A 115,343-nucleotide genomic window follows, 5' to 3' on the forward strand; every position below is an offset into this window, starting at 1 on the left:
ACCGGTATTGCCATCATGCAGCAAGGCAGCTTCGTATCTTCACCAGGAAGGTTAATGGCTTTAACCTCGATTGCAACAATTCCGGCCGTTCTCTTGTTTATCATGGGCCAGCGCTCGTTCATTAAAGGAGTAAATCAAACCGGGATAAAATAATTTAGACAGGCGATAAAACCGTTTCGGAAGGGATGAGAACAAATCATGTCAGTACCTCGTAATGAATATCCAAGACCGCAGCTGGTCAGGAAAGATTGGATGAATTTAAATGGCGAATGGGATTTTGCATTTGATGATGAAAATATAGGTGTAAAGGATAAATGGTTTCAAAAAGAAAATGTGTTTGATCGGAAGATTACGGTACCGTTTGCTTACCAAACCAAGTTAAGCGGAATCCAGGATCCGACTTTTCATGATTATGTATGGTACCGACGGGAATTTATGGTCCCAAGAAGTTGGAACAGTGAGAGAATCATGTTACATTTTGGAGCGGTAGACTATCGGGCGTGGATTTATATAAATGGCCAGTATGCTGGTTTTCATGAAGGAGGGAATACTTCTTTCACCCTTGATATTACCGATTATTTAACCTGGGGTAATGAGACTGTGGTTGTAAAAGTCGAAGATCCATCTACCGATGAAACCATCCCTAGAGGAAAGCAATTCTGGATGGAAAAATCGGATTCCATTTGGTATACCCGAACAACTGGCATTTGGCAAACCGTTTGGTTGGAGCCGGTAAGCCCAACAAGGATTGCGAAACTTAGATTAACTCCGGATATTGACCGCGGAGATGTGATCGTTGAGTTTGAGGTTTCAGGTGATATTACTGGTAAGAAGGCAGAAATCGAAGTCAGTTTCCAGGGTGAACGGGTTGCGCGAGATACCATCGAAATTTTCGAAACGTTTCATAAACGTGCGATCAATCTGTATAATCGTAAGATTTTCAGAACAGCTTTCCATCATGACGGCTGGAACTGGACACCTGAAAATCCAAACTTGTTCGATATCAAGCTGACTCTAACAGATGTAGATGATCAATTTAACTATGATGAGATTGACTCTTATTTCGGCATGAGAAAGGTTCATATTGAAAATGGAATGGTTTATTTAAATAACAAGCCATACTATCAAAAATTAGTCCTCGACCAAGGGTATTGGCCAGAGGGATTATTAACCGCTCCAACGGATGAGGATCTAAAAAAAGATATTGAACTAGCCTTGGAAATGGGCTTTAATGGATGTAGAAAGCATCAAAAAGTAGAGGATCCGCGCTTCCTTTATTGGGCAGACCAATTAGGGTTCCTTGTTTGGGGAGAATGTGCTGCATCTCCATCCTATAGTGAGGATGCTGCTGCCAGGTTGACGAAAGAATGGATTGAAATCATTGAAAGAGATTATAATCATCCGTCCATCGTGGCTTGGGTTCCAGTTAATGAAAGCTGGGGAGTTCCATTTATTAAGGCGAATAAGCAGCAGCAACACCATTCTTTAGCCATGTACCATCTGATTCATTCTCTTGATCCAACTCGTTTGGTAATCTCCAATGATGGTTGGGAGCTGACAGAAACGGATATTTGTGCAATTCATAACTATAATCATGGTTCAGCAGATGAAACGGCCAAATACGAAGCATTTAAGGAATCGCTATCCACGAAGGAAAGTCTCCTTGAATCCAAACCGGCCAATCGCGGAATCTATGCTGATGGATTTGAGCATAAAGGCGAACCAATCTTGCTGACTGAATTTGGAGGCATTGGCTTCAAAGTCGGAGAAGATAATGGCTGGGGCTATACATCCGTTAAAGATGAGCAGGAGTTTATTTCCGATTATCTTAGGGTGATGGAAGCGGTTTATGCATCTAAGGCGTTGCACGGTTACTGCTATACTCAGTTAACCGATGTTGAACAAGAGATTAATGGACTATTATCTTATAACCGTGGACCAAAATGTGAACTATCAAAAATTAGAGAAATCAACAATATGTGGCACTCCAATATTGTAAAATTATAATATAGCATTTGTAATTAATAGAATCCTTTCAAAAAAGGCGTTCAAAAACTACTTGCTAATTTAGTGAATGAACGCTCTTTTAAGAGAGGTTTTTGTATTATAGCTGGAAAAGGGGTGAAGTTCGTTGAGTCACGATACCAAAACCGGTAGTTTCGAAAGAATGAAGCAGTTTAACCAATCAAGGGTTTTAAATATGATTCGGTTAAAAGAACCAATTTCGAGAGCTGATATTGCCAAATTAACAAAGCTAACGAAACCAACTGTCAGTTCCATGGTCAGTGAATTGATGGAAAAAAACCTGATTACAGAGGAAGAGGCGGCTAACTCGACGGTGGCGGGTGGCAGAAAGCCGTTTTTGCTCCGTATTAACTATTCAGCTTATTACATCATCGGAGTCTATGCTGCCGCGGAGGTAGTGCGGGTTATTTTGAGTACAATGGATGGGAAAATCGTTTCCGACTACAGCAAGGAAATGGTTGAACTTCCTGGAAAAGATGAATTTATGGACATAATTATTGAAAATATCCACCATGTACTCAATCATTCACAGATAGAAAGAGAGTTAATTCTCGGAATCGGGTTTGCCATGCATGGATTAGTTGACCCGGATCAAGGGGTGGCTATCTTTTCTCCGCATTTACATCTTGAGGATATCCGAATAAAAGAAACCTTGGAACGGGAATTCCTACTTCCTGTCATGGTTGAAAATGACGTTCGGGCGTTGGCCATTGCTGAAAGTTGGTTTGGACAAGGCCAAGGTATCTCTGATTTTGTTGTTCTTAGTGTAGGGCTTGGTATTGGTTCCGGAATCTTTATTAAAGATGAAATCTATAAAAGTCCCTTTAACACTGCAGGGGAGATTGGACATACCATCCTCGAAGTGAATGGACCAAAATGCCAGTGCGGGAATAATGGCTGCCTGGAAGCCTATGCATCTGAAGTAGCTATATTTGAAAAGGTAAAAAGGGAATTAGAACATCATCAGGAGAGCATCATTCACGAATGGATAAAGGTTGGCAAAACAAATCTCACATTAGATATGGTATTTAAAGCTGCCAAGGAAGGCGACCCGTTTGTTATATCGATTTTAGAAGAAACCGGACGCTCTCTCGGATTAGCAGCAGCAAATATGATTAATATTCTTAAGCCTTCCAAACTAATTTTAGAAGGTTATATATTTGAACAAGGGGATTTTATAGTATCACCACTCAAAGAAATGATTGAGAAGTATACCTTTAAAAGTCCCCATGAACAAATTTCCGTCGTTTGTTCCACATTGGGAAAGACAGGCATGGTCTTGGGGGCCGTGACATTGGTATTGCACAAACTGTTTAAAACAGATAATTGAAAATAATAGGCAGTACCACATTCTAAAAAACAAAAATCAATCGATGCGAAAAAAGGACTAGACCAACTGGAGGGCACTAAAAAAGTCCCTTATATCGGTGCCTGTCACTCCCTGAATAATCTTGTTTCATAGAATTGTTCCACATGTGATGATAATAATAAGAAACAATGCAATAAATAGATATAAGTTTGAAATCTCGAGAGGGATTTCTTTTAGTTTCACCCTATTTTTTTAACACCACCTCATAAGCCCCCAATCAAGCAACGCAGATAAACCCGAAGCTCCTCTTGGTACGATACATGTACAATTAAAAGAGGTGCTTTTTCTTATACCAAAACAAAAATCAAAAATCGTCCCCGTTTCGCTCCACGCTAAAAATAAAGATTTTGTTACATCCACTTCTCCAACAACGACATAAAATTTCGGTGCCAGTCACTCCCCGAGTTTGACGAAGGTTGATAGTTTCCTATAATATTTACTTGCTAAATAGTAATCAAACAATATCTGCCAGATAAGATTGGACACTATTTAATTAATTCATAAAAAACGAAAGGATAATCTTAGCTTTTTAACCGCTTGAATTATTGATTTAGAATGTTGTTAATACCTTGAATTGCAGCCTTTGTTGGATTATGGTCATCCTGACCAATGCCTATTGGGAACTCTTCTGAAATATGTTGGACTTTACCTGACCTTTTATTTGCAAACGCTTGTATGGTACCGTCTATATAATGGAAAACCTCTATGTAGTACAATTCACCCTGGTACTCGTAGTTTCTCCAAATATCCATTTTAACAACTTCAATATTCTTCTTGTTCATCTGCCAACCCTCTTTTACGTAAGGATAATTTCTGCCAGAGACTACTAGGTTCATACTAGTGGAACTAGGTGTAAGGGCACAGAAGTAGAATAATGAGCCTTCCGTTATTCTCCTCAACTAAACCTTTCATTTATTTTTCCTAGCTGGAACGAGAGTCTTAATTTTTTTTGTCTCTTTTTGGACAAGTGAACTCCTGTTCGAATAAACTGTCAAAGTCTATACAATCGTAGATTTTTTCAATAAGTTCTCCTGGAGGTATGCCTAAGCCTTTAGTAAGTTTAAAGATGGTATAGACTGATGGAGCTTTTAGGTCTCTTTCAATTTCACTTAAATAGCTCCGATCTAAGTTGATTTCATTTGCTAGCTTTTCTTGAGTCATACCTTTTTCTTCTCGTAATGGTCTAATTACTTTTCCTATGTAAATGGTCTTTTCTTTCAAGAGAATTCTCCTTTTATGACCATTACAAACCTAGGAATGTTATTACTCTACGGGCTATAGCCTACAAAACACCTCGTTTACTAAAAAATGGTTCACTAATTTAGTGAGCTTTGTTGTAATCTGAATCCGAGTGATCGGTTGCCAGACTATTTTGGTTTAATAGGATGAAATCTCTTATATAGGCACGGATTTTTCCCTTGTATTTTAGAACGGTGCATTCACTCTATCGAAAACTTGATTTTCCATTTCCATCATAAATTCTGAAGCTTTTATACCAAGTCCGGAAGCAAGGGCTAATATGGTATATAGACTGGGCAGTTTAAGATTTCTTTCAAGAATACTAATATAGGATCGATCTAACCCGCTCAGGTCCGCAAGTTCCTCTTGCGATAATTTCCGGTCCTTTCGCAGTCTTTTTAATGCCTTCCCAAAATCTAGGTGCGAATAATAATCCACCAAGGAACTCCTCCTTTGAATAGTAGATATCTAATAAGGGGTTTTTATTTTTCTTCTTCTTCTAAAATGTCAAAATTATACTTGCCTGATTTCTCCTTAATAAGCTGATGCTTTTTTGGCGGTTCCAGACATAAGAGGAGGGGACTAGCTTGAATCCCTCTTTCCTTAGTGATTCGTTTTAATTGATTGGCTGTTTGTAGTTTATTGTTAAAAGCAGTTAATTTTGCTTCGACAAGCAGGAAATGACCGTTGCTTAATTCTACCTCGGTCTTGTTGCCAATTGCTTTGGTGTTGACAATATGGTCGGGATTAAACCAGATGCAGTCTTGATTTTGTGGAGATTTGCTCGGAAAAAGGCAAACGCTTTGATAGGGATTTACAATGATTGGACACTTAACCGTCTTATTAAGAATAAATTTTGCTCCAGCTATTGCTCCCCGTAAATCAAAGCCTATGTATGTTAATGTATCGTCTAATAAATGTAGTGGCGCTCTGTCCACCAGTAAAGTCGTTTTTTCTACCATGATCCTGGAACACAGCTTTCCATTTTGATCATATTCACCCATCACAAGTATCACTTTCTTATCAATAAAGAAATTTTTAATTATAATCGTACTCCACTCCTTAATTAATGCGATGTATGCGGTTACCCCACAAATCTATTAAACGCTAATTAGGACTTTTTTACTGCAGACTATAGTAAACAGGATATGTCATAATTCGGGTGAATTTTGACAAAAATACGACTTTTTTGCAAATTGGTTCCTTTCATGTCCTCCGAGGGCAATAAAATCCTTTATTCATTTGGCTGTAACCAATCCCAGTCTGGGTTTATGCCATCAATAAAAGTATAGGTTATAGGCGTTGTAGTCCCCATTGCAGATATCTTTTCCAAATAGAATGTCATGAATTTGTTGTTTAAGATTCCATAAAAGTAGGCGATCGGATTTTTTACAAGATTGGTCCTTTTTATTTTTCGAATCAGTTGTTTAAAAGCCTGGATGGAGATGTCTAGTGTATCTTCTGTTTCATTCGTACACTCAAAGCGAAAAGCAGCAATTTGCACCATATGCCAATATTCTTCAATGGTTTTTGCATCGGTGAAAAAGCATTTTACCAGCTGGACAAAAGGTTGTGGTACTCGGCTGTTTACATAGGAATAATCTAATGTTGACGTTTCTTCGTAACGTTTATTTATCTTTTGATTATTTGTTTTTAAAAGATTACTAGTTTCATATTGGTGGTTCATTTTTTCCCCTTTGGGTAGTTCATTCGATGGAAAACGATTAAACTGATATAAATTGCTAGACTGCGAACCGTTTTTCCTCTCTGTTTCAAAGACCGTAATGATCCCAAATTCCTTTGCTTTCAAAATCATTCGTTTAAAGGTAGACCTTGATATGCCGTTATCATGGTATTGTGCGTGAATTGATTTTAAGATGGTTCCGATTTTGGCATTGCATACACCGGGAACTTTGGCTGCAAATCGAACAAGCCTTTTTAATCCCACCAGCTCCCCTTTAGTAAAATCATGCTTGTGTTCTAATGACCACATTTCCATATGTTGATTAACATTCCTGTAGGGAACTAAATTGCGAGAACTGCTTAAATTCTTCAGTATTACCCGATTTTATACTCACGATTAATAACACCCTCTTATCACCAAGTTTTAAGTTTTTCTTCGTGAGAACTTTATGTGAAGGGCTCACGACCAGCACTTCTACAGTAACGAGATTGGCTAAGTAAATCGAACTGCCCCTTTCTACTTTTGAGGGCATTTTTAGGGCGAAACGTCAAAAAACGCCTTAAAAAAAGACTTTTGAAAGCGTTTTTTGCATTTTGGGTGGATTTTCAATTGAATATGGCCGGGGGACGGTTCTGGTGGCTTTTTTAAGATCGGTACAATGTCACTCCTCGGATTTTGTCGAAGTTTGAATGGTTAATATGCTGCTAGGTTGTACTATGATGGAGGTTTGCCACATTAGTGTGACAAAAAAACGGTGCCAGGCAGTACCAGTGCGTTGCAACAAAACCTGGTGCCTAGAACTATCCTTAGACGACAATTTCAGTGCAAGCTCTGCCTTAATGAGCGACACTCTTTGTATAATTTTTGATAACAAATATTGGTGACTCCGTCGAAGGTTGATAGGTTGTTAGATAGCAAAACAGTAATAGAATGGAGTTTTCGGTCTTCTTTCCGTAATTAGGAAAGGAGGTTATAATCATGGAAACATTTCTTAAAATTTCTACGAGAAGTTCTGAAGGGAATTGTGCGTGAAGTTCGTGCATATTTTTCGGAAGAATGTTCTAGAAACAAGGAAACCACCCTGCGCTGACGAAGGCAAGAAAAAAGGCCTCTACTCCAAAACATAAAACACGTCTTGGATCGTAGAGGCCTGATTTACTTATTTGATTTCATTTTGAACTACTCGATCAAAAGAACTAGTAGTTGAAGTATTTTGTTTGACGGTATACATATATGGTTCTGCTTGGATATGCGATTTTCTAACGCAATTGGTTCTCAACCTTGTCAACTTGCTTATTCATATCCATTTGTTTATCTGTACGATGGTCAATATTAATATTGGTAACGATTCGTTCCAGGCCCACTTCGAGTGCTTTTTGGTGCATTTCTTTGGCCGCTTCCCACAAATCGTCGATAGCGCCTTCTAAAACGGTTGCAGTAGGTGTCACCTCATACTTTAAATTCTTTTCCTTAATTACCCGTACTTCATCGGTTACCTGTGAACTGAAACTTGGAGAATCTGTTCCAACTGGAACAATACTAATTTCTAATAACGGCATTTTTGACACTCCTTTTAATCTTATTCATCCAACCTTAGGTATCGGAAACAAGGGACGTTCTAATTAGAGTGTGAATTTTTGGGTTCGGCAGGATTCGAAATGTTTTTTAGGGCTTGTCCTGCTTTGTCACTCGACTGATTATTTACAGCTAAATCACCGAGGGAGACCATTCCTATTAATTTGTCATCTTCCACAATGGGAAGACGGCGAATTTGGTGCTGCGACATTACTCTTACAGCCTCTTCCACTGACATTTCTTTGCTACCTGTTACAACATTGTTGGTTGCTAATTCAGAAATCGTGGATTCACCCGAGAAATCATTGGTGAATCCCTTAATCACTAAATCTCGGTCGGTTACAATTCCTACTAACTTTTCATTTTCACAAATTGGAACGGCCCCAACGTCAAGCTTCTTCATTTTCATGGCTACTTCTTTACAAGTACTTTCAGGACTACAGCTATCAATATTGGTAGTCATTACTTCAGCAACATTCATGCTCATTCCTCCTTTATGCTTTCTCATTTTATTTAATACCCGCCACATCAAATGGTTAAACGTGATTTTTGGTATTCATCTTCGCTAAGAGAACCTGGTACATTTGTGGGAAGCAAAAACCAGGTGCCAGGCACCATCCAGGGAATTTCCAGTCATTTAACCACTGGATTACCTGTATAGTTGAAAAAGGTTGATTCTTAAAGTATTTGGGTATAGGGGTTCTTCAGATATTAATAAAGGCTGAACCTATTGTTAGGGCGGTTGGTTTTTACGCTTCTTTCCGATTCGGAAAGGAGGTGATAATCATGGAAACATTTCTTGAAATTCTAAGAGAAGTTCTGAAGGGTATGATACGTGAACTTAGCGCGTATAGCGTTCGGAGAACGTTCTAGAAAACAGGAAAACCACCCTGCGCCCCGTCGTAAGCAAAAGGGTGGTTCGGATACCAGGGGGACGGTTCGAAGCCACTGAAAAGCCCATTTATTAAAAATAAGAAGGCAATTACCTACTATATGTAGATAAACGCCTTCTTTTATTTTCTGTATATTGATGTAAATTCATGTTTATTGTTTAGGACCACCACTTTTTCAGTGGTCTCGGACGGTTCTGTATGGTTTTGGTATTGATCATTGAACAAATTATTGGTTATGACACTATCCCAGAATTGGACCATGAGAACCGTCCTTACGGCATTCTTTGAATATGTAAGTTTTGTAGAAATGGATTTGGTGCTAGGCATTATCCCAGGAATTTTATAGATGATTACATGGTTAAAATGGTCTAAAACAAAAACATCTGGTACAGAGAATTTATCAAACACTATTAAACAATGAGTAATTGTAATAAAAAAAGAGACTAGGCCATAGCTAATCCCTTAATTAATACCTAATATTTTCTAGTACCATTTATATCTACTGTCATTACTACTCTACCATTATAAATAAAGTCAAGCTCTGAATATCCTAAAGCATTTCTCAAGTTTTGTACTACTACAGGAGCTGTTGTGCCAATATAAGCTAACTGAGAATCTGATGCAATATTATAAGCTAACTTAGATGTAGCACCATTGTTATAAGACATAACCTGAATAATATCAATTCGATTGTCATACCCTGACTCAATAGCCTTTACAGTAGCCAAATCATTCATTAACACTACTCCATTAGGATCCGTAGTCCATGCTAAGTCTGATACTGGAAGATAATCTGTCGTAGCAGGAGTGATATCTGCATCAGTAACGTCTTGAGCTTGTACATCATAGGCATTTTTATCAATAGCTGTATAAGTGGTTGAACTGTCGACCTCTGCTACATACGCCTCTAATTCTGCAATTTGAGCATTTGCTTTATCTAATTCTGTCTCAAGTCTATTAATCTCATTCTGTGTATCTGCCTGTGCCGCTGCCTGAGCTTCTGCATTTGCTAAAGTTTCAGCCTGTAGTGCCTCTAGCTCTGCTGTCTTAGCTGTCAGGTCTGCCTTTAGTTCTACAATAGCAGCTTCTAAATCTGCCTTTTTTGTATTGAGAGCTCCAATAGTACCATTTGCTTCTGTTACAGCATTATTATAGATGTCTTTTAAGCTGTTAAATTGACCTTTTAGGTAGTCATTATCTGAGATAGCCTGAGTAAGTTCATTTTTCATATTGTTTACTTTACTCTTAATATTTGTAACTGAGCCATCTCCTTGATAAGTGATGCCTGTAATAAGGACCCCACCTGCTATAACTCCTGCTATAGTAACCTTAGCCATAGTACCCAATGCTATATACATATATATCCTCCCAGAAAAATTAATTAAAATACAATTCTAACATAATTTTTATAGTAAATCGTTAAAAGATTCTGGTAGAAACGTTTTTTCATTGAAGGATTATATGGCTAAGCTAGAAAGGCTTGATTGATTGTTTCACCCAATGAAGATAAGGGTACTGTATGGGTGAGGAGTTGATGATAATGAGTAAAAAAATTGCTGTTTTAGTAACGAATGATTTTGAGGATTCCGAATATGTCGTACCTGTACAGGCCTTTAAGGAAAAGGGGCATGAGGTAACCATAATCGAGACGGAAAAGGGAAAAACCGTGACAGGAAAGCAGGGGAAAACCGAAGTCGTTATCGATGAAAGCATTGATAATGTATCCCATGAGGAATTTGATGTACTTTTCATTCCAGGCGGATTTTCACCAGATATTCTTCGTGCCGACGAGCGTTTTGTTCGTTTCGTAAAGGCATTTATGGATGCTAAAAAACCTGTATTAGCCATTTGCCATGGACCTCAGCTGCTTATTACAGCGAAAACGCTTGAGGGGCGTGACGTAACAGGCTATAAATCGATTCATGTTGATTTAGAAAATGCTGGCGCTAATTTACATGACAAGGAAGTCGTCGTTTGCCAGAACCAGCTGGTCACTAGCAGACGGCCGGAAGACATACCGGCATTTGTGCAAGAATCCTTAAGAATAATAGGATAACAGGTAGGCAGAAGGGGCTCCTTCTGCCTAACGCGAGGAATTAGGCTTATGATAGCCTCTTTTAAAATATCCCTGTTATTACTATTGCATCAATCGTACCTTGAGCACCTTCAACAACGCTTTCTGCAATTCTTATATTTTGGGTAGAAGGATTATTTATCATTACCTGTTCTGTATGAATTACTTCATCTATTTCTGCAATTATATGATTAATTTTGTTAAACTCTTTATCATTCAGAAATTGGTTCGTTTCTGGATCATCTAGTATATAACCTAAATCAATCTTGTATGTTTCTAATAATTCAAGGGTTTGATTTGCACGAGCCTCATTAAGATCTAAAGACAGAGCAGCTGCATTAATTTGTCGCAATTGGGTTAATGAGTCTGAAATATTTTGTAAAATAGGGAATAAGTATTCCTCTTTATCCCACTCAGGTTCAGTTGATGATGGTTCATTTTCCTGTATAGGTGGAGATTCTTCTGGTGTTGATCCTTTACCTTTTTCCTCTTTAGGTACACCTTGATACCTATCCTGATTTTCTTCGTTAAATTCCTTCTGTCCTTCTCCGTTCGGGTCAACTTTATCTTCTGTTATCAAGCTAGCGGTTACTGGCTTTTTACCTAGCTTGAGAGTATGAATGACTTTTTTTTCTAAATTAATGGCGGCTTGTAAAGGGTCAGAGTATTCTGGATTTTCATTCATTAACATTTGTTTTAAGTCTTCGGTCATGAAGTCTAATTGTTTAATCAAGTATAAAGCAATAAAATCGTTTTTAAGTTGTTCTTCTTTCTCGGTTAATATCCCTTCTTCACCGTTTTCTTTTCTTTTTCTATCTTCCCAAGCTGCTTCCATTATACTAGAATCTACAAATATACCCTCTTCGCCAAAATCTATTAATTCGCCATTATCATCGACAAATTGACCGTTATACCTTTGTACTCTTTCTTCATACAATTCATAGCTTTCTACAAACATTTTATAATATTCTTTGGAAATGTCTTCAGGTATGCTGCTTCCAGAACAACCGCTTAGTATAGTAATGACAATAAATAATAATACACTATTCCTTCGTCTCATTTCTTCAACCCCTATATGCTATTTCTATTACTATATGACATTACATTTTATTTTTTGCATACCCTTTGAAAAAAAAACATTGCCTACCATAATAATGAGTTAATTGATCTTGTTTAACCGGGCATCTTACGAGGTGCTTTTTATATTTCCCAAATTTTTGTTCACAAACGAGCCATTTTGCAGATAAAAAAGCGCTCATTTTTTATTGAACTTTCTCAAAATATTGAGGTCAGACCCGGTTCTTTAAAATAATGGTATGTTAAAATAGGAATAAAACCCAAGAATGGAGAATTTTATGATTTGGTTTTTACTATTTTCTTTTGTTTTGGCTATTTTGATGGGGATTTTTCAAGTTCCAATTTGGATCATGTATGTTGTATTGATTCTTATGTTTCTTATTGTTCTGTCTCGCAACCCTCTAATCTTTGGGAAAGATGCTGAAAAGATTATGGAGTATCTAAAAAAATCAAAGGCTCCATATATGCAATTTCTATACTATTTTCTGCAAGGAGACCTATTAGAGGCCGAGCGTGCAGCAGGAAAAATCCGTTCCAAAAAAACAAGACTATACTCCGAATGTATGCTGCTTATGGAGCGGAAACAATACGAAAAAGCAAAAGAGCTGCTTGCACAAATGGGCGGGCAAAAGACAAAGTGGTACGCTTTAGCAGATATCGCCATCAAGGAAGGTGATGTGGAAGCATTCAAACAAAATAAAGAGAGGATTAAGGACACCTTCTTTTTACAGATGTTAGTAGTGGATCAAGCCATATATGAAGGGAAAAAGGAAGAAGCGGATAAGTTGCTAGAAAACATGATTCCTAGGCTTAAAGGTTATAAACTACTAACCGTCGTTCAGTATCGAAAGCAAATATCTAATGGAAGAATCTAAATTTGAAACTAACGGGTGCCAGTGCGTTGCGCCTTCAATAGTACACACTATAAAACCGGATCTATTAAAGGAATCAGTGATAATTAACATCACTCTGGTTCCTTTGCTCTTTCCCATCTTTTTGCAGTGTCTCAGAACCCTGGGAGCCTGTCAAGGAAGGCACTTGACAGACTCCCAGGGTTCTGAGAATTAGTCTGTAAGATGCGAAGGAGAAAGACTAGCCCTGTGGGCTGTCTCTTAACACGCCGCCGCATATTGTTTGGGTGTTTTGTAATCTAAAACCCCTTGTATTCGATTATGATTGTAATAGTCAATATAATCATGAATAATCTGTTTAGCTTCATCAATATTCTTTATATTTTTCAGTTGTTTACGTTCTGATTTTAAAAAGGAGAAAAAGCTTTCTGCACATGCATTATCAAGTGCATTTGCTTTTCTGGACATGCTTGGAATGATAGTATGTTCAATCATTAACTCTTTCCATCTATTTGATCGATAGGGCATCCCTCTATCAGAATGCAGAATAATTCCTTCTTCTTTTTTTCTAGTTTTTAATGCGGCGATAAGTGTATCTTCTACTAGTTGAACATCATGTGATTCAGATAATTGGTATCCTAGAATATAATTATCGTGTAAATCCATTAATGAAGAAAGAAATAGTTTAGTATTTCCAATAGGAAATTCTGTTACATCAGTAACCCACTTTTCACTTGTTTTAGATGTAGTGAAATCTCTCTTTAATAGGTTAGGATAAATATGACCAGCCCCATTATTCACCCTATTTTAGAGACTGATTTCTTGTTTTTTTTACGTGCTTGGCTTTTAAAACCTAACTCATGCATTAACCTTCGCACTACTTTCTCCCCAACAATAAGGTTATACTTATCTTCCAATACTGCATGTATTTTCCGATAACCATAGTTCTTATCGTGTTCATGGAATATTATAGTGATATAATCTTTTAATTCTGTCTCGGTTTTATTTTCTTTTTTCACCTTTCCTTTGTTTCTTATATATTTATAGTATCCCGCTCGAGATACCTCAAGTTTTTCACATATTTTAGAGACGGGGTATTTAGACTCTAACTCTTCTACTACTTTAAACTTTGCCTTTTTTCCTCCTCCTTTAGAATTTGAAGATACTTTTTTAATATTTCGTTCTCCATTTCTAATTCCTTAATTTTATCTTTATCGTTAAGTAGGCTCATTCTTTTTTTTCGTTTTAATCCTACCTCACCATATGTTTTATATTTATCAATCCACTCATAAATATAATCTGGATCTGAAACCTCCAACTGTTTGGCTACAATTTGTACACTTTCGCCGGCTTGTATTCGTTTAACTGCCTCTAGTTTTAGTTCAAATGAATAAGATTTATTTTTTCTTTTCGTTGACACTTAAATCACTCCCTTTATGACCATTATGGTCATAGAATTCCGGAAATATTCGTGTCAACTATCATGGGCGCAATTCACAGGTACCATCCAGGGAATTTCCAGTTTGCTGATTTAATGAAAGAGATTCATTTGTTAATTTTTGACTACAAACATAGATTAAAAGGTCGAATTATGTTTTTTTTTTAGAAAATACATATACAAAGGAATGCTTTTTAGAATGGGATTTAATACGTTAAAAAAAGGAACAATCATTGCTGCTCTAGGACTTTCAGTTTCACTTTTTGCTCCAATTGCTAGTAATGAAGCAGCAGCTGCAAAACCTACGGCAGCACAAGATTTAGTAGACTCTTTAAAGTCTTTAGGACTTGACCAGGTTGATTATTTATATGCTTACTTGCAGTCAGTAGAGCTGACAAATGAAGAGTATAATAGTATTGTAGCAAACGCTAAGGAAGTTTCTAAGATGTTATCAGGCGTTTCGTCACCTGAAATGCTTTCTGATGCCGAACGTGCGAAAGTTGGCCGTCTCTTTTTAACAAAAAGCACATTTACAAATAGCATTTGTTGATAAAGATGGAAAGGCACTCGAACTTTCAAGCCTTACGTTAGAAAATGCAAAATCATTTTTTATTAAAGTAAAGGATCTTAATGGTAATGTGTTAGCTACTATTAATCCTACATTAGCGGACTTCGCACCAGCTGCATTAAATACTAAAATAAAAGCCTTGGATAATGCCGTTAAGGAAAAGAAGCAGCTTGAAAAGACTGGTGAATTCGTGCCAATGCCTTCTCAACCACTTCCAAACACAGCTACTGATCTTCCAATAGGTATTGCTCTAGGAGGTCTTTTAGTTGTCCTAGGTGGAATTGCATTTGTCCCTACAATGAAAACAGTTCGTAGAATGGAGAATCAAGCTTAATCAAATGGAAGTGCGTAAGAAAAAGAGAAGAAAAAAGAAAAAATGGTTGAAATGGGTACTGCTTAGTATTCCTACTTTATTCATTGCCGCCGGAATAGCCGTGATAGGTATATTCGGATGGGAAATGACAAAGGAAACGGGCCTTTTAGCCAAGTCAGTGGTCAAGCCATACGAACCTGAGCTGCCAAATAGAACATTCGAAGAAGAAGCTTGGATTAAGTTACCGGAACCTGGTTCCCAACTAGGCGACTTGTCCATCGCTTCCCTTGATTTAAATTATCCCGTTGTTCAAGGCACCCATGAAAACGAACTAAAAAGGGGATCGGACATATGGCAGGGAGTATGTTACCTGGGCAAGGTGGACATGTCCTTTTAAGTGGCCATCTTGATACTGTGTTTAGGAAACTAGAGGGATTGAAGGTTGGAGATGAAATTACCTTTAGTACTCCTTATGGTGATTTTATCTACGAAGCTACTGAGTTTAAAATAGTAGAAGCCAACGATGAAACCGTAGCCGTTCCGACAGATTACGAGACACTAACCTTAACCACCTGCTACCCGTTCAATTTTATCGGTGACGCACCACAACGGTATATCGTTTATACTAAACTAAAAACAAATCCACTTGATGGAGTATAGGGACAACTCAAAGGCAACTACCAGGTATGAAATTGGTAGTTGCCTTTGGTTTTACTTATCCATTTCGAACACTTAAGTAACAAGCATATCTAGAACTATTTTATTGTAATGGAATTTCGATTATTTTATACGTTAGATTAAAAGGTTGCATTACATAAACTTTTACATTTTTGTAAATTACCTTGTCAGATTACTTTTCATTGTATTTATAAAGATTTAATTAATAGGATTTATGCATGTCCTTATGTGGATAATAAGAATATGAAATGCCAGAACATAGAGATGAGGAAAAAAAGATGATTGTCATTGAAAATGATTGGTTGAAGGTTGATATTGTCAGACAAGGAGCAGAAGTACGTAAGGTGACGCATAAGAAAAATGCGCTGGATTATATGTGGACAGGGGATGAGGCATATTGGGGACGCGTCTCTCCTATCTTATTTCCGATTGTGGGACGGTTAAAGGAAGATCAATATCAACTGGATGGCCAGACCTACAAGATGTCGCAGCATGGCTTTCTGCGTGACGTTGAATTCGATGTGGCTGAGCAGACATCAACAACCGTTTCTTTTGTGTTTGAGTCTCTTGGCTCCTTAGTTCATGTATACCCTTACGAATTCACAGCGATTATTCGATATAGTCTCATGGAAAACTCGCTGATTGTTCAGTGGCAAATCCTGAATGTAAACAAGGAAGAGATGTATTTTTCCATTGGTGCACATCCTGCATTTAAGGTTCCACTAGTAGAAAATGAAACCATTGAAGATTACGATTTGCACTTTACACCTGCAGCAAATAAGAATGTGATGGCATATGAGCTAAAGAATTCCCTCATTCATGAGAAAGGGACAGCCAATGATCTATCAACGATTCAACTCACAAAATCTCTATTTACCTATGATGCTCTTATTTATAGCAATATCGATAAAGTCTCCTTGGTGTCTACTCAGTCAAGTCATGTTGTAGAAGTACTATTTCAAAGTTTTCCGTTTGTTGGAATTTGGTCGAAATATTTTGAAACAGATGGGACCATAGCTCCGTTTGTTTGCATTGAGCCTTGGTACGGCATAGCAGATACATATGATACAACAGGGAACTTTAAGGAGAAGTTTGGAGTGAATAAGCTTGAAGCAGGAGAAACTTTCCAAGCCGAATATATAATGAAGTTTAATTAAAGGGGGCTAGGGGGACGGTTCGACACCAGAAAAAGTAGATGTTTTTTCGAACCCAGTCCTCATTTCTTCGAAATTTTAAATTGGACTTCAAAAAATTAGATAATTTTTACACTTATTTACTTTTGAAGGGGAATGGGTATTCCATTTCCCCTCTATTTAGTAGAAGAAGCGGATGCAAGAGCTGCTATCCGCTTCAAGTTAACTGCAATCGTAGCCAATTTTGATTGTTTAGACACACTTAATAGACCATACCCCCTGGCTCGGGAGAGGCCGTGAAATCGTTTGAGCTCCGAATTCTTCCCTTCAATAGAAGCTCTCTTCTTATATTTTTCTTTGAACTCCTCTATCTTTTGATATTGAGAAATCTCATAAAATTCAGCAGTGTTTAATCCGACGACGAGGATTTTCCTTGCCTGTTTTTTGGCACATAGATCGTGCAAAGGACAAGTTTTACATTGCTTGATATCAAAATAGTATTTATACCCAGCCCTCAGACCATCCCCTCTCTTTTAATAAAAACTGATTATACTAGAAATTTGGAGACTTTTTCACTGGTCTCGAACCGTCCCGATGGTCTCTACCTTTTTCGATATTCTTTTACCCAAATTTACAAAAAATTTACATAAAAAAGAAGGGATTTCAGAATTTTTGTAAAATAATTACTATTGTTGGAATAATACATCAAAGGGAGAGAACTTTATGAAAGTATTGGTATCATTTTTTAACCGCATCATGCAGAGGTACTTGCCAGATCCATTTATATTCGTCATCATTTTAACTTTTGTTGTATTTGGATTAGGCCTTATTTTCACAGATAACGGTCCATACCAAATGGTCCAGCACTGGGGAAATGGCTTTTGGGCACTTCTATCCTTTACAATGCAGATGGTCCTCGTATTAGTAACAGGACATGTCTTGGCTAGCAGCCATATTTTTAAAAAAGGGCTAGGATCTCTTGCTTCATTTGCCAAATCACCAGGCCAAGCGATTGTTATCGTCACGATCGTATCGATGATTGCAAGCCTAATTAACTGGGGATTCGGGCTTGTCATTGGCGCTTTGTTTGCAAAGGAATTAGCGAAAAGAGTAAAAAATGTTGATTACAGGCTGCTAATTGCGAGCGCTTACTCAGGGTTTCTCGTATGGCATGGAGGAATTTCAGGGTCTGTCCCATTGACAATTGCCACTCCAGGACACTTTACAGAAGATCTAATCGGTGTGGTACCAACAAGTGAAACGATTTTTTCAACCTTTAATATCGTGATCGTAATAGGATTGCTTGTAACCATTCCTATTATCAACCGCTTAAGTATGCCCTCAAAGGAACAAACGATAACTGTTGACCCTGCACTCTTGGAGGGTGATATCCAGGCAGCGGCCATTGAAAAAGAAGCTCTAACACCTGCTGACAAACTTGAAAACAGCAAACTTATTTCTTTATTAATTGGATTACTTGGCCTTGTTTTCCTATTCTATTATTTCGCTAATAACGGATTTAAGCTAAATCTCGATATCGTCAATTTCTTATTTTTATTCCTTGGCATTCTATTTCACGGTACTCCAAAACAATTCTTGGACGCTGTGTTGAACGCGGTCAAAGGAACGAGCGGCATTATCATCCAATTCCCTTTCTATGCTGGATTAATGGGATTGATGACGACCTCAGGATTAGCTGCGGTCATATCTGACGCGTTTATTTCCATTTCAAATGAATTTACCTTCCCAATGCTTACCTTTTTGAGTGCCGGTATTGTCAACTTCTTCGTTCCTTCTGGTGGAGGGCAATGGGCAGTTCAAGGTCCTATTATGCTGGATGCAGCGACACAACTTGGTGCATCACTTCCAAAAACAGCGATGGCAGTTGCATGGGGCGACGCCTGGACGAACATGATCCAGCCATTCTGGGCACTTCCAGCACTGGCAATCGCTGGTCTGAAGGCGAAGGACATCATGGGTTACCTTGTCATGGTCCTTGTTGTCAGCGGTGTAGTCATTTCACTAGGATTCTTATTCTTCTAAACAAGAGAGGATGATTCAGAGAAAATGAATTATCCTCTCTTTTTATGTTGATTGGTCTATTCTTTTGGAAAAACTCATTTTTGACTATGTATCGATTTTTTTGATATCTATTACTATAATAGCTTACATATCTAAAAAGGCATGATTGCTGTCATACCTTAATTCTATGTTTTCCACGGCTTCAAGGTATATTCCCATTGGACATATTCGTCTTTCTACATAAAAGGTACGACTAATGCCTTGATAATTCTTCAATGAAAAAGTCTCCACCAATTGCTCCAAATCAACTTCAATTTCCTCTGACATGAATTCATCGTAACAATTCGTGCATAAATCTATGTTTATCTCTTCCATTTTTAAAGTAACTTTCACTTTATTAGAACCACAGCGCTCACACTTGTTCATAAATTCACCTACTTTTATCTCTCTTCCTTTTCATCACACCTGTTGAAAGCTCCAAACACAAAAAGAGAAAATCCAAGGTAAACAGTGACAGGTATTTATTTCGTTTGGCATCCATTTTTCGGAAATCCTACCACCTTTTTATTAGATCCACTTCTCGACAATATCCTTCCTACAAAGGAGGATTAAACTTAGGTGTGGCAGCATTTAAGGCTACTCTAATCAAACGATTAGTTAAAACCAATTCAACTATTTAACCGTTTGATTAAATTACGGATAAGCCCTTTTTAACAAACGGATTTTTGCCTGTTTTCAAGAGAATTAATTGTCGTATAAAAGTTGTGATACTTAGGAGTTTTATCATAGCTTAATTGCTGGACCTTCGTTTTAAAACTATTCAGTACCAAATCAAAATATAAAGCAGCAACCTTCGAAACGCGTACACCCAGTACATGGATTTTCTATGCTTCAATCAACAACGAAAGCGCTTTTGTGATAGTGAGAATGTTCTCCTCACTGACCGTTTGATATAGTGCCTGAGAAAGTTCCCGGATTGAACTCGGTAAGGCATGGTCATCAGCAACCCCTTCGCTAAAGGCATTTTTTAAGTACGACCATTTATCAACAGATGAAGCAAGCGCTTCTATTGAAATATAACCTAAATTATACCTCTTAAGCATATAAAACTCCTATAATCTAGTAGGTCAAGGATGGATCGAAACACATAAACAATATTATGTGCAGAAAGAATCAACCACTTTACCCTCCTGCAAACTAATAAATTAGATGGAATTTCTCTGGATGGTGCCTGGCACCCGTTTCCCATTACGTCGCCAATTTTATTTGAATCATCTCACTTTTCAGAAAAATATATTGATGATTGTATCGTTTTTTGTTAGTATGTAAACATATTTCAGAATACTATTGTAACTGACATCAGGAGGGTTTTATCATGGTAACATTTTTAGCAGCAATCGCTCTGTTACTCTTAGGCTATATGTTTTACGGAAAGTTGGTTGAGCGGACTTTTAAAATAAATCCGACAAGTAAAACTCCTGCCTATACGCAAGAAGACGGCCTTGATTATGTTCCTATGCCGTGGTGGAAAGGCTGGCTGATTCAATTATTAAATATCGCTGGATTAGGACCCATCTTTGGTGCCTTAATGGGTGCATTATATGGACCTGTAGCCTTCATTTGGATTGTGGTGGGCTGTATTTTTGGTGGAGCAGTTCATGATTATTTTTCCGGAATGTTGTCACTTCGTCATAATGGTGAACAATATCCATCTCTTGTCGGTCGTTATTTAGGTAAGAACATGAAATTTATCATTAATGTCGTATCACTAGTTTTAATGATTCTAGTAGCAGCTGCCTTTACAGCAGGGCCTGCACAATTGATTGCACAAGTGACTCCATTGTCTTTCGGAACAGCACTTATTATCATATTTGCCTATTTCTTATTGGCAACCATTTTACCAGTTAATCAAGTGATTGGAAAAATCTATCCTCTCTTTGGCGCTATATTAATTTTTATGGCTGTAGCCATTGCAGGAGCCCTTTTATTTATAGACAAACCAATTCCAAATATTACATTGTCTAATCTTCATCCACAAGATCTGCCAATATGGCCTTTATTAATGGTTACCGTATCGTGTGGAGCCATTTCCGGATTCCATTGCACACAAAGTCCAATTGTTGCAAGAACGTTGAAAAATGAACGTGACGGCCGCAAAGTATTCTACGGAGCAATGATTGGTGAAGGGATTATAGCCTTAATCTGGGCCGCTGCGGGAATGACTTTCTTTAATGGCACAGAAGGTTTACAAGCCGCAATAGCGGCTGGCGGACCTGCAGGTGTAGTAAACGAAATCTCTACATCTCTTTTAGGTAAACTGGGCGGAATTTTAGCGATCTTAGGTGTTATTATTTTGCCAATCACAACAGGAGATACAGCACTTCGTTCCTCGCGTATGATTTTAAGTGAGATGGTTGGTGCAAATGAGCAAACAAACTGGAAGCAAGCATTACTATATTCCATTCCTGTTTCCCTTCCAGCCTTATATTTATCAACCATTGACTATTCATTCTTATGGCGTTACGTAGGGTGGTCCAACCAGCTTGTAGCGGCAGTGACATTATGGACAGCAACAGTCTACTGTTTACGAAACGGTAAATTCCATTGGATATGCGGTATACCCGCATTGTTTATGACAGGAGTTGTCAGCACATATATTTTCTACGCACCAGAAGGATTAAAACTAAGCTATCAGCTATCCATGATCATCGGATCCATCATTACATTGGCAGTTACCTTCTGGTATATTTACCAAATACGCAGCCACCAGCAACAAACACTCGAAACGAAAACAGCTGCTTAACGTCTATAGCAAGTTGAGGCAGAGTCCTACTAGTGGACTCTGTCTTTTTTTTAAAATCAACAGAATGGCGAAGGTAACTAGCAGGTAGGGCGCTGGTGTGGCTACAGTCAATGCAACAGGAGAAGGTACTATATAATTTTTTAATGACCATGATCCAACAAAGGTAGCTATTCAGGCTATTGACAGCATTCAACATCAATCATTCAACTTCAAAAAAAGCAGCCAAACCATCACTTTTAAAGTAAGCTCCAACGGGAAGCCGGTCTCTTTTAAAAAAAACAGAAAGTTAAGATCTAATGGAAAGAGGAACTTCTTCACTACTGCCTTTGTCATTGAACCAATGTGCTAATCTTTCATCACAGGAATATATGGGATGAATTTTGAAATCCTGCCCGAATTAAATCGCAATATGGGTATTTTCTTATTCTTGGAATCATGTTATTGATCGGAATAGTTATGATGAATTGGTTTAAACGAAAAGGCTGGATTAGGAACGATTGATATTTTGAAATTATGGGTTCACTACCTCAAAACCTAATCGTATCGCTGGATTGTTCCAAAAGCGGAAAACATCCACCTAGACAGATAAAAAGCCGCTCCCAAAAAGGAGACTTTATTACCTATTATCCTACTGATCCAACTGCTCCGCAGAACGGCGTTCAGTTTTCACACTATTGCTCGAACTGCCGTTTTCGTAGGAGTGACTTGGACGGCCTTTTTCATAGGAGTGGCTTGGGCGTTGGATTGGGCTGTACTTTAGTACAGGTACAAAGGCAGTAAACTGTTGCCCTTTTGCCTGCTGCTCAAGCGCATACCCCATTCCAAGAATCTCGGCATCCGTCCACGCACGGCCCACAAGCTGCATAGAAATGGAATATCCATTCGGATTGGTTCCAACAGGTACAACAACGGTAGGTAGACCGACATTAGAAGTTAATACCCCGGTTCCTCGGTCAGAGCTCGATTGAGCTGCAGAACCTCCATTGTTGTACATATCACTGATAAAGCCTGGATAAACCACGGCATCGACATCGTAGTGGTCCATCCATTCAAGCAATAATCTTTTTATAATTCGCACGGTATTGGAGCCAAGCATCAACCTGTTCCGTCGTCATACGAGGTATATCCGAATTGCTCTGATTGTATGGCAAGTTTAGTGAAGAGGCATAAATGGCATCCCCATCAGCAAAAGGGAAATCATGGTGAAGCTCAATGTAGCGTGCCCATCCTTCTTCTGTCTTGTCTCCCGAAGGACTGCGGCCACCACTCGGCGCTGCGGACATTTCAACCATTGTGGCACCAGCTGCCTCAAGATCAGCTAAATGACTCTTTCAAAAGGGCTCTCCCGGTTTTTAATCAAACGTTTATTTAGGAAAAAATGTCCTAATCAAACGTTTGATTAAAAATGTGGTTTTTCCTGTGATGTAGGGCTTTAATGGTTTTAATAGGTAAAAAGCATGTCGGGATGTGAAAATATACTTAATTGCCAGCAATATCCTCATTGTTACTTTTTTACTATTAAATTATAATTTTTGTAAAGTTAGAAATTTAATATAAAGGAGCGAGCTATGAGAAAACTGGGGGCAATTTTACTTTCATTTTTATTATTAATCGGTTTATTTCCACAATTCACAAACGCTGCTGGAAACACGATGTTTGAGCAGGATCTTATACAGTATTTAAACGAAGTTAGTGAAGAAAGAGGTTTTGAGGTAACTAGGGAAGATATCGAAGCATCTCTTTCCGCATATGAAGACAGTCTTGAAAACTATGAATCTGTTGAAGAGATTGGTGGTTTCTTAGGTGAAGTGATTCAATTCGATTTAAGTAACTTAGATTCTATTTATGAGGAATTTGAACTAGATGAAGCGGGACTACATCAATTGTTAGAAGAAATTGGCGAGGAAGTAAATGATTATATTTTTGTTGATAATCTCTATTCCACTGTTTACTTCTATACAGAAGACGGGGTTTTTGAGCACGATCCCAATTTTGAACTGGACTTTGTGGAGTATTTAGCCACGGTTAGTGAAGAAAGAGGATTTGAAGTAACGAAGGAAGATGTAGAAGCGTCTCTTGCTTTATATGAAACGAAACTGGAGGAGTTTGAATCCGTAGAGGATTTAAGCGGTTTTCTCGCTGAAGTGATTAAGGCAGATTTTAGTAATTTAGATTACTTTTACAAAAATTATCAGTTGGATCAACCGGCTTTATTCCAATTGTTAGAGGAAAATGGCGATGACATTAATCAATATGTATATATCGATGACTTGGAGCAGGCTGTTTGGGAATATGCTGGTGATGAGCTGTTTCCTGGAATGGATGAAGAAATAGCTGCAGATCTACTTCCTATTTTTCAGGAAGAAATCGATCTTACCGATGAGGAGCTCCAACGAATTGAAGACCATTTGATGAGTTTGGAGGAACATCTCTCTGATCCTGCCATTCTAGAAAGACTTGAGGATTTGGGTAACCGGATGATGGCGTTCGAGGAATTTGATGTTGCTGCCGAGCTAACAGCCGAGCAAATTGCTGAGATGGCATCCATCTATGATGAATTTCTTTCTATCTTTAAGCTGAAGGCAGAGTATGCTCTGGTGCAAGGCGGATCAGAGAAAACACTTTCTTTTTGGGACTTACTGAACATGGAAGAACTAAAAGATGCTAAGTTAAAAGTGGCCTTTTTCAGTACGGACAGGCAATTGTTAGCGGATCTCATTGTAACGGGTGAAATGGTCGATTCTGGAACCGTTACTGAAACAGGTGTACAAATAAACGAGTCTGCTGAAGAAGTAACGAAAACCGTTGAACAATCAGCTGCCGTTAAACCACAAAAAAGCATTTCTAATGTGAAATCGGAGTTTAAGACGGTGAAAGGAGCAAAACTTCCAAAGACCGCTTCTGATTACCTGCCGAATGCACTATTAGGACTTGCTGTTGTTTTGATTGGAATCTTGATTTTACGAAAAGTAAGGAAGGCGTAAGATGAAACCATTTAAGCATCGCAAAAAGCGGATAATTCTTCTTTCGTTTACGTTCGCTGTCATTGGGTTTGGACTTTGGTTTTCTGGCAGCAATCTTTATAAGTTTTCAAAAGGATTTTTTGCAAATAAGACCGATGCTGCTACTATGCAAGTAGTAGAAGTTACTAAGCCAAGTAAAGAAGAGACCGATGAGGAGTTGTATTCTTCGCGCCCTAAAATGGGGGAAGAAATAGGCGAGTTGTATATCCCTAAATTAAATGCAACCCTTCCAATCTATCACGGAACAAACGAAGATGAGCTGGAAAAAGGAGTGGGGCATTTTGCCGGAAGTGTGCTGCCAGGTGAAAATGACAATTCCGTTCTTTCCGGTCATCGAGATACCGTATTCCGAAAGCTGGGAGAGGTAGGCGAAGGCGATGTGCTAATCGTTCGCACTTCCGCAGGGGAGTTTACCTACAAAGTCAACAAGGTACGGATTGTCGATGAAAACGATCGTACCGTGATTGTTCCGAAGCCAAGTGAAACCTTAACTGTTAGTACGTGTTATCCGTTTGAGTTTATTGGATCAGCGCCTGAACGGTATGTACTTGTTGCTTATTTGGCCTCCAAAACAGTGAGTTAATAAAAACCTCAACTCTGAGGTTTTTATTTTTTTGCGTGCCCAGCAGGCCGTTAATTGCTTATGGGTGAAAGTGTGACCAAGGGGACGGTTCCCCATAGCTCCCGTTATTACTACATAGACCATAGAGTAGACCCTATGGCTTCTAGTGACAATTTTCTACCAAGATTACAATGAAATCTCTTTAGTTATGTGCGGTAGTGACTGCTTTAATCAAACGTTTGATTAGCAACGAAACCTGTGGGTTTTTGTAGATTATTGGTTTTTATTCATTTTTATTGGTGAGTGCGAGTAAAGATTGGGACCTTCCATCGACAGAAAATTTTCCAAAGAAACAGCTGATTATCTAGAAACAAAATGGCTTTACCGACTTTTAATTAAACGTTTAATTAGTCATTTGATGGCTAACCAAACGTTTGATTAGATACGCTGCAACAGTTGTTATATCAACATTTGTGTTCTAAAAGAGATGTGTAGTTTGTCGATTAAGGGGTAAGTGGAAAAAAGTTAAAAGGTCAGACCGAAAGAAAGGGGAAGCTCAACATGCTAAGCTTCCCCTAGTAGTAAATATCCACTGGTAAGGTTTCATATGATTTTAAACATAATTTAGTACTATTCCGACCGGCAATCATATGTCTGTAGTACAATTCTCGAGGTTTCTCCAAATATCCAGTTTAACAACTTTCAATATTCTTCATGCTCATAATATGCGAACCCTCATTTACTTTTGAGGAATTCAGCCAGAACATTACCTTCAGATTATCTCATCATCGATTTCATTAATAAAATCCCCAAACTTCATCTCAAATGCTTTTGCAAGGTCATCGAGGGTCGTACCGGATGGTGATTTCAAATTATGTTCAAGTTCATAGATGTATTTTCTGGTTAACTTAGCCTTTGATTCAAGTTCCTCAATCGTCCAACCTTTTTCTTTTCTTAACCGCTTTAATCCAATTCCGATGTAAATTTTGGTCTCTTTCAAAAGGGATTCTCCTTTTTAAGACCATTACATCCTGCCTATCAAAACTCATCCACGTACTGTAGTACGCGAAATGACGTTTAGAAGATATAAATTTTTAAAAGTAGCAGAAAAAGACCCCGAATGCGGTTGTGATTGGTTAATCTTCAATTTTTTCAAACGTAATAATTTGATCCATATCGTCAATTTCCAGCACATCCGCAATACGGGTTAGATGATGAAAGTGGACATTGATCCTCTTTTGGTTGGCCAATTCACTTAAAGCCGCATGACGGACATCACTTAGACGGGATAATTTTCTTATGGTCATACCCTTGTCTAAAAGCAGTTCTTTTAATTTTATGACAACCACTCTGCCCATAGTTCTCCTTACTCCCAATCCGTTTTTTTTTAAAATTACGCTACAACGTAAGATAAAAGGCATTTCTTCTACTAGTTTTTGTTTTTACATAAAGTTGTAGCTGTAATTCTATTACATAATGACTTTAAGATTTACTCCACGTACTGCAATACGGAAAAAGTCCTATTATAAATTTGGATTGATTTGTTGCTAAATTGGACACAAAGTATATGTTTTTTAGTAAATATGATTGGATGATTCGAGTTTGTATCCTTTAAGGAAGGGATTTCTTACTGCAAACAGTCTTTTTGCTTAGGGATTAGCGGAAGAAACAGCCTGTTTAATCATTCATCAGGCTGTTTCTAAAAAGCGATTTGATAAAATATACCGTCAAGCTAATTATCGTGGCTCTAAATTTGTTTTTAGTCACATGTGCTTTCCGACCTTATTTTGCCTTTCCTTTTTCTTTTTCCGGCTTTCTTTGGTGGTTTCGAAATAAAAAATACTTGTTTATTCGCATTTTCGGTGGTAATTCTACTTAACTGCTCGGCTGCTTTCCATTTGTTATTAAACGAAAACAATTTGGAGTCGTTCATGAGTATCAGTCTATTTCGGAACTCGATCTGAGTTTTTCGTCTCAAACTATAGGTTCTTAAGATTTGGTTGGGATTAAACCAAATCGTCTCTTCGTGGTTATGTGATCTATCGGGAAAGACACAAATGTTATGTATATGGTTGAGCATGACAGGGCACATGGTGTTATTCCCCATAATAATTTTGGAAGTATCCATGGCACCCTTTAAATTAAAGCCAATACATCGGAGACTATCGTCCAGTATTTCCAAAGGAGATCGATCAACGATGAAAACACGGTGGAGCTCTCTTACTAGCGTACAAACTTTTGCATTTCGATCACGCAACCCAAACATGAACATCATATGCGGATTAATTATGTAGTACCTTTCAATACTCAAAACATCACTCCTAAATTTTTAGTTCTATCGAATTTTTAATTTGATAGCGGTTAGAAATGGATCAGTACTCCAACTAAATGATAATGAAACTTCAAATATTTGGTTGAAGTGAAGAACAGATGTTTTATGATTTACAAGTAAGAAAAGAGGTTTGTGTAGTAATATCATTTAGTGGTAAGGAACAGAATAATGGTTGAAATTGATTCTAGAAGTGTGTATTGAGCTATTTCATTTGTGCTTACTAAAAAAATACCATTTATTAATCTACTACTTGTTCCGCCTGTGCGTACCATTGGTGGATGTTTTGTGAATATTATGTGATTTTGTCGAATATTGGGTGGAACCTGGACAGTTAAGGACCGCGCTGTCCAGGTTGAAATAAAAATGTTAGTTATAAGTAGAAATCGTTTCTCTTAATTTTCTGATGGCACCCGATCTCCACTGCTTAACGGCTGATACTGAAACCTTCTCTTTTTCTGCTATTTCTTTAATCGATAATTGATCTAGAGACATGGCCATTACCCATTTTGCTTCCTTTTCGGTTAACCCTTCGCAATAACTTTGAATGGTTTCTTTCTCAAGAAAAGGAAGGGGTTCTATACCATCCATTGCATCGAAGAATTCTTGCAGCATGTAAATATGTTTTTCGTTAAAGTGGTTATTTTGGTTCATCTGTAACAACATCTTGCCTTTCATATAGGTGTAGGCATAATTCGAAAAGTTGCCTTTTCTTTCATCAAAGGCTTGTGCTGCTTCCCAAAGTCCAATAAGCCCAGTTTGATAGAATTCATCCTCATTTTTATAAATGTGCAATGATTTGATAATCTTATGAATCATAGGTTGATACTGAACGACTAAATGGTCAAAGCTCTCCACTGGTAAAACCCTTAAGGGCAGCGCGCTTCCGTTTTATTCCTAGGTAGATTTACCATAATCGATTCCTAGAGAATCTTCGAATTCAGGAAAATCGAATTTAACTTAGAAAAATAGATTTAAAGGGTAAAATTTGATTCAAATTGGAACAAGTGGTCCCAAAATATGATTTGTTTTTAAAAAAGTATAAGAGTTACTATCGGTGACACCATTCAGTTGCGATTAGACAAAGTTAAATATAAAAATAAAAGCGTGAATTCAAATATGAATTCACGCTAAGGACAGGTATGAGAAACTATAAATTCTGCATTTACATCTAGTTCAAACTCACCAATACCAACTGGAAGGATGAAGTGCATTCATTTTTTCAGCGAATTTCCGGCAATAAACTGATGTTTGTTGAGCAGGATGATTATTAATCTTTATGAATCATTACATAACCCTGTAAAAACAGCAATACTTGTTCACATTTGTAAATGATGCTTACTGCACTAAGATGCATTTGTTAAAAAAAGAAATAAAGGACCTGAAATAGTCCGTTTATTTTCATACTGTTTGTCAAATTATCAATTAACATCGCCATATTTATTTGCTTAGCTCATAAGTGGTTTGCTTAATGTATTTGTCATTCCTTTTAAAACTTTTCTACAACATACTGACCTGTTGCATCATCCGCACGTAAGATATAACCACCATATATATGACGAGATTCCCCGTCAGCTGCATGTACATTACCGAATCTAAGGGTTAATACTGGTAGGTCTGCAGCAAGATCAGAATTCTTTGCAATATACTCGATTAAGGCATCCATTTTTCCATCATTTAAAACAGGGGCGTCAACTGTATAAGTATCAACCACTCCATCATCACCAGTCCCAGCAACAGGCTCTGTTTGCATAAGTTCTCCCAGTAAGTTGAACACAGCATTATCGTAAAATGCCTCTAAAGGGCTAGTCCAGTGAAGACCTCGTATAGAGGCTATTGGATCGGAACTTGGAGTTTCAACTGCATACATCGGATTGGTTTGGTCTACCTTTGCTGTGTTATATGTACTAGTCGTTTCGGCTTCTAGCGTCGCTATGTACGCTTTTAACTCTTGTGATTCTTGATTCGCTTTTGCAATCTCTCCATTTGCTTTTTCTAAATCTGCAATCGCACGGTCATAGTTCGCTTGCAAAGAAGTCAATTGAGATTGAAGAGTGGCCGTTTGCGTTTCCAATTCTGTGATTTTTGCTTGCAAGTTTGTGATTTGAGCTTCCAATCCAGGAATTTTTTCGTTTTCAGCTGTTAGTTTATCCAGTTCCAATTGAAGAGCTTCTTTTTCGGCCGTCAATGTGGCGATGGTATTCTCTAAGTCTCCTATTCTCCCTTTTTGGTGGTCAATTTGACCGTTTTTTCCGGAAATGGTGGTGTTCAAGAAAGAAATGTCTCCTGCTAAGTTTTCTACATTTTCTTTCATGGACTCTGCATACCCTTTTACAGCTGATAGACTTTCACTTCCATTCCAAGTAAGAGCCCCAACAGTCAAAACACCTGTTACGGATGCAGCAACAACTAGATTACTAATAACACCCATTTTCATATCCCCCTAAATATTGCATTGTATGTAAGATACACATATTCCTCTATGGGAACATATAATCTCCTATTGTTCATTGTATATCTCCGTTAAATCGGTATCAATCGATATTTTTCTACCAATTTTGACCAGCTTGAAATCTTTGCAAAATGAAACATTACTTCAAAGACATCATCTTTGCTCACCCAAATGATTCATATAAGCTACGAATTTTCTGGACTTGTATCGACTCCGACACATAATGAATAAGTGAAGGGTCACTTACATTCTTTAATTCGGAGTAAATTCTATCCAACAAAGGTTTACTGTCATTATAAACGTTATGTTTCCCCCAGTTTTTAATGGCGAGTTCTCGCATCTCAGGATTATAACGAATCAACTTGTAATGCTTAATGAACCGTTCCATTAATATGTGAACTACATCAATCGAATAACCCAAATCAAAAGCCATTTGTTTTTTCGAAATTTGATAGATTCCGATATGGTTTATATTTGAATTCGTCAGTAGATAAAAGTAAAAATACTTATCCTGCGGGCTCATCACGCTATCAGGAGTACTCCAAAAATCATCATTTACCATTGCATACTCTACCATCTTTAACCTCTGCCTTTCTTCTATTAAAATTTTAATTTCTTCACGACCAACCGACCAAGGGGACGGTTCCTGCGGCTTTTGATTATGGTTTACACTTCACAGCAAATCGCAAGATTTGCCCGGTTTTTCGCTAATACCTTACATTTTTCTTTCGTTATTCTTTGCATTAATCCTTATCCAGGAAGGATTACTATTACACTTAACTAATCGTTTAATTAACCCGTTATTTTGTCGTAGACCGTCGTTTATGTGTTGTTTGTAGATTCATAGCGAAACCTAGAACCTATCAACCGGCAATAAATTTTCTGGAAAACTGTCCAACGTTCGTTTTTCAAAAGGGTTCATTCCCGTTCTAATCAAACGTTTGATTGACTTTAACGTGTTGAATGAAGTCAATCCATGTCAGGTAGTAGAGGTAAAAAGGAAATCTCAGGGTACACTTTAATAGAATCACTCAACTCTTATCAACAAACTTCCCGTATTCCTTCTTAAACTCCAGCTCAATCGTCCCAATTGGACCGTTGCGTTGTTTGGCGAGGATGATTTCGATTTTGTTTGGCTGTTTGCTGTCTTTACTGTAATAATCATCGCGGTAGAGGAAGGCGATGGTGTCTGCGTCCTGTTCGATTTGGCCGCTTTCGCGGAGATCGGAAAGCATCGGTCGTTTATCCTGTCTAGCCTCAACGCCCCGGCTCAGTTGCGAGAGAGCAATCACGCTGACATTCAAATCCCGTGCCAGCTTCTTTAAGAACCGGCTGATTTCACTAATCTCCGCCTGGCGGTTTCCTCTATGCTTGCTATCCCCATCAATAAGCTGGAGATAATCAATGATTACGAGTAATCGTGCCTGATCTCCATACCTTTTTCGCAGCGTGCGTACCTTCGAATAAATATAGTTCACATCCATACCGGCTTTATCAAAAATATGCAGCTGGCTGCCCGCAATCCTCCTAAGCGCATTTGTATATATGCTCCAGTCAACTTCCGAAAAATAACGATAGGGATTCCGGAGTTTCACCGAACTGATTTCTTCACAAATACAGACAGCGCGCTTTAACAATTGCTTTTTGGACATTTCGAGCGAGAAGATGACACTAACGTCTTGAACAGCATGGTGAAGTGCTAGATTAAGAGCAAAGGCGGTCTTTCCTACGCTTGGGCGAGCACCAATGATCATCAAGTCAGATTCCTGGAAGCCGCCTGTCAGCTGATCTAGCTTCGTAAAGCCGGAGGAGCATCCTGGTATGTCACCGAAGTCAGATTCACCTTCACCATATAATTCAATTAAACAAGGGGAAATTTCTCCGGAATCTTCCTCGTCATTTTGATGGTCTTCTAACTCCATTAACTGTTGTATCCCTTCACGGACTATCTGTTCAATGTCCCCATCCACGGCTTTCAGTTGGAATTCCTCCAAACAGGCTAGGGCTTTTCGGCGCTTATCATGGCTGCGGACAGCTTCTTCATACGCATGGAAGTGGGCAATCGAAGGGACGCTTCCTTGAAGTTGAACGATATAACTCATCCCTCCGACACTGCCAATTCGTTCTGCACCCATCTCTTCGAGAACCGTTACCAGATCAATCGGTTTTCCCTTCTTTGATAACGTTTGAATCACCTTATAGAGATTTCTTAAGGCGGGGGAGGAGAGCTGTTCCGGTTGAACCGAGCATCCCTGCGCCAGCCCATTGTCTAAAAAGAACGATCCAACAAAGGCCTCTTCGACGGCTTCACTATTGACTCCGTAATTTTCCATTTAGTCCACCCTCTGAATGCCAAGAAGTTCTCGTATTTTCGCCAGCTCAAGCTTCACTACTTCCTTATTCGTTTGAGGCTGGTCATTCATCAACTGTGTGCAGGTCTCCGCCGCGTCTGGGATTGCGCGTGACACTCCGCCTGTAGTTGAAATAAGATCACAAATTTTTGGAGGGAAGCTTGAATGCGTCACATAGTTTAGTAGATTTTTATGTAATTGTTCATAAGAGAAATCCTTTAGTGCCTGATGCCAGCTATCAATTTTTTGCTGATTAATTTGAAACTGCTCGTAATAAAGATAGATTTGTTCCAGGAGTGCGTACGTCTCTCGCTTAGTCTTCAAGGTTAAATGCCTCCTCCAATAACATTCTTTGTTCAGGCTGCTGATTGAGATACGATTCAAATTTGCTTCCGAACAGCGTTTCAGGACGGAGAAATTTACTCCATCGAGCATCCTGCCATTCCATTGACTTTAAATCGATTACATTCTTAAAATCCTCCATCGTGTAGCCTTCCTTGCATTTTGCTTGAATCAGGTCCTTCGTTTTACGAGAATCGGTTTTAAAGCTCTTGCCAGTCTTTTCATTCAGGTACTGAATGATGTCAGCAAACGGGATAGTCTTTTTCTCTGTAGTAATCTCTGAAGTACTCTCTGGTATTGCTTGGTTCAAATTGAACTGCATAGGAGTCTGTTCTGAAACCTCCGCTGGTTCAGATTGAGTCGTGGACGGCTCACATCGTTGTTCGATTTTTAACAGTTGCTCATAATCGATCGTATACCATTTCGTTTTATCGAGCTGCAAAGCATTCCAGTTATCCGATACGACAATGCCGCTTTTTTCTAGTGAGTAAAACGTCCGCCTAATCGTACTAATCGACCAAAAGGGGAACTGCTTCTGCCAATCCTCATACGTGTTGTAGACCCACTTTTTGCCCTAAATCTTATGCTTACTTATACTTAACCAATAATGAATCTGCTGCAGAACCACAGCCTCATTCATTCCAATCTTCACAGCCAAAGACGGAACAATCATCAATGGGGCTTCATTAATCAATAAAGTACTCATCCAAACCTCTCCTCTTTTTATCATCGAAACAGTGAAAACATCGCAGTTGATATCCTCGAAGTGCTCACCGTTTTCTCACCCTTTATATAGGGAAAAAAGGGGCAAAAGGACAGGGTCAAAACTAAATTATTTTTATTAATCGGCCTTATGTGTCGAAATTGTGAACGCATTCTTTGACAGGTTTTTTCTAATGAAAAGGATGGGATTGTTTTAACAACAAGATTTTTAGTACTTTTAACCAAATGATTGATTAGTTGAGTAAAGTGTTAATCAATCATTTGATTAAATACGCTGTATGTCCTTTTATTTAAGGTTTTTAGGCGTTTTATATCTGAAAAATTTGTTGGGATTTGGGTTTATACATGATATATAAATGGGAACTATCATTACTGGCGACAAAGGGGATGGTTCTCATGGTTTTTGGAATATGGTGGTGGGTACAACTATAAAGGGAACCTTTTACCATCCGGTGAAATTCCAATTCTCATGAGCTCGGTGAATTTCCGGGAGTTTATAAGATATTGGGTTACAGGTATACCAAATAGACTTAATTTCTTGGAAATCCCGTTGGGATTTATTTTGGTAAATTATACTTCCTGTTAGTATGTTAGCTGATTAAGTGCTAGTGGCTATCTAAAAAAGATGTTGTGTAATAGATAAAAGAACTTTGATGTGGAAAAATATTATTAGAGTAAAGAGGCAAAAGAGACCGGGCTATGTCCGGTTTCTTAAATTAATAGATTTTTTGAATCTATGATACAAAATGGACCCACCGAAAAACTCAAAAACTCGTAAGAATATTTTAATTATTTAAATTTTTCTGTTGCAAATGATAAATATATTTTATAAAATAAAAAATGTAAACGTTTACGCAAATCTTTCAGATAGTAGCAAAATAAATATTAATTTTCATATAAATTAATTATTAAAACGTTTACACTTTTAATGATAGCAAACTTAATTTTTTATGAAAACAGTTTTTAGTTTTAGAAAGAAATCAGCACGGACAATTTTAATAATAATTAAAAAGCCAACATTACTACAAAATGTAAACGTTATTACAAATTTTTGTTTCAATACATAAAACCTGCAACTATATCAATATTTAATTTGTAATAACGTTTACATATAGATTTGACATGGAGGATTAAAATGGCTTCTGAAATAACAATTAAAGATGTTGCGAAGCAAGCAAATGTATCAGTGGCAACAGTCTCAAGAGTCCTGAATGGGCTCGATAGAGTCAGTGAAAAAACACGCAAAAAGGTACAAAAAGTGGTAAAGGAATTAAATTATGTCCCAAACACTATGGCAGTATCCATGGTTACTAAACAAACGCAAATGTTGGCAGTTGTTGTTCCTGTATTTGAAAATCCATTTTATACAGCAGTTATAAAAGGGACAGTAGATGTTGCAAGTCAAGAGGGATACCATACCGTTGTATTTTCAACCAATGATAATGAGAAGGAAGAGGCCGCTTTTTTTATGAGCTCTCTAAAAAGAAATGTTGATGGAATTGTTTTAATTGGGGCTCATAATAATCCGGAATTTTATCAAAGTATTAATAAACCAGTCATTTTAGTGGATCGTTACATTGAAGGTAGTGGCCTTGATGGAGTGGTAATTGACAATTTTAGGGGAGCATATGAATCCACTAAGTATTTAATTGAAAATGGTCATCGTCAAATTGCTATTATTTCTGGTCCGCAAACGTTTAATGATGGAATCGAAAGGTACAGAGGTTATCAACAAGCGCTAAAAGATTACGAAATTGATTTTATTCCTGAATATAGTAAGCAAGGCGATTGGTTTGAGGATCATGGTTATCAATCAATGAAAGAATTAATGAATCTTAGTAATCCACCAACTGCAGTGTTTGCAGCAAACAATATGATTTGCCAAGGAACTATTAAAGCAATAAGAGATTTAAATTTACAGATAGGGTCAGATGTATCCCTTGTTGGTTTTGATGAAAATACTTTAGCTGATTTTGTAAATCCAAGAGTATCTGTTATAAAACGTCCAACATATGAAATGGGTATTCATGCAGCTGAAATGCTGCTTCAAAGATTAAAGCAAGGAGAAAAAAAAGACTTGGTTCCTAGGAAGCTTACACTAGGGGTTGAACTTTTGAAATACGGTTCTGTGAAGAATCTAGGAGGTGAAATTAATGCCTAATATTTTGGTAGTCGGCAGCATGAATATGGATATCGTGACTAGGGTAAATAGACATCCCTTACCGGGTGAAACGATTCATGGATTAAACACATCCTTTTTTTCAGGAGGTAAGGGAGCAAACCAAGCAGTTGCAGCTGTAAGATCAGGTGCAACGGTAACTATGGCAGGCGCATTAGGTGGAGATTTTTTTGGTAATGAAATTTCTAGATTGCTATTAAATGACCATATTAATTTAAAGCATGTTCAAAAGAAATGTTCTATGACAGGGATGGCTATTATTACAATTGATGATAGTGGAGAAAATAATATTGTTTTGAATGAAGGCGCAAACGGCAAATTTATGCCAGAGGATCTTCTAGATGTTGAGCTAATTCAATACGATGCCATTCTTATGCAAAATGAAATACCCTGGGAAACAAATGCATTTATCTTAGAAAAAGCTTCTGTATTAAATATTAAAACTGTCTTTAACCCTGCACCGGCTTTAACTATAAAAGATAGATATTTTCCAATGATAGATTTACTTATTTTAAATGAAATTGAAGCGTCTGAGATGACTAATATTCCAGTTAAAGACATAGAAAGTGCTTGTAAATCAGCATTATGGCTTATTGAGAAAGGAGTTTCTGAAGTCATTATAACTTTAGGAAAACAAGGAGCTATTTATATGGATCAAAATGGCTCCTTCTTCAAATCATTTGCCTATAATGTAACAACTGTTGATACTACGGCGGCTGGTGATACATTTATTGGTGCGTTTGTAAGCGCTTGTTTTAATAATGATGTTGCTGATAGTTTAAAATATGCAGCGGCCGCAGCTGCTTTAACAGTTACGAAAGAGGGTTCACAAAATTCCATTCCATACTTAAAACAAGTGGATGCGTTAATTAAAGAAACACAAGATTCTTTAATTAACGTTTGAAATTAATATCTGCTCCCCTTGAAGAAAAAAAATCCTTATAAGAGGTAAACATGATTCAAGGGGATAAAAGGAGTAAAAATTTTAAAATATATATAAATATAAGAAATAGTGGAGGATTCGAAATGAAGGTATTGTTTATAGGTGAATCTTGGATGGTTCATATGATTCATGTAAAGGGGTATGACAGTTTTACTTCTACTAAATATGAAGAAGGAGCTACATTCTTACTTAATAGTTTAAGAGAGGCAAATGTTGAAGTGAATTATATGCCTGCCCATGAGGTTCAGGTACGTTTTCCTAAGAAATTGGAAGACCTTCAACAATATGATGCAATTGTTCTAAGTGATATAGGTGCCAATACTTTCTTGTTGCAAAACTCGACTTTCTACCAAATGGAAATAATTCCTAATTCATTAGAATTGCTTAAAGAGTATGTTGCCCTAGGTGGAGGCTTACTAATGATTGGCGGCTACCTATCCTTTATGGGTATTGAAGGTAAGGCCAATTACAAGAATACAGTGCTAGCAGAGGTGCTTCCTGTTGAAATGCTCGATACAGACGACCGTGTAGAAATGCCTCAAGGAATCAGAGCTGAAACAATCAAAGATCATGTTATTACAAAGGGGATGGAAAATTGGCCAAACTTCCTTGGCTATAACAAGTTCAAAGTGAAGGATGGAGCTGAGGTACTTGTTAACATTCAAGAGGACCCACTCCTTGTAGTTGGGGAATATGGCAATGGAAAAACGGCGTGTTTTGCCAGTGATTGTGCACCACATTGGGGCCCAAAAGAGTTTATGGATTGGGAATATTATCAGCCTTTATGGGTTCGTATTTTAGAACATATTCAAAAATAACAACAACAAGTTGGTGAATAAACATGAGAGCAGATGAAATTGTTCAGTTAAACAAAGAAGAGTATATCGGTTTCTTATCAAAGTTGGTTCAAACGGATACTCAAGTTATTGGGCACGGACTGTTAGGAGGAAATGAGAGAGCAGGGCAGGAAATCATCAAGCAAAAACTAGAAGACCTTGGCTTTGAAATTGATGAATTTTTGGTCGAAGATGAAAAAATCAAAAAATATCCTGGTGCTAATTTGGGTCATGATAATCGTAATCGCCCAAATATTGTTGGAACTTTAAAAGGAGCAGGCGGCGGGAGGTCTTTAATTCTAAACGGTCATATCGATACAATGCCTTTTGGTGATCGGGAGAAATGGTCTAATGACCCTTTCCTTGGCAAAGTTCAGGATGATGTTCTTTATGGACTTGGATCAACCGATATGAAAGCTTCATTAGCTGCAATGGTTATGGCTGCACAAACAATCAAAGCCATGGGTTACCAATTAAAAGGTGATCTAATTATTCAATCTGTTGTAGATGAAGAAGGCGGCGGGAATGGAACCCTTGCATGTATAGAACGGGGCTACGCCGCTGATGCCGCGATTGTCGGCGAACCAACTCAATTAAACGTTCAGCCTGCACATATGGGCTTCTTATTCCATGAAATTGTTGTAGAAGGTAAAAGTCTTCATTCCAGTCAACTTTGGAATGGTGTTAATGCTATTGATAAGGGTATTAAAATCTACCAAGCTTTAAAAGACTTGGAACATCATTGGCTAATGACAGAAAGACATTCGCTTTTACCAGGCCCCACTATTAATCTTGGAGAGATAAAAGGGGGCATAGCGGGTTCAGTTGTTCCAGACTCTTGTACATTAAAAACTTGCCTTCATTATCAGCCAAAGCAATCAGAAACCTATGAACAAACGAGAAATCGCGTGAATGGGGAAGTTCTTGAGGTAATTGAAAGGGTTACCAAAGGGGATGAATGGTTAGAAAGGCATCCTCCTAAAGTAAGTGTCTATCAGGAAGGATATCCTTTCGAGACTTCAATTTCTCATCCATTGGTTCATGAGATGAAGAGAGTGATAGAAGAGGTATTGGACAAAGAGGCTGTCATAGAAGGAATGCCAGCAGGATGTGATGCCCGTTTATTAGCCGGTTTCGGTAACATTCCAACGATCATTGTGGGGTGTGGAGATCCAAAGCAATGTCACTGTGTTGATGAATCAGTGCCTGTGTCGCAGTTTCTATCTCTAATAGAAATCTATGTTCAATTTATTATTTCTTGGTGTGGTATAGAATCAATAGATTAAAAAACTATTAAATCAGGAGGGAAAAGGAATGAAAAAAGTATTCTTATTAATTGTTGCAGCCATGCTACTTGTATTATCAGCTTGTGGATCTAATGAAAAAGCAGGGTCCGAAAAGAAAGACGATGGAAAGTTAACGATTGGGGTTACAACAGCAACGCTCCGACACCAATTCTTTATTGATATTGATGATGGGATGAAAAAGGCGGCAGAAGACGCTGGAGTTGAATTGTTGGTAAATGACCCTAACCTAGATCTAGCAAAACAAGTATCTTCCATTGAAGATTATATGCAAAAAGGAGTAGACGCTCTAGTAGTTTTAGCAGTAGATAATGCTGGAGTTGTTCCTGTTATAGAAGAGGCGAAGGATAAAGGGATACCTATTATTACCGCTGATGCTGTTGTGGATAGTAAAAGTGTTGATACATTTATCGGAACTGAAAACTATGAAGCTGGAAAGCAGTTAGGTGAGTATTTAAAGAAAGATATTGAAGCGAAAGGAAAAGATGTAAAAGTTGCTGTTGTTACTCATGAACAATCTTTTGTTCAAAAACAAAGGTTAGATGGGTTAAAAGAAGTTCTAAAAGATGTTAAGGGTGTAGAAATTCTGAATAGCCAGCCTGGATACGACCGTCAGAAATCAATGGCAACAGTTGAAAATATTCTTCAGGCAAATTCTGATGTCGATTATATTTATGCTACCGCAGAGAATAGTGTACTTGGGGCTTTAGCCGCTCTTGAATCAGCTAATAACAAGCATACAAAAATCGTTGGTTTTGATGTAACCAAAGAAGCAGCTGAAGGAATACGCGGTGATTATATTCTTGCAATGATTCAACAGCAGCCTGTCAAAATAGGTGAAGAGTCTATTAAAGCAGCTCTTGAAGCTGCCGGTGGCAAGAAGTTAGAGAAAAATATTAGTGTTCCAGTCATTCTTGTAGATAAAGAAAATGTAGATGAACATTTCAAAAAATAAATTAGGGAGATTATCTCCCTGATTTTATAACCAAATGATAGGGGGGAGTTTTTAATTGAACTCACCAATAATTGAGTTAAAAAATATTACGAAGGAATTTTCCGGTGTAAAAGCACTTAAAGGTGTGTCCCTTACTGTCTACCCAGGGAGTGTACATGCCCTTGTAGGGGAAAATGGTGCAGGGAAATCTACCTTAATGAAAATTCTAACGGGTGCCTATTCAAAAACTAGTGGGGAAATTCTTTATAAAGGTGAAACCATTGAGAATATCGATCCGAAAACTTCAAAGAAAATTGGGATTCATTGTATTTATCAAGAATTAAATGTGGCAAACTACCTGACTGTCGCAGAGAACGTCTTTCTTGGCAGTCAACCTGTCAAAAAAACGGGTCTTATCGATTGGAAGCAAATGAATGAAAAGGCAATGGAGATTTTTGCATCGCTGCAAATTAATCTTAATCCTAAACAGATTGCGAAAGACATAAGTATAGCGCAAAAACAGATGATTGAGATTGCACGTGCTATTTCACAGGAAGCAAAAATCTTGATCATGGATGAGCCAACATCCTCTTTATCAGAAAGAGAAACAGAGATATTACTATCTTTAGTAACAGAACTAAAAAACAAGGGTGTCAGCATACTATACGTCTCACACAGAATGGATGAAATTTTCAGGATATGTGATACTGTTACCGTTTTAAGGGATGGTACCCATATTAAAACGTTACCAATGAGTGAAGTCAAAAATGTCGATACACTTGTAGAATTAATGGTTAACCGAAAGATGGATGATTATTTTAATAAGATAAAAGTTCCTATCGGTGAACCTATATTGAAAGTGCAAAATCTTTCAAAGACCGGATTCCTTAAAGATATTAATCTTGAATTGCGAAGAGGTGAAATTCTTGGGATTGCCGGTCTGGTAGGTTCAGGAAGGACAGAAATTGCTCAGGCGCTATTCGGTTTGTTAAAGAAAGATACGGGTGAAATTCTGATTAATAATAAATTAGCGAAAATTAACAACCCGAGTGATGCAATCAAGCTTGGCATTGGATTTGTGACAGAAAACCGTAAAGAAACAGGACTGGTTTTAAAGCAGACAGTTAGAGATAACATATCTCTTCCAAATCTTAGGAAGTTTACTAAACGTTTAATTGTGAATAAAAAAGCAGAGAAGAAAGTTTCGGAAGAGTACAAGCAGATATTAAATATTAAGGCAAACACTATTGAGCAAAAGGTTTCTACTTTAAGTGGGGGTAATCAGCAAAAAGCCATTATTGCTCGTTGGATGATTCAAGAACCGCGTATCCTTATCTTAGATGAGCCATGCCGTGGGGTAGACGTAGGGGCAAAAGCGGAAATCTTTGCGCAAATTAGTAAACTAGCTGAACAAGGAGTCGGGATTATTATGATCTCATCTGAATTATCTGAAATCGTTGGGATGAGTGATCGTGCGCTCGTCATGAGAGAAGGTTCTATTGCAGGTGAACTTGGCAAAGACATGATAACTTCTGACAATATTTTAAAATTGGCCTTTGGGGGTGCAATAGGTGCTTAATAATACTTCGACAAACGTGAATATTAATCAAACTACCCAAACTACTAACTGGAAACAAAAACTATATGTGATTTTTGATAAGGGTAGTACAACTATAGGACTTGCGCTGCTATTCATCATCATGTCTATTATTACAACCGATTTTTTAACCGTCGACAATTTGCTTAATGTCATGCGTCAATCTGCTGTTTTATGTATTATGGCCGTTGCTATGACCTTCATTATTATCACGGGAGGAATTGACTTAAGTGCAGGATCACAGTTGGCTGTAAGTGGGGTAGTAGTGAGTGGATTAATCGTTGCTGGTGTCTCGATTCCCATTGCGATTCTTATTACTGTTTTGGTTGGAGGGTTGATCGGTCTCTTTATGGGAACAGTAATTTCAACACAGAATATTCCTCCATTCATTGTTACTTTAGCAATGACAACCATTCTAAGTGGTATTGCTTTTGTTTATACGGAAGGTACTCCGGTAGTTATAACTGATGCTGTTTTTCGTGAAATTGGCCGGGGCTATATTGGACCAATACCAACGGCTATCATCATTATGATTGTTGTTGCCATTATTGGTCATATATTATTGTCGCATACTCGATTTGGCAGATATGTCTATACGATTGGTGACAATGAAGAAGCAGCCAGATTATGCGGTATTAATGTGAAATGGGTTAAAACAGGCGTATATGCTTTTGGCGGTGCGGTTACAGCAATCGCTGGTATTGTCCTTGCCTCTCGTCTTTCTTCGGGATCGCCGAATGCGGGTACAGGTTCAGAATTAGACGCTATAGCTGCTGTTGTTCTAGGTGGAACAAATCTTTTTGGGGGCGAAGGGAAAATTGCTGGAACTCTAATGGGAGTAGCGATTATTTCCATTTTGAATAACGGGCTAAATTTATTAAATGTTTCTTCCTATAATCAATTGATGATTAAAGGTGTCGTAATTCTGTTAGCAGTTTGGCTGAATTCAATTAAAGCAAGAAAGAAGGCGAGTGTGTAGGTGAATATGATGATTGGTGGCGGAATATTTCCAGAAAAGAAACTTATTTTAGAAAATATATTTAGTGTTACTAAGCCAATTATAGGAATGGTTCATTTAAAACCACTTCCAGGAGCTCCACATTACAAAGGAGAAAGTATCGAAGAGATTATCGAGTTTGCCCTTGAGGATGTTCGACGATTGGAAGAAGGAGGGGTTGATGGATTACAAATAGAAAATGCATGGGACCTTCCCTTTCCAAAGCCTGAAGATTTTAGCTTTGAAACAGTAGCCACAATGACTGCTATAGGTGTAGAAATTGCCAAAGTCTCGAATTTACCTCTCGGAGTTAACTGTTTAGCTAATGCAGTCATTCCGGCTATTGCAATTGCAAAAGCATGTAACGCTAAGTGGGTTCGATCTAACCAATGGGTTAATGCTTATGTCGCTAATGAAGGTATCGTCGAAGGTGCATCGGCAAAAGCGATGAGATATAAAGCAAATCTTTTCGGTGACGATATTAAAATTATGGCTGATGTTCATGTCAAACATGGAAGCCATTCAATCGTTGCGGACCGTAGCTTAGCAGAACAAACAAGGGATAATGAGTTCTTTGATGCAGATATATTAATTGCTACTGGTAACAGAACTGGTGACGAAACATCATTAGACGAGCTTATTGGGATTAAGGAATCTGCTAGTTTACCAGTCATTATCGGAAGTGGAATGACAATTGAAAACGCAAAAAAGATTCTCTCTATAGCTGATGGAGCTATTGTAGGAAGTTCTTTAAAGGAAAACGGAAATTGGTGGGAAAGAGTAAATAGTGACAGAGTCAAACGGTTCATGGATCAAGTCATTTCACTCCGATAGAATAGGAAGTGAACACGTGGTAAAAGTTGCGGTGCATGGGTTTATTAATGTGGATTTAGTTGGTCTTGTAGATCAGTTCTCAGAAATTGATCAGGAAATGGAATGCAGTGACTTACAAGTAACCCCGGGTGGATCGGCAGCTAATGTTGCTGTCGGTCTCTCACGCTTGGGGGAGGAAGTATATTTTTTGGGGGCAATCGGTGAAGACTCCTATACTACTTTTCTATTGGAGAGCTTTGAAAAGGTCAAACTTGACTATATTCAAACAGTACAAGGGAAAACCTCAGGTACTGTGATGGTATTGGTAAATAATGCAGGTTTAAGGACAATGTATACATACCCTGGAGCAAATTCAGATTATAATCCGGACTTGGTTCCGGAGAAATTTAATGAAAGTATTGGTTTGCTGCATTTAAGCAGTCCACTTTTGAGTCTGGCCCCAACATTCTTTCAATGGAAAGAAAGATGCCCTAGACTTAGGATATCTTTTGATCCAAGTACTTTATTAACAAAGAGAGGTTTGACGTATTTACTGCCTTTTTTATCAAAAACAGACATTTTGTTTGTAAACCGCTCTGAGTTAAATGATTTGTTCCCTGATCATGATATCGACTACTCTATCAAGGCGCTTCACGATTTAGGTATAAACCAAATATTTGTTAAATTAGGAAGCAAGGGTGCACTGTCGAGTTTTATTACAGCAGGAAGCCAAAATCAGCTTGTCTTGCCATCTTTGAAGGTAAATTCCATTGACTCAACCGGTGCAGGTGATGCTTTTGCCGTAGGTGCCCTATTCGGAATTATCCGAGAATGGCCACAAGAGGCTATCTTACGGACTGCGATTAAACTTGGGGCTTGTGCTGTATCCCAAACAGGTGCTAGAAAAGGATTGCCTTATTCTCTATAAGCAGGAGTGTAGCTAATCATGGATATCCAAAATGTATTTCAGTATATTGATGAAAAAGATTCGATACAATTCCTCCAGTCGTTAATCCAAGTAAATACAATCAATCCACCTGGTATGGAAAAAACACTGGCTGATAAGGTTAGACAACGTTTAGAAAATACTTGTTTGTTGATTCAGTCAGATTTGGTTGAGAAAAATAGAGAAAATTTAATTGTATCATATATAAATGAAGAATTATTGTCTATTCAGCAGAAAACACTTATATACAGCGGTCATTTTGATACCGTTCCAATTGGAAATGTAGAGTGGACCTATCCCCCTTTTGAAGGAAGGCGAGTGGGAAATCGCATTTATGGACGGGGCTCTACAGATATGAAAAGCGGTGTAGCAGCTATGATTATAGCGATGGACTGTATCCAAAAAGCGGGAATTAAGTTGAATGGGACACTTCAATTTATTGGTACTGTAGGGGAAGAAGTAGATTGTATAGGTGCTAAAACTGTAGTTAGTAGGGGACAAATTGATCAAGCTACGGCTATTGTAATCAGTGAACCGACTTCAAATCAGCCTGTTATCGCTCATAAAGGAGTATTGTGGCTTAAAGTTTCTACGTTTGGAAAAACAGCACATGGATCAATGCCTTCGCAGGGTGTAAATGCGATATTAGCAATGAACACTTTTATTAATGAACTTAATTCTTATGTGATTCGTTATGATGAACACAGCATATTAGGCGGTTCCTCTTTGAATATTGGTACAATTAAAGGGGGAGTTGGAACGAATGTCGTTCCAGACGAATGTACAATAACCATTGATATTAGGACAGTACCAGGACAATCGCATTCAGGAATTACCGAAGATATAAAAAATATTTTACAAAAGGTTTCTATGGTGATGAATGTGTCCTTTGATATAGAGGTAATTAATAACATGGGATGTGTTCATACCCCTTCCAATGATCCTTTTATCAATTTAGCGCTAGGAACAGCACAGTCACTGAATGGCCAGGAAGAGCTTACGCTCGGTGGAGTGAATTATTATACAGATGGTTCAGTTTATAAAGTACAACTACCTGATGTACCTATATTAATCTATGGACCCGGAGAACCAAAGCTTGCCCACCAACCTGATGAGTGGGTGAATATCAGTAAATATTTGGAATCAATTAAATTTTACATAGCTCTTGCAATCCAGTATCTGGGATAAAGAAAATGTGGCAGAGGGAAGGTTCTCTCACTTTGTACACTACTTTTTTTAAACCTGTTATTTGCTTATTTTTTTTCGGAAATTGATATGGATCTTTGATATAAAGGTGCAGAATAGGAAGGTTGAATGAGAAATGGTTATTAAAGTAGTTGTTATTACAGGTGCCGGAAGTGGACTTGGGGCTTCTTTGGCTAAGAAATATTCTGATATGGGGTGTCATGTATGTTTGTTGGGAAGGACGGGGTCAAAGCTTAAGCAGTCAGCTGAACTATTATCGAACAGCTATTCGATTTTACGAAGTGGACGTGACATCTAAAGAGGCGGTTGCACACGTTTTAGAATCAATTAAAGAAGAAGTTGGCCCTGTTGATTTACTAATCAATAATGCTGGACTCGGTGTTTTTGATTTGGCTGAAAACATAGTAGAAGAGTCTGTTCATGATATGATTGATATTAATCTAAAGGGCACGATATTCTGTACTCAAGAAGTACTTCCCAGCATGAAAATACGAAATGAAGGAGTCATCGTAAACGTTGTATCGACAGCTGGAGTTGAAGGTAAAGTTAACGAGACAGTTTATTGTGCAAGTAAATTTGGTGTGCGAGGATTCACGGAGAGTCTTTCTCTTGAACTGAATGAAACAGGGATCAGGGTGTTTGGTGCTTATATGGGCGGAATGAAATCTACATTCTGGGATGGTATTTTATCAGAAGAAAGAATAAAGGACTTTATGAATCCTGATGATGTAGCCGACATTATAATTGAAAACACGAAACCTCGAAAAAATATTACTGTAACAGAAGTAATTATTAAGAATAAGAGTTGATTTAATGAGGGTGCCAGTGTCACTGTCCAAATTGTATAAGGGAATCCTTACCAAAAAGGAATTCCCTCCGCAATTAATCAATCGTGTCTGCTTCCTGTTCTATTTCCCCGCTTTCGCGAAGATTAGAAAGCATAGGTTGTTTTCCTTTGCTGACTCGGCGCCCTGGCTCAGCTGGGAAAAGGCAAACACACTTACATTCAAATCCTGAGCCAGCGTCATAAATAACAGCTGATAGGCTCGTAATAAAGATAGATTTGTTCCAGGAGTGTGTACGTCTCTCGCTTAGTCTTCAAGGTTAAACGCCTCCTCCAACAACATTTTTTGTTCAGGCTTCTGATTGAGATATGATTCAAATTTGCTTCCGAACAGTGTTTCAGGGCGGAGGAATTTACTCCATCGAGCATCCTGCCATTCCACTGACTTTAAATCGATTACCTTCTTAAAATCCTCCATCGTGTAGCCTTCCTTGCATCTTGCTTGAATCAGGTCCTTCGTTTTACGAGAATCGGTTTTAAAGCTCTTGCCAGACTTTTCATTCAGGTACAGAATGATGTCAGCATACGGAATAGTCTTTTTCTCTGTAGTAATCTCTGAAGTACTCTCTGGTATTGCTTGGTTCAAATTGAACTGCATAGGAGTCTGTTCTGAAACTTCCGCTGGTTCAGATTGAGTCGTGGACGGCTCACATCGTTGTTCGATTTTTAACAGTTGCTCATAATCGATCGTATACCATTTCGTTTTATCCAGCTGCAAAGCATTCCAGTTATCCGATACGACAATGCCGCTTTTTTCTAGTGAGTAAAACGTCCGCCTAATCGTACTAATCGACCAAAAGGGGAACTGCTTCTGCCAATCCTCATACGTGTTGTAGACCCACTTTTTGCCCTCAATCTTATGCTTACTTATACTTAACCAATAATGAATCTGCTGCAGAACCACCGCCTCATTCATTCCAATCTTCACAGCCAAAGACGGAACAATCATCAATGGGGCTTCATTAATCAATAAAGTACTCATCCAAACCTCTCCTTTTCTTATCATCGAAACAGTGAAAACATCGCAGTTGATATCCTCGAAGTGCTCACCGTTTTCTCACCCTTTATATAGGGAAAAAAGGGGCAAAAGGACAGGGTCAAAACTAAATTATTTTTATTAATCGGCCTTATGTGTCGAAATTGTGGCATTGGGCACGGTTCCGATGGCAATTTTGGTGGAAGTGTTCTTGAAAACTCCCGTGCGGTACTGAATTTAAACTGAACGAGCAAATCGTAAGATTTGCATTCTATAATGTCACTTACACTAATTAAAATGATGGGGTTCTTGCACCTACGGTGCACGAACCCCATCATTTTTTACTCGAAATATTAATGATTTAATTTCTTCTAAAGACCATAGGCACAATTTTTTCTGAATAAAATGTTTGACTATCTTGTGGATAGTGATAACATAATAATCAGAAAATTAATTTCATAAAAAATACCACTAGGGGTGCCTTTTGAGAAGGCTGAGATTAAAGTGAAACTTTAAGACTCTTAGAACCTGATCTGGACTATACCAGCGTAGGGAAGTGGTGTAACGGGAACTCCTTATGTTTCAACAGGTTTCCAATACAACCACTTTCTTCCAACAGAAAGTGGTTTTTTTATTGGAAAAATACGTCCGCTGCCGGCAAACAAGGATGTATTTACAATCAATCTAACAAAGTATTAACTGTATGTTTTTCAAAACGAAGCAATTAATTAAATGGAGGTATCGTATGTCTACATTTACTGAAATTCTACGAGAAAAAGCAGCTCCGATTTGGGATGCGAATCTAGAACACCCATTTGTTCAAGGAATTGCTAGTGGAAAATTAGATTTACAAAGTTTCCGCTATTACGTATTACAAGATTCCTATTATTTATCACACTTTGCTCGTGTTCAAGCGATTGGTGCTTCGAGAGCAGAAGATTTAAACACTACAGCAAGAATGGCTGCTCATGCGCAAGGCACTTCACAAGCAGAGTTAAGCTTACATGAGAAATTCATCAAACAGCTGCACGTTACATCAGAGGAGCTTGCAAACTTCCAGCCTGCACCAACGGCTTATGCCTATACTTCCCATCTGTATCGTGTTGCAGCATCTGGAAGTTTAGGAGAGATAATCGCCGCTATTCTACCATGCTACTGGATTTATTATGATATCGGTCAGCAGTTAAAAGGGGCGACACCGGATGAACCGATCTATCAGGAATGGATTGCGGCCTATGGTGGCGAATGGTTTGGCGAATTGGTTCAGGAGCAATTGGATCGTCTAGATGAGCTAGCAAAAACCGCTTCCGAAAAAGAAAAAAGTCGAATGATTGATCATTTCTTAATTAGCTGTCAATACGAATACTTATTCTGGGAAATGGCATATACATTCGAAAAATGGCCGATTGAAGTGAATTCCCAAGAACAACTTAGCATTAACAAATAAGGGACGATCATGTTCGGGAAAGGGGAGTGAGTTCTCCCCTTTGCTAAAAAAGGAGAATGAAACAATGAAAAAAGGGTTAAAGTTAACAGACATTTTAGTAACCATCGTGATATCCATCGCATTTGGGATTGTTTACAAAATTTGGGGACCGCTTTATTACGCAGTAAAACCATTTGGATTACATCTTGACCAGCTGATTTACGGAATGTGGTTTATTGCTGCGACCGTTGCGTTCCTAATCATACGCAAAGCTGGTGTGGCATTTCTTGCGGAAGTTGCGGCTTCTTCTGGAGAGTTTCTAATGGGGTCTGAATTTGGACTGGAGGTTCTTTTATATGGTGTTGTGCAGGGGTTGTTTGCTGAACTTGTCATAATGGCTTTTAGGTATAAGCGCTTTGATTTACTTGTTGTTAGCTTAGCTGGAATTGGTGCGGCTGTTGGGTCCATATTTTTGGATTACTACAAAGGATATATGGGTGATTTGTCAACATGGAACTTGATGCTGCTCATTGGTTTCAGGTTGATTGGGTCCGTTATCTTTACTGGGTTTATGGCATTTGGCATTGCGAAGGCACTGGAGGCAACAGGAGTTACTAATTTACTTCGTCCTGCTTCCAAAGAAGATTACGACGCCTTAAATCGATAATCAGGGGTGAAGACGTGACAAATATAGCGATGGTCGAACAGCTTAGATTAAAGTTTCCGGGAGACGACAACCTGCTGTTCAAAGATTTATCGATTACCATTAAAAAAGGTGAGAAGGTCTTATTACTCGGACCTTCTGGATGCGGTAAATCAACTCTTTTACAAACTCTTTCAGGATTAATTCCAAAGTCTATAGAAGTGCCGATCAAGTATAGAACTATTCAATATCCCGAATCCTGGGGCTACGTGTTCCAGGATCCGGATTCGCAATTTTGTATGCCGTATGTCGATGAAGAGCTTGCATTTGTATTAGAAAATCTTAATGTGCCAAGAGGTGAAATGCCTGATAGGATTGAAGAATTATTGTCCGCTGTTGGGCTGCGATTGGACCTCTATCATTCTTCTATCCAATCTCTATCTGGAGGCATGAAGCAGCGACTTGCGTTAGCATCTGTATTAGCACTCAATCCTGAATGTTTATTTTTAGATGAACCAACTGCGCTGATTGATGAGGAAGGCACTAAACAAATTTGGGATAGTGTAAAGAGCGTCGCTAAAGATAAAACGGTGATTATTGTCGAACACAAGATTGATCACATTTTGGATTTTATTGATCGTGTCATTGTTTTTAACTATGACGGGGTGATTATTGCAGATGATGATGTGAATACCGTTTTTTCCTTTTATCGTAAACAACTACAAGAATATGGTATCTGGTACCCGGGGGTTTGGGATGATTACTCATTGTCTTTCGAATCGGATGCTGGACACGGTTACAACCACTCGCTGATTTTAGAGAACTTTAAGGGTTACCGGAAAAAAGAAATAAAAGTTCAACTTGATAACGCTTCTGCTCAATCGGGGGAATGGATCGCAGTGGTTGGTGATAATGGAGCAGGAAAAAGTACCTTGTTATTATCATTGATGCAGCTTCTAAAAACGTCAGGAACCTATGTATTGAATGGGGAAATTATACAGAATATCAAACAACTCCAAAAGAAAGCTTATTTTGTCTTTCAAAATCCTGAATATCAATTTATCACAAACTCTGTTTATGAAGAAATCTCCTATGCTCTCACTGTGAAAAAGGAAGAACCCTCGATCATTAAAGAGAGGGTGGATGAGCTGTTAGCCATATTTGGATTATCAAAAAAACAGAACCACCATCCCTATCATCTTTCTATAGGGCAAAAACGCCGACTGAGTGTGGCGACTGCATTTGTAGAAAATCCAAAGCTTTTGCTCTTGGATGAGCCTACGTTTGGGCAGGATTCCAAGAATACATTCCATCTGCTTGAGTTGTTAGAGAGGGAACGGCAAAAGGGGTGCATCATTATCATGGTCACGCATGATTCGGAAATCGTTAAGCGTTTCGCGACAAGAGTTTGGGAAATTGATAACGGTAAGGTTGTTAAAGATTGGAAAAACGAACATGTACATCAGGGGAAGGACCAAGTGACTTATGCACACTACATTTGATTTCAGAGAAACATGGCTTCATAAAATCAATCCAAGTCTGAAGCTCCTGACGATGATTTTCTTGTTTATCCTGGTGATTTTTATTCATAATCTTAATCAGATGATTCTTTTTACTATTGTGACGATGATCCTATTTGTATTTTTTACAGGTCATCCATATAAGCGAATTTTGCTATTTTCGATACCGTTCCTATTTATTTTCATCTCGACGGCCACCTCGATGATTTTTTTTGGTAAAGGGGATACTACTATTTTTAGATGGGGTCTCGTCCATGTAACAGAAGAAAGTTTATTTCGAGGAATTCACTTGGGATTCAGGGCTTTAACCTATGCACTGCTGGGCTTAACGTTTGCCCTTACAACAAGGCCTGTGTATTTATTTTATTCGATGATGCAGCAGTTAAAGCTTAATCCCAAATATTCCTATAGTTTTATGGCTGGAATTCGCTTAATGCCGATCATGATTGAAGAATTTCAACATATTCGCAGTGCTCAAAAAGTGAGAGGCGTGAGAACTGGTGCTGGAATGAATGCTCTTCTTCACCTATTCAAAATCACTTCGATTCCATTGCTGTCTCAATGCATCCGGAGAGCTTTTCGTATAGCAGTCGCTATGGAAGCAAAGAGGTTTGATTACTCAAAGGAACGCACATTTTATTACAAAATAGGGTTTTCGAAATTTGATGTTGTCTTTGTTGGTTATTTTGTTGTACTAACGGGTCTATCATTTTATCTAGCTCAGGAATTCCCCCTTTTTCCAGTTTCAGATGTTCGTGATTAATTCCAGTGCCTGTCATTCCCCGATTTATCCGTTTGAGTTTATTGGATCAGCGCCTGAACGGTATGTACTTGTTGCTTATTTGGCCTCCAAAACAGTGAGTTAATAAAAACCTCAACCCTGAGGTTTTTATTTTTTTGCGTGCCCAGCAAGCTGTTAATTGCTTATGGGTGAAAGTGTGACCAAGGGGACGGTTCCCCCTGGCTCCCGATTTCACTACATGGACCATAGAGTAGACCCTATGCCTTCTAGTGACAATTTTCTACCAAGATATGAATGAAATCTCTTTAGTTATGTGCAGTAGTGACTGCTTTAATCAATCGTTTGATTAGCAACGAAACCAGTGGTTTTTTGTTGATTATTGGTTTTTATTCATTTTTATTGGTGAATGAGATTAAAGATTGAGACCTTCCATCGACAGAAAATTTTTCAAAGAAACAGCTGATTTTCTAGAAACAAAAGGGCTTTACCGACTTTTAATTAAACGTTTAATTAGTAATTTGATGGCTAACCAAACGTTTGATTAGATTCGCTGCAACAGTTGTTATATCAACATTTGTGTTTTAAAAGAGATGTGTAGTTTGTCGATTAAGGGATAAGTGGAAAAGAGTTAAAAGGTCTCAAATGTTTTTGCCGACCAGAAAATGACGGAGTCTTTTATTTGCTATGAGAAGGAAACTCAAACCGAAAGAAAGGGGAACCTCAACATGCTAAGCTTCCCCTAGTAGTAAATATCCGCTGGTATGGTTTCATATGATTTTAAACATAATTTAGTACTGATTATCAAAACTCATCCACGTACTGTAGTACGCGAAATGCCATTTGGAAGAAATAAATTTTTTAAAGCAGAAAATGACCCCGAATGCGGATTGTGATTGGTTAGTCTACAATTTTTTCAAAAGTAATAATTTGATCCATTTGTTATTAAAAGAAAACAATTTAGAGTCGTTCATGAGTATCAGTCTATTTCGAAACTTGATCTGAGTTTTTCGTCTCAAGCTATGAGTTCTTAAGATTTGGTTGGGATTAAACCAAATCGTCTCTTCGTGTTTATGTGATTTATCGGGAAAGACACAAATGTTATGTATATGGTTGAGCATGACAGGGCACATGGTGTTATTCCCCATAATAATTTTGGAAGTATCCATGGCTCCTTTTAAATTAAAGCCAATACATCGGAGACTATCGTCCAGTATTTCCAAAGGAGATCGATCAACAATGAAAACACGGTGGAGCTCTCTTACTAGCGTACAAACTTTTGCATTTCGATCACGCAACCCAAACATGAACATCATATGCGGATTAATTATGTAGTACCTTTCAATACTCAAAACATCACTCCTAAATTTTTAGTTCTATCGAATTTTTAATTTGATAGCAGTTAGAAAATGGATCAGTACTCCAACTAAATGGGTAATGAAACTTCGAATATTTGGTTGAAGTGAAGAACAGATGTTTTATGATTAACAAGTAAGAAAAGAGGTTTGTGTAGAATATCATTTAGTGTCGAATATTGGGTGGACCCTGGACAGTTAAGGACTGCGCTGCCCAGGTTGAAATAAAAATGTTAGTTATAAGTAGCAATCGTTTCTCTTAATTTTCTGATGGCACCCGATCTCCACTGCTTAACAGCTGATATTGAAACCTTCTCCCTTTCCGCTATTTCTTTAATCGATAATTGATCTAGAGACATGGCGATTACCCATTTTGCTTCCTTTTCCGTTAACCCTTCGCAATAACTTTGAATGGTTTCCTTCTCAAGAAAAGGAAGGGGCTCTATACCATCCATTGCGTCGAAGAATTCCTGCTGTTGGTAAATATGTTTTTCTTTATAGTGGTTATTTTGGTTCATCTGTAACAACATCTTGCCTTTCATAAAGGTGTAGGCGTAATTCGAAAAGTTGCCCTTTTTTTCGTCAAAGGCTTGTGCTGCTTCCCAAAGTCCAATAAGCCCAGTCTGATAGAATTCATCCTCATTTTTATAAATGTGCAATGATTTGATAATCTTATGAATCATTGGTTGATACTGAACGACTAATTGGTCATAGCTCTCCACTGGTAGTGCCTTTCAGGCAGCGCGCTTCCGGTTAATTCCTAGGTAGCTTTACCATAATCGATTCCCAGAAAATCTTCGAATTCAGGAAAAACACATTTAACTTAGAATAATAGATTTAAAGGCTAAAATTCGATTCAAATTGGAACAAACTACTCCCTCATTCAGTTTGTTTTTTAAAAAGTATAAGAGTTAATATGAGTGGTCATCGCGATTGATCAGTTGATGGCTAACGAAATAGTAGCTTGTTAATGATTAACTTATCCATAGGAACCTTGTCTTTCGCTGTTCTTATAGTGGAATATGCACCAGTGCAAACTGAACAAGCCGATTCTATCATTCTGACGTAAAGTTTCGGTTTTTTTTTAATTTAAGAGGTAGAAGGTATGTAACAGGGGTGAACCGTATCATAAGTAAATGAGGTTTTTAGGCAAGGTTGGGAATCAGGTTAAGCACCCGATCAGGATTAGATAAATAGTCGGAAAAATTCCGCTTAATTAGCAAATAAAATAAAAAATGGCTCAAATAGACGGAGAGATTCCGTCTATTGACTCGAAAAACGTGGAAATAGGGGATTTTGCTTTGCATAAGCGGAAAACCTCCGCTTATTTACCCCGAAACGAGCTCCCTTTTGGATTTAACCGGAAAATTTCCGCTTATTTTACTTTGGCGTGTTTCTTAATTAAAGATAGGACTTCTATTTAAATGGAAGTGACAGGTCTTTTAAATTAGCATTCTTTTTGTTATCTGAAATATATTTTGGTGCCAGACGGAACCATGTTCAAAGGAACCTTTCTAGATGGTAATTACACAGAAGATGGGGAGTAGGTATATCAGGAATAATTCGTCTTGGTAATTAAATGATGAAACTGATTTTGGGAGAGTAGGTTTATAGAGTGTCTCGGATAAACCGGGGCGAACCTTACCATAAATAGAGGCGATTTTAAAATCGGAAGACAGTCATACTATATTTGTTTTTCATAAATCTTATGGGTAAGCAGTACGGTGATGAAGGAAAATATCTCCTTTCTAGCAAGACAAGCATTTGGTGTTGAAATATCATAAATTTTTGTGTGAAATCGGGAGGCTCTATTTGCCCGAAAAGGAAATTTTAAAAAACCCTATCAAAATAATGATAGGGCTTTTCTATTAGTATATGTTTATTTTAGATCTTCTCCATTTGTCTCAATAACCTTTTTATACCAATAATAGCTGTCTTTTAGATAGCGTTTTTTGCTGCCGTTTCCATAATCGTCTTGGTCTACGTAAATAAAGCCATAGCGTTTTGACATTTCCGATGAGGAACAGCTGATAATATCAATCGGGCCCCAAGCATAGTAACCTCGCAGGTCAACCCCGTCCTTAATGGCTTCTTTCATTTGCTCGATGTGTGCCCGAAAATAGTCAATTCGGTAAGGGTCATGAATTTTACCATCTTCCAATTTGTCATAGTATCCAACCCCGTTTTCGGTGATATAGATCGGACATTGATAACGGTCGTAGAAGAGGTTTAGAAAAGATCTTAATCCAACTGGATCGATGGACCAGCCCCAAGGGTTTGCTTTCAATTCTGGGTTCCGGTGAGTTTCGTTACCATCCTCGTAACTTTCGGCATCGCAAACCCGAGTATAGTAGTAAGAGAAAGACATAAAGTCAGCGGTGTTTTTTAGCGATTCTTCGTCACCTTCGCCAAATTCAATCTTGATGCCAATTTCGTCAAAATATCTGAATGCGTAGCCAGGATAATACCCGCGTAGTAATACATCTGAATAGAAGTATTCCATTTGATTATGACGAACTGTTGCCAATACATCTTCAGGGTTGGCAGTGGCCGCATACGCAGGGCCGCCACATAACATCATACCAATTTGTAAATCTGGATAATTGTCATGTGCATATTTTGTTGCGTGACCACATGCGACCATTTCATTGTGGACACCTTGATATTTTGCTTCAAGAAGATTATCGACCCTGTCTTCTGCAATTCCTAAGTGGTTGAATGACTCATGGACGATTAAGTTAATTTGGTTGACGATGATCCAATGTTTCACTTTTTCATGGTAGCGGTCAAACAGCACTTTACAGAAACGATTGAAGAAGTCTATCATTTCACGAGAATACCAGCCTTTATAAGCAGTTGTTAAGTGTAAAGGCATTTCATAATGGGAGATGGTGATCATCGGAATCATACCGTTTTTGATGATTTCATCAAATAGGTTATCGTAGAATTGTAAACCTGCTTCATTCGGCTCCAATTCATCTCCTTTTGGGAAGATGCGTGTCCAGGCAACCGAGGTTCTAAAGGTTTTAAACCCCAAGTCCGCTAATAATTTCAAATCTTCTTTGTACGTATGAAAAAAGTCAATTCCCCAGCGTTTTGGAAAAATACGATCCGTGCTGTTTAAGGCTTCTTCAATGAACCGTGTATCCATTTCAAGGTTTGTTTTTTGGTCAATCGGAATATCGGTACGGAATTCGTTAATATCCGCTACACTTAATCCTTTCCCATCTACGTCAAATGCGCCTTCCGCTTGGTTTGCTGCAATGGCACCGCCCCATAAAAAATCTTTAGGAAAACCCGCAGGTATTCTACTCATGTACATTCTCCTTTAAAGCTTGTTCTAATTTTTCTAGTCGAGCGTCATAGGATTCAAAAATCTTGATCATTCGTTTCGCAATGTTAATTTCGCTATAAATCGTCATTAATGTATCTTGCGCGTGGGCAAAAAGGACCGAATAGTCACCATTTTCACCTTGTGTCTCATCTGAAATTGCATTTGTTTGAATACGGTGGGCTTTGACAATTTCTTCATTGGCCAACTTCATCTCCGCTTTTGCTTGATCAAAGTTGCTGTTTTCAATGGCTTTTAATGCATTCATACAATGAACACGTGCATCTCCGGCATGGAGGATAATTTGCATGGCATTTTGGGCAGTTTTTTCATCAATCATGTTTAAATCTCCTTATTTCGCTTGTTGTAATTTATTCGTCCCTTTATTAGCGGTTGTATTTGTTAGATCATTTGATTCGTTTGCGATTTCTTGTTTTTCATAAACTTTAAAGAATGGGTACCAAATCACACTTGCTACAAGCACACAGACAAGCATTAGGATGATACCTGAAACGGTTCCGGTTGTAATCCATGTTGAAATTGGGAATGGAGCATACCACATATCGAATACCATTTTTGGAATCGGTGCAAAATTTATCACTTTTGTTCCGATCCAAACGATGATAGGCAAAACAATCCCGATGATCCACATTGGCAGCATTAGAATTGGGTTCCAAGCAACTGCTCCAAAGATCACTGGTTCATTAATGTTAAAGATTCCAGGGACTACACTTGCTCTTCCAAGCGCCTTTAGTTTTGCACTTTTCGAGAAAGCTAACATTAGTACTAAAGGTAAGGTGGCACCTATCCCACCAACCCACAAATAAGCAGAATAGATTGTTTCAGAGGTTACTAGGTTAGCAGCTCCTGCTGTAGCGTTGGCTGTAATAGCTGCTAAGAGAACAGGCTTTGCCACTGGAGTTAGCACCCAACTTGAAATACCCATTGTATATAAGAAGCAGTAAATAAACATGATCAGTGCAAATCCCCAAGGTGTTTCAATCGCTTTTGCAAGAGGCATAAAGATACTTAGGATAGTGTTATATAAGTCAAATTGTACAATATCTACAACTAACCAAGCGGCCACAATGACGATACCGATTGGAAGCATAGCATCAAACCATGCACGTACAAAATCTGGAATTACTGAATCTTCCTTAAAGAAAGAGAACTTTCCAAATAGCCCCATGACATAACCCGTAAATACACCAGCTACAATGGCTACGAACATACCACCAGCACCTAATGCTTCATGACCAAAACCAATCGTTTCATCTTTAACGACTTGTGGCGTAATAATTAGTAGGAATGAAATAATACCAGTACAGCCAGCGATAAAACGTTGTTTCCTGAAGCGTTTCTTTTCCATTAAGTTAAAGGGAATTAAGAAAGAAATTAGTAGAGATAACATACCCATGGTCCAGCCGAATAGTGTCCAGAAGTTAGGGTAATTTTTAATTTGGAATAAATCCCCTGGAATGGTTAACAAACAGAATACTGAACCTAATAGGATAAAAGGAAGTAGTTGCATGATCGAGTCTTTTAGCGTTACGACCCAAACATTATGATTAATTTTGTTCATTTTAGGTGAGAAGTCACGTTCTAACCAATTAATCAGTTTTTTCACAGTGATTACCTCGATTCATTGTCTCAATTTTTTAAAATTCCTTTAATAAATCTTCTAAAGCAGCCTCTCCATCAAGAGTAGCGTAGTAAGAAGGTTGCATCAGTAAAACTTTTACATCACTGTCACCAATATACTCTTCAATTTCGTCTAAAATATAAGCTAGGTGAGGACCGACCATTAAGGCATCGATTTCATCAATATAGTTTTCAATTTCTGCTTCACCGCGTGCTTTGATGCTAATGTCGAGATTACGAGCTGCAGCTGCTTTTCGGATATTCGATGCCATAAATCCAGAACTTGCACCCGACCCACAAACTAGTAATACGTTTAGTTTTTTCATAATTTATTCCTCCGTTTTTTAAATTGATAGCGCTATCATTTCTACAACCCTACTATAAAATTAATCTCGACATCTCTCAAATATTTAATTACACTAGGGTGGTGCAACAGAATATTTTTAATAGTGCAAATACATAACGATTTATTCTCACTTTGAAAGGTGGCTGGATTCATGAATAGTAAATACAAGGATATTCTTCGTTATTTAAGTACTCAAAATGACTGGATTCCTTCAGGCCAGCTTGCCAATGTAGTAGGAATTTCCAAGAGAAGTGTGAAAACCTATATCGCGGATATTAACTCTATGGAACAAGGGTTGATCACCTCATCCAAAAAGGGTTATCAGGTCAATTTAGAAAAATTGAACCCATTTTTAACGTCAATGAATACAACCATTCCCCAGACACCAAAAGAACGGGTGGAATATATTTTAAAATGCCTAGTAAATGCAGACCGGCCACTTAATGTTTTTGATTTAAGTGATGAATTATATATCAGTGAAGTCACTTTAAAAGGTGATTTGCGTAAAGTCAAAAAACGCTTAGCGGATAATGATTTAGAGTTGAAGGTTTCCGGGGACTTGATTCAAATGATCGGAAATGAAAAAAGTAAGCGGAAATTGATGAGCTCCATTCTTTATAGTGAATCTAATAGTAATTTCCTTGATATCGATAAGCTTAAGGAGTCTTTTGAGGGGTTTGATATCGACTATATTCGTGCTGTCATTGCTGAGGTATTTTCAATTTATCACTACTTTACCAATGATTATTCGCTAACGAATGTAATCCTGCATATTGCGATTGCGATTGACCGGATGGAAAACGGCTTTATTTATCCAAAACAGTTGGATGGGGAAGCTAACCTTGAAAAGGAATACAAAATAGCGACTGATGTTGCTAAAAAACTAGAGGCAAAATTTAATGTTACTTATTCAGAAGGAGAAATACGTGAGCTTGCACTACTTATTTCTAGCAGCGGCACCAGTATTAACTTTATGCACCTCCAACTTTCAGAGCTTCAGGATGTAGCCGGGCTACGATGTCTAAATTTAGTCGAGAAGATCCTAGAAGATTTACGGAATAATTATTATATAGAGATTAATGATTCGGATTTTTTGGTGCGTTTCACCCTTCATGTCAAAAATTTACTGATGCGTTTAGAGAATCGCTTTGTCAGCAAGAATCCGTTGACTTCTTCTATTAAGCTGAATTCTCCTGCGATTTATGATTGCGCCGTGCATGTATCCTATACCATTAAGGAAGAAACAGGCTACACGATGAATGATGATGAAATTGCCTATGTGGCCTTTCATCTTGGCTATGCGTTAGAGATGCAAAAGCAAGCCAATACCAAAATTACTTGTTCGATTCTTTTTCCCTTTTATTATAACTACAACGTACAACTAACAGAGAGGCTTACCAATCAGTTCGGGGAAGACCTTTTGATTCAACACATTGTCACCAATGAGAGTGATTTGGACACGTTAAACAGTGAATTAGTCATTTCAGCGGTACAACTTAATTTTGTACCAAAAAAGCCGTTTGTTATCGTTAACCCTTTTTTCACCGCTGGTGATAGCAACAAAGTGGCGAATAAAATTCATGAATTGAAAGAAGTGAAACGGAAGGCCTCGTTTAAAAGAAATATTGATGCAATCACAGACAAACAACTTTTTAAAATTGTTCATTCGGAAGGGACAAAAGAGGAAACCCTTACAATGATCTGTGGAATCATGGAACAAAAAGAGTTTGTAGATTCCAATTTCCTTATAGACGTTATTGAACGTGAAACCATGTCTTCCACTGCTTTTGGCCGTATTGCTATTCCACACGCTATTAAAATGAATGCCAAAAAGACCGGCATGTTTGCCTTAATCAATAAAAAAGGCTTAGAGTGGGGCGATTTATCCGTCAACATCATCTTACTTTTTTCAGTGAATAGGGAAGATAGGAAATTATTCCATGAGGTGGTAGATTCGCTTGCAACGATCTTGACCGAAGAAGGAAATGTATCACGAATCATGAATGTAGCAGATTATCAAAGTTTTGTAGATATACTTGTAACTTGTTACTAATCTGATCTGAAACTACCCACTTTACTCTATATTCAGCAGTATTAGCAGCAGAAACTTGGCGTATGTGCAGTTTATAATACTCCTTCTCTAGCAAAGAAGGGGGGTACCCCCCTTCCAGTACACCAAAAATAAATAAGCTGCTTAACATTGTTTTTCATAGGAATGAATTTACACATAATTATGGGCTTGACTAAATTGAGTGATCTGTTTTACTATATTTCGTACCTGTCAAGCTGTTTATTGCTAGATGGTGAAAGACTAATCCGAGTAAGTGCGGTAGTCAAGTTAGTGAGACGATTGAATTTCTTAAATAACATGCAAGCTGAATTTTTAAAATGTCTTCTGGGTTCGAAAAGGAAATTTGAAGCTTTTCTTCGATTCTTTTTAGCCTTTGATATAAAGTATTAACATGGATATGCAAAAGTTTGGCTGTTTGTGTTGCTTGACGATCATTTTCCATATAGGCAAGCAGGGTTTGTTCCAAATCCAAAGTACCATCTTTATCAGATGTGAGGGGATTAAAAACTTCATTAACAAACGAGTTCAGGTCATCCATGGGTTGATGAATAAAAAGATGATTAATGCCAATATCCTGATAATTTACAATATTTTTAAGCTGCCTCGAGATTAGAAAGGAAAGGGCTTTATCCGCTTCGGAGTAACTTTTTGCTATATTATCCATACTTGGATAGCAAGTACCAATCCCTATTTTCAGCGATTCTTCATGAACATTCATCCAGTTGGAATGAATAAGCTCTAGTTTCTTTTTTACATACTCCTGATCTGCATAGTGATTAAATTGGCATACCAACGTCACTTTATTTCCATAACCAAAAATGATTGAAACATAGATTCCTAAAAGTTTTTTAATTTGGGCAATTAGTTTATGCATTTGCATATTAAGAAAGTGAAAGTCAGCGTGAGGATGGATATGAATGGTGACTGCCATATAATAGGGATGATCATCCATTCTAAGCTCAATCGCCTTCTTTCGTATCAGGTTATATTCTCGGCACTGAATGAAGTCATTAAATAGATCATTTGTTTTTTGATAATAAGAATCCACTAATGTTTGTTTTCGGATAATCTCTAATGCAATCACGGAACTTGCCTGTTCCATTATCATTTTATTTAAAGGGAAAAAATCATCTTCCTCCATTTCTACTGCGATTATTCCAATCGGAACGTCAATTGCAATAATAGGGTGAATATACAATGACTGACTATTAAAAGACTCAGTAAAAAAAGATTGAGTTTTTAATTTTGTATTTATCTCTGAAGGCAGTTCCCTTTTCCATTGGGTTGGACTTGAGTATTGTTGATGATCTGTTAAGTCTACGATCATTAATGGATGATTTATCATCTTTTTTATTTCATTCGCGATTTTTTGTAAACCCTTACTTTGAAGCGACAGTTTTATTAACGTATTGTGTATGGTATCTCGTTGAATTAAAAGATCATTTTGTTTTTTGAGATTTTGGTAGAGTTTCGAATTTCTTAATACAATCGAGACCTGATCAGAAAAGCTTTCTAACAGTTGTTGATCATCTTTCGTTAAAAGGGGATAAGGACCATTTTGGTAGACAATCAATACACATAAAGTACTCTCCTCAACCTTTATTGGAACTGAAATAATAGATTTCAAATCGTCCAATTGGACAGAATTATTCAGATGAAAAAGATTATCAGATGAAATATTAGATGATTCTGAGATAATGTCTTCTATATTTGTAAGAATAAAAGACTTTTTATCTTTAAATGTTTTCCCGATAATTCCTTCGCCAACCTTCATCCGCATTTTTTTGATTTCTTCATTAGGACCCCCCGTCCAAGCTTTAGGAAATAGCACATCTAAGCTTGGTTCGTACATCCATAGAACTCCCATATCTGCTGCAGGAATAACAGATAAGGCATTTTCTAATATTTTTTTTAACAGGTTATCTAAATCTTCGAGGACGGAGATATCACGGATACTTTCCATCATTTTGTTCCTGATATATTTTTCTCGATCTAGCATTACTTGCAAGTAATGTAAATCTATGATCGGTTTAAGTTCATGCTCATTGTTTAGTACGGAAGATTTATTGATTCTAATGACAATGGTTGTATGATGGGAATAATGGTAGTAAATATCGGTGAAAGCTTCATCGGTACGTATAGTTTCATTGAAAAATCTTTCTGGTGTGGGAGTTTTTTTGTCAAAATGATGGGATAATACTAGTGAAAAATCTAATCCCTTTATACTTTGCCACACCTGAAAATGTGAAAGGCAGCAGTCATCTATTAAAAATTGTTTGAATTTCATCAATGTCTCCACTTTTACAATCCCTCCATAGGACTATGTAGAACTCCACATAATTTATATCCTAATTATATAGGACTGAACATTGTTTGAATAGTTATAATTTTCTATAATTAAATAGAATTCAACAAATTTAGCTAGGAGGTTTTATATGGTATCCAAATCATCGCAGAACTGGAAGTATGTCATTATCATCTTGCTATTTTTAGGGTGGTCAATTGGAAACTTTGATCGATTTTTCATGAATTATGCGATTTTAGGTATTTCAAAGGATCTCCAATTAAGTGCCTCTCAGACAGGAATTGTTTTAAGTAGCTTTTTTGCAGGTTATGCCTTAATGCAAATTCCGGGTGGGTGGCTCGCAGATCGTTTTGGTTTCCGAAAAATCATTATCATCGCTGTTTTTGCTTGGTCCGTTTTCACAATTATGTCAGGAATGGCATGGTCCTTCATATCCTTAATTCTCATTCGATTTCTTTTTGGGCTTGGGGAAGGCAGCTTTTTTCCATCCGCCTCAAAAGGTATTGCTAGTTGGTTTCCGCAAAATGAACGGAGCCGTGCCATGTCCTTCATGCTCACTTCCGGTGCGATAATGGGAGTATTAACACCAATCATTGGTACCCAATCCATGCAAAGTGTCGGTTGGAGAATGATTTTTTATATTGCGGGTGCCATTGGAATTATATTTGTCTTGCTATACGTCTTTTTCTTAAAAGAGAGGAAAGGTTCAACTGTAGGAATTACTGGAATTACTGGAATTACTGAAAATCCTGCTAAAAGTAAAGCGCCTTTACGAGAGGTTTTGAAAACCCCGATTATATGGAATTTGTTCATTGCCTATTTTGCGATTTATGCCGTGCAATGGGGATTAATGGCATGGATGCCAACTTATTTAGTAGAGGCACGTAATCTTGATTTAACATCCGTTGGGTATATTTCAGCTATTCCAGCGTTTACAGGAATTATTGCGATGCTTGCTAGTGGGTATATTTTAGATAAATTACATGAAGGGAAAGATAAGGTAATTGCAGCGATATTTGCTGTATTAACAGCAATTTTTCTATATCTAATGGCTTTTGCGCCAAACATAGCCATGTTTACTGTCTATCAAAGTGTGGTTACTGTATTCATGTCGTTTAATATTACTCTCATCATCTCAGCTCCCTTAAAAATGTTATCAGAAGAGGTAGTAGGAACGGCAAATGGTTTTATTAATACAGGTGCACAATTCGCTGGTGTACTTACTCCAATGCTAATAGGATTTTTAGTCGATGCTTTTGACGGTTCTTATACGGTTGCTTTTATTATGCTGATTATGTTTGCACTAATGTGTGCTATATCTTTATTTTTAATAGGCTCTAAGAAAGAGGTTCCTACTTTCAATGAAAATATTAGTTAGGAGATGGAAAAATTGACTGCTCTATCAGAAAAAATTACAAATTTAATAGATAATAAACGAACCTTATTTACACAGCTAAGTGATCAAATATGGGAGTTTGCAGAAACCAGATTTGAGGAATTCCGTTCAGCTGAATTGCTTTCGGAAGCAATGGAAAAGGAAGGGTTTGAAGTAAAAAAGGGAATAGCTGGTCTTGAAACAGGCTTTATCGCCTCCTATGGATCTGGGCATCCGGTAATTGCGATTCTCGGTGAATACGATGCTTTGGCAGGACTAAGCCAACAAGCAAGCAGCAATAAGTTTGAGCCCATTCTGAAAAATGGAAATGGCCATGGCTGCGGACATAACTTGCTGGGAGTAGGTTCGTTAGCGGCAGCTATAGCGGTTAAGGATTATATGAAGGAACATAAGCTTGCTGGAACTGTACGATATTTTGGCTGTCCGGCCGAAGAAAGTGGATACGGGAAAACATTTATGGCAAGAGACGGTTTTTTCAAAGATGTGGATGCTGCCTTCTCATGGCATCCTGCCACCATGAATGCTGTCATGAACTCCACTGCTAATGCGGTCATCCATGCACACTTTAAATTTAAAGGGAGAAGTGCCCATGCCGGTGCAGCACCACATTTAGGAAGAAGCGCTTTAGACGCAGTCGAACTGATGAACGTTGGAGTCAATTATATGAGAGAACACACAATTGATGAAGCTCGGATTCATTATGCTGTAACCAATACAGGGGGATTGGCTCCAAACGTCGTTCAAGCTGAGGCGGAAGTGACGTATTTAATCCGTGCACCGAAACCATATCAAGTAAAAGAGCTTTATGACAGGGTAGTAGACTGTGCCCGCGGTGCGGCACTTATGACGCAAACGAAGGTAGATTACGAAATTCAAGGTTCCTGCCATAATTTAATTCCAAACCTGACCCTTGAAAAGGTAATGCACCAATATATGCAAGAAATAGGAGCTCCTCTTGCTACTGAACAGGATATAAACTATGCAAAAACCATCTATGAAACGTTGACGGACGAGGAGAAGCGTGCGGCAGCTTTACAAGTTGGAAAACAGGGAGCTTCTCAATTAGCCGAACGACCGATTGCCGACTTTATCGTTCCTTTTTCTGAAAAAGAAACATTTATGGGAGGTTCTACGGATGTTGCCGATGTTAGTTGGAATGTTCCAACAGCACAATGTGTAACTTCCACCTGGGCGTTTGGAACACCGTTTCATACTTGGCAGGCTGTGGCACAAGGTAAAGAAAGCTATGCCCATGATGCCATGCTATTAGCTGGAAAAGCAATGGCATGTACCGCTATTTCGGCTATTGAAAACCCAGAATTACTTGAAAAGGCAAAGAAGGAATTAGTAGAAAGGCTTGATGGTGAAACCTATGAGTCGCTAATCCCAAAAGGGCTTACACCTCCGAAAAATAAACAAAAGGTGTATCAAACAATATAAAAGAAACAAAGGGGACGGTTCTTATGGCTTTTAGGCATAAGGACCGTTTTCTTTAAAGGGAGTGAGCATATGTCTTTTACGAGTTTAAGAGAATTAATGGAACTTGCTGAAAACGAGAAAACAACCATTGCGGATGTAATGATCACTACAGAGGTACAACAGAAAGGTGATCCTAGAGAAACGATACTCGAAAAAATGGCCGAGCAATTTGCAGTGATGGAGGAGGCCGTCCGTAAAGGAACGATGAGTCCCGTTATGTCCCGGACCGGTTTGACAGGCGGGGACGGGCACCGCCTTCACCAATATGCTGAAAATGGTAATACCTTTGTCAACCCTGCGACATTAAATGCTGCAGCGAATGCACTCGCCGTTTCAGAGGTAAATGCGGCGATGGGGCGGATTGTGGCAACACCGACAGCAGGCTCCGCAGGAATCTTGCCGGCTGTACTGGTTCATGCCCTTGAAAGCGGAAAATTTACCCGTAAGCAAATTGTCGAGTCCATGTTTACTGCCTCCGCGCTTGGCATAGTTATTGCAAATAAAGCGTCAATCTCAGGGGCCGCCGGCGGGTGCCAGGCCGAAGTCGGATCTGCCACAGCCATGGCAGCCGGCACCCTTGTGGAGCTGGCCGGCGGTACACCGACGCAGGTTGGAAATGCTGTTGGAATCGCCTTGAAAAATTCACTAGGGCTGGTTTGTGACCCAGTGGCCGGCCTGGTGGAAATCCCGTGTATCATTCGTAACGGTTTACATGCGATTACTGCACAAGCCGCGGCAGATATGGCGTTAGCAGGTGTAGTCAGCACCATCCCTCCGGATGAGGTAGTCCATGTGATGCATGAGGTAGGACAGCAAATGCCTGACTCGTTGAGAGAAACGGGGATAGGCGGTCTTGCCGGAACTCCAACAGGAAAGAAATTAAAAGAACAGATTTTCAGAGAAAAAGCTAGTGGCTGTGGTCCAGCAAAATACCAAAGTGCCTATGAAATTATCGGCCCTGTAATGGTTGGCCCTTCAAGTTCGCATACGGCCGGGGCTGTTCGAATTGCGAATATTGCCTACCAGCTGTTGAATGAAAAACCATTATTTGCAAGGTTCTCATTAATGGGCTCCTTCGCTGAAACCTATCAAGGACACGGAACAGACTTAGCGCTGTTGGCAGGTGTTATGGGATTATCGACTTTAGATGATGGCATTCCAAATGCAAAGGCAATTGCCGAAGAACAGGGCTTACAATATGAATTTACGAAAAGGATGCTTGGAAGTTATCACCCTAACACCGTTCTTGTAGAATTATCAGGGGCTTCGCGTACTGTAAAGGTGTTGGCCAGTTCTTTAGGCGGCGGCAAGGTGGAGGTTCAGGAAATGGATGATTATCCGTTAAAATTTTCCGGCGAACGGCCGACACTTGTGATCCGTCATACCGACCGAAAAGGGGTTATCTCAGAGTTATCGGGGGTTCTTTATCAAAAAGGGTGTAACATTGCTCGCATGGCTAATGAGCGTTCAAAAATTAATGGTCCTGCGATAACGGTTTGCGAAATTGACAATAAAATCGAAGAAACTGTCTTAGCTTTATTAAAAAAAGAGATCCCAATTATTGACGAAATTGTCTTGGTTCAAACTATGTAGTTGTCTAGGATATCAATGGGGACGGTTCTCTCGGCTTTAATTTTTAGGGTTCTTAATTAGGGAGCAACTGCCAGCAGTCTCCATTGTAGAAGGCTATTTTTTTATCGGAGGAAGGAAAAGTAACTGATGATAGCGGTTGCATAAATATTTAAAATATTGAATAAATATTCATGACGTGTTACTATATTACTAGTTTAAATTCTTCTGAGTTTAGACCTCCTAAAATGGACTTAGCCTAGACCACTAAGTTCAACTTTGACCTTTGATTTTAAAAATCAAAGGTCCTTTTTGTTTTCTTGTGCAGCCGCGAAGAAAAGCTACCTTTTATGAAAGGTCTGATTTATCACTAGCGACTCTCTTTTATTAGATATGATGCACTTTTATTAGAAGATATTATAATGCTTGTAAGATCCCCTTGTGATAAGTGCGGAGTCGTTCATGCAATATCACAATTTTTTTCAAACCAAGCATTATATTCGACAAAAAATTCCCTAGGAAATCACTCAAAGTACTTGTTTCAAAAGGTCTTGATGACCTTTTAATCAATCGTTTGATTTAGGAAGATTAATGAAGCAAATTGTCGGATAACCCAGAATGCACCTATACTTCCGGGTTCAACCATTCATAGATTATGACTGGAGAAACTAGCGCGCTTTTTTCAACCAACTAAACATTACATAAATAATAAGTAGTAAAACACCTATTTCAATAGCATGGTCGGCCACATTAAGTACTCCACCGGCACGAGGGATAAAATCTGTCACCTGCCCAAACAAAAGCCGATCAATACCATTTCCAATTCCTCCCCCGACAAGAAATCCGAAACTACTATCAATGAGAGTCCCCTTCATTTCTTCGGTTCTGCGAATATATAATACACTGATCACAAACAACACAGCCATAACTCCAAAAAGCCGTGCATAGCCCTGAAATAAACCTCCGGCCATCCCGCTATTTTCGATATGTGTGAGTTGCCATCCCCACAAGCTAAATTCTTCGTTAATTTCAATGTGGGTACGAATTAGATATTTCGTAAGTTGGTCAGTCAATACAACTAGGATTGATATGATATAAAATAGCATTGAGGCCCTTCTTTCATGTAGCATTATTTTGCTTCACTACTCATCAGTATAAATGAACGCCTAGAAAAAACATTAAAAACGCTCTTCTTAGATTTAAAGGGTAAGCCGGCTTTATTTTCTTGCTATTTGAAGTAAAGGAAATAGGGATTTTTTCATACAAATTAATTTTTTAATCGACAAAATAAGTAAAATTCTTACATTAGTATCTTTCAAATTTCCCATTTAAAGAATATAATATTTTGTATGAAAATCATTGTAGAGAGGGGAGCAAATGAAAAAAGGACTATTATTTGGCTGCACTTTGGCGGCTCTTTTGGTACTGGTTTTTTCTCTATTAAACTCAAAGGAATCGTTTCAAATGGCTGGCAAAGAGATGGGGAAGAGTGTAGTAGAAAAGGAACAGAATCTGAAGGAAACAAAGGTTCAAGAAGCTACAACAGCAAAAGTCGAATCAAGGGTTCACCATTCTGCAACTGTAAATGCCGAAACGGAATCATATGAGGAAAAAACACTGGTTGAAGATAAATTTGAATCTAAGGCTGAGTTTAATAGAATCACACAGGAGGCAGAAGTAACCTTAACTGCTTTACTAGAGACGGCCAAGAAGGAAGTAAAAGTTGAAAAAAGAAGGCAATATGGATCTATCTATCATTCCTATAAAATATGAGGCGATTCTAAAAGAAAAAGAGAAAGAAGCAGACAGCCAATTTCAAATCTTTTTAGATAAACTGGAATCAGACATGCTTGAAAATAACCTCCCTGCTTCAATGGAAGAAGAGTATAAGCGAGTGTACGAACAAAAGAAGTTAGATCGCTTATTGAGATTAAAGGAGGAAATTAAAAAGCTTGTTTAACCTTAGAAAGTGATAGAAAGAGAGAGAACTTAATAATTGGGAGTGGAGCTTTTGAAAAACAAGTCACTAGTATTCTTGCTAATCTTTTTGTTAATGACTAATCCACTAATGACGATGGCTGAGACATTCGGTACAGATGATCAAACAACAGAGTCTGATTATCTTGGACCTACCCTTAATAACGTTCAACTATCTACGACAGAGGTGAATGTAGGGGAAGAGATTGTTTTTACAGCCTCCGTGTCGGATGACATTTCCGGAATATCAAGTGTATCTGCCATGATATACTTTGCAGACAAATCTAAGCCTAATAGTGCCCGGCACATTGAGTTTGTTTACGATCCTACATCATCTAATTGGATCGGGACCTATACAGTTGGGGTGAATGATGTACCTGGAAAATGGGTTTTAGAGGAAATTCACATGGTTGACAACATGTATAATTCAAACTGGGCTTATATTTCAGAGGCCTTCACTATACACAACGCTGAGGGAGACTTTACAGCTCCAACAGTGGAAAACGTTGTCATTGATCCGGTTACAGCTAATGTTGGGGACGTTGTTAATATTTCAATGAAGGTTACCGATGATAAGTCTGATATTTCTTATGTGAATGCGTATCTGCATTCTGTTAATGGAACGAATCGTTATGTCTATTTACAATATGACCAAGAAAAAGAGGAGTGGTTTGGTTCATATACTGTACAAAAAAACGACAGTCCCGGCTTAAGTACCTTAATGGTGGACACACAAGATACAGCAGGTAATTATGGAACGATCGATACGTCTAAAACTCTTTATATCAATAATGAAGGTGGAGATTTTACGGCACCAGTTATTGAAAATATTGAGGTTTCAACTTCTGCTATTCAAGTAGGAGAAACTGTTACGATAACTGCTGATGTAAGCGACGGTAAATCAGGAGTTCGCGAAGTATCAGCTAATCTTCATTCATCTAACTACGAGCAATATGAAACAGTAAAGTTGAACTACAATCAAGAACAAAACAAATGGGTAGGTACCTTCACTGCAAAGGAAACTACACATGATGGTGATTGGTATTTCTCTGTTCATGCAACGGACAATTTTGATAATTACAGCTGGAGTTACAATACACCATATTTTACTGTCATCAATCCTGATGGGGATTATACAGCTCCTACAATCTCAAATTTAGAAGTTAATCCGACAAATGTAACTGTTGGTGAACAAGTGACATTGTCAGTAACGGTAGAAGATGACAAATCAGGTGTTGCCTATGTTCAAGCTTCTCTGGACTACTTAGGTAATGTACCATTCAAGTATGATCCTGAAAGTGGAAAGTGGACGGCAGCCGTAACGATTCCTAATTCTATTGAAGATGGAAGAGAGATCTTTATTCATAGTGTAGAAGCCATCGACTTCAAGGGGAATAAAAGGTATGAATGGTTATCACAACCATTTTATGTATCCAACCCAACTCCGCTCACATTAGAAAACGTTGAATTTTCTTCAAATACTGTTATGGCAGGCGATAATCTTCAAATTCAAGCGAAATTTGCTAATGATGAAAATGTAGTTAACAGTGTGACAGCAAGAATTACTGATGAATTAAATCTCAACAGATACGTAGAACTTACTTATGATTCAGAAAATGGAACATGGAATGGAAGCTATCCTGTTCCTGCAAATGACAAACCTGGAGAATGGTATGTATACTTTAATGTAAAAGATGTAAAAGGAAACCATTATTATTTTTCAGCAGGGCAGACTTTTACTGTAGATAACCCAAATGCTGATACGGAATTGCCAGTAATCGAAAACGTGACGATTACCCCTGATGTAGCAACTTTTGGTGATGAGGTAACGATTGAAGTAGAAGCATCCGATATCGGCTCCGGTATTAGCTTTGTCAATGCGTTTTTGAATATGGATAACATTAGTAACCGATATATTCCCCTTACCCTTGATCAAACGACAAAGAAATGGATAGGGAAATTCACAGTGGAACAAAGAGATGCGTCTGGTGTATGGAATGTTGAAATCATGGCAAGTGACTTCGCCGGTAATGTTCAGTCTAATACCAGCTATCAAATGGAAATCAATAATCCAAATCAAGATACAAATGCACCTACCGTTGAATCCTTTAGCTTTGATAAAACGATAGCACAACCTGGTGATACTATTCGGTTTGAAGCGAAGATTAGCGACAATCAATCAGGAATTAATAGTGTCTACGTTCAATTCAGTCAGAATAACAATTCTGAATCTAGATGGAAGAATGTAACACTTACCTATGATGAAACTCGTGGCCTATGGGTAGGATCCTATACCATTCCAGCCTATTCCTCTGCAGGATTACATTCTATATATTTATACGCTGTAGACCAGGCGGGAAATTGGGGATCTGGACCCTGGATGGGCAATCAAATTCTAATTTTGAATGATACTCCTGATTATGACAAACCGGTTTTTGAAGAATTGAGCTTTACACCGGGAACCGTTAGATTAGGTGACTCAATTTCTATCAGAGTAAAAGCGACAGATGCAGGATCAGATGTTGAGAGTGTCAGTGTTATGTTCATGGAAGGACAGTTTTGGAATGCAAGTGAATTTGGCGGTACCTTTGAAAGTATCGACTTAGAATATGACCCTAATGAAAACGTCTGGGTTGGAAGTAAAACCATTACTTCAGTTGACTACACAGGAAAATGGAGATTGGAAGTATCGGCAACAGATGGAGCAGGAAATACTGTATATGACACATTCCCTCAGCCACTATATGTCGACCAAAACGAAAGTGAACCAGTGACTTCAGTAAATCTTGAAGTTAATCAGACAAGTCCGCAAATTGTAGGTACACCTATTTCTGTTAAGGCAACTTCAGAAGGAAGCAGTAACCCAGAGTATCGTTTCTATGTCCGCGATGATAAAGGAGACCTTACAACTATTCAGGAGTATAGCAGTCAAGATACTATAACATGGACACCGACTCTGCCAGGTAACTATACCATTATTGTGGAGGCAAAGGATAAATACAAAACTGGCTCCGCTAGTTTTTATGAAGCCCGAAATGAAATAAACTATACGATTAATGTTGGAAAAGTTACAAGCGTACAGGCTGAAGCGGATCAAGTTTCCCAAAATGTTATTGGAACACCTATTACGTTTACGGCAACATCTGAAGGAAGCAACGAGCCTGTGTACCTTTTCTATGTTAGAGATCACAAGGGAAATCTAACCACTCTTCAGGAGTATAGTGATGATAACACCTTTACATGGACACCAACGAGTAAAGGCAACTACACCGTAATTGTTTATAGTAAGGACAAGGGGTCGAAAGAATTATTTGAAGCTCAAACTGAAATGAGTTATAAGATGAAAGCTGGAAAAGAAACAAGTGTTCAAGTTAAAGCAAATCAGCCTTCATCAACAATTGTTGAAACACCGATTACTTTAACAGCAACATCTGAAGGAAGCAATCAACCTGAGTACCGATTCTTGGTCAAGGATGACAAGGGAGTACTTACCACTCTTCAGGAGTATAACAGCAATGGTACAGTAACTTGGATACCAACGAGTGCAGGCAGTTACACGATTATTGTTCTTGGTAAAGAAAAGGGCAAACCTGGTTCAGGTGAATCCCTAGAAGCACGGACAGAAATGCTATTTAATGTACAACAATGATTTCGATATGATGTACGGTATTTTTTTAGCTATTAAGCAAGCCCTATCCAATAGCCAGTTGGATAGGGTTTTTTATCGTTTGATATTTCATATAAGAAACTGCAGTGAGTCCCGAATACATTGGATAGATGCTTTTTTATTGTTGCTTCACTGAGTAAAAGCTCACATGCAATTTCCTTTTTGGTCCGCAAATTGTTCTCTTTGGTCTAATGAAGTCACCACAACCAACTAATCAGGAGAATGAAATAAACGAAACCCTTTACCAGCTTTTGAATAAAGTGGATAAAGCTTTGTACACTGCGAAACGAGAGGGACGCAACCAAGTGCAGGTGTTTGGAGCGTAAATTCCGGTGCCTGTCACCCTGAATTTTTCATCGACACGTTTTTTCCTAGAAAACACGTAAAAGTTCTTTTTTAATGGAGTTTTAGGTGTTTTTAATCAACGTCTAAGTGGTATTTTTTATAGTAGAAGTTTGTCAGGTTGTGTATTTTAGTAGTTTCTCTTGTTCTTTTGAAGGAGCAATCTAAAAATCTTGGCTATTTTTCGACAACTACCTCGCCTGAAATCAAGAAGGAAACCAAATAACAAAGGGGCTCATCTGCTATTTAATCAAGCGTTTGATTAATAGGGTTTGAATTAACTAATCGTTTGATTAGAATTGCATTACGTGCCGTTAATACAGCGTTTGCTTCTCTCTAGCAGGAAGAAAATTGTCGAGAGATGATTTAGTGAAAAAAGGTCATTTTGACTACTATATAGACATAAAGGAAGGGGTTTCAAACTTAGTGAGCATATAGGATGGATTTCTTGGGAAGAATGTTATGAAGTTATTAAAGACTTGTATTCTAATGATAAGGAACTTGTTAAATTAGTGTCTTTTTATAAGGACCGGCTCATGGGGACGGTTCTGGTTGCCTTTTATAGATTTTACCAATTATAAAATAATGTCAACCCTCCCTGTTTTTTTCTAAGATAACAAAAAGACTAATTGAAAATTTGAGAGTTAAGAAAAATTGTTAAGAGCTTAGTAATTGATTTACTAGGCTTTTCTTTTCCTACTAGTAAAGACTTTAGGAAATAACCTACCACGCGGTGCTAGAACAATTAGGATCTTAGATTGACCTTTAGGGATTAATTCTTTTCTGCCTCCCTATTGACAGATCAAATAATAAAAGATAAATTAAGGTGGTAATAACCACATGATGTCTTTATGTGGGGAAATGAGGTATCCAGATGTGGAATAGTAAAATCTCTACCATACAAAAAGATAGCCCTGTACCACTATATTACCAACTGAAAGAAATTTTAAAAAATCAAATAGAATCAGGCGAACTTAAAGATGGAGAAATGATTCCATCAGAACGAGAATTAATCGAACTCTATCAAATAAGCAGGCCAACGGTTCGTCAAGCTATTAATGAGCTTGTTAACAGCCAGCTATTAGTAAGAAGACAAGGTTATGGGACCTTTGTTAATAAACCGAAACGAAGTCAATGGTATCTTGAAAGTCTTACGAGCTTTTCAGAAGAAAATGAAAAAAAGGGCTTAGCAACAAAAACAACGGTTCTTACTATCCAATTGATTGAAGGAACGATGGAACTAAATTCATTGTTTAGAAAAAGTCATAACCAATACTATCATATTGAAAGATTACGTTATGTAGAAGAGCAGCCAGTGGTTCTCGTATCTACATATATTCCATGTAATCTTGCACCTGAATTAGAGAAGGAAAATCTTACAGAAAATTCATTATATGATATTTTGCATAATCGTTATCATTTAAACATTGATTATGGTGAACGAAGTCTGGAAGCAGTGATTGTAGACAAGAATGATTATCAACATCTCGGAATCTCACCTGAATCACCTATCCAGTTAGTGAAAACTATTGCTTTTCTTGAAAATGGCGATGTGTTTGAATACTCCATTTCAAGGTTCCGCGGAGACTTAAGCAGTTTTAAAGCAAAATTAAAATTTAATAAATAGTATGATTGCACGGAGTAGAGCACAGATTATATAAACGTTGAAATTTTCAAAAAATTTTGTTGACGGAATATAAGAATTGCTCTAAACTTTGTATTAGGTGGTAATGACAACCTGACATTAGAACGTATAAAATGCAAACGTATATTTTATGAAAAAAATTTTTAAGTATGGTGGTAATGACAACCTAACATTCTTACGTTATTATGTTTTATTTTGTACGGCAATTATCTATCCTTTAAAGTCGTTCTGAAAAAATATTTTTATAGATAAGGAGAATTATAAAAATGGTAACAGCCATTAAAATGCCGAAAATGGGTTTGTCGGGAGACACGAGTTTGATTGGTCAGTGGATTAAGAAAAAAGGAGATAAGGTTTCAGTAGGTGAATCCATATTAACCGTTGAAACCGATAAAGCAACGTTTGAAGTGGAAGCTGAAGCAGAAGGGGTGCTGCTGGAGGTTTTTTATGAAGAAGGTGATGAGGTACCGGTTCTGACTCCTATCGGTGTTATTGGAGAAGAAGGGGAGGATTTCTCAAAACTTTTAAATGAAGACCCTGCAGGCTCTGAACCACTTAAAGATGAAAAAGAACATCAACCAGATTTGATTGTTCAGGCACAACAAACAGCAGCTGCAAATGGTCAGAACCTGGAACCAGTTGAAACTTCTAGTCTAAAAATTTCTCCAAGAGCAAAGAGAACAGCAGAAAGACTTCATCTTGATTATCGGTTTGCAGAGCCATCGGGTGCTTCAGGAAGAATTATTGAGAAAGATGTATTAAGTTTACTTGAAAAGGCTCCTAGGTATACCAGTGCAGCAAAAGCAGCTGGAATCCTTGTTGATAGGAATGATAAAGCTACTGGTTTAGGTGGAAGAGTAACCGTTCAAGATGTTTCTGGCACTGCTTCAACGAAACCAAGTGAACAAAAAGTTGTAGAAGAGCCGGCAACTAACGAAAAACCAGGTTACAACGTTCAGCCTTTAAGTCGTATGAGAAAAGTTATTGCGAAGAATATGATGAATTCCTTACATAATACTGCTCAATTAACCTTAACATCATCCTTTGACGCATCAACAATTCTTGCCTACCGGAACAAAGTAAAGAAGCAAAAGGATAGTCTTGGTCTCGAAAACGTGACTCTTAACGATATGATTCTCTTTGCTGTTTCTAGGACACTTATGAATCACAAAGATTTAAATGCCCATCTAGTCGATAATGATTTACTCGTATTTGACTCCGTCCACTTAGGCATGGCTGTCGATACTCCTAAAGGTTTAATCGTTCCAACTTTGGTGGATTCCAATACAAAGTCATTAGTTGAATTAGCAAAAGCGAGTAATGAGATGGTACAGAAATGTAAGGATGAAACGATTTTGCCAAATGAGATGCAAGGTGCTAGTTTTACCGTTACGAATCTTGGCAGTTTTGGAATCGAGTCCTTTACACCTGTACTTAACCCGCCGCAAGTCGGAATTCTTGGCGTGAACACCATTGTTTATCGTGTGAAACAATCGGAAGGAAAAGACATCACGTATCCAGCAATGGGGCTTTCCTTAACCTTTGATCACAGGGCATTAGATGGTGCACCAGCTGCAAGATTCCTTAAGGATTTAATAACTAATCTTGAACATTTCGACCTATTATTAGCCAAGTAATATATTCATAGTTAAAGAGGGGCAGATGACAAAAATGGTATATGATTTGATTGTTCTCGGAGGCGGTCCTGGGGGATATCATGGTGCTTTACAGGCAGCTTCTCATAATCTGAAAACACTCTTAATAGAAAAGGAAAAATTAGGCGGGGTTTGTTTAAACGAAGGTTGTATCCCAACAAAGACCCTCCTCCAATCCGCTAAGGTTTACCATCATGCCTTGCATTCTGAGGATCTTGGTGTTACAGCGAGCAATGTCGAATATCATCATGAAAAAGTGCTGAAAAGAAAAAACGAAGTTTCTGCCCAATTAAGAAGCGGAATCCGCGGCCAGCTTAAGGTAAGTGGTGTAGAGGTGATTGAAGGCTATGGCCAAATTTTAAGGCGGCAGGCAGATGGTTTCCTCGTTAGCATTGGGGAAGAAGTGGTGAAAGGTAAGCGGCTGCTTTTAGCAACAGGGGCAAGTCCTGTTATCCCGCCGATTCCAGGTTTAAAGGAGGCAATTGGTCAAGGTATTGCCCTTACCAGCAGAGAAATATTAGATATTCCGCATATCCCTGAGTCCTTAACCATCATTGGAGGCGGCGTTATAGGTCTTGAAATGGCGGAGTATTTTGCTAAGACGGGCAGCAGGGTTACGGTGATTGAAATGCAAAATCAAATTGGCGGTCCAATAGATAGTGAAATTTCCACCACCTTTCTGAAAATACTTAAGCAAATGGGAATACTATTTGAGCTTAATGCCAAGGTCCAGTCGATTGATCATCACCAAGTGACGTATGAAAAACAGGGAAAAACATTTCGTGTTGATTCCGAATACATTTTAGTTTGTACGGGCCGAAAACCAAACATTGAAAACCTGGGAATTGAGGCTATAGGAGTAGAAACCATTAAAGGCTGTGTTTCTACTGATGAGACGGGGCAAACCAATATACCTAATGTGTATGCAGTTGGAGACCTTAATGGGAAGTCAATGCTTGCTCATACAGCCTATCGTGAAGCTGAGGTTTGTATTCAAACCATAATAGGAAAAAAAGAACAGATGCGTTACCACACCATTCCTGCAGTTATTTATACAACACCAGAAGTAGCCTTTGTCGGTGAAACGGAGGAATCGGCATTAGCAAAAGGAATTGATTATGCCAAGGTGAATCTTCCCTTAAATTATAGCGGGCGTTATGTAGTAGAACAGGGAGACCGCAATGGTTTTATTAAGATTGTCATTGATAAAAAATATAATCAAATCATTGGTGTTCATATATTAGGTAATTACGCTTCTGAAATCATTTATGGAGCATCGATGATGTTAGAAACCGAAATGCGAACGAGTGATATTGAACAGCTTGTCTTTCCGCATCCTTCTGTTTCAGAAGTGATTAAGGACGCAATCCATCAGTATATAAAAATTGGAGGTTAATAGATATGCCAAAAAATTTATTGCTTGATCCAGTGGAGCAGAGGAGTAATCTTGAAATTAAATTTAATCCGATTCCGATAAATCAATATAATAAGAGTTTCGCAGAAGAAAAATCTGCGTATTCAAAAGAGGACCTTGTGAGAATTTACCGTGATATGTTTATGATTCGTGAATTCGAGTCGATGCTTCTCTCTTTAAGAACAACCAACTCTTATCAGGAAGTTTCTTATAAATACAGCGGTCCCGCTCATTTATCAATCGGTCAGGAAGCGGCTACAGTAGGCCAGTCGTATTTGTTAGATGAGAACGATTTTATTTTTGGATCCCATCGCAGTCACGGTGAAATTATTGCAAAAGGCTTATCCGCGATTGAAAAATTGTCTGATACGCAATTAATGAACATCATGGAGGACTTTTTTGATGGCAAAATACTAAGAATCGTTCAAAAGCATTGTAAAGATGTCAAGGACACAAAAGAATTGGCTATACATTTTCTTATTTATGGTACGATAGCGGAATTGTTTGGAAAGGAAACAGGATTGACAAAAGGATTGGGTAATTCCATGCATGCCTTTTTTTCACCATTTGGCATTTATCCTAACAATGCAATTGTTGGCGGTTCTGCACCCATTGCGATGGGCTCTGCGCTCTATAAAAAGGTAAATAAGAAAAAGGGGATTGTCATTGCTAATATCGGCGATGGTTCTATGGCAAGAGGGCCAGTCTGGGAATCTATGAACATGGCGGCTATGGACCAGTTTAAGTTACTTTGGGATGAGGAGTATCGCGGCGGTCTTCCAATTATCTTCAACTTCTTCAATAATTTTTACGCAATGGGCGGCCAGCCTGTTGGAGAAACAGCAGGTTATCAGTTTTTAGCTCGGGTAGGTGCGGCCGTCAATCCTGAGCAAATGCATGCAGAGAGAGTAGATGGATATAACCCGCTTGCTGTTATTGATGCCATCAAGCGCAAAAAAGAGATTCTTGCGCAGGGGAATGGTCCTGTACTATTAGACACATTGACTTACCGTTTGACTGGACATTCGCCTTCTGATCCGCAAGGATATCGCAGTAAAGAAGAGTTCCAAAGATGGGCGGAAGTGGATCCAATTGTTCATTTTAAGCAGCAGCTTGTGCTTGAGCAGGTGGAAAATGAAAACAACCTTTTGGGCATTGAGCTAAATATCAAAGATATTATGTTAAAATTATACAAATTAGCGATTGATGAAGAGATTTCACCAAAAATGGATTTAATCCAATATCCAGATGATATTTCAAGCCTTATGTTTTCAAATCAAAGCATTGAAAAAATGGAGGAACGGGAATGTGAGGTACTGATTCCTAAGGAAGAAAACCCAAGAGTAAAACAGATTAAAAAGAAAATAAGGGTAGGTATCCAGGATGGTAAACCGGTATCAAAACTGAAAACACTCCAGCTTAGAGATGCTCTATTCGAGTCTCTAATTGATAAATTTTATACAGATCCGACTTTAATCGCATATGGAGAAGAAAATCGTGATTGGGGCGGTGCATACGCTGTCTATAACGGATTAACCGAATCTCTTCCATATCACCGATTATTCAATTCTCCGATTTCTGAAGCAGCCATAGTTGGATCAGCAGTAGGTTATGCTCTTTCTGGCGGACGGGTAGTGGTTGAGCTCATGTATGCTGATTTTATCGGTTGTGCAGGGGATGAAATTTTCAACCAGTTGGCTAAGTGGCAGGCAATGAGCGCTGGAACGCTGAAAATGCCTGTTGTGCTCCGCACCTCTGTTGGTTCTAAATATGGAGCTCAGCATTCTCAGGAGTGGACATCATTGGTGGCACACATTCCTGGATTAAAGGTAGTGTATCCTGCTACACCGTATGATGCAAAAGGTTTGTTAAATGCTGCCTTAAACGGAACGGATCCAGTCATTTTCTTCGAAAGTCAAAGCCTTTATGATATTGGCGAGATGTTCCATCTTGAAGGAGTTCCTGAGGAGTATTATGAAATACCGATTGGTGTACCAGATGTAAAGAGAGAAGGAAAGGACATCACCATCCTAACAGTAGGTGCTTCTTTATACAAAGCAGTGGACGCTGCTGAAATTTTAGAAGAAAAGTTTGGGTTGTCAGCTGAAATCATTGATGCCAGGTCTGTAGTTCCTTTTGATTATGAAAAAGTTCTTGAATCTGTTAAGAAAACAGGGAAAATCGTTATTGTCAGTGATGCAGTAGAACGGGGATCGATTATAAATGATTTTGCCCGCAATATTACGGATATGGCTTTCGATGATTTAGATGCACCCCCTGTAGTCATCGGTGCGAGAAACTGGATTACTCCTGCTTATGAATATGAGAATCATTTCTTCCCGCAGGCAGATTGGATTATTGATGCCATTCATGAAAAAATCATGCCGTTAAAAGATTATGTACCCGTCAATAACTTCACTAAAAATGAACAAATTCGCAGAAGTAAATTTGGAGTTTAATAGAAGCATTAATGAAGTTTAATAGTGAGAGCAGCTAAGATGACAAGGTTATCCTAGCTGCTCGATTTCTTAGAATGAAAATTTGATAACGTTATATATTGACTTAGGAATAATATTAGAATATATTAATAATTTATAGTAAATTATAAATTTACAGAAAAAAACCACTTTATACATAATCCACCAGTCATCTTTAGACGAAAAATGAGAATAACATTTTATATTTTTTACTTTAAATGATAACGTTATCAAAAAACATTCACAATCATCCAGAACCATCCACACAAGTAATCGTCAATCTCTCTTTTTTTCATTTCAGAACAGATAATTCATTTAGTTTTATGGTAAGTATTACCTAAAATTAAGAGCCTAGTACATCTTAAGTTACAGTACTTACTTAAAAGTGAATCGATAATCGTTGTTTTTTAAAAAGATAACGTTATCAAAATGCATGACTCAAGTTAAAATTGTTGAGTAATTTGTTAATTAATGCGTTCTTGCATAGAAAAACTATTACAATCAGTAGAGAAAGCGTTACCAATTCTATGTTTAAGAAAGGTGTTCCAAATGGGTGATACGAGAAATACAGAATTAAATAAGCAAGTGACCATAAAGGATATCGCTAAAAAAGCAGGCGTTTCACAAGCGACTGTTGGAAGAGTGATAGGGGGGTATGGGAGCGTTTCTTCAAAAGCGAAAGAAAAAGTCTTAAAAGTAGTAAAGGAATTAAATTATGTACCGAATTCGATCGCACAAAGTATGAAAAATAAGCGGACCAAAACCATTGGAGTTGTGGTTGGAAGATTTGGTAATCCCTTTTTCAGTGAAATCGTCAATGCCATTGAAGTAGCGGGAGCCAAATTAGGATATAACGTTATCATTTCTAATACAGATGAGGATCCGAAAAAAGAATTAGAATGTTTGAAAACATTATACAGCAAACAAATCGATGGGATTATCATCGCGACCACACTAAGTCCTGATACCGTGCTGGATGCTGCTTCTAAAAAGTTTTATTCAGGAAGTATTCCTACCGTATATATTGACAGGGAACTCCCATTCTTACAAGAGCTATGTGTCCTGACCGATAATTATTTTGGTGCCTATAAAGCTACTGAATATTTAATAGAAAAGGGACACAGAAATATTGGAATCATTGCGGGTACAAATACGAGTACCATGCACCGAAGGATAGAGGGATATAAGAGGGCTCTGATGGACAATAACATTGAGCCTCAGGAAAAATTTATTCGGTTTGGAGAAAAAGCAACAGTAGAAGAGGGCAGACAATTTACTAGTGATTTATTAATAAATAATCAAGATATGACAGCAATGTTTGCACTAAATAATCAGCTAGTGACAGGGATGCTGAAAGCCATCAATGATATGAAGTTAAGTATTCCAACCGATCTATCAGTAGTAGGGTGGGATGATTTTGAACTCGCTCAGATAGTCAATCCGCCTTTGACAATGGTTACACAAGATACAGAAAAAATTGGCACGGTTGCTACTGAAAAACTAATAGAAATAATTCATTCAAAAGATGTTGAATCTAATGCTCTTGGGGAAAGAAGAATTGTATTTAATGCACATTTAATTATTAGAGAATCATGTGCTGATAGAAAAGTAGAGTGGATTTGAAACAGCACTCACTGAAAGGGGGGAGATATGGGAGTATCGATATTAAAAAGTTATATTCCAGATATTAATCAAGTGTGGTATGGAAGTAGTTTTTCCTAGGCTAATTGTTAGAAGAATGAACTCATTTTGATAGCATAATTTCTTCCGATTTGGAAGGTAAGGAGTAAGGTATTATGTCGGTTTACATACCATCAAAAGGTACAAGGAATATTCTGCAGGTGTTGATTAACGAAGAAATGCCGATGTCTGTTGATCGAATCGCTAAGTTTACAAAAGCATCAAGAAGGATGGTCTACTATGATTTGGAGAATGTTAGATATTTGCTAAAAACTCTGGGCGTGGGTGAATTGGAGAGCAATGGGGGAGCCTATTTCCTTCAGCCTGAGCAAATTGAAGTAGTCAAAAACTATTTAACTGAAAAAAATACAATTCTCAATAAGGACGACCGCATCGGTTATATTATATGCAGTACAATCAGTTCTCACAACATCATACGCTTAGAATCATTAGCACAAAAATTTGAAATCTCTAAAAATGCAACACTTTATGATTTAGCAGAGACAAAAAAAATACTGGAAGACTATCAGCTGAAATTAAGGAATTCTAAAAAGAAAGGCTACTATGTGGACGGAGATACCTTTCGAAAAAGGTCGGTTTTTTTGCATTACCTTACACAGCTTTTAAAGAATAATAACTATGCTAGTTTAGATATTTTTAATCGTGAAACCATTGATCTGTACATCAGCAATTTAAAAAAGGTATCAATGGAACTGAATTTACTAGTTCATGAAAATGATCTGGTAGCACTTTCCTACCTATTATTATTAATCCGCGAGTTACCTGATACGTATCAGTTTAATGTGGTTAACCAAAATTTTATTATGGGTTCGAAAGAATTAAAGATTATCGATCAATATTTTACAGAACTTTACACGCACGAGCGCATTTATTTAATGATTTATCTCTTAAACTATACAAATAACAGGGATTTTTTGATAAAAAATGAAGACAAGGAATTTTACCTGCTAGCACTTGCAGCGGAAATCATTGGGACATTTGAGTTGGTTTCCTGTTTGAAATTTGAACAACATGAGGAATTAGTAAATTCCATCTATGCACATTTGAAACTTTCTTACTATAATTACCTTCTATCCCTGCCTACTATCAATCCATTGCAGAATGAAATAAAAGAAAATTATGCTGATTTATTTAAAATGACCCACGTTTGCTGCATGAAGTTAAAGGATAAATTTCCCTATCCTTTATTTGAAAGTGAAATCACCTATTTAACGATGCATTTTGGTGCGTCGATGCAAAAGGTGAAAAAGAATAAAACATATGCGAATGTCCTGCTTTCCTGTCTAAATGGAATAACAGGCTCCAGATTGCTAAAAACAGAAGTTGAGAACCAATTCGAAAATATTGTGGTAATTGATACGATAAAACCTACTGAAGTGAATTCGTATGCTGGAGAGTTACAAATCGATTTTGTAATTTCAACCGTAAACTTTGACTGTAAGTATCCAATTATTCTAGTAAACCCTATTTTAGCTGCTGAGGATAAGGCTAATATTGCTTCTATAATGACGCTATTGAACATTGAATTTAACACGGATAGCAGACAATTAAAAATACTCCTTGATATTGTTAAACGGAACGTAGATGAGGATGTTTATATAAAAATAAGAAAAGAGTTAAATCAATATTTAAATTCAGGGGGTTCCCTACTAAATACCCCAATTACTCCTCAAGCAACACTAATCAATATGATTGAACTTTATGGTGTGCAAGTACATCAAGAGGTTGGAGAAAACTGGGAAAATGCGATTCGAAAAACAGCAGAAGTATTGTTTGCGACCAATAGTATAAGTAAAAATTATATAGAAGCAGTTATTTCTTTGGCCCATCAGTATGGCCCCTATTTTGTCATTAGTCCGCAGATTGCCATTGCTCATGCCCAGCCAAAAGATGGAGTTTCTAAATTAGGTGTGGCATTAAGTATCTATAAGAACGGATTAAATATTATGGGGAAAAAGGATATAAAATTTCTTTTTGTACTTGCATCACCAAATCAAAGTGACCACTTGCATATCTTGCAGAATATTGCATTTATTGCTGAGAAACCAGATGTATTAGACCTTTTGGTTGATGCAAAGGATGAAAAAGAAATTTTATGGATACTAAATAAAGCATTTATGGATGCGGAATAAAATTGATCTAAATACTCAAAATATTTGCACAAATAATAATGAAATAGATTGGACTATTCGTTCTACTTTATTCTTGCGATACTGTAATTAATAAATATGCATATTTATAGTAAATTAGTGGAGGATGATGGTTCGATTATGTTAAATGCTATATTGAATTTTATCGTACAATTCTTATCCAACCCAACTATTCTCATTGCTTTAATTGTAATGGTCGGTCTGATTATTCAGAGAAAACCAGCAGCTGATACTATGAAAGGAACCATTAAGACCATAGTTGGTTTTAGTATCATTAGCGCAGGGGCTGGCGTTGTTATTGGGTCACTTACACCTTTGGATAAGCTGATGGCAGGTACCTTTGATTTATCTGGTACTCTTCCAGTAAATGAATCTGCTTTTGCTGTTGCTTCCGCCCAGTTTGGTGCAGCATTATCAGGAATAATGGCAATCGCCTTAGTTGTTAACGTCATTCAAGCTCGATTTTCTAAATTTAAATTTATCTACCTAACAGGACATGAGATCATGTGGATCTCAACTGTCTGTGCGATTTCTTTAAATGCAATAAACATGCCATTGTGGCAGATCATCATTAGCGGCGGTTTAATAACAGGTACCTATATGGCGGTTTTCCCTGCGTTAATTTACAAATCAGTGTGTAAAGTAACAGGTACTAAGGATTTAGCAATTGGACATAGTGGAACTGTCTTTTACTGGCTCGCTGTGATTGTCGGTCGTCTAACAGGAAATAAAGAAAAATCTGCAGAAGATATGAAAATTTCAAAAACATGGAATGTCTTACGTGACTTAACAGTTTCCTTGACTTTGGCAATGGTTATTGTTTACATCGTAGTGTCAATATTATCTATGATTCTAGCTCCAGATTTAGCAAAAGAGACTTTTGCTGGTACAAACTTTTTCATTTTCTCGATTACGTATGGTGCACAGTTTGCCGTAGCTATTTACTTAATTCAAGCAGGGGTTAGGATGGTGGTGGGAGAACTTGTTCCGGCATTCAAAGGTGTTGCTGAAAAGTTTATACCGGATGCCATACCAGCGATAGATATTCCTATCTTATTTCCTTATCAGCCAAATTCAGTTTTAATTGGCTTCATAAGTGCAACGGTAGGCGGTCTGGCAGCATTTTTTGTTCAGATTCTATTAATTGGAACTATTTTTGAACTTCCTTTGATTCTTCCTACGTTGTTTACGGCTTTCTTCTATGGTGCAACGGCAGGGTGTCTATGTAATAAGGAAGGCGGTTTAAGAGGTGTAGTAATTGGTTCAGCGTTTACCGGATTTATCATCGCCCTATTCCCGGCATTGTTGATTAAATTTGGTAAAGTGTTTGTTGAAGGAACCACATTTGGCGGAGGGGATTCAGCTGTTATAGGTATTTTTAATACACAAATAGGTGGATTCATTTCTAGTTTTGGACTATTCATTGTTATTATTCTCCTTTCCTTGGCTCCAATTGTTTGGTCACTAATGACCTCTGGCAGACCTGGTATTACTGAGAAAAATATATCTGAAGGGAAGTAATTATATGAAAATTCGTAAAATCTTGTGTTGCTGTATTTCAGGTATGGGTTCATCCTTTATTGTTGAAATGAATTTAAAGAAGGTATTGGATAAGTTAAACATGAGTGATGTAGAAGTAAATCATGCTGGTATTTATGATGCTTTTCCTGGAGCCGCAGACTTATATATCTGTTCTTCTGATGTATATGAAGAATGTTTGAAAGCAGGGGATACGATTCCGCTAGATAGATTGACAGATATCCATGAACTTGAAACGAAGTTATCTGCTTATTTGGTAAATCGTAAATAAAAGTGGAATTTTTTGAAAGCGTTTAACTGAGCCTATCCACCTTTTAATGCGGTAAACATATTATGTAAGGGAAGGTATTATGTGATGATTTCAGATATGTTACAAAAAGAAAACGTTCAAATTCTAGATTGTGTTACTGACTGGCAAGAGGTTGTCTATATATCTACAAAAAACTTAATAGATCAAGGGTACATTACAGGAAGTTACCCTAAGAAAATCATTGAGCTGACGGAAAAACATGGTGCCTACTATGTTCTGTGTCCTGATGTAGCACTTCTGCATGCACGCCCGGAGGATGGTGTCATTCGCAGGCAGTTATCCGTAACGCTAGTAAAGGAACCTGTAACTTTCAAGGGGAAAAGTGATACAGTCCGACTTATTATTACCATAGCTGCTGAAGATTCACAGAGCCATTTAGGTGCGCTACAAAAAATTGCAGAAATTATTTCCAGTGAGGACAGAATCAAATCATTAATTGGAATAAATGATGCTGAAAAGTTATATGAAGAGTTTGTTAGTGTACAGTAGAGAAATAAAGCAATGGATTTAAATGTAAAGGCATAAAGGAGTATGAGATCTCTTGTGATTTCATACTCCTTTTCTTTCTTAATGGGTACTGTAGATTGACTGCGAGGACAAAGCTTTCTTCTCGACCAGAATTTTATTAGAAAACAGTTAGTTTCTTTAGGGTGGTTCACTTTTAGGAAAACGGTTGAAACAATAAAGGTTCTCGACTGGGGGCAATTTTTCCGTTCTGTTTCATGGACGGTGATGATTCCTAATTCTTGGGGATCAGGTTAAGCACCCACCGGATCAGGATCAGATAAATAGCCGGAAAAATTCCGCTTAAATAGTAAATAAAATAAAAAATGGCTCAAATAGACGGAGAGATTCCGCCTATTGACTCGAAAATCGTGGAAATGGGGGATTTTATTTTGCATAAGCGGAAAACCTCCGCTTATATACCCCGAAACGAGCTCGCCATTAGAAGTTAACCGGAAAATCTCCGCTTAATTTACTTTCGCTGGTTACTTAATTAAAGATATGACTTCTATTTAAATAGAAGTGACGGTTTTTTAAACTAGCATTCTTTTAGTTAGCTGAAAAGGCTCTTTTCTTAAACTTTGTTAGATCATCAATCTATGGAAATACTGTAGAAAGTCCCCCAATTTTCCTGTCTAGCAAACTGCGATAGGCGGACATAAAGTTAGCTATTTGATGCGCTTATGTATATCTTATTTACACATCAGGAGTAGTTAATTTGTATTTAGACCTAAACGTATTTGTAAGGCGCAATTTTTACCGCCAAAGTCAAAAAGCCGCAAGAACCGTCCCCACTGGTTCGATTAACCCTCAGCCCATGGTTGCCGAACAGTCTTTACAACTTCCCCAGTACAGATGGCCTTTTCCATCATTAAAGATAGATACTGATCCTGAGAGGCCTCAGCAAGGCTATAAAAACTCGGGCCACCCGCTATATAGGCTTTCATTTTCTGTAAGCATGAAGCGATGGCTATTTCATCATCATAAAGTCTTCCAGGAATAAAAGGATTCCGATAAACCCAGTGCTCTCCTGCCATGATTCCTTCTAGGTAGTGCCCTTCTTGGTTTTCCTCTTCTCCTTTGTTAATTCTCTTTAAATCTAAATAAACAGGTGTTGAATAATCCCCCAATACGGTCAATCGGTTATCGAATATTTCTCCCCTGTCACCACGAACGGACAAATGATTTGAACGAATCCACGAACGATGCTGGTCTTTTGTGAAATCATAGATTCCTAACTTACCGTCAAATTCAAGCCAAACCAAGTCCCGTTCAGCCAAAATCATTTTTTCTTCCTTTGGAGGGCCGCTGCGATCTAGTCCAGCCACTATCGGCGCTTCAAATCTCATTCCTCTAATGCTAGCATTCTCGAAACCAATCCCGAGCATTTTCCTCATTAAGCTTAAACCATGATAAAAATGGGAAATAGAAACAGTGGCTTGTGTGACATTTCCTAATCTTCCGGAATCAATAAAGGATAGTCTTGCTTGCTGGATGGGATGTAGATGATATTGTTCGGCGACTTGTACTTTAGCTCCTCTACAAGTGAGTTTTTCATGAAGGGTTACCAAGTCTGCTATTGATTGAGCGGGAGGAGTTTCTGCTAGTACGGGTATACCAAGTTCGCCCAATTGAAGCAAATAATCTGGGACTGCTGATCCGCTAACGGATACGACGATAAAGTCAGGGTTTTCATTTTCCAAGAGTTGAGCCATATTCCGGTATGTAGAGACATTCCACTTTTTTTCTAAAAGGTTCCCCTTGTCTTCATCCCTGACCACCATTCCACATACACGGAATTGTTCGGGAAGAGCCTGGGCTATTCTTATATAATATTGCGCTCGAAAACTGGCGCCGCCAATAATACTGAATGAAATCATCGTAAATTTCCTCCAAACTTTTCTTGTCAGCCAACAGGTATTACTTGAAAATTGAAAACGTTTTACCTATACTTAGTTTATATAATGAACAAACAAAGTTCAATGCAAAGTTCTCTTTGCAGGAATGTATTGTTCTAGCATGAATAGATGGAGGATTGTAAATGAAGAAGAAGGTCGTTGTAACAGGTGGAAGTGGCCTGCTTGGTCGAGAGGTCATCAAAGAGTTTTTGGAACATGGCTATGATGTCGTAAATGCGGATGTGAAGCACCCGAAAGAAGCGCTTTGCAGAACGGTCATCACAGACTTAACGAATCTTGGTGAGGTATATGGGGTATTAGCAGGTGCAGATGCCGTTGTTCATCTAGCAGCTATACCGGTTGCGTACTCCCATCCAAACGAAGTGACCTTTGAAAATAATGTTATATCCACTTATAACATTTTAGAAGCAGCAGGGAATTTAGGGATTAAAAAGGCTGTCATCTCTTCAAGCGAGTCGTCATATGGTATTTGTTTTTCAAAGCAAAATTTAAAACCACACTATGTACCAATTGATGAGGACCACCCGCAATTACCGGAGGAAAGCTATGGTTTATCCAAGATTGTCAATGAGAAAACAGCTGATATGATCCACCGTAGAACGGGAATGCAGGTCGTATCCTTCCGATTGGGAAATGTCATTTCTCCCGAGATGTATCAAAACTTCCCTGGTTTCATCCATAATCCTGAGCAGCGGAAGACGATTTTGTGGAGTTATATTGATACACGGGATGCGGCGACTGCTTATCGATTGGCCATTGAGACAGACGGGCTAGGATCTGTTGCCCTTAATATTGGCGCAGATGAAACAAGTATGGATATGGAGAGCAAACAGCTAATGGAAATTTGCTACCCGGACGTAAAAGATTTTAGAAAAGACCTATCAGGCTTTGCACCACTGTTAAACAATGAAAAGGCTAAGAAACTTCTAAATTGGAAGCCTATTCATAAGTGGCGAAATTATGTAAACCTATAATTCTAGCTATTAAATATTTTATATAAGGAGTGACAAGATATGTTGAATAGTTTACAAAGTACAACCACCTTACATAACGGTGTAAAAATGCCTTGGCTGGGCTTAGGTGTCTTTAAGGTCGAGGACGGAGCGGAAGTGGTGAATTCAGTAAAAACCGCTCTTGAAGTTGGCTACAGAAGCATTGATACTGCCGCTATTTATGGAAATGAAGAAGGAGTCGGCAAGGCGATTGCTGAATCAACTGTACCTAGAGAAGAACTATTTATCACCACAAAAGTTTGGAACTCCAATCATGGCTATGAAGCTACGCTTGCGGCTTTTGATTTGAGTATGGAAAAACTAGGATTAAACTATTTAGACCTTTATTTAATTCACTGGCCACTTCCTTCTCAAGGAAAATTTGTAGAAACATGGAAAGCGCTTGAGAAGCTTTATAAGGATGGACGTGTACGTGCCATTGGTGTAAGTAACTTTAACGTTCATCACCTTGAAGAGATTATCGCAAACTGTGAAATTATACCGATGGTCAATCAGGTAGAATATCACCCAAGATTCAATCAACGAGAATTACACGATTTTTGTAAACGGCACGGCATCCAGCTTGAAGCATGGTCTCCGTTAATGCAAGGAGGTCTGCTTGATGAACCAGCCTTAGTGGAAATTGCAAAAAAATATAATAAATCAACAGCTCAAATCATCATCCGCTGGGATATACAAACCGGAGTAGTGACGATTCCAAAGTCAGTAAAGCCTCACCGTATTGCTGAAAATGCTGATGTCTTTGATTTTGAACTTACACAAGAGGATATGGATAAAATCAATGCGCTTAACCAGGACCAACGTATGTTTGCTGATCCTGATGATTTTAATCGAGTATAAGAGATGGCGGCCGAAGGGACGGTTCCTACGGCTTTCACTATCGCTTTATACTTCGCAGCAAATCGTAAGCTTTGCCTGATTTTTCGCTAATACTTTACATTTTTTGTTATTTTTTTGTGGGAATCCTTATCTAGAAAGGATTCCTATTACATTTAACTAATCGTTTATTAACCGGTTATATTGTCGTAGACTGTTGTATATGTGTTTATTGTAGATTCTCACACGTATGAAGAAGCCAATATTTTTAATGGTCATCAACTAATGCTGCTTCAACATTGTGATATTTCACGATAGCCTTTCTTATCTGTGCAGTTCTGACTGACCATTACTAGCTAGTGCAGATGATCCCAAGATCCCCATACTCATTACTGCAGCTCCAATTCCAACTATCCATCTCCCTTTTTTCGTAAATTCCCTTTCTCCTTTTTTATAAATTTTTTATAAAAAACACATATTATACTATTCGTTCTTAATAAAGTATATTATTTTCGTTTTTTATTAATTTTTAGAATTAGAGTTAACTAATCGTTTGATTAGAATTGCATTTACGTGTTATACATGCTGCGTCCCTAAATTTGCACCATAAAAAAATAAGAGTGCAACTTTGCACAAATGGATTGCGTGGTATTTGGTCTCCACATTGCACACTTAGTGGAGTATATTTTAATCAAGCAATTGCTAAGTACAAATAAAGTACACTTTTGCACAAACTATATGTGCAAAGGAGGTTCTAAGATGTCACTTGACCAACGCAGTACTGCCATTTTGTCCCATCTCGTTCAGGCACAAGCATATGTACCTGTTAAAGAGCTGACAGAGAAGTTTCATATTTCAAGAAGAACGATTTATTACGATATTGAAAAAATAAATGGCTGGTTAGAGGAAAACCATCTTCCGGCTGTGAAGCATGTAAGGTCGGCGGGCTTCTATCTTGAAGAGGAGGCTGCTGCTCAAGTTCCGGAAAAACTCGGAATGATTAAAACCTGGCATTATGAATACTCCGCAAAAGAGCGGAAGGCACTCCTGGCAATTCATATTTCATTACGTGATAAACCGTTGTTCCTCGAGGATTTGATGGGAAAAATCCGGGTCAGCCGCAACACGACGATTGAGGATATGAAAAGGTTAAAGGATGATCTGGTACGTTTTCGATTAAAGTTGGAGTTTGAACGTAAGTTGGGATATGTCATCCATGGCAATGAGGATGATAAACGAAAAGCGATAATCTATTATCTTCAGCAGGTACTTCCTGATCAAAGCTGGCAGACAATCTTGACTAAGATTCCCATAATCCTTAGTAAAACCGGCCATTTTGACCTTTTTGATTTTGAAAATTTGAAAGCGGTTCACGACATCGTGGCCGAAAGTGAAGAAGAACTGAATATTAAATTTACGGATGAATTTCTTGATGGTTTTGCTTTTCGACTGTTGATGTTTGCCAAAAGACTTTCAAAGGGGAAAAATGTTTCGATTGACCCTATTGAAAGGGAAGTCCTGACAGAGACAAAACAGTATCAGGCTGCAAAAAATATAGCCCAGAAGCTTTCGAGTTTTTTTAATTTAGACTTTCCAGAAGATGAAATTTTTTATATTACAAAACACCTGCTAGGGTCTCGCGTACAGTCCGAAGAGGATTTACAGCATGAATGCGAAGGTAGTAAGGCGCTGAATGAAGTCGTTGCCGATATGGTAAGTGATTTTCAAAAGTATGCCTGTGTATTTTTCAAAGACCGCAAAGAAATTGAGAAGAACCTGCTTATGCATATCAAACCTGCTTACTATCGGATCAAATACGGACTTGAATTAGAGAACGTGTTGACAGAAACCATTATGGAAAACTATCATGATATCTTTCTCCTTACCAAAAAGGTCATCAGTCACCTTGAGATGCTGGTAAAAAAAGAGATCAACGATCATGAAATTGCCTTTATAGCCATGCATTTCGGTGGGTGGATGAGGAAAGCCGGCGCGAAACCGGCCATTCGTAAGAAAGCGCTGATTGTTTGCACGAACGGGGTTGGGACATCAAGATTACTGCAAAATCAGTTGGAAGGCCTCTTTTCAACCATTGATATCAGTGGATGTGTATCATTACGAGAGTATAAGAATCATCAGTATGACCCTGATTTTATCATCTCGACCATCCCGCTTGAGGAAAAGGATAAACCGGTATTTGTGGTGAGCCCGATTCTAACGGAGGCCGAAAAGGAGAGTCTATTAAAAAAGGTAAACGCCGAATTAGATACTACTTCAAAACCAGCAACATCTATGGAAGCCTTAATGAACATCATCCAAAAATATGCAGATATCCATAATGAGGAAGGACTTCAGAAGGATCTAAAGCAATATTTGGCTAAACCTGCGGCTGTTATAAAAGAAACAAGAAAACCATCGCTGAAGGAAATTTTAAAAACCGACAATATCCAAATCATAAATGAGGTAAAGAATTGGCAGGAAGCGATCCGCATGGCTGCGGAGCCTCTTAAACAAAATGGCTCGGTGACAGATAATTACATTGAAGCCATGATTCAAACCATTATGAAAATGGGTCCTTATATTGTCATTGCGCCTAAAGTAGCGATTCCTCATGCCAGACCGGAGGATGGAGTCAACAAACTAGGAATGAGTTTATTGAAACTCGAAAACAGTGTTCCCTTTTCTGATGATGAAAAACATAATGTCCAAGTGGTAATCGTCTTGGCTGCCATTGATGGGGAAACCCATTTAAAGGCATTATCACAGCTGACGACTATGCTCTCTAATGAGACGAATATGAAAGAAATTCTCAAAGCCAAACGTACAAACCGGATTTTCGAGTTAATCGAAGCATATTCGAATTAAATAGAAACAAAAGTAAAAAGTAACAGAGAGGGTTTTTAACATGAAGTTTTTAGAAGAGAATCTAGTGGCATTGGATGTCGAGGTTTCTTCCCCTGAAGAGGCGATTCGTGCGGCAGGCAAATTGCTAGTAGAGGGTGGAGCAGTAGAGGAGCGTTATGTGGATGCCATGGTGGCATCTTATCAAAAAAATGGCCCTTATTTTGTACTGGCTCCCAAGATTGCCCTCCCGCATGGAAGGCCGGAGGATGGTGTGAATGAAGCGTCTGTATCGTTTGTAAGGTTGAAAAAGGCTGTGGTCTTTGGCAATCAAGCAAATGATCCTGTTCAATTTGTTTTTGCCTTAGGTGCTTCATCAAGTGATGAACATGTACAGATTTTACAAAGGTTAATAGTTTTATTAAATAATCAGGAAAATATTGAAAAATTAACAACACTCACAAGCTATCTAGAAATCAATGAAATCATTGGGAGGAATTGAATTATGAAAATTTTATGCGTATGTGGATTAGGTCAAGGAACCAGCTTAATTTTACGAATGAATGTTGAGACAGTATTAAGAGATTTAGGTGTATCGGCAGATGTGGAAAATACAGATGTATCCACTGCTTCAAGTATGTCTCCAGATTGCATTATTACAAGTAATGAATTGGCAGAAACACTTGCCGGCACCTCGGCAAAAGTTATTATCGTAAATAATTATTTTGATTTAAATGAGATTAAAACTGCTCTACAAGGCCAACTAAACTAGAGAAGAATTTAGAGGGGGAACTGGGATGGAAGCGATTAAATGGTTTGCCACCAACGTCTTCGGTACACCGGCGATTTTACTAGGATTTATTGTATTCATAGGATTATTGCTGCAAAAGAAAAATACAAGTCAGCTAGTCAGTGGAACGTTTAAGGCGATTATTGGTTTCTTGATTATCGGTGCCGGTGCCGGCGTTATTGTGAACGCCTTATTGGTATTCGAGCCAATGTGGAAAGAGGTATTTAACCTTAAGGGAGAGTCTTTAGGGAAATTTATGGGGCAAGAAGGTTTTAATGCCAAATACGGAAGCGCCGTGACGCTTGCAATGACACTAGGTTTCTTAATAAACGTATTACTTGCGAGATTTACAAAATTTAAATATATCTATCTGACTGGTCACATGATGTTCTGGACGACAACTATCTTCGCAGGAGTGATCATTCAAGCTGTCGGTGATGTTTCTTTCGGAAAGTTAGTGATTTTCTTAGCTATCTTTATGGGATTATATTGGACATTCCAACCAGCCGTTGTTCAACCGTTCATGCGTAAGATTACTGGGAACGATAACATTGCCCTTGGTCATACATCTGCATCGGTTGCCCTACTAGCAGCGCTAGCAGGTAAAGTTCTTGGCAATAAAGAAAATGATTCAGAAAAAATCAAATTGCCTAAGGGTCTTGAATTCTTAAGAGATTCAAACGTCATCACTGCGTTAACGATGGGGATTCTATTCTTGGTTGGATCGATCATCCTTTCTATAAAAGGAACCCCTGGTGCTGAAGAATTAATGGCAAAAGCAGGCGAACAGAACTTCATCATCTATTCTATTGTCCAATCGTTTACCTTTGCGGGTGGTATTGCCATCGTTCTACTAGGGGTAAGAATGTTCATTGGTGAAATCGTTCCTGCCTTCAACGGTATTGCGACGAAATTAGTGCCTGGTGCCAAGCCAGCCTTAGACTGCCCGATTGTATTCCCATATGCACCAAATGCGGTTATCCTCGGTTTCCTTGGAGCATTTGCAGGTGCCCTAATTTGGTTGGTTGTTCTAGGAAACACGGTCAGCTATGTATTCGTACCAACGATGATCGTATTATTTTTCCATGGTGCAACAGCCGGTGTCTTTGGAAATGCCACTGGTGGTGTAAGAGGAGCGTTGCTTGGCGGCTTCATCACATCAACCGTTGTTGCCTGGGGGCAATATATCATGGTTAAAATGCTCATTTCTAAAACGATTCCAGATACAGCGATGTGGGCTGCTGACAGTGATATGTTCATTTTAGGACCAATCGTTAAATTCCTTGCTCAACTATTCTTTTAAACTAAATCTTTTTGAGTAAAGGGCAACTAAACATTGCCCTTTAGTCATTTGCCATTGAAGGAGGAACAACCATGAGTTTCATTCGAACATTAAGAGGAGATATCACACCGGAAGAATTAGGTTTCACGTATTCACATGAGCATATTGTATGTCGTCCGGCATTCTGGGCAGAACGGAACGCGGACGATCTACTATTGGATGATAAGGAAAAATCGAAGCTCGATGTTGAGGATTTCAAAAAGCACGGCGGTAAATCGATTGTCGATGCGACAGCCATAGATTATGGCCGTGATGTTCAAGCGGTTAAAGAAATCTCCGAAGAATTGGATATCCATATTGTCGGGACAGCAGGGTTTAATAAAAGCTTTCTTTGGGACGCAAAAGTGAAGGAAGAGTTAAAACCGATCATCGGCAATTATCAAACCTATGCAGAGTGGATTGATGCAGCACGCATCAATGAATTAACCGATTTCGTCATCAGGGAAGTGGAGGAAGGACTTGAAGGCACTCCGTTTAAGGCGGGTCAGGTAAAGTTTGGAACAGGGTACAATCGCATCACACCGCTGGAAGAAAAAACGTTACGAGCAGTGGCACGTGCACATCACGAAACAAAAGCTCCGCTGCATTCCCATACAGAAGCAGGAACAATGGGGCTGGAACAAATTGAACTGTTAGTAAGTGAAGGTGTCGACCTTTCTTATATGAGCTTTGGCCATATGGACCGCAACCCCGATCCATATTATCACGAGCAAATCGCTAAGACTGGTGCCTACCTTTGTTTTGACGGGATTGCCAAGATTAAATATGCTCCCGAAAGCACTCGGATTCACTGCATTTTAGAGCTGGTCAGAAAAGGGTATGAAAATCAAATCCTTGTCAGCGGCGATACGGCAAGAAAAACCTACTATAAGCATTATGATTACGGTTTAGGGCTTGAATATATCATCGCCAAATGGGTTCCACGCTTTATTGACGATGCAAACCGCCAAGGCTTTGACGGAGAAAAATTGATTCATAAAATCTTTGTTGAAAATCCTGCCAGATGCTTTACGTTCAAAAAGTAGGGAGGAATGAGGATGATTTTTCAAAATGAAAATTCCTTCGAGGTCAAGGAAAAAATTGATAAAAGCCGTGTTGCCATTCTGCCAATCGGGGCAGTGGAGGCACATGGCCCGCATTTGCCGCTTGGCACGGATAACTATTTGGCGGAACGTCTTTCCGAGCGTGTTGCTGAAAGGACAGGTGCCTTTGTGCTGCCAACCTTGCCTTATGGCCAGGTTTGGAGTTTAAAGAACTTTCCCGGAAGTATCACGATCAGCAATGATTCATTAATCAATTTTATCGTGGATATCGGGATAAGCCTTTATGAACAGGGCTTCCGTATCTTTGCGATGATCAATGGGCATCTTGGCAATGCGGCTGCGATGAAAGAAGCGGCACGTAAGCTATACAGCCAATATCCGGATTTTAAAATCCTATACTTATTTTACCCAGGTGTGAAACAGGTGACAGATGAGGTTCGCAAGACAAAGTCCTCTCATGCCAGCTATTTCCATGCTTGTGAAATCGAAACCTCCTACATGCTTTACCTTGCTGAAGAATATGTGGATATGTCAAAGGCCATATCGGACATTCCAAACATTCCAATGAGTGCCGATGTTACACCGACCCCGTGGGAAGAGTTCACCAGCTCTGCGGTACTTGGCGATGCGACACTGGCCACAAAGGAAAAAGGTGAAAAAATAATCGAAGTGGCCATTTCGAACATGATTACATTAATAGAAGGTGCAAAAAATGAACTTAAAGGATCTTAGGAAAATCGATGACTTTTTGCTGTTTAACTTTTTGGCAAAGGATCAAGAAAATGTGAAGGAAATCATCGAGGCTGGAGAAGGTTATATTGTCCCTGGAATTGTTTCTTCTGATTTTGAAAAAATCGAGGAAGGTATTAGGAAAGTTGAGGAATTGAAAGAGGTTTCACCGATTGTCAGCATTGGCTTAGGGGATAATGGGAATCCGGCAAACTGGGACAAGGTACTTGAAATTGCTGAAGGCTCGAGTCCAGGTCATATCAACCAGCCGTTTGAAAAATCAAGCTATTCGTGCGGCTATTTACAAGCGAAAGGTCTCGACCAGATTGTTAACGGGCTTGTTGCTCCTGCCGGAAAAGTAGGATATGTGAAGGTGGCAGGAATGGAAATCAAGGTCGAAAACTTGGTTGACCTGGCATTATCGATGGGAATCAATTCTATCAAATTCATGCCTTTAAAAGGAACGACTCACCTAGAAGAACTCGTTTACTTGTGTGAAATTGCGGCTGAAAAGGGGATTACAGCGATTGAACCTGCAGGCGGAATCTCCGCAGACAATATTGCTGTGATTGTTGACGCTGTGCGGGGCACAGGTATTCCGGTCTTTATGCCGCATATCTTTGGCTCCACAATTGATAAGGAAACAGGCCAAACCATTCCAGAAGAAGTTGCAAAAATACTTGCAGCAGTAAGGGGTTGATCAATAGTGCTATCTCAATATTTTGATAAAGCAAAAGAAAAATTGGATTTAGTTGAACAAACACAAAAGAAATATTTACGATTAGCCGCAGAAAAAGTCGCCGAGGCCATTCAAAATGGCGGAATCATTCAATTGTTTGGCTGTGGTCACTCGCATATTTTAACGGAAGAGGTTTTCTACCGTGCAGGAGGGCTTGTGCCGATTAAGCCAATTCTTGTTGAACCGTTAATGCTTCACGAGGGTGCGCTGAGATCTTCTCAACTCGAACGTCAAAACGATCTTGCAGAGGAGTTTCTGAAAGAACAGGACTTTCGTCCGGAAGATGTAGTATTCGTGTTATCAACATCAGGCCGTAATCCGGTGCCAGTCGATGTTGCCCAGGCTGCACAAGGAAAGGATACGTATGTCATTGGAATTACATCATTGGAATATTCTCAAAGCCAGCCGTCAAGACATAAAAGCGGCAAACACTTATATAACTCCGTTGACTTAGTGATTGACAACCACTCTACTAAGGGCGACGCGGCGTTATCTTACGAAAAAGTGGCAGTACCGTTTGCCCCGACTTCGACCGTAGTGGGAGCCGTCATATTAAATGCTATCTTTGCCGAAGCCATTAAAATCATGGCAGATAAAGGATTGGAACCGCCCATTTTCCTAAGTGGAAACATCGATGGCGCAGATGACCATAATAATAGTTTAGTAGAGAAATATAGAGGAAGAATTCCATTACTTTCATAATTAATAATCAAATAGTGAGAAAAAGTGAGTTGGGGGGGTCAGTCCCCCACTCAGATAAACGCACATTGGCGCACATTGGGGACGATTCCGATGGCATTTCGAGTGCCAGGAACCATCCAGGGAATTTCTAGTTTTTCTTGGCCTCTTTCCTTTACATTTACTCCACATTTTTTGAAATTGAACAAGTATTCAACTTCAACTTTGGTAAAAGATATGGAACCTAGACTTTAGAAAATTTCCTAATCCTCGACAAAAAAAATTTCTTAAAAACAACCAAAATTTTGTTTAATTAAAGGGTTAAAGGCTGTTTTAATCAAACGATTAATTGGAAATAAGGTTGACGGACCTTGTCGAAGGTTTGTAGGATGGCTCTCAAATTTACGACTCGGTGTGCAGCCAATCATAATACATGACTTCGCCTGTTGCGAGCACATAGCGTAACGGCTGACTCTCATTTCTATGTTCAGGCAATTGATCTAGATACAGTTGTTTTAATTTGTTTGTTAGAATGCCATAAAAGAATGCCACCGGTTTTGCTACTGTTTTAGTAGATTTAAGCTTACGGACCAGCTGTTTGAAAGACGTAATAGCAATAGCGAGAACGTCCTCTGTGTGTTGGTGGCATTCAAATCGAAACGCAGCGATTTGGACCATATGCCAGTATTCTTCAATCGTCTTCGCATCAGTGAAGAAGTATTTTACGAGCTGGACAAATGTTTGTGGAACTTTATCACTAACAAACGTGTGATCGAGTTCAATCGGCGATTCGTTACGTTTAGAATTCTTTTGATGATTAGTTTTTAAAAGATTATTAGTTTCTTTAGGGTGGTTCAATTTTTCGGCTTTGGGTGGTTCACTTTGTGGGAACCGATTAAAACAATATAAGTTACTCGTCTGGGAGCCATTATTTCGTTCAGTTTCATGGATGGTGAGGATTCCTAATTCTTTGGCTTTGATCGTCATCCGCTTAAATGTAGAACGAGAGATTCCGTTGCCTTGATACTCTTCATTTATTGCTTTTAGCAACGTCCCAATCTTTGCATTACAAACCCCAGGTACTTTCACAGAAAAACGAACCAGCCTCTTCAATCCGACAAGCTCCCCCTTTGAGAAGTCCTGCTTCTTTACCGCCAGCCACATCTCGACATGCGTATTGAACTCCTTCACACTTTCAAACTGAGAATACCCTTCAAACCCTTCAATTCTGCCTGATTTCAAATTCACAAAAATGCACCAGCCTTTCTACCCTTTATATATAAATCTAGAGGGCAAAAGGACAGGGTCAAAAGTAAATTTTTTTTTATTGATCGGCTATTTTTGTCCAAATAAAGAACACATTCTTCGACAGGTTTCTTCTAATGAAATGCATGGGGGGGTTAAAAGGGTTTTTTATTTTGTTTCTAGTTATCTTAAAATAATAAAAAGGAGTTTCTAATGTTTGAATGGTCAAAAATTTACTAAAGCCCTAATTCCATATGGAGTTAGGGTAAGTTAATTTTTTGTGCTTATTCATGATAAGACTTAAATGTTAACTATATTTAAAAGTTGGTTGACTTAAATAATGTAATTCATTTATTATGATAATTGTAAATATTACAACTCTATTATTAGGAGATATTAAAATGAAAATTAAAGAAATTACTTTTGTAGCAGTGTTTGCTGCTGTTATGGGTGCATTAGGATTAGTTCCGCCTATTATGCTAACCTTTACACCAGTTCCTATTACATTACAAACTCTAGGTGTCATTCTTGCGGGAGGAGTATTAGGAGCAAGATTAGGGGCGATGAGCCAAACAGTCTTTCTATTAATTGTCGCTGCTGGAATGCCTCTTTTATCTGGAGGACGAGGTGGACTAGGTGTATTTGTCGGACCGAGTGCTGGTTATTTAATTTCATGGCCTATTACGGCCTTCTGTATCGGGTACCTTATATCACGATTAAAAGCTCTGAAAATACAATATATTTTATTAATTAATCTGACAGTTGGAATTTTATTAATCTACTTAATTGGAATTCCTGTCCAAGCATTTATGATGGAAATTCCTGTTTTAGAAGCTGTAAAACTAAGTTTAGTTTATATCCCAGGAGATGTGTTAAAAGCGATACTAGCTTCTATTTTAGTTTACAAACTAAGAAAACACCCAGTTTTTTCACGCTCATTAGCAACTAGTGATTCTAGTCATTTAACTAAAAATATATAAACATAAGAGGCACCATGGTGTGTCTTTTTTTCATAGAGGAGGTAAGTCATGGGAAACATTACAGAATCATATAAGACTTTCGCAAAATCATCCCCAAACAAAATTGCAATCCGTACGAATCATCAACAAATCAGTTATCAAAAATGGTATGAATTAATCAATCAAACAGCGAACTGGCTTCATTCTCTTCATTCAGAAAATAAAACAATAGGAATCCTTTTGCCAAATGGTATCCCTTTTCTACAGCTCTTTGCTGGTGCCTCCAAGGCAGGCTGGATTGCTGTTCCCTATGATATGAAATGGAACATAACTGAGTTGGAAAAAAAGGTGCAACTATCAAATCCCTCTATCATTGTTACAACTAGAGAAATTTTCTCTCAAATCAAAAAAAGAATTCCTAATGTAATGATTTTGGATGATCTTTTACAGGAGATCCCTCAGTTCGATTCAACAACTTTAAGGAAAGCGGAAGCAAATCTGCCTTTTTACATTGGATTTACTTCTGGTACGACCGGAAACCCAAAAGCATTTGTTCGCTCCCAAGATTCATGGGTAGCTAGCTTTGATTGCAATCGTTTTGATTTCGGGTTAGATGAATCTGATCACGTTCTAATTTGTGGTGCCTTAATTCATTCTCATTTTCTGTATGGAGCCATTAGCACTTTGTATTTGGGTGGAACCGTCTTTCTTTTAGAAAAATTCTCTCCCATCGAAGGACTGGCATGGATACATTCTTTTCGAATTACAACGATATATGTAGTTCCGACAATGCTAGAAGCATTTCTGAAAGAAGGCAACCAAATGGATAGGGCTATAAAAATTATTTCGTCTGGTGCAAAATGGTCTGAAAAGTCAAAATTGAACATTCGTAATATATTTCCTAATATGGCCATGTACGAGTTTTATGGTGCTAGTGAATTAAGCTTTATTACTGTACTTTCTGATAAAAAAGGTATTCAGAAGGCTACAACTGTCGGAAAGCCTTGTTATGGTGTAGAGGTACAAATTCGGCAACCCAATCAGGAATTAGCAAAGCCGAATGAGACAGGAAAAATATATGTAAGAAGCAAATTGGTGATAGATGGGTACTTTGATCAGGATGGCAGGACCATCTATTCTTTTCAAGATGACGAGGGATGGGCAACGGTCCATGATATGGGTTATTTAGACGAAGATGGGTTTTTATATATAGTAGGTCGTGAAAACAATATGATTTTATATGGAGGAATAAATATTTTTCCTGAAGAAATAGAAAAAGTGATTTCCCTTCATCCAAATGTCGAAGAAGTTGCCGTAATTGGCCTATCAGATTTGTATTGGGGACAGATTGTGGCTGCGGTAGTAAAAGGAAAGTGTAACCCATTAGAGTTAAAAAGATTTTGTAAGACACATTTATCTTCTTATAAAATTCCTCGTAAGTGGTTTTTCCTATCTGAAATGCCCTATACAACGAGTGGCAAGATAGCCCGTGCTGAGCTAATAAAACGAATGGAAAGCAAGGTGACCAATCATTAAAAGAGCGGTAATTGTCCAAGCGAAACGAACACCAATTGGGAAAAAGGGTGGAATCCTTCGAAACATTCAGCCGCATGAGCTTGCTGCACCTCTTCTTCAACATTTAACAAATGGAGTGGCAGAAAAGATAGATGATATCATTTTAGGAAATATAGTTGGACCAGGTGGAAACGTTGCTCGAGTTGCTGCATTAGAAGCAGGACTTCCCCTTTCTGTAACGGGAATTACACTTGACCGACAATGTAGTGCAGGGTTAGAAGCAATTCGAATGGCATGTTACCTAGTCCAAGGTGGAGCTGGCCGTTGTTACATTGCTGGTGGTGTTGAAAGCTCGAGTACATCTCCGTTGCCATCTAGAGCGAGATTTTCTCCTGAAAAAATCGGCGACCCAGATATGGGCGTTGCAGCAGAATACGTGGCTGAAAAATATACCATTTCAAAGAAAATGCAGGATGAATATGCTCTATTAAGTTATAAACGTAGCTGGAAAGCTTACGATAAAGGATATTTTAATCAAGAGATCATTCAAATTGGGGACTTCCACCAAGATGAAGAACTTTCTAGGAAAAGAAAAATGGAAGTACTTTTAAATAGGGCGAAGCCTATATTTAAAAAGAACGGCACGGTTACCGCAGCGAACAGTTGTGGGATCCATGACGGGGCTTCAGCTGTGCTTGTTATGGAAGAAAACATGGCATTAAACAATGAATTTCAGCCTATTTTACGATTTTTGGATAGTGAAGTCACAGGTGTACATCCTAACTATCCAGGAGCAGCTCCTATTCCAGCTATTCAAGACTTATTAAAAAGAAACCATTTAACCATTACAGATATTGATCTTATTGAAATAAACGAGGCTTTTTCTTCAAAGATTGTTGCTTGTGCAAAAGAACTTTCCATTCCTTATGACAAGCTAAATGTTTGCGGAGGAGCTTTAACGCTAGGACATCCTTATGGAGCTTCGGGAAGTATAATGATCACGAGGCTTTTCTACGAAGTACAAAGACGGAAGGGTATTAAATATGTACTGGCCGCGATTGGAAGTGGGGGAGGAATCGGAGTAGCGGTTTTATTCGAGGTGGTAACATGAAAACAAAGGAACAGGGTATTACTTTTAATAAAGAAGATGTGCAACAATTTGTTCAATTGATTGATGATCGAAATCCTATCTATAAGAGTTTAGAGAGGGCAAAAGAATATGGTTTCGAAACGATTCCTCTTCCTCCAACAATGCCAATGATGGCTTATAAATGGCTGGACCTCCCATGGGAGCTTCAACAACCTATTATTCATCGAAAACAGAAATGTATCCAGCATCAAAGAATATACATTGATGAGATTTATAGAGCGATAGTTGAAGTTACAGATCCATTTCAACGTCAAAATCTTACCTTTATTAAACAAACTTTATATTTATATAATAAGCATGGAAAGCTTTGTTTTGAGGGAGTGTCTGATTTGATTGTGGGCGGATTGTCATGAATGCGATTACCTTTCAAATTACCGAAAAGGACGTTGAGCAATATGCTTTAGTTTCAGGAGATCATAATCCAATTCATTTAGATTTAGAGGCAGCGAAACAACAAGGGTTCACTAATAAAATTGCGCATGGAATGTTAACAGTGGCCAAAGTGTTGAGTGTGCTTTCAAATGAAGTTCTCACCCCTCAAGAGTTGTTGGGCCATTATGAATTTACCTTTATCGCTCCTGTTTATGTGGGGGACCGAGTAACTCTGACTCTCAAACAAGTGGAGCATAAATTAAGAGTAGAAGTGAAATGTGGGGAAAAGATAGTCGTAAAAGGGTGTTTGAACAAATATAGTTTAGCATTCCTGTAGATCCTTAAATTTCAGGTTTGAAAAAAATAGAACCCCTCAGTAAGATACGAGTATAGAGACCAATCTAACTCATATTCTTAAGGAGGAGTCCTACTATGAATTTTAAAATGCAAGACAAACAAAATCAACTAATTGAAAGAATTTCCGATACACATCTTATTGTTGGTGTTGATATCGCTCAACAATTACACGTTGCAAGAGCAGTTAACTTCCGTGGAATTGTAGTTGGAGACCCTATTACATTTGAAAATAATGAAGAGGGGTTCCTTAAACTATTAAACTGGATTCATGATTTAAAAAGATTAAAAAGCTTAGATGCCGCAATAGTAGGTATGGAGCCTACAGGCCATTACTGGATTAACCTTTCAAAATGGTTATATAACCAAAACATTGAGGTTGTAACAGTCAATCCCCACTTAGTAAAAAGGAATAAAGAGAATCGTGATAATACCCAATCTAAGAGTGATAAAAAAGATGCGCTCGTTATCGCGGATATGGTCAAAAACGGCTACTATTCCTTTATTCGTCCATCATCAGAATCATTTGAGAAGCTTAGAGTTCTAATGTCTAATCGTGATGTGATTGTTAAACGTCTCGTAATGTCTATTAATCAAATAAATCGATGGGTAGATGTTGTCTTCCCAGAGCTGCGACAAGTGTTTAAAGATGTTTCGTGCAAAGGAGCTATCGCAACCCTTCGCTTATTTCCAACTCCAGAGGAAATATCTTCAATGGAGCCATTAGATGTCATGAGGGGGTGGAAGTCATTAATGAAAAGACAACCAGGGTCTAAAAAAGCTCAATTACTGATCAATCTTGCAAAATCTTCTATTGGAACTGGACAAGCACTCGATGCTTATAAATTCCATCTAGAACAATTATTAGAAGAATATGACCTCGCTGTAAAACAACTCGAAAGAGTTGAACAACAAGTTAAAGAAGTTCTCAATAAAATACCATTTGCAAAAAAACTACTTTTGATTAAAGGAATAAGTGAAATTTCATTAGCTGGGATACTAGGTGAGTCAGGAGATTTAAGTGGATTCTCTCACGGAAACTCTCTATTACGTCATGCGGGATTACATCTAGCTGAAGCAAGTTCAGGCAAATGGAAAGGTCAGATTGTTATTTCAAAGCGTGGAAGGTCAAGACTACGACGCTTCCTCTACTTAGCAACTATGAGCCTTGTGATGAATAACCCTGAGTTTAAAGCCGTCCATTCCCATAATGTGAAAGTAAAGAAGATAAAGAAAATGAAGTCAATAATGAAACTGATAGGTAAACTTGCGAGGATTTTTGTAGGTATAGCACGACGAAACGAGACTTACTGTCCAAATAAAGTCCATGTATTAATCCCTTTAGCAGCATAGAAATAAAACATAAGTTATATATAATGTATGGTTTAAAATAGTAAAACTTTATTTTGAATGTTGTCTTATTCGTAGGATTTCAAATATGTACGGAGTACCAGGTTTATTGAACAAAAGGGCACTGTGACCCATCAGTTTAGCATAACTGGCCTCCACCCCTTGGATAGGCATGACGAAGGAATGATAGGGCAATTGACCCGTTGAGACATGGGAGGGAAAGCCTCCAGGGGCGGCGTGGAGATGTACATTATATGGTAAAATATGGAGTGGTAGCTGACTCCTTTATTTAACTATGCCTTCACGAAGCCAAAATGATCTGATCTCATTTCAATTACCCGGAAATCCAATAACAAGGGTTATGAAATCCTGCGAATAAGTGAGCATTCGAGAGATATTCGTATCAAACTGAGGGAGTTCAATAGAAGAAGTATTACCTTACTTTGGTTAAAGATAAATAATCCCTCCTGTGTCTACACAGAAGGGATCACTTCTTATAAGAATGTTTAAAGGAACTTTTGGTTTATCTTTGAAGCCCAGGATATTGCCAGATTCCAGAAGTTCTAATTAGGTCGCGGTAGATAACAAGAATTTCATCTTTAGATACTTTGTGTGCTTCCTCTAAGGATGGATAATCTAAATAAACTACATTTGTGAAGTTTCTGTCGATGTTGTTACCATTCATTTTATTGTAAAAATCGCTTGCTTCTTTAAATACAGTTAATGCTCTTCTCATGTGGCTTGCACTTGTAACAAGCGTCACATCCTTTATTCCCTCTTTATCCAGAATGGCGGTTGAGAAAAGGCCATTTTCAACAGTGTCTGTTGACTTATTTTCGAGAATAATTCTATCTTTTTCAATTCCTTGAGAAATCAGCCAATTACTCATTGCATCAGCTTCTGTAATTCCTTGTTTAGGAACTCCGCCCGTTACTATAATCTTTGAATTTGGATATTGTTTTGCAATGGCAAGTCCTGCTTTTAAGCGTTCAATAAGCGGCTCTCTCATTGATCCATCTTCGGCAAGTGCATATCCAAGAATTACAATTGCATGATCTTTTTGTGGTAAATCAGCTGGAGCTGAAGTATTTAAATTTTCATCTAAAATCGTTTCTGTCGTTTCTAATTTTTGAAGATATTCGTTCGTTTTTTTAGCATCGATTTGTTTTAAGTTTGAAATCGAGCTTTTATAGGAAGAATTGTCACCATTTACTTTTGAGTAAACGCCGTACAGCAGATTTGCATTGAAATGATTTGGATCTAAATTTAAAATCTGCTTATATGTCTGTAAAGCTTCTGGTGTTTTTTTCTGAATGATTTGTGTTGAAGCAAGTGAAAGTTTCAAATCAAGATCATAAGGATCTAGTAGTGTTGCTTCTTTAAATGCATTTTCAACCACATCATATTTTCCCTTAAGTGTGATTCCCTTAAATATGTCTTTCTCTGCTTGTTGAATATCCCCGCCATGCCAGTAATAGTACATAGCGATATCTTTAAATTGATTGATTCTATCAGATGTAGGTTCATCATTTCTTATAGTGTTTTCATTAACATTTTCAGATGTTGCAGCAGTTGTTGGTTCTGCCGTTGTTGAATACGCTGTTGCAAAGGTAACAGTAGACAAAGTAACAGCAAGTGCTAAACCTAGTTTCTTTTTTAAGTTTTTCATGATGTCCTCCTCATTTCCGTAAAACCCACTATTTTTAGGGTTTATCAGATGTCTTAACTATTCTAAAATAACATTAATTTGTATAACTAATGTGAATATAGGGTAAATGTTTTGTAAAAAAAGCCAATAATAAATTTAAGTTTGAAGAAATAGGCAGTTTTGATTAAGAAACTACACATATAAATGTTTTTAATTGGATATGGTAACAAGAAATGTGCTAGCTTGCTTTGGAAGAAGGATGATACTATGCCAATAAAAATTCAAAGAATAGTTAATGTTGCTATGGTCTTACTAGCATGGTTAACAATCCCTTTTTTAAGGTTTCACAACATAAGAAGGTTTCTTCCCGCTGCATTAATTATTGTACTTATAGAAGGTATTAATGTACAAATTGGGAAAAGACGTAAGTGGTGGATTTTTTATAATAAACCAAAATCATACTTATTTGGGGAGTTCCCTTTTAATATTGGCCCGTTCTTGGTAGGTTCAATGTGGATATTAAAATGGACATATGGGAATTTTAAACAGTTTATGCTTCTTAATGCCACTGTTAATGCTTTCTTTGCTTTTATTTTAGTAACGTTAATGGAAAAGTTAAAGGTTGCCAAATTAGTTCGATTAAATAATTTTCAACTTTTCCTATATTTCTTTTACAAAGCTCCTTTGTTATATGGGATTCAATACATTCTTGAATTAAAAAAGAAAGTTCATCACAAAAGGAGTCCGTAGGGACGGTTCTTGTGGTCCCCTGAGAGTTTTATTCAATCCAATAATAGGTTTGGAATTCTTGCAATTAGAGATGCTTAGAATTCCAATCCTATTCTAAATTTATTAACCCATTGGAACCATTGGGGATTTATCATCGACAAGATTTTTATCCGAAAATAGGTAAAAGTTCTTTTTTCAGAATGGTTTGCGGCATGTCTAATCAAACGTCTAAGTGGTATATCAAATAGAAGAAGTTTGTCAGGGTGTGTATTTTACTAGTTTCTTTTGTCAATTTTGAAGGAAATTCCGGAAGGTCCAATCCTTTATACGACAATTAATTTTCTTGAAAGCAGGCAATAGTTCGTTTGATAAGAGGGCTTATCCACGATTTAATCAAACGATTAATTAGTTGAATCCAAGTTAATTAAACGTTTGATTAGAATAGCCTTAAATGCTGTAAAATATGAGTTTTATCCTCAATATTGGAAAGGAAATTGTCGAAAAGAGATTCTATAGAAATGGTGAAGACTTCTGGGCAAAAGGAGGGTGTTTATCGTATGTTGTAGTGAAAGACACCGAATTTTACCCATGGACGGAAAAGCCACTAAAAAAGCGCTTGCATAAATATTTACCATATTGAATAAAAATTCAATCTATGTTACTATAATAATAAGTTTAAATTCTTCTGAGTTTAGACCTCCTATAATGGACTTAGCCTAGACCACTAAGTTCAACTTTGACCTTTGATCTTATAGATCAAAGGTATTTTTTATTTGCCGTGTGATTTGCTAAAATATTTAATAAATAAACAGTTTGATTTATTTTTGGTATAGTAAAGATAAAGATTGTTTAATAATGCAACAGAAGGTGATGTTAAATGAAGGTTTTGGCGATTGCCCCCTATGATGGGTTAAAAGAATTAATCATAGAATTAGGACGTGATCAAGATTTTGAGATACATGTGGAGGTTGGAGATTTAGAAAAAGGAGTTGAGCTCGCCAGTCGTGCAGTAGATCAGGGGTTCGATATTATTATTAGCCGTGGGGGAACTGCAGAACTCATCCAAAAGAAAGTATCCATTCCTGTTATTGAAATTGAAGTTTCCGGATATGATATGCTCCGAGTGTTAACTCTTGTAAGAGACTATCCTGGTAAGGCCGCGATTGTCGGTTTTCCACCAATATCGGAAGGAGCAGCAACCGTTTGTCAGCTACTTGAAATTGATATTTCCCCTTATGTTATTTCAAAGGAGGAGGAAGTAAAACCAACTTTAAAGCAGTTGCTTGAAAAGGGATATGAAGTCATTATTGGTGATGCAATTACCGTGAAGGAAGCAGAAAACCTTGGATTAAATGGAGTATTAATTACTTCGGGAAAAGAAAGCCTCCTAAAGGCTTTTCAAAATGCTAAAAAAATGCACAATTATTTTTCCATACTTAGAAGAAAATTATCGATTGCGCAACAAATTCTTCAAGAAGAAGAAGAAGGCTTTGTGGTGTTTGACACAACATTCAATAGTGTCTACTCCAATACATGTTTCTCTGAACAATTAAATAAAACCTTTAAGGCTTCAATCAAAATCGAAGAGGCAGTGACAGAAGTTATTTCAAAAGGCGAATATACATCTTTAATTGAAAACAACAACGTCTTTTGGAAGGTAAAGGGGACCAAATTACAAGGATTTGAAATATCACTAGTTTTGTTTCGATTAAAAAGAGTGGAATCCAATCAAAAAAGGCTTTCTGATAGTATAAACATTATTTCTTCACTGATGAATTCCAGCCCGATCAAATCTTCTTTTATAAAAAGTAACGAGATGAAAATGGTTATACAATCAGCCGAACAATATAGTGAAAAGAAAGAATCGATCTGGATCAGCGGCGAAAAAGGAACAGGGAAGGAAAAATTAGCTCAGTATATCCATTATCGCAGTTCCAATCGCTCCTTTCCCCTAATGACAATTAATTGTTCTCTTTTAACGGCAGAACAGTGGAACTTGTTGTTGAGTGAAGAAGAAGGCCTGCTTGCCTCTAATGATAAAGGAACTATTTTTCTCAAAAATATCGATTCCATTGCCTTATCCAATCAGAAGGAATTGATGTCCTATCTCATAAAGAATAATCCAAAGTCCCGCATTATTGCATCATCAAGTGAGAATATTTTAACCATGATTGAAAGTGGTGCCTTTTTATATGATTTGTATTATCTGCTGGCCCAATTGACCTTAAGTCTTCCGCCGTTATCAAAGCGAAAAGAAGATATTGATCATATCGCTCGTATTTTTATTAATGAATCTAATACAAAATACGGGAAACAAATTGCCGGGATTCGGAATGAAGCCATTGGGGAGTTAGAGAATTATAGCTGGCCGGGAAACATAACCCAATTGAAACAAGTGATAAATGAAACCGTGCTGTTAGCAAATGGACCTTTTATTGAAAAAGAAGATATCAATTATATTTTAAAAACAAAGGTAAAGGAAACCGAAATGGCTCAGCTGGTTCTTACGGGTACTCTAGAGGAAATCGAACAGAGAATCATCAAGCAGGTTTGGCTGGAAGAAGGCATGAATCAAACCAAAACGGCTGAAAGGCTAGGGATTAACCGAACCACTTTATGGAGAAAATTAAAGGAACTGTAGATAAAAACACCAAAATTGTTTCAAAATTAAACAGTTTTGGTGTTTTTATAATTTTATTGAATATAGTAGTTGTAAAAATAAACATAATAATCTATAATTCAACATGTAAGCGGTATTATAACTGTTTAAAAAATAAACATTTAATATAGAAAGGTGTAAGGATATGGAACTTAAAGGAATCATTCCAGCTATGTTGACTCCATTAACGATGGAACAAAAGGTCAACAAATCTGTTACAAGACAATTAACAAACCATTTGATTGATTCAGGTGTACATGGACTCTTCATTCTTGGAACAAACGGGGAATTTCACCTATTGAATACCGAAGAAAAATTAGAAGTTGCCAGGATTGTCATCGAGGAAGTAAATGGAAGAGTACCTGTAATAGTGGGTACGGGTGGTATTAGCACAGAGGAAACAATTGATTTATCCCAAAAAATGGAGCAGCTGGGCGCGGATGCTTTATCCTTAATTACTCCGTTCTTTATACCGACATCACAAGAGGAAATGGCGGTTCATTTCGAAAAGGTAGCGGAGAGTATTTCCCTGCCAGTTCTTTTATACAATATCCCGGCTAGAACAGGGGTTAATCTTGAGCCTGAAACCGTTGTACGACTAGCTAAAGTGCCAAATATTGTGGGAATTAAAGATAGCAGTGGCAACTTTGCTAACATTGAGAATTACATCCATGCAACAAAGGATGAAGATTTTTCCGTTTTTGCCGGTTCAGATTCTTTGATTCTCCAAACCTTAAAGGCTGGTGGAAAAGGAGCAGTTGCTGCGACAGCCAATATGGTTCCGGATGTTGTAGTTGCAATTTACAACAAATTTTTAGAGGGAAATATAGAAGCCGCGGAGGAATATCAGGAAAAATTACTGCCTCTTCGTGACGCATTTAAATACGGCACCTTGCCTTCTGTATTAAAGAAAGCGGTAGAACTTTATAGTGTTCCAGTAGGACCGCCAAAAATGCCTGTATCTGAGGTAACAGGAGATGCGCTAGTAAAGGTCGCAGAAATGGTGGAATTGTATAAACAACAAAAAGTATCGATTGTTAAATAACGATAGTTAATCACAACATAACGGAATTAGAAAGGTGGATGGAAATGCAAACGATTTATCAATTTCAAACCGCACAGAATATTGTAGCAGGACCAAACTCACTCCAGTTGCTTGGAGAAAAATTGAGTTTACTGGGAGTGGAAGTAACATCAGCGCTGATCATTACACAGCCGCCGATGGTGGACTTGGGCTTTGTTGAACAAATCGCTAGCCAATTGGAAGAAAAAGGAATTTCAGTTGATACGAATACGAACATTCTGCCAGAACCAACATTAGAAAACATTGAACAAGTATTTGAAGCAACCGCAAGTAAGAAGTATGATGTATTGATTGGTATTGGCGGGGGAAGTGTTCTTGATACGACAAAAATTCTCTCCGTGTTAAGAACAAACGATGCTTCGGTTGAGCAGCTTTTGGGAACTGACCTTGTGGCGAATCCAGGGGTTCCAACGATTTTGATTCCAACCACTTCCGGAACCGGTGCAGAGGTTACTCCAAATGCGATTGTCACCCTTCCGGACCAAGAATTAAAGATTGGGATTGTAAGTAAGTACTTACTGCCAACCCTTGTTATTCTTGATCCGGTTCTCACGATAAAATTACCTAAGCCAATCACGGCTGCAACAGGGATGGATGCTTTTACTCATTCTTTAGAATCCTTTATTTCAACAAAGGCAAATCCGATCAGTGATATGTTTGCGTTAGAGTCGATTCGGTTAATTTCTTCTAGCATTGTGGAAGCGTATCAAAATGGAGAATCAATCGAGGCAAGAGAAAAAATGTTGGTAGGATCTATGTACGGCGGGATGGCATTAACAAGTGCAGGAACAGCGGCAGTCCATGCTCTAGCCTATCCTTTAGGAGGAAAATATAAAATTCCTCATGGTGTGGCAAATTCTATGCTCCTTCCACATGTAATGAAATACAATATGGATGCGATAACGGACCGATTGGCTTTAGTTGCTGAACCGATGGGAATCAGTGCTCAAGGTCTTTCCAATAGCCAATTGGCAGAAAAAGTTGTGGAAAAAATCATTGAGTGGACCGATGTGTTGGAAATCCCTCAAGATCTTAAAAACTATGGTGTTAAAGAAGAAGAATTGCCGGAAATTTCTGTGTCAGCCTCACAAGTCACCCGTTTATTAAATAATAATCCGAAAAAATTAGGTTTAGCAGATATAGAAGCGATTTATCGCCAGCTGCTATAATACAAGATTATGAGAATATCAGTCATTTCGGATGATTTAACGGGGGCAAGTGATTGTGGAGGGCAGCTAGTCCGTTTTGGTTTAAAGGTGTCCGTTGTGGTGCAGGAACATTCTAAAAATAATAATGACTTTGACGCAGTTATTTACAATACAGACAGTCGCTCTGTTACCGGGTTTGAGGCTTACGAAAGAGTGAAAAAGGTTTGTGACACGATAAAATCAGGACCAGTTGACTTGGTCTATAAAAAGATTGATTCGACCATGAGAGGGAATATTGGGGAGGAAATCAATGCTATCTATGATTCTTTTTCCCCGGATTTCGTGATTATTGCCCCTGCCTTTCCGGTGAATGGGCGTAAAGTCATCAATGGGATTCATTATCTGAATCACGTTAAATTGGAGAATACCGAGGTTGCAAAGGATCCAAAAACACCTGTCAGGGATTCAGAGATTAAAAGATTAATAGAGAATCAATCGAAGCGGAAGGTAGAGCATATTACATTCGAAGAGATTCATCAAGGATATGGTACAATCATGGACAAACTGGTTTCCTGTAAAAACGATCAGATCTCTTACATTACGGTTGATTCTGTTCAAGAGTCGGATTTGGAAAAGTTAGTGGAGTTGATTCACCAGACCGATTTCTCAGTTGTTTGGGTGGGTTCTGCCGGTTTAATGAATTATTTACCGGAGATCTACGGGATGAAACAAGTCCAAAAAACGCTTCCTTTGCCTATTCATCATGAACCTGTTCTCTTAGTTGTTGGCAGTGTGAGTGAAACAGGGAGGTCCCAGTTGCAACATCTTTTGAACTATTCGGATACTGTTGGACTGGAGATGGATTCGGCAAAAGTTTTACAGGACGAAGACTTAAAGGCAATGGAATTAATGCGAATCCTGTCTGGGGCTAAAGAGGCCATTTTGCAAGGGAAAAATGTAGTTTTATACTCTTCGAATAATGTGATTGAAACTCGTAAAATGGGAGAGCAACTAGGATATGATGCTGTTAAAATCAGTAATATCATTTCAATGGTATTAGGTGAATTGGCGGCAGAAATAATTCGTGTTCATGATTTAAAGTATCTATTTTTAACTGGAGGAGATACTGCTCAGCAAGTTTTCCTTCAATTAAATGCGAATGAATTTATTGTACTGGACGAAGTAGAATCAGGTATCCCGCTTGGTCGGGTATCCACAGACAAAGAGTTATTAATAGTTACTAAGGCTGGGAACTTTGGCTCAAAGGAAGTCATGTTGAAAGCCGTTTATAAACTTCATGGGAGGGAATATGATGAAGCCGATTATAGGGATTACCATGGGCGACGCCGCAGGAGTGGGTCCTGAAATCATCGTGAAAGCCTTGGGCCATTCAGCTGTTTACGAGATATGCAGACCAGTTGTAATCGGTGATGCGAAAATGATAGAAAGAGCCATTCGTATCACTCAATCACCATTAACCGTTGCAACGGTTGCATCTGTCACTGAAAGCAAATTTGAATTTGGCAGAATTGATTGTATCGATCTGGGTTTACTGCCAGCCGACCTGCCTTTTGGAGAATTATCACCACAAGCGGGAGATGCTGCCTTTCAATATTTGAAGACAGCTGTTGAACTGGCGAAGAATGGGGAGATTCAATCGATCTGTACCGCGCCATTAAATAAAGAAGCCCTTCACAAGGGAGGACATCTATATCCGGGACATACCGAAATTCTTGCAGAATTAACGGAAACGGTGGATTATTCAATGATGTTATCTTCACCCAAATTAAAGGTCATTCATTTGACCACACATGTTGGCTTGATTAAAGCGATTCAGTCTATTACGCCAGAACGGACGTATAAAGTGGTGAAGCTTGCCCACGAAACATTAACACGTGCGGGCTATACAAATCCAAGAATCGCAGTTTGCGGAATTAATCCACATGCGGGTGAAAATGGCTTGTTTGGAGAAGGGGAAGAGGAAGAAAAACTAGTTCCGGGAATTGAGCAAGCAATTGCTGAAGGAATAAATGTAAGCGGTCCACACCCTGCAGACACCGTGTTTTTCCGAGCGGTTCGTGGTGATTTCGATCTGATCGTTGCCTGTTATCATGATCAAGGCCATGTGCCAATAAAGGTATTAGGTTTGGAAGAGGGTGTTAATATCACGGTTGGTTTAAATGGTGGTGTTATTCGTACCTCTGTAGATCATGGTACTGCATTTGATATTGCCGGAAAAAATATAGCTGATGAAAGAAGTATGCTTGCAGCCATCCAATCTGCTGCTGATTTGTCTCCAAAAGAAGTTTCAATTAAGAATTAGGAAATCCATTATGCAAAAACAGTTTTCAGGGGGCTTAAAGAAAAATTTCCTCGTGTAATGTGAATTGATTCTAGGTCATTCGGACATTTAGCACGTAGGGATAATTTTAAGTTCCCCCAGAAAACACAGGCCATGGGTATTGGACCTGAAATCTCAATCAAAGCTTTTCAAAAGAATAGCTTATATGAAAAATGTAACCCCTTACTTATTGGAGATAAATATATAAAGCGGTAATTACGATAGAAATTTAATTAGAAAGATAAGGTGATTAGGTTGATTAGTATGAGTAATAATAAATTAGTAATTAACGAGTCAATTCCAAACGGTAAATTATATCATGATGCTTATACAAATATTGATTTTTCTTTAATTCCGTCTGGTCCTTTTCCAACTGCACATGCACCATCGATTATTAAGTTAGAAGATGGAGATTTATTATGTGCATGGTTTGCAGGTTCATTTGAAGGCAGTCCCGATATTTCAATTGTATTATCAAAATTTAATCATGAATCGGGGGAGTGGAATGAACCGAAAATTATCTCCAAGGATGATACGCGCAGTGAGCAAAACCCATCATTTTTCCATGCACCTGATAA

Annotated in this window: 105 protein-coding genes, 3 pseudogenes and 1 riboswitch (2 of these 109 cut by a window edge); of the genes and pseudogenes, 68 read left to right on the forward strand and 40 right to left on the reverse strand. The window is 38.1% G+C overall.

Annotated elements, in window-relative coordinates:
• The 3 genes from QFZ28_RS04005 to QFZ28_RS04015 form a co-directional block, all read left to right on the forward strand.
• On the forward strand, window positions 1-153 hold the 3' portion of the coding sequence (locus QFZ28_RS04005) for a carbohydrate ABC transporter permease (protein ID WP_307193452.1). It extends 678 nt beyond the left edge of the window; only the last 153 of its 831 coding nucleotides appear in the window; its start codon lies beyond the left edge, outside the window; its stop codon occupies window positions 151-153.
• Between the two features lie 45 nt (window positions 154-198).
• Window positions 199-2,007 (forward strand): glycoside hydrolase family 2 protein, encoded by a 1,809-nt coding sequence (locus QFZ28_RS04010; RefSeq protein ID WP_307193453.1) that lies wholly within the window; start codon window positions 199-201, stop codon window positions 2,005-2,007.
• 124 nt (window positions 2,008-2,131) lie between these two features.
• Window positions 2,132-3,355: an ROK family transcriptional regulator gene (locus tag QFZ28_RS04015; RefSeq protein ID WP_307193454.1), complete on the forward strand. Its 1,224-nt coding sequence runs from the start codon at window positions 2,132-2,134 to the stop codon at window positions 3,353-3,355.
• 581 nt (window positions 3,356-3,936) lie between these two features.
• Here the strand turns inward: QFZ28_RS04015 and QFZ28_RS04020 are convergent.
• The 8 genes from QFZ28_RS04020 to QFZ28_RS04055 form a co-directional block, all read right to left on the reverse strand.
• Window positions 3,937-4,176 carry a hypothetical protein gene (locus tag QFZ28_RS04020; protein WP_307193455.1) on the reverse strand — a complete coding sequence of 80 codons (240 nt, stop codon included), beginning with the start codon at window positions 4,174-4,176 and terminating at the stop codon, window positions 3,937-3,939.
• 157 nt (window positions 4,177-4,333) lie between these two features.
• On the reverse strand, window positions 4,334-4,615 hold the full coding sequence (locus QFZ28_RS04025) for a helix-turn-helix domain-containing protein (RefSeq protein ID WP_307193456.1): 282 nt from the start codon (window positions 4,613-4,615) through the stop codon (window positions 4,334-4,336).
• A gap of 204 nt (window positions 4,616-4,819) precedes the next feature.
• Complete coding sequence (locus QFZ28_RS04030; protein ID WP_307193457.1) at window positions 4,820-5,071, reverse strand: helix-turn-helix domain-containing protein; 252 nt, start codon at window positions 5,069-5,071, stop codon at window positions 4,820-4,822.
• 44 nt (window positions 5,072-5,115) lie between these two features.
• The gene (locus tag QFZ28_RS04035; RefSeq protein ID WP_307196944.1) at window positions 5,116-5,730 is read right to left on the reverse strand and encodes a competence protein ComK; all 615 of its coding nucleotides are present in this window, start codon (window positions 5,728-5,730) and stop codon (window positions 5,116-5,118) included.
• Window positions 5,731-5,867: 137 nt separating this feature from the next.
• Window positions 5,868-6,626 carry a hypothetical protein gene (locus QFZ28_RS04040; RefSeq protein ID WP_307193458.1) on the reverse strand — a complete coding sequence of 253 codons (759 nt, stop codon included), beginning with the start codon at window positions 6,624-6,626 and terminating at the stop codon, window positions 5,868-5,870.
• A 950-nt stretch (window positions 6,627-7,576) separates the two neighbouring features.
• Complete coding sequence (locus tag QFZ28_RS04045; RefSeq protein WP_307193459.1) at window positions 7,577-7,876, reverse strand: MTH1187 family thiamine-binding protein; 300 nt, start codon at window positions 7,874-7,876, stop codon at window positions 7,577-7,579.
• Window positions 7,877-7,935: 59 nt separating this feature from the next.
• On the reverse strand, window positions 7,936-8,373 hold the full coding sequence (locus QFZ28_RS04050; RefSeq protein ID WP_307193460.1) for a CBS domain-containing protein: 438 nt from the start codon (window positions 8,371-8,373) through the stop codon (window positions 7,936-7,938).
• Between the two features lie 885 nt (window positions 8,374-9,258).
• Window positions 9,259-10,143: a hypothetical protein gene (locus tag QFZ28_RS04055; RefSeq protein ID WP_307193461.1), complete on the reverse strand. Its 885-nt coding sequence runs from the start codon at window positions 10,141-10,143 to the stop codon at window positions 9,259-9,261.
• Window positions 10,144-10,325: 182 nt separating this feature from the next.
• Between QFZ28_RS04055 and QFZ28_RS04060 the strand changes: the two genes are divergently transcribed.
• On the forward strand, window positions 10,326-10,841 hold the full coding sequence (locus tag QFZ28_RS04060; protein WP_307193462.1) for a type 1 glutamine amidotransferase domain-containing protein: 516 nt from the start codon (window positions 10,326-10,328) through the stop codon (window positions 10,839-10,841).
• 61 nt (window positions 10,842-10,902) lie between these two features.
• Here QFZ28_RS04060 and QFZ28_RS04065 read toward each other — a convergent pair whose 3' ends face one another.
• Window positions 10,903-11,919, reverse strand: coding sequence for a hypothetical protein (locus tag QFZ28_RS04065; protein ID WP_307193463.1), 1,017 nt, complete (start codon window positions 11,917-11,919; stop codon window positions 10,903-10,905).
• A gap of 283 nt (window positions 11,920-12,202) precedes the next feature.
• Here QFZ28_RS04065 and QFZ28_RS04070 point away from each other — a divergent pair, with 283 nt between their 5' ends.
• Window positions 12,203-12,811, forward strand: a complete 609-nt coding sequence (locus QFZ28_RS04070; RefSeq protein ID WP_307193464.1) for a hypothetical protein — start codon at window positions 12,203-12,205, stop codon at window positions 12,809-12,811.
• 237 nt (window positions 12,812-13,048) lie between these two features.
• On the opposite strand, the gene QFZ28_RS04075 is transcribed toward QFZ28_RS04070, so the two are convergent.
• From QFZ28_RS04075 to QFZ28_RS04085, 3 genes are all read right to left on the reverse strand, one after another.
• A complete protein-coding gene (locus QFZ28_RS04075) occupies window positions 13,049-13,588 on the reverse strand; it encodes an IS3 family transposase (RefSeq protein WP_307193465.1) in 540 nt (179 codons plus the stop codon).
• Complete coding sequence (locus tag QFZ28_RS04080; RefSeq protein ID WP_307193466.1) at window positions 13,585-13,806, reverse strand: transposase; 222 nt, start codon at window positions 13,804-13,806, stop codon at window positions 13,585-13,587. Before QFZ28_RS04080 ends, QFZ28_RS04075 begins: the two co-directional genes overlap by 4 nt.
• Window positions 13,807-13,904: 98 nt before the next feature.
• Window positions 13,905-14,207, reverse strand: coding sequence for a transposase (locus tag QFZ28_RS04085; protein WP_307193467.1), 303 nt, complete (start codon window positions 14,205-14,207; stop codon window positions 13,905-13,907).
• 217 nt (window positions 14,208-14,424) lie between these two features.
• Between QFZ28_RS04085 and QFZ28_RS04090 the strand changes: the two genes are divergently transcribed.
• The 4 genes and pseudogenes from QFZ28_RS04090 (at window position 14,425) to QFZ28_RS04105 (ending at window position 16,941) form a co-directional block, all read left to right on the forward strand.
• The gene (locus tag QFZ28_RS04090; protein ID WP_307193468.1) at window positions 14,425-14,775 is read left to right on the forward strand and encodes a hypothetical protein; all 351 of its coding nucleotides are present in this window, start codon (window positions 14,425-14,427) and stop codon (window positions 14,773-14,775) included.
• Between the two features lie 88 nt (window positions 14,776-14,863).
• Window positions 14,864-15,127 carry a hypothetical protein gene (locus tag QFZ28_RS04095; protein WP_307193469.1) on the forward strand — a complete coding sequence of 88 codons (264 nt, stop codon included), beginning with the start codon at window positions 14,864-14,866 and terminating at the stop codon, window positions 15,125-15,127.
• 4 nt (window positions 15,128-15,131) lie between these two features.
• A pseudogene (locus tag QFZ28_RS04100) lies at window positions 15,132-15,766 on the forward strand (class D sortase).
• A gap of 266 nt (window positions 15,767-16,032) precedes the next feature.
• Window positions 16,033-16,941, forward strand: a complete 909-nt coding sequence (locus QFZ28_RS04105) for an aldose 1-epimerase family protein (protein ID WP_307193470.1) — start codon at window positions 16,033-16,035, stop codon at window positions 16,939-16,941.
• A 167-nt stretch (window positions 16,942-17,108) separates the two neighbouring features.
• Here QFZ28_RS04105 and QFZ28_RS04110 read toward each other — a convergent pair.
• A pseudogene (locus QFZ28_RS04110) lies at window positions 17,109-17,432 on the reverse strand (transposase); the annotation flags it as partial.
• A gap of 208 nt (window positions 17,433-17,640) precedes the next feature.
• On the opposite strand from QFZ28_RS04110, the gene QFZ28_RS04115 reads away from it, so the two are divergent.
• On the forward strand, window positions 17,641-18,960 hold the full coding sequence (locus QFZ28_RS04115; protein ID WP_307193471.1) for a short-chain fatty acid transporter: 1,320 nt from the start codon (window positions 17,641-17,643) through the stop codon (window positions 18,958-18,960).
• Window positions 18,961-19,083: 123 nt separating this feature from the next.
• On the opposite strand, the gene QFZ28_RS04120 is transcribed toward QFZ28_RS04115, so the two are convergent.
• Both QFZ28_RS04120 and QFZ28_RS04125 read right to left on the reverse strand, forming a co-directional pair.
• On the reverse strand, window positions 19,084-19,365 hold the full coding sequence (locus tag QFZ28_RS04120) for a DUF7686 domain-containing protein (RefSeq protein ID WP_307193472.1): 282 nt from the start codon (window positions 19,363-19,365) through the stop codon (window positions 19,084-19,086).
• Between the two features lie 458 nt (window positions 19,366-19,823).
• Window positions 19,824-20,042 carry a hypothetical protein gene (locus QFZ28_RS04125; protein ID WP_307193473.1) on the reverse strand — a complete coding sequence of 73 codons (219 nt, stop codon included), beginning with the start codon at window positions 20,040-20,042 and terminating at the stop codon, window positions 19,824-19,826.
• 272 nt (window positions 20,043-20,314) lie between these two features.
• Here QFZ28_RS04125 and QFZ28_RS04130 point away from each other — a divergent pair, with 272 nt between their 5' ends.
• Entirely contained in the window at window positions 20,315-21,742 is a 1,428-nt protein-coding gene (locus tag QFZ28_RS04130; protein WP_307193474.1) for a carbon starvation CstA family protein, read from the forward strand.
• Window positions 21,743-22,115: 373 nt separating this feature from the next.
• Complete coding sequence (locus QFZ28_RS29665) at window positions 22,116-22,187, forward strand: hypothetical protein (RefSeq protein WP_373428111.1); 72 nt, start codon at window positions 22,116-22,118, stop codon at window positions 22,185-22,187.
• A 183-nt stretch (window positions 22,188-22,370) separates the two neighbouring features.
• On the opposite strand, the gene QFZ28_RS04140 is transcribed toward QFZ28_RS29665, so the two are convergent.
• Together QFZ28_RS04140 and QFZ28_RS04145 are read right to left on the reverse strand one after the other, a co-directional pair.
• Complete coding sequence (locus QFZ28_RS04140) at window positions 22,371-22,799, reverse strand: hypothetical protein (protein WP_307193475.1); 429 nt, start codon at window positions 22,797-22,799, stop codon at window positions 22,371-22,373.
• Entirely contained in the window at window positions 22,792-23,034 is a 243-nt protein-coding gene (locus QFZ28_RS04145) for a hypothetical protein (protein ID WP_307193476.1), read from the reverse strand. Before QFZ28_RS04145 ends, QFZ28_RS04140 begins: the two co-directional genes overlap by 8 nt.
• 276 nt (window positions 23,035-23,310) lie before the next feature.
• On the opposite strand from QFZ28_RS04145, the gene QFZ28_RS04150 reads away from it, so the two are divergent.
• Together QFZ28_RS04150 and QFZ28_RS04155 are read left to right on the forward strand one after the other, a co-directional pair.
• Window positions 23,311-24,726, forward strand: a complete 1,416-nt coding sequence (locus QFZ28_RS04150; RefSeq protein ID WP_307193477.1) for a processed acidic surface protein — start codon at window positions 23,311-23,313, stop codon at window positions 24,724-24,726.
• A gap of 1 nt (window position 24,727) precedes the next feature.
• Window positions 24,728-25,348 carry a class D sortase gene (locus QFZ28_RS04155; RefSeq protein WP_307193478.1) on the forward strand — a complete coding sequence of 207 codons (621 nt, stop codon included), beginning with the start codon at window positions 24,728-24,730 and terminating at the stop codon, window positions 25,346-25,348.
• A 751-nt stretch (window positions 25,349-26,099) separates the two neighbouring features.
• On the opposite strand, the gene QFZ28_RS04160 is transcribed toward QFZ28_RS04155, so the two are convergent.
• The 10 genes from QFZ28_RS04160 to QFZ28_RS04200 form a co-directional block, all read right to left on the reverse strand.
• Complete coding sequence (locus tag QFZ28_RS04160) at window positions 26,100-26,327, reverse strand: helix-turn-helix domain-containing protein (protein ID WP_307193479.1); 228 nt, start codon at window positions 26,325-26,327, stop codon at window positions 26,100-26,102.
• Between the two features lie 136 nt (window positions 26,328-26,463).
• On the reverse strand, window positions 26,464-26,685 hold the full coding sequence (locus tag QFZ28_RS04165) for a helix-turn-helix domain-containing protein (protein ID WP_307193480.1): 222 nt from the start codon (window positions 26,683-26,685) through the stop codon (window positions 26,464-26,466).
• Window positions 26,686-27,086: 401 nt separating this feature from the next.
• Complete coding sequence (locus QFZ28_RS29670) at window positions 27,087-27,638, reverse strand: competence protein ComK (protein ID WP_373428039.1); 552 nt, start codon at window positions 27,636-27,638, stop codon at window positions 27,087-27,089.
• A 387-nt stretch (window positions 27,639-28,025) separates the two neighbouring features.
• Window positions 28,026-28,514, reverse strand: a complete 489-nt coding sequence (locus QFZ28_RS04170) for a sigma-70 family RNA polymerase sigma factor (protein WP_307193481.1) — start codon at window positions 28,512-28,514, stop codon at window positions 28,026-28,028.
• A gap of 631 nt (window positions 28,515-29,145) precedes the next feature.
• On the reverse strand, window positions 29,146-30,087 hold the full coding sequence (locus QFZ28_RS04175) for a hypothetical protein (protein WP_307193482.1): 942 nt from the start codon (window positions 30,085-30,087) through the stop codon (window positions 29,146-29,148).
• Window positions 30,088-30,271: 184 nt separating this feature from the next.
• Window positions 30,272-30,685 (reverse strand): hypothetical protein, encoded by a 414-nt coding sequence (locus QFZ28_RS04180; protein ID WP_307193483.1) that lies wholly within the window; start codon window positions 30,683-30,685, stop codon window positions 30,272-30,274.
• Window positions 30,686-31,139: 454 nt separating this feature from the next.
• Complete coding sequence (dnaB, locus tag QFZ28_RS04185) at window positions 31,140-32,441, reverse strand: replicative DNA helicase (protein WP_307193484.1); 1,302 nt, start codon at window positions 32,439-32,441, stop codon at window positions 31,140-31,142.
• Window positions 32,442-32,783, reverse strand: coding sequence for a replicative helicase loader/inhibitor (locus QFZ28_RS04190; RefSeq protein ID WP_307193485.1), 342 nt, complete (start codon window positions 32,781-32,783; stop codon window positions 32,442-32,444).
• Window positions 32,773-33,243 carry a conserved phage C-terminal domain-containing protein gene (locus QFZ28_RS04195; protein ID WP_307193486.1) on the reverse strand — a complete coding sequence of 157 codons (471 nt, stop codon included), beginning with the start codon at window positions 33,241-33,243 and terminating at the stop codon, window positions 32,773-32,775. Before QFZ28_RS04195 ends, QFZ28_RS04190 begins: the two co-directional genes overlap by 11 nt.
• A gap of 132 nt (window positions 33,244-33,375) precedes the next feature.
• Complete coding sequence (locus QFZ28_RS04200) at window positions 33,376-33,507, reverse strand: hypothetical protein (protein WP_307193487.1); 132 nt, start codon at window positions 33,505-33,507, stop codon at window positions 33,376-33,378.
• A 1,152-nt stretch (window positions 33,508-34,659) separates the two neighbouring features.
• On the opposite strand from QFZ28_RS04200, the gene QFZ28_RS04205 reads away from it, so the two are divergent.
• The 11 genes and pseudogenes from QFZ28_RS04205 (at window position 34,660) to QFZ28_RS04255 (ending at window position 46,088) form a co-directional block, all read left to right on the forward strand.
• Window positions 34,660-35,685, forward strand: a complete 1,026-nt coding sequence (locus QFZ28_RS04205; protein ID WP_307193488.1) for a LacI family DNA-binding transcriptional regulator — start codon at window positions 34,660-34,662, stop codon at window positions 35,683-35,685.
• Window positions 35,678-36,607 carry a ribokinase gene (rbsK, locus tag QFZ28_RS04210; protein ID WP_307193489.1) on the forward strand — a complete coding sequence of 310 codons (930 nt, stop codon included), beginning with the start codon at window positions 35,678-35,680 and terminating at the stop codon, window positions 36,605-36,607. Before QFZ28_RS04205 ends, rbsK begins: the two co-directional genes overlap by 8 nt.
• Before the next feature lie 122 nt (window positions 36,608-36,729).
• A complete protein-coding gene (locus QFZ28_RS04215) occupies window positions 36,730-37,464 on the forward strand; it encodes a glutamine amidotransferase (protein WP_307193490.1) in 735 nt (244 codons plus the stop codon).
• 23 nt (window positions 37,465-37,487) lie between these two features.
• Window positions 37,488-38,768 (forward strand): M20 family metallopeptidase, encoded by a 1,281-nt coding sequence (locus tag QFZ28_RS04220; protein ID WP_307193491.1) that lies wholly within the window; start codon window positions 37,488-37,490, stop codon window positions 38,766-38,768.
• Between the two features lie 28 nt (window positions 38,769-38,796).
• Window positions 38,797-39,741, forward strand: coding sequence for a substrate-binding domain-containing protein (locus QFZ28_RS04225; RefSeq protein WP_307193492.1), 945 nt, complete (start codon window positions 38,797-38,799; stop codon window positions 39,739-39,741).
• Between the two features lie 55 nt (window positions 39,742-39,796).
• Window positions 39,797-41,299 (forward strand): sugar ABC transporter ATP-binding protein, encoded by a 1,503-nt coding sequence (locus tag QFZ28_RS04230; protein ID WP_307193493.1) that lies wholly within the window; start codon window positions 39,797-39,799, stop codon window positions 41,297-41,299.
• A 121-nt stretch (window positions 41,300-41,420) separates the two neighbouring features.
• Complete coding sequence (locus QFZ28_RS04235; protein ID WP_373428112.1) at window positions 41,421-42,296, forward strand: ABC transporter permease; 876 nt, start codon at window positions 41,421-41,423, stop codon at window positions 42,294-42,296.
• Between the two features lie 6 nt (window positions 42,297-42,302).
• A complete protein-coding gene (locus QFZ28_RS04240) occupies window positions 42,303-43,148 on the forward strand; it encodes a BtpA/SgcQ family protein (protein WP_307196945.1) in 846 nt (281 codons plus the stop codon).
• Window positions 43,149-43,164: 16 nt separating this feature from the next.
• Window positions 43,165-44,055 carry a carbohydrate kinase family protein gene (locus QFZ28_RS04245; RefSeq protein WP_307193495.1) on the forward strand — a complete coding sequence of 297 codons (891 nt, stop codon included), beginning with the start codon at window positions 43,165-43,167 and terminating at the stop codon, window positions 44,053-44,055.
• An 18-nt stretch (window positions 44,056-44,073) separates the two neighbouring features.
• Window positions 44,074-45,261, forward strand: a complete 1,188-nt coding sequence (locus tag QFZ28_RS04250; protein ID WP_307193496.1) for a M20 family metallopeptidase — start codon at window positions 44,074-44,076, stop codon at window positions 45,259-45,261.
• Window positions 45,262-45,394: 133 nt separating this feature from the next.
• Window positions 45,395-46,088, forward strand: a pseudogene (locus tag QFZ28_RS04255) (SDR family oxidoreductase).
• A gap of 73 nt (window positions 46,089-46,161) precedes the next feature.
• Here the strand turns inward: QFZ28_RS04255 and QFZ28_RS29675 are convergent.
• Entirely contained in the window at window positions 46,162-46,338 is a 177-nt protein-coding gene (locus QFZ28_RS29675; protein WP_373428113.1) for a DnaB-like helicase C-terminal domain-containing protein, read from the reverse strand.
• Window positions 46,339-46,370: 32 nt separating this feature from the next.
• On the reverse strand, window positions 46,371-47,105 hold the full coding sequence (locus tag QFZ28_RS04260; RefSeq protein WP_307193497.1) for a conserved phage C-terminal domain-containing protein: 735 nt from the start codon (window positions 47,103-47,105) through the stop codon (window positions 46,371-46,373).
• A gap of 457 nt (window positions 47,106-47,562) precedes the next feature.
• Window positions 47,563-47,671, forward strand: a riboswitch (TPP riboswitch).
• Window positions 47,672-47,844: 173 nt separating this feature from the next.
• Here QFZ28_RS04260 and tenA point away from each other — a divergent pair.
• From tenA to QFZ28_RS04280, 4 genes are all read left to right on the forward strand, one after another.
• Window positions 47,845-48,546 carry a thiaminase II gene (tenA, locus tag QFZ28_RS04265; RefSeq protein ID WP_307193498.1) on the forward strand — a complete coding sequence of 234 codons (702 nt, stop codon included), beginning with the start codon at window positions 47,845-47,847 and terminating at the stop codon, window positions 48,544-48,546.
• A 64-nt stretch (window positions 48,547-48,610) separates the two neighbouring features.
• Complete coding sequence (locus QFZ28_RS04270; RefSeq protein WP_307193499.1) at window positions 48,611-49,192, forward strand: ECF transporter S component; 582 nt, start codon at window positions 48,611-48,613, stop codon at window positions 49,190-49,192.
• Window positions 49,193-49,206: 14 nt separating this feature from the next.
• Window positions 49,207-50,670 carry an ABC transporter ATP-binding protein gene (locus QFZ28_RS04275; RefSeq protein ID WP_307193500.1) on the forward strand — a complete coding sequence of 488 codons (1,464 nt, stop codon included), beginning with the start codon at window positions 49,207-49,209 and terminating at the stop codon, window positions 50,668-50,670.
• Complete coding sequence (locus QFZ28_RS04280; RefSeq protein WP_307193501.1) at window positions 50,654-51,451, forward strand: energy-coupling factor transporter transmembrane component T family protein; 798 nt, start codon at window positions 50,654-50,656, stop codon at window positions 51,449-51,451. The genes QFZ28_RS04275 and QFZ28_RS04280 overlap by 17 nt, the downstream gene beginning before the upstream one ends.
• An 881-nt stretch (window positions 51,452-52,332) precedes the next feature.
• On the opposite strand, the gene QFZ28_RS29680 is transcribed toward QFZ28_RS04280, so the two are convergent.
• The 6 genes from QFZ28_RS29680 to QFZ28_RS04305 all read right to left on the reverse strand — a co-directional run bounded on the left by QFZ28_RS29680 (window position 52,333) and on the right by QFZ28_RS04305 (window position 58,080).
• Window positions 52,333-52,779, reverse strand: a complete 447-nt coding sequence (locus tag QFZ28_RS29680) for a competence protein ComK (protein WP_373428040.1) — start codon at window positions 52,777-52,779, stop codon at window positions 52,333-52,335.
• A 236-nt stretch (window positions 52,780-53,015) separates the two neighbouring features.
• Entirely contained in the window at window positions 53,016-53,504 is a 489-nt protein-coding gene (locus tag QFZ28_RS04285) for a sigma-70 family RNA polymerase sigma factor (protein WP_307193502.1), read from the reverse strand.
• Window positions 53,505-54,661: 1,157 nt separating this feature from the next.
• On the reverse strand, window positions 54,662-56,098 hold the full coding sequence (locus QFZ28_RS04290) for a glycoside hydrolase family 1 protein (RefSeq protein ID WP_307193503.1): 1,437 nt from the start codon (window positions 56,096-56,098) through the stop codon (window positions 54,662-54,664).
• Window positions 56,091-56,453 carry a PTS lactose/cellobiose transporter subunit IIA gene (locus QFZ28_RS04295; RefSeq protein ID WP_307193504.1) on the reverse strand — a complete coding sequence of 121 codons (363 nt, stop codon included), beginning with the start codon at window positions 56,451-56,453 and terminating at the stop codon, window positions 56,091-56,093. Before QFZ28_RS04295 ends, QFZ28_RS04290 begins: the two co-directional genes overlap by 8 nt.
• A gap of 12 nt (window positions 56,454-56,465) precedes the next feature.
• Window positions 56,466-57,740 (reverse strand): PTS sugar transporter subunit IIC, encoded by a 1,275-nt coding sequence (locus QFZ28_RS04300; protein ID WP_307193505.1) that lies wholly within the window; start codon window positions 57,738-57,740, stop codon window positions 56,466-56,468.
• Window positions 57,741-57,771: 31 nt separating this feature from the next.
• A complete protein-coding gene (locus tag QFZ28_RS04305; protein WP_307193506.1) occupies window positions 57,772-58,080 on the reverse strand; it encodes a PTS sugar transporter subunit IIB in 309 nt (102 codons plus the stop codon).
• 171 nt (window positions 58,081-58,251) lie between these two features.
• Here QFZ28_RS04305 and QFZ28_RS04310 point away from each other — a divergent pair, with 171 nt between their 5' ends.
• Complete coding sequence (locus QFZ28_RS04310; RefSeq protein WP_307193507.1) at window positions 58,252-60,153, forward strand: BglG family transcription antiterminator; 1,902 nt, start codon at window positions 58,252-58,254, stop codon at window positions 60,151-60,153.
• Between the two features lie 280 nt (window positions 60,154-60,433).
• On the opposite strand, the gene QFZ28_RS04315 is transcribed toward QFZ28_RS04310, so the two are convergent.
• Entirely contained in the window at window positions 60,434-62,458 is a 2,025-nt protein-coding gene (locus tag QFZ28_RS04315; protein WP_307193508.1) for a helix-turn-helix domain-containing protein, read from the reverse strand.
• Between the two features lie 148 nt (window positions 62,459-62,606).
• On the opposite strand from QFZ28_RS04315, the gene QFZ28_RS04320 reads away from it, so the two are divergent.
• The 3 genes from QFZ28_RS04320 (at window position 62,607) to sdaAA (ending at window position 66,944) form a co-directional block, all read left to right on the forward strand.
• The gene (locus tag QFZ28_RS04320; RefSeq protein ID WP_307193509.1) at window positions 62,607-63,854 is read left to right on the forward strand and encodes an MFS transporter; all 1,248 of its coding nucleotides are present in this window, start codon (window positions 62,607-62,609) and stop codon (window positions 63,852-63,854) included.
• 3 nt (window positions 63,855-63,857) lie between these two features.
• The gene (locus tag QFZ28_RS04325) at window positions 63,858-65,312 is read left to right on the forward strand and encodes a M20 family metallopeptidase (protein ID WP_307193510.1); all 1,455 of its coding nucleotides are present in this window, start codon (window positions 63,858-63,860) and stop codon (window positions 65,310-65,312) included.
• A 69-nt stretch (window positions 65,313-65,381) separates the two neighbouring features.
• Window positions 65,382-66,944 carry an L-serine ammonia-lyase, iron-sulfur-dependent, subunit alpha gene (gene sdaAA / locus QFZ28_RS04330; protein WP_307193511.1) on the forward strand — a complete coding sequence of 521 codons (1,563 nt, stop codon included), beginning with the start codon at window positions 65,382-65,384 and terminating at the stop codon, window positions 66,942-66,944.
• Between the two features lie 644 nt (window positions 66,945-67,588).
• Here sdaAA and lspA read toward each other — a convergent pair.
• Entirely contained in the window at window positions 67,589-68,026 is a 438-nt protein-coding gene (gene lspA, locus QFZ28_RS04335; protein WP_307193512.1) for a signal peptidase II, read from the reverse strand.
• Between the two features lie 271 nt (window positions 68,027-68,297).
• On the opposite strand from lspA, the gene QFZ28_RS04340 reads away from it, so the two are divergent.
• The 12 genes from QFZ28_RS04340 to QFZ28_RS04395 all read left to right on the forward strand — a co-directional run bounded on the left by QFZ28_RS04340 (window position 68,298) and on the right by QFZ28_RS04395 (window position 86,286).
• Window positions 68,298-68,693, forward strand: a complete 396-nt coding sequence (locus tag QFZ28_RS04340; protein ID WP_307193513.1) for a hypothetical protein — start codon at window positions 68,298-68,300, stop codon at window positions 68,691-68,693.
• The gene (locus QFZ28_RS04345; protein ID WP_307193514.1) at window positions 68,662-68,880 is read left to right on the forward strand and encodes a hypothetical protein; all 219 of its coding nucleotides are present in this window, start codon (window positions 68,662-68,664) and stop codon (window positions 68,878-68,880) included. Before QFZ28_RS04340 ends, QFZ28_RS04345 begins: the two co-directional genes overlap by 32 nt.
• Before the next feature lie 51 nt (window positions 68,881-68,931).
• Window positions 68,932-72,546, forward strand: a complete 3,615-nt coding sequence (locus tag QFZ28_RS04350) for a triple tyrosine motif-containing protein (protein ID WP_307193515.1) — start codon at window positions 68,932-68,934, stop codon at window positions 72,544-72,546.
• 1,234 nt (window positions 72,547-73,780) lie between these two features.
• A complete protein-coding gene (locus QFZ28_RS04355; RefSeq protein ID WP_307193516.1) occupies window positions 73,781-74,533 on the forward strand; it encodes a GntR family transcriptional regulator in 753 nt (250 codons plus the stop codon).
• A 284-nt stretch (window positions 74,534-74,817) separates the two neighbouring features.
• The gene (locus QFZ28_RS04360) at window positions 74,818-76,188 is read left to right on the forward strand and encodes a dihydrolipoamide acetyltransferase family protein (protein WP_307193517.1); all 1,371 of its coding nucleotides are present in this window, start codon (window positions 74,818-74,820) and stop codon (window positions 76,186-76,188) included.
• A gap of 25 nt (window positions 76,189-76,213) precedes the next feature.
• Window positions 76,214-77,602 carry a dihydrolipoyl dehydrogenase gene (gene lpdA / locus QFZ28_RS04365; protein WP_307193518.1) on the forward strand — a complete coding sequence of 463 codons (1,389 nt, stop codon included), beginning with the start codon at window positions 76,214-76,216 and terminating at the stop codon, window positions 77,600-77,602.
• Window positions 77,603-77,607: 5 nt separating this feature from the next.
• The gene (locus QFZ28_RS04370) at window positions 77,608-80,079 is read left to right on the forward strand and encodes an alpha-ketoacid dehydrogenase subunit alpha/beta (protein WP_307193519.1); all 2,472 of its coding nucleotides are present in this window, start codon (window positions 77,608-77,610) and stop codon (window positions 80,077-80,079) included.
• A gap of 567 nt (window positions 80,080-80,646) precedes the next feature.
• Window positions 80,647-81,720: a LacI family DNA-binding transcriptional regulator gene (locus QFZ28_RS04375; RefSeq protein WP_307193520.1), complete on the forward strand. Its 1,074-nt coding sequence runs from the start codon at window positions 80,647-80,649 to the stop codon at window positions 81,718-81,720.
• Window positions 81,721-81,893: 173 nt separating this feature from the next.
• Window positions 81,894-83,930: a BglG family transcription antiterminator gene (locus tag QFZ28_RS04380; protein ID WP_307193521.1), complete on the forward strand. Its 2,037-nt coding sequence runs from the start codon at window positions 81,894-81,896 to the stop codon at window positions 83,928-83,930.
• Window positions 83,931-84,083: 153 nt separating this feature from the next.
• Entirely contained in the window at window positions 84,084-85,469 is a 1,386-nt protein-coding gene (locus QFZ28_RS04385) for a PTS ascorbate transporter subunit IIC (RefSeq protein ID WP_307193522.1), read from the forward strand.
• A 4-nt stretch (window positions 85,470-85,473) separates the two neighbouring features.
• The gene (locus tag QFZ28_RS04390; protein WP_307193523.1) at window positions 85,474-85,758 is read left to right on the forward strand and encodes a PTS sugar transporter subunit IIB; all 285 of its coding nucleotides are present in this window, start codon (window positions 85,474-85,476) and stop codon (window positions 85,756-85,758) included.
• 96 nt (window positions 85,759-85,854) lie between these two features.
• Complete coding sequence (locus QFZ28_RS04395) at window positions 85,855-86,286, forward strand: PTS sugar transporter subunit IIA (protein ID WP_307193524.1); 432 nt, start codon at window positions 85,855-85,857, stop codon at window positions 86,284-86,286.
• An 818-nt stretch (window positions 86,287-87,104) separates the two neighbouring features.
• Here QFZ28_RS04395 and QFZ28_RS04400 read toward each other — a convergent pair.
• A complete protein-coding gene (locus QFZ28_RS04400; protein ID WP_307193525.1) occupies window positions 87,105-88,181 on the reverse strand; it encodes a Gfo/Idh/MocA family protein in 1,077 nt (358 codons plus the stop codon).
• 161 nt (window positions 88,182-88,342) lie between these two features.
• Here QFZ28_RS04400 and QFZ28_RS04405 point away from each other — a divergent pair, with 161 nt between their 5' ends.
• The 10 genes from QFZ28_RS04405 (at window position 88,343) to QFZ28_RS04450 (ending at window position 98,235) form a co-directional block, all read left to right on the forward strand.
• Entirely contained in the window at window positions 88,343-89,194 is an 852-nt protein-coding gene (locus QFZ28_RS04405; protein WP_307193526.1) for an NAD-dependent epimerase/dehydratase family protein, read from the forward strand.
• A 39-nt stretch (window positions 89,195-89,233) separates the two neighbouring features.
• Window positions 89,234-90,073 carry an aldo/keto reductase gene (locus QFZ28_RS04410; protein ID WP_307193527.1) on the forward strand — a complete coding sequence of 280 codons (840 nt, stop codon included), beginning with the start codon at window positions 89,234-89,236 and terminating at the stop codon, window positions 90,071-90,073.
• 735 nt (window positions 90,074-90,808) lie between these two features.
• Window positions 90,809-92,914, forward strand: coding sequence for a BglG family transcription antiterminator (locus QFZ28_RS04415; protein WP_307193528.1), 2,106 nt, complete (start codon window positions 90,809-90,811; stop codon window positions 92,912-92,914).
• A 40-nt stretch (window positions 92,915-92,954) separates the two neighbouring features.
• Entirely contained in the window at window positions 92,955-93,392 is a 438-nt protein-coding gene (locus QFZ28_RS04420) for a PTS sugar transporter subunit IIA (RefSeq protein WP_307193529.1), read from the forward strand.
• A 3-nt stretch (window positions 93,393-93,395) separates the two neighbouring features.
• Complete coding sequence (locus tag QFZ28_RS04425) at window positions 93,396-93,662, forward strand: PTS sugar transporter subunit IIB (RefSeq protein WP_307193530.1); 267 nt, start codon at window positions 93,396-93,398, stop codon at window positions 93,660-93,662.
• 25 nt (window positions 93,663-93,687) lie between these two features.
• Entirely contained in the window at window positions 93,688-94,983 is a 1,296-nt protein-coding gene (locus tag QFZ28_RS04430; protein WP_307193531.1) for a PTS ascorbate transporter subunit IIC, read from the forward strand.
• Between the two features lie 71 nt (window positions 94,984-95,054).
• On the forward strand, window positions 95,055-96,047 hold the full coding sequence (locus QFZ28_RS04435; RefSeq protein WP_307193532.1) for a phosphotriesterase family protein: 993 nt from the start codon (window positions 95,055-95,057) through the stop codon (window positions 96,045-96,047).
• A gap of 12 nt (window positions 96,048-96,059) precedes the next feature.
• A complete protein-coding gene (locus QFZ28_RS04440; protein WP_307193533.1) occupies window positions 96,060-96,797 on the forward strand; it encodes a creatininase family protein in 738 nt (245 codons plus the stop codon).
• Window positions 96,769-97,494 (forward strand): KDGP aldolase, encoded by a 726-nt coding sequence (locus tag QFZ28_RS04445; protein WP_373428041.1) that lies wholly within the window; start codon window positions 96,769-96,771, stop codon window positions 97,492-97,494. Before QFZ28_RS04440 ends, QFZ28_RS04445 begins: the two co-directional genes overlap by 29 nt.
• Window positions 97,495-97,500: 6 nt before the next feature.
• The gene (locus QFZ28_RS04450) at window positions 97,501-98,235 is read left to right on the forward strand and encodes an SIS domain-containing protein (protein WP_307193535.1); all 735 of its coding nucleotides are present in this window, start codon (window positions 97,501-97,503) and stop codon (window positions 98,233-98,235) included.
• Window positions 98,236-98,613: 378 nt separating this feature from the next.
• On the opposite strand, the gene QFZ28_RS04455 is transcribed toward QFZ28_RS04450, so the two are convergent.
• A complete protein-coding gene (locus QFZ28_RS04455; RefSeq protein WP_307193536.1) occupies window positions 98,614-99,459 on the reverse strand; it encodes a hypothetical protein in 846 nt (281 codons plus the stop codon).
• 398 nt (window positions 99,460-99,857) lie between these two features.
• Here QFZ28_RS04455 and QFZ28_RS04460 point away from each other — a divergent pair, with 398 nt between their 5' ends.
• From QFZ28_RS04460 to QFZ28_RS04485, 6 genes are all read left to right on the forward strand, one after another.
• Window positions 99,858-100,436 (forward strand): biotin transporter BioY, encoded by a 579-nt coding sequence (locus QFZ28_RS04460; protein WP_307193537.1) that lies wholly within the window; start codon window positions 99,858-99,860, stop codon window positions 100,434-100,436.
• A gap of 48 nt (window positions 100,437-100,484) precedes the next feature.
• On the forward strand, window positions 100,485-101,951 hold the full coding sequence (locus tag QFZ28_RS04465; RefSeq protein WP_307193538.1) for an AMP-binding protein: 1,467 nt from the start codon (window positions 100,485-100,487) through the stop codon (window positions 101,949-101,951).
• Window positions 101,947-103,041: an acetyl-CoA C-acyltransferase gene (locus tag QFZ28_RS04470; protein ID WP_307196946.1), complete on the forward strand. Its 1,095-nt coding sequence runs from the start codon at window positions 101,947-101,949 to the stop codon at window positions 103,039-103,041. The genes QFZ28_RS04465 and QFZ28_RS04470 overlap by 5 nt, the downstream gene beginning before the upstream one ends.
• A complete protein-coding gene (locus QFZ28_RS04475) occupies window positions 103,038-103,433 on the forward strand; it encodes an FAS1-like dehydratase domain-containing protein (RefSeq protein ID WP_307193539.1) in 396 nt (131 codons plus the stop codon). Before QFZ28_RS04470 ends, QFZ28_RS04475 begins: the two co-directional genes overlap by 4 nt.
• Window positions 103,430-103,789, forward strand: coding sequence for a MaoC/PaaZ C-terminal domain-containing protein (locus QFZ28_RS04480; protein WP_307193540.1), 360 nt, complete (start codon window positions 103,430-103,432; stop codon window positions 103,787-103,789). The genes QFZ28_RS04475 and QFZ28_RS04480 overlap by 4 nt, the downstream gene beginning before the upstream one ends.
• Window positions 103,790-103,884: 95 nt before the next feature.
• Window positions 103,885-105,159: an IS110 family transposase gene (locus QFZ28_RS04485; RefSeq protein WP_307193541.1), complete on the forward strand. Its 1,275-nt coding sequence runs from the start codon at window positions 103,885-103,887 to the stop codon at window positions 105,157-105,159.
• 520 nt (window positions 105,160-105,679) lie between these two features.
• Here the strand turns inward: QFZ28_RS04485 and QFZ28_RS04490 are convergent.
• Complete coding sequence (locus tag QFZ28_RS04490; RefSeq protein ID WP_307193542.1) at window positions 105,680-106,825, reverse strand: YdcF family protein; 1,146 nt, start codon at window positions 106,823-106,825, stop codon at window positions 105,680-105,682.
• A gap of 183 nt (window positions 106,826-107,008) precedes the next feature.
• Here QFZ28_RS04490 and QFZ28_RS04495 point away from each other — a divergent pair, with 183 nt between their 5' ends.
• From QFZ28_RS04495 to QFZ28_RS04525, 7 genes are all read left to right on the forward strand, one after another.
• A complete protein-coding gene (locus QFZ28_RS04495) occupies window positions 107,009-107,554 on the forward strand; it encodes a hypothetical protein (protein ID WP_307193543.1) in 546 nt (181 codons plus the stop codon).
• 856 nt (window positions 107,555-108,410) lie between these two features.
• Entirely contained in the window at window positions 108,411-110,174 is a 1,764-nt protein-coding gene (locus tag QFZ28_RS04500) for a sigma-54-dependent Fis family transcriptional regulator (RefSeq protein WP_307193544.1), read from the forward strand.
• A gap of 163 nt (window positions 110,175-110,337) precedes the next feature.
• Window positions 110,338-111,237: a 4-hydroxy-tetrahydrodipicolinate synthase gene (dapA, locus tag QFZ28_RS04505; RefSeq protein ID WP_307193545.1), complete on the forward strand. Its 900-nt coding sequence runs from the start codon at window positions 110,338-110,340 to the stop codon at window positions 111,235-111,237.
• Window positions 111,238-111,281: 44 nt separating this feature from the next.
• The gene (locus QFZ28_RS04510) at window positions 111,282-112,445 is read left to right on the forward strand and encodes an iron-containing alcohol dehydrogenase (protein WP_307193546.1); all 1,164 of its coding nucleotides are present in this window, start codon (window positions 111,282-111,284) and stop codon (window positions 112,443-112,445) included.
• Between the two features lie 9 nt (window positions 112,446-112,454).
• Window positions 112,455-113,789, forward strand: a complete 1,335-nt coding sequence (locus QFZ28_RS04515) for a four-carbon acid sugar kinase family protein (protein ID WP_307193547.1) — start codon at window positions 112,455-112,457, stop codon at window positions 113,787-113,789.
• The gene (pdxA, locus tag QFZ28_RS04520) at window positions 113,734-114,747 is read left to right on the forward strand and encodes a 4-hydroxythreonine-4-phosphate dehydrogenase PdxA (protein ID WP_307193548.1); all 1,014 of its coding nucleotides are present in this window, start codon (window positions 113,734-113,736) and stop codon (window positions 114,745-114,747) included. The genes QFZ28_RS04515 and pdxA overlap by 56 nt, the downstream gene beginning before the upstream one ends.
• 282 nt (window positions 114,748-115,029) lie before the next feature.
• Window positions 115,030-115,343: the start of a sialidase family protein gene (locus tag QFZ28_RS04525; protein ID WP_307193549.1), read on the forward strand. Its footprint extends 853 nt past the window's final position; 314 of the gene's 1,167 nt are visible here — the first part of the coding sequence; its start codon is at window positions 115,030-115,032; its stop codon lies beyond the right edge, outside the window.

The organism is Neobacillus niacini, from assembly GCF_030817695.1.
Lineage (GTDB): Bacteria > Bacillota > Bacilli > Bacillales > Cytobacillaceae > Neobacillus > Neobacillus niacini_F.

Bases quoted from the DNA above. Each gene is read 5' to 3' on its own strand.
- QFZ28_RS04010 (WP_307193453.1), top strand. From the start codon at position 199: ATGTCAGTACCTCGTAATGAATATCCAAGACCGCAGCTGGTCAGGAAA.
- QFZ28_RS04020 (WP_307193455.1), bottom strand. From the start codon at position 4,176: ATGAACAAGAAGAATATTGAAGTTGTTAAAATGGATATTTGGAGAAAC.
- QFZ28_RS04040 (WP_307193458.1), bottom strand. From the start codon at position 6,626: ATGTGGTCATTAGAACACAAGCATGATTTTACTAAAGGGGAGCTGGTG.
- QFZ28_RS04045 (WP_307193459.1), bottom strand. From the start codon at position 7,876: ATGCCGTTATTAGAAATTAGTATTGTTCCAGTTGGAACAGATTCTCCA.
- QFZ28_RS04050 (WP_307193460.1), bottom strand. From the start codon at position 8,373: ATGAATGTTGCTGAAGTAATGACTACCAATATTGATAGCTGTAGTCCT.
- QFZ28_RS04055 (WP_307193461.1), bottom strand. From the start codon at position 10,143: ATGTATATAGCATTGGGTACTATGGCTAAGGTTACTATAGCAGGAGTT.
- QFZ28_RS04060 (WP_307193462.1), top strand. From the start codon at position 10,326: ATGAGTAAAAAAATTGCTGTTTTAGTAACGAATGATTTTGAGGATTCC.
- QFZ28_RS04065 (WP_307193463.1), bottom strand. From the start codon at position 11,919: ATGAGACGAAGGAATAGTGTATTATTATTTATTGTCATTACTATACTA.
- QFZ28_RS04070 (WP_307193464.1), top strand. From the start codon at position 12,203: ATGGAGAATTTTATGATTTGGTTTTTACTATTTTCTTTTGTTTTGGCT.
- QFZ28_RS04090 (WP_307193468.1), top strand. From the start codon at position 14,425: ATGGGATTTAATACGTTAAAAAAAGGAACAATCATTGCTGCTCTAGGA.
- QFZ28_RS04105 (WP_307193470.1), top strand. From the start codon at position 16,033: ATGCCAGAACATAGAGATGAGGAAAAAAAGATGATTGTCATTGAAAAT.
- QFZ28_RS04115 (WP_307193471.1), top strand. From the start codon at position 17,641: ATGAAAGTATTGGTATCATTTTTTAACCGCATCATGCAGAGGTACTTG.
- QFZ28_RS04120 (WP_307193472.1), bottom strand. From the start codon at position 19,365: ATGAACAAGTGTGAGCGCTGTGGTTCTAATAAAGTGAAAGTTACTTTA.
- QFZ28_RS04125 (WP_307193473.1), bottom strand. From the start codon at position 20,042: ATGCTTAAGAGGTATAATTTAGGTTATATTTCAATAGAAGCGCTTGCT.
- QFZ28_RS04130 (WP_307193474.1), top strand. From the start codon at position 20,315: ATGGTAACATTTTTAGCAGCAATCGCTCTGTTACTCTTAGGCTATATG.
- QFZ28_RS04145 (WP_307193476.1), bottom strand. From the start codon at position 23,034: ATGGTTGAAATGTCCGCAGCGCCGAGTGGTGGCCGCAGTCCTTCGGGA.
- QFZ28_RS04150 (WP_307193477.1), top strand. From the start codon at position 23,311: ATGAGAAAACTGGGGGCAATTTTACTTTCATTTTTATTATTAATCGGT.
- QFZ28_RS04155 (WP_307193478.1), top strand. From the start codon at position 24,728: ATGAAACCATTTAAGCATCGCAAAAAGCGGATAATTCTTCTTTCGTTT.
- QFZ28_RS04165 (WP_307193480.1), bottom strand. From the start codon at position 26,685: ATGGGCAGAGTGGTTGTCATAAAATTAAAAGAACTGCTTTTAGACAAG.
- QFZ28_RS04175 (WP_307193482.1), bottom strand. From the start codon at position 30,087: ATGGGTGTTATTAGTAATCTAGTTGTTGCTGCATCCGTAACAGGTGTT.
- QFZ28_RS04180 (WP_307193483.1), bottom strand. From the start codon at position 30,685: ATGGTAGAGTATGCAATGGTAAATGATGATTTTTGGAGTACTCCTGAT.
- dnaB (WP_307193484.1), bottom strand. From the start codon at position 32,441: ATGGAAAATTACGGAGTCAATAGTGAAGCCGTCGAAGAGGCCTTTGTT.
- QFZ28_RS04200 (WP_307193487.1), bottom strand. From the start codon at position 33,507: ATGAGTACTTTATTGATTAATGAAGCCCCATTGATGATTGTTCCGTCT.
- QFZ28_RS04205 (WP_307193488.1), top strand. From the start codon at position 34,660: ATGGCTTCTGAAATAACAATTAAAGATGTTGCGAAGCAAGCAAATGTA.
- rbsK (WP_307193489.1), top strand. From the start codon at position 35,678: ATGCCTAATATTTTGGTAGTCGGCAGCATGAATATGGATATCGTGACT.
- QFZ28_RS04215 (WP_307193490.1), top strand. From the start codon at position 36,730: ATGAAGGTATTGTTTATAGGTGAATCTTGGATGGTTCATATGATTCAT.
- QFZ28_RS04220 (WP_307193491.1), top strand. From the start codon at position 37,488: ATGAGAGCAGATGAAATTGTTCAGTTAAACAAAGAAGAGTATATCGGT.
- QFZ28_RS04225 (WP_307193492.1), top strand. From the start codon at position 38,797: ATGAAAAAAGTATTCTTATTAATTGTTGCAGCCATGCTACTTGTATTA.
- QFZ28_RS04235 (WP_373428112.1), top strand. From the start codon at position 41,421: ATGTCTATTATTACAACCGATTTTTTAACCGTCGACAATTTGCTTAAT.
- QFZ28_RS04240 (WP_307196945.1), top strand. From the start codon at position 42,303: ATGATGATTGGTGGCGGAATATTTCCAGAAAAGAAACTTATTTTAGAA.
- QFZ28_RS04250 (WP_307193496.1), top strand. From the start codon at position 44,074: ATGGATATCCAAAATGTATTTCAGTATATTGATGAAAAAGATTCGATA.
- QFZ28_RS04260 (WP_307193497.1), bottom strand. From the start codon at position 47,105: ATGAGTACTTTATTGATTAATGAAGCCCCATTGATGATTGTTCCGTCT.
- tenA (WP_307193498.1), top strand. From the start codon at position 47,845: ATGTCTACATTTACTGAAATTCTACGAGAAAAAGCAGCTCCGATTTGG.
- QFZ28_RS04270 (WP_307193499.1), top strand. From the start codon at position 48,611: ATGAAAAAAGGGTTAAAGTTAACAGACATTTTAGTAACCATCGTGATA.
- QFZ28_RS04280 (WP_307193501.1), top strand. From the start codon at position 50,654: ATGCACACTACATTTGATTTCAGAGAAACATGGCTTCATAAAATCAAT.
- QFZ28_RS04290 (WP_307193503.1), bottom strand. From the start codon at position 56,098: ATGAGTAGAATACCTGCGGGTTTTCCTAAAGATTTTTTATGGGGCGGT.
- QFZ28_RS04295 (WP_307193504.1), bottom strand. From the start codon at position 56,453: ATGATTGATGAAAAAACTGCCCAAAATGCCATGCAAATTATCCTCCAT.
- QFZ28_RS04305 (WP_307193506.1), bottom strand. From the start codon at position 58,080: ATGAAAAAACTAAACGTATTACTAGTTTGTGGGTCGGGTGCAAGTTCT.
- QFZ28_RS04310 (WP_307193507.1), top strand. From the start codon at position 58,252: ATGAATAGTAAATACAAGGATATTCTTCGTTATTTAAGTACTCAAAAT.
- QFZ28_RS04315 (WP_307193508.1), bottom strand. From the start codon at position 62,458: ATGAAATTCAAACAATTTTTAATAGATGACTGCTGCCTTTCACATTTT.
- QFZ28_RS04320 (WP_307193509.1), top strand. From the start codon at position 62,607: ATGGTATCCAAATCATCGCAGAACTGGAAGTATGTCATTATCATCTTG.
- QFZ28_RS04325 (WP_307193510.1), top strand. From the start codon at position 63,858: ATGGAAAAATTGACTGCTCTATCAGAAAAAATTACAAATTTAATAGAT.
- sdaAA (WP_307193511.1), top strand. From the start codon at position 65,382: ATGTCTTTTACGAGTTTAAGAGAATTAATGGAACTTGCTGAAAACGAG.
- lspA (WP_307193512.1), bottom strand. From the start codon at position 68,026: ATGCTATTTTATATCATATCAATCCTAGTTGTATTGACTGACCAACTT.
- QFZ28_RS04340 (WP_307193513.1), top strand. From the start codon at position 68,298: ATGAAAAAAGGACTATTATTTGGCTGCACTTTGGCGGCTCTTTTGGTA.
- QFZ28_RS04345 (WP_307193514.1), top strand. From the start codon at position 68,662: ATGGATCTATCTATCATTCCTATAAAATATGAGGCGATTCTAAAAGAA.
- QFZ28_RS04355 (WP_307193516.1), top strand. From the start codon at position 73,781: ATGTGGAATAGTAAAATCTCTACCATACAAAAAGATAGCCCTGTACCA.
- QFZ28_RS04360 (WP_307193517.1), top strand. From the start codon at position 74,818: ATGGTAACAGCCATTAAAATGCCGAAAATGGGTTTGTCGGGAGACACG.
- lpdA (WP_307193518.1), top strand. From the start codon at position 76,214: ATGACAAAAATGGTATATGATTTGATTGTTCTCGGAGGCGGTCCTGGG.
- QFZ28_RS04370 (WP_307193519.1), top strand. From the start codon at position 77,608: ATGCCAAAAAATTTATTGCTTGATCCAGTGGAGCAGAGGAGTAATCTT.
- QFZ28_RS04375 (WP_307193520.1), top strand. From the start codon at position 80,647: ATGGGTGATACGAGAAATACAGAATTAAATAAGCAAGTGACCATAAAG.
- QFZ28_RS04380 (WP_307193521.1), top strand. From the start codon at position 81,894: ATGTCGGTTTACATACCATCAAAAGGTACAAGGAATATTCTGCAGGTG.
- QFZ28_RS04390 (WP_307193523.1), top strand. From the start codon at position 85,474: ATGAAAATTCGTAAAATCTTGTGTTGCTGTATTTCAGGTATGGGTTCA.
- QFZ28_RS04395 (WP_307193524.1), top strand. From the start codon at position 85,855: ATGTTACAAAAAGAAAACGTTCAAATTCTAGATTGTGTTACTGACTGG.
- QFZ28_RS04400 (WP_307193525.1), bottom strand. From the start codon at position 88,181: ATGATTTCATTCAGTATTATTGGCGGCGCCAGTTTTCGAGCGCAATAT.
- QFZ28_RS04405 (WP_307193526.1), top strand. From the start codon at position 88,343: ATGAAGAAGAAGGTCGTTGTAACAGGTGGAAGTGGCCTGCTTGGTCGA.
- QFZ28_RS04410 (WP_307193527.1), top strand. From the start codon at position 89,234: ATGTTGAATAGTTTACAAAGTACAACCACCTTACATAACGGTGTAAAA.
- QFZ28_RS04415 (WP_307193528.1), top strand. From the start codon at position 90,809: ATGTCACTTGACCAACGCAGTACTGCCATTTTGTCCCATCTCGTTCAG.
- QFZ28_RS04420 (WP_307193529.1), top strand. From the start codon at position 92,955: ATGAAGTTTTTAGAAGAGAATCTAGTGGCATTGGATGTCGAGGTTTCT.
- QFZ28_RS04425 (WP_307193530.1), top strand. From the start codon at position 93,396: ATGAAAATTTTATGCGTATGTGGATTAGGTCAAGGAACCAGCTTAATT.
- QFZ28_RS04430 (WP_307193531.1), top strand. From the start codon at position 93,688: ATGGAAGCGATTAAATGGTTTGCCACCAACGTCTTCGGTACACCGGCG.
- QFZ28_RS04435 (WP_307193532.1), top strand. From the start codon at position 95,055: ATGAGTTTCATTCGAACATTAAGAGGAGATATCACACCGGAAGAATTA.
- QFZ28_RS04440 (WP_307193533.1), top strand. From the start codon at position 96,060: ATGATTTTTCAAAATGAAAATTCCTTCGAGGTCAAGGAAAAAATTGAT.
- QFZ28_RS04460 (WP_307193537.1), top strand. From the start codon at position 99,858: ATGAAAATTAAAGAAATTACTTTTGTAGCAGTGTTTGCTGCTGTTATG.
- QFZ28_RS04465 (WP_307193538.1), top strand. From the start codon at position 100,485: ATGGGAAACATTACAGAATCATATAAGACTTTCGCAAAATCATCCCCA.
- QFZ28_RS04475 (WP_307193539.1), top strand. From the start codon at position 103,038: ATGAAAACAAAGGAACAGGGTATTACTTTTAATAAAGAAGATGTGCAA.
- QFZ28_RS04480 (WP_307193540.1), top strand. From the start codon at position 103,430: ATGAATGCGATTACCTTTCAAATTACCGAAAAGGACGTTGAGCAATAT.
- QFZ28_RS04485 (WP_307193541.1), top strand. From the start codon at position 103,885: ATGAATTTTAAAATGCAAGACAAACAAAATCAACTAATTGAAAGAATT.
- QFZ28_RS04490 (WP_307193542.1), bottom strand. From the start codon at position 106,825: ATGAAAAACTTAAAAAAGAAACTAGGTTTAGCACTTGCTGTTACTTTG.
- QFZ28_RS04495 (WP_307193543.1), top strand. From the start codon at position 107,009: ATGTTTTTAATTGGATATGGTAACAAGAAATGTGCTAGCTTGCTTTGG.
- QFZ28_RS04500 (WP_307193544.1), top strand. From the start codon at position 108,411: ATGAAGGTTTTGGCGATTGCCCCCTATGATGGGTTAAAAGAATTAATC.
- dapA (WP_307193545.1), top strand. From the start codon at position 110,338: ATGGAACTTAAAGGAATCATTCCAGCTATGTTGACTCCATTAACGATG.
- QFZ28_RS04510 (WP_307193546.1), top strand. From the start codon at position 111,282: ATGCAAACGATTTATCAATTTCAAACCGCACAGAATATTGTAGCAGGA.
- QFZ28_RS04515 (WP_307193547.1), top strand. From the start codon at position 112,455: ATGAGAATATCAGTCATTTCGGATGATTTAACGGGGGCAAGTGATTGT.
- pdxA (WP_307193548.1), top strand. From the start codon at position 113,734: ATGATGAAGCCGATTATAGGGATTACCATGGGCGACGCCGCAGGAGTG.